General features: G+C 72.0%; 86 protein-coding genes and 2 pseudogenes (1 of these 88 running past the window's edge). 39 read left to right on the top strand and 49 right to left on the bottom strand.

Features of this window, described 5'->3' with window-relative positions; all coding sequences use genetic code 11:
* Positions 1–418 precede the first annotated feature (418 nt).
* Positions 419–1,525 carry a tryptophan--tRNA ligase gene (gene trpS, locus ACZ4WQ_RS29735; RefSeq protein ID WP_398376670.1) on the top strand — a complete coding sequence of 369 codons (1,107 nt, stop codon included), beginning with the start codon at positions 419–421 and terminating at the stop codon, positions 1,523–1,525.
* 39 nt (positions 1,526–1,564) lie between these two features.
* On the opposite strand, the gene proC is transcribed toward trpS, so the two are convergent.
* Entirely contained in the window at positions 1,565–2,374 is an 810-nt protein-coding gene (proC, locus tag ACZ4WQ_RS29730; protein ID WP_311727216.1) for a pyrroline-5-carboxylate reductase, read from the bottom strand.
* 305 nt (positions 2,375–2,679) lie between these two features.
* Here proC and ACZ4WQ_RS29725 point away from each other — a divergent pair, with 305 nt between their 5' ends.
* Positions 2,680–3,069 (top strand): hypothetical protein, encoded by a 390-nt coding sequence (locus ACZ4WQ_RS29725; protein WP_385351230.1) that lies wholly within the window; start codon positions 2,680–2,682, stop codon positions 3,067–3,069.
* A gap of 163 nt (positions 3,070–3,232) precedes the next feature.
* Entirely contained in the window at positions 3,233–4,819 is a 1,587-nt protein-coding gene (locus tag ACZ4WQ_RS29720; RefSeq protein WP_398376669.1) for a SulP family inorganic anion transporter, read from the top strand.
* A gap of 116 nt (positions 4,820–4,935) precedes the next feature.
* On the opposite strand, the gene ACZ4WQ_RS29715 is transcribed toward ACZ4WQ_RS29720, so the two are convergent.
* Positions 4,936–5,190, bottom strand: a complete 255-nt coding sequence (locus tag ACZ4WQ_RS29715) for a hypothetical protein (RefSeq protein ID WP_311727213.1) — start codon at positions 5,188–5,190, stop codon at positions 4,936–4,938.
* A 254-nt stretch (positions 5,191–5,444) separates the two neighbouring features.
* Here ACZ4WQ_RS29715 and ACZ4WQ_RS29710 point away from each other — a divergent pair, with 254 nt between their 5' ends.
* Positions 5,445–7,763: a serine/threonine-protein kinase gene (locus ACZ4WQ_RS29710; protein ID WP_398376668.1), complete on the top strand. Its 2,319-nt coding sequence runs from the start codon at positions 5,445–5,447 to the stop codon at positions 7,761–7,763.
* Positions 7,764–7,783: 20 nt separating this feature from the next.
* On the opposite strand, the gene ACZ4WQ_RS29705 is transcribed toward ACZ4WQ_RS29710, so the two are convergent.
* Positions 7,784–8,113, bottom strand: a complete 330-nt coding sequence (locus ACZ4WQ_RS29705; RefSeq protein ID WP_398376675.1) for an SH3 domain-containing protein — start codon at positions 8,111–8,113, stop codon at positions 7,784–7,786.
* Positions 8,114–8,267: 154 nt separating this feature from the next.
* On the opposite strand from ACZ4WQ_RS29705, the gene ACZ4WQ_RS29700 reads away from it, so the two are divergent.
* Together ACZ4WQ_RS29700 and ACZ4WQ_RS29695 are read left to right on the top strand one after the other, a co-directional pair.
* Positions 8,268–10,703 carry a protein kinase domain-containing protein gene (locus ACZ4WQ_RS29700; RefSeq protein WP_468022557.1) on the top strand — a complete coding sequence of 812 codons (2,436 nt, stop codon included), beginning with the start codon at positions 8,268–8,270 and terminating at the stop codon, positions 10,701–10,703.
* Between the two features lie 153 nt (positions 10,704–10,856).
* The gene (locus ACZ4WQ_RS29695; protein ID WP_468022556.1) at positions 10,857–13,013 is read left to right on the top strand and encodes a protein kinase domain-containing protein; all 2,157 of its coding nucleotides are present in this window, start codon (positions 10,857–10,859) and stop codon (positions 13,011–13,013) included.
* 114 nt (positions 13,014–13,127) lie between these two features.
* Here ACZ4WQ_RS29695 and ilvD read toward each other — a convergent pair whose 3' ends face one another.
* The 4 genes from ilvD to ACZ4WQ_RS29675 form a co-directional block, all read right to left on the bottom strand.
* Positions 13,128–14,978 carry a dihydroxy-acid dehydratase gene (gene ilvD, locus ACZ4WQ_RS29690; RefSeq protein WP_311727208.1) on the bottom strand — a complete coding sequence of 617 codons (1,851 nt, stop codon included), beginning with the start codon at positions 14,976–14,978 and terminating at the stop codon, positions 13,128–13,130.
* 171 nt (positions 14,979–15,149) lie between these two features.
* Positions 15,150–15,785 (bottom strand): TetR/AcrR family transcriptional regulator, encoded by a 636-nt coding sequence (locus ACZ4WQ_RS29685; protein WP_311727207.1) that lies wholly within the window; start codon positions 15,783–15,785, stop codon positions 15,150–15,152.
* Complete coding sequence (locus ACZ4WQ_RS29680; RefSeq protein WP_311727206.1) at positions 15,782–16,681, bottom strand: sugar phosphate isomerase/epimerase family protein; 900 nt, start codon at positions 16,679–16,681, stop codon at positions 15,782–15,784. Before ACZ4WQ_RS29680 ends, ACZ4WQ_RS29685 begins: the two co-directional genes overlap by 4 nt.
* 75 nt (positions 16,682–16,756) lie before the next feature.
* A complete protein-coding gene (locus ACZ4WQ_RS29675) occupies positions 16,757–17,686 on the bottom strand; it encodes a Ppx/GppA family phosphatase (RefSeq protein ID WP_311727204.1) in 930 nt (309 codons plus the stop codon).
* A gap of 94 nt (positions 17,687–17,780) precedes the next feature.
* Between ACZ4WQ_RS29675 and ACZ4WQ_RS29670 the strand changes: the two genes are divergently transcribed.
* Complete coding sequence (locus ACZ4WQ_RS29670) at positions 17,781–18,716, top strand: DUF3109 family protein (RefSeq protein ID WP_311727203.1); 936 nt, start codon at positions 17,781–17,783, stop codon at positions 18,714–18,716.
* A 26-nt stretch (positions 18,717–18,742) separates the two neighbouring features.
* On the opposite strand, the gene ACZ4WQ_RS29665 is transcribed toward ACZ4WQ_RS29670, so the two are convergent.
* Positions 18,743–20,677, bottom strand: a complete 1,935-nt coding sequence (locus ACZ4WQ_RS29665) for a BACON domain-containing protein (protein ID WP_398376662.1) — start codon at positions 20,675–20,677, stop codon at positions 18,743–18,745.
* Between the two features lie 200 nt (positions 20,678–20,877).
* Between ACZ4WQ_RS29665 and radA the strand changes: the two genes are divergently transcribed.
* Together radA and disA are read left to right on the top strand one after the other, a co-directional pair.
* Entirely contained in the window at positions 20,878–22,305 is a 1,428-nt protein-coding gene (radA, locus tag ACZ4WQ_RS29660; protein WP_311727201.1) for a DNA repair protein RadA, read from the top strand.
* Between the two features lie 236 nt (positions 22,306–22,541).
* Positions 22,542–23,600 (top strand): DNA integrity scanning diadenylate cyclase DisA, encoded by a 1,059-nt coding sequence (gene disA, locus ACZ4WQ_RS29655; RefSeq protein ID WP_311727229.1) that lies wholly within the window; start codon positions 22,542–22,544, stop codon positions 23,598–23,600.
* Positions 23,601–23,882: 282 nt separating this feature from the next.
* On the opposite strand, the gene ACZ4WQ_RS29650 is transcribed toward disA, so the two are convergent.
* Both ACZ4WQ_RS29650 and ACZ4WQ_RS29645 read right to left on the bottom strand, forming a co-directional pair.
* Entirely contained in the window at positions 23,883–24,737 is an 855-nt protein-coding gene (locus tag ACZ4WQ_RS29650; protein WP_311727200.1) for a hypothetical protein, read from the bottom strand.
* 134 nt (positions 24,738–24,871) lie between these two features.
* A complete protein-coding gene (locus ACZ4WQ_RS29645; protein ID WP_468022555.1) occupies positions 24,872–25,555 on the bottom strand; it encodes a response regulator in 684 nt (227 codons plus the stop codon).
* A 179-nt stretch (positions 25,556–25,734) separates the two neighbouring features.
* Here ACZ4WQ_RS29645 and ACZ4WQ_RS29640 point away from each other — a divergent pair, with 179 nt between their 5' ends.
* The 5 genes from ACZ4WQ_RS29640 to cseC all read left to right on the top strand — a co-directional run bounded on the left by ACZ4WQ_RS29640 (position 25,735) and on the right by cseC (position 30,376).
* Positions 25,735–26,688, top strand: a complete 954-nt coding sequence (locus ACZ4WQ_RS29640; protein ID WP_311727198.1) for an HhH-GPD family protein — start codon at positions 25,735–25,737, stop codon at positions 26,686–26,688.
* A gap of 239 nt (positions 26,689–26,927) precedes the next feature.
* Complete coding sequence (locus ACZ4WQ_RS29635; protein ID WP_398376659.1) at positions 26,928–27,620, top strand: SigE family RNA polymerase sigma factor; 693 nt, start codon at positions 26,928–26,930, stop codon at positions 27,618–27,620.
* Between the two features lie 50 nt (positions 27,621–27,670).
* Complete coding sequence (locus ACZ4WQ_RS29630) at positions 27,671–28,357, top strand: hypothetical protein (protein ID WP_358848778.1); 687 nt, start codon at positions 27,671–27,673, stop codon at positions 28,355–28,357.
* A gap of 9 nt (positions 28,358–28,366) precedes the next feature.
* Entirely contained in the window at positions 28,367–29,071 is a 705-nt protein-coding gene (gene cseB, locus ACZ4WQ_RS29625) for a two-component system response regulator CseB (protein ID WP_311727195.1), read from the top strand.
* Positions 29,072–29,077: 6 nt separating this feature from the next.
* Positions 29,078–30,376: a two-component system sensor histidine kinase CseC gene (cseC, locus tag ACZ4WQ_RS29620; RefSeq protein WP_311727194.1), complete on the top strand. Its 1,299-nt coding sequence runs from the start codon at positions 29,078–29,080 to the stop codon at positions 30,374–30,376.
* Between the two features lie 95 nt (positions 30,377–30,471).
* On the opposite strand, the gene ACZ4WQ_RS29615 is transcribed toward cseC, so the two are convergent.
* Positions 30,472–32,109, bottom strand: a complete 1,638-nt coding sequence (locus ACZ4WQ_RS29615; protein WP_311727193.1) for an MDR family MFS transporter — start codon at positions 32,107–32,109, stop codon at positions 30,472–30,474.
* 159 nt (positions 32,110–32,268) lie between these two features.
* Between ACZ4WQ_RS29615 and ACZ4WQ_RS29610 the strand changes: the two genes are divergently transcribed.
* Positions 32,269–32,889 (top strand): TetR/AcrR family transcriptional regulator, encoded by a 621-nt coding sequence (locus ACZ4WQ_RS29610; RefSeq protein WP_311727192.1) that lies wholly within the window; start codon positions 32,269–32,271, stop codon positions 32,887–32,889.
* 54 nt (positions 32,890–32,943) lie between these two features.
* Here ACZ4WQ_RS29610 and ACZ4WQ_RS29605 read toward each other — a convergent pair whose 3' ends face one another.
* A complete protein-coding gene (locus ACZ4WQ_RS29605; RefSeq protein WP_468022554.1) occupies positions 32,944–33,822 on the bottom strand; it encodes a M23 family metallopeptidase in 879 nt (292 codons plus the stop codon).
* A 490-nt stretch (positions 33,823–34,312) separates the two neighbouring features.
* Here ACZ4WQ_RS29605 and ACZ4WQ_RS29600 point away from each other — a divergent pair, with 490 nt between their 5' ends.
* Entirely contained in the window at positions 34,313–37,378 is a 3,066-nt protein-coding gene (locus ACZ4WQ_RS29600) for an NACHT domain-containing protein (protein WP_398376658.1), read from the top strand.
* Between the two features lie 29 nt (positions 37,379–37,407).
* Entirely contained in the window at positions 37,408–38,298 is an 891-nt protein-coding gene (locus ACZ4WQ_RS29595) for a bifunctional helix-turn-helix transcriptional regulator/GNAT family N-acetyltransferase (protein ID WP_398376656.1), read from the top strand.
* An 89-nt stretch (positions 38,299–38,387) separates the two neighbouring features.
* On the opposite strand, the gene ACZ4WQ_RS29590 is transcribed toward ACZ4WQ_RS29595, so the two are convergent.
* Positions 38,388–39,077 (bottom strand): hypothetical protein, encoded by a 690-nt coding sequence (locus ACZ4WQ_RS29590; RefSeq protein ID WP_398376655.1) that lies wholly within the window; start codon positions 39,075–39,077, stop codon positions 38,388–38,390.
* Between the two features lie 221 nt (positions 39,078–39,298).
* Between ACZ4WQ_RS29590 and ACZ4WQ_RS29585 the strand changes: the two genes are divergently transcribed.
* Entirely contained in the window at positions 39,299–39,733 is a 435-nt protein-coding gene (locus ACZ4WQ_RS29585; RefSeq protein ID WP_311727186.1) for a hypothetical protein, read from the top strand.
* On the top strand, positions 39,730–42,003 hold the full coding sequence (locus tag ACZ4WQ_RS29580) for a tetratricopeptide repeat protein (protein ID WP_398376653.1): 2,274 nt from the start codon (positions 39,730–39,732) through the stop codon (positions 42,001–42,003). Before ACZ4WQ_RS29585 ends, ACZ4WQ_RS29580 begins: the two co-directional genes overlap by 4 nt.
* Before the next feature lie 99 nt (positions 42,004–42,102).
* On the opposite strand, the gene ACZ4WQ_RS29575 is transcribed toward ACZ4WQ_RS29580, so the two are convergent.
* Together ACZ4WQ_RS29575 and ACZ4WQ_RS29570 are read right to left on the bottom strand one after the other, a co-directional pair.
* Positions 42,103–42,354, bottom strand: coding sequence for a hypothetical protein (locus tag ACZ4WQ_RS29575; protein WP_311727184.1), 252 nt, complete (start codon positions 42,352–42,354; stop codon positions 42,103–42,105).
* Positions 42,351–42,815, bottom strand: coding sequence for an ATP-binding protein (locus ACZ4WQ_RS29570; protein WP_311727183.1), 465 nt, complete (start codon positions 42,813–42,815; stop codon positions 42,351–42,353). The genes ACZ4WQ_RS29575 and ACZ4WQ_RS29570 overlap by 4 nt, the downstream gene beginning before the upstream one ends.
* Positions 42,816–42,988: 173 nt before the next feature.
* On the opposite strand from ACZ4WQ_RS29570, the gene ACZ4WQ_RS29565 reads away from it, so the two are divergent.
* Both ACZ4WQ_RS29565 and ACZ4WQ_RS29560 read left to right on the top strand, forming a co-directional pair.
* Positions 42,989–43,882 (top strand): helix-turn-helix domain-containing protein, encoded by an 894-nt coding sequence (locus ACZ4WQ_RS29565; protein ID WP_311727182.1) that lies wholly within the window; start codon positions 42,989–42,991, stop codon positions 43,880–43,882.
* Between the two features lie 11 nt (positions 43,883–43,893).
* Positions 43,894–44,085, top strand: coding sequence for a DUF397 domain-containing protein (locus ACZ4WQ_RS29560; RefSeq protein ID WP_385351628.1), 192 nt, complete (start codon positions 43,894–43,896; stop codon positions 44,083–44,085).
* A 289-nt stretch (positions 44,086–44,374) separates the two neighbouring features.
* On the opposite strand, the pseudogene ACZ4WQ_RS29555 reads toward ACZ4WQ_RS29560, so the two are convergent.
* Positions 44,375–44,494: pseudogene (locus ACZ4WQ_RS29555) on the bottom strand (winged helix-turn-helix transcriptional regulator); the annotation flags it as partial.
* On the opposite strand from ACZ4WQ_RS29555, the pseudogene ACZ4WQ_RS29550 reads away from it, so the two are divergent.
* A pseudogene (locus ACZ4WQ_RS29550) lies at positions 44,494–44,592 on the top strand (SDR family oxidoreductase); the annotation flags it as partial. The pseudogenes ACZ4WQ_RS29555 and ACZ4WQ_RS29550 sit on opposite strands and share 1 nt — an antisense overlap.
* Before the next feature lie 88 nt (positions 44,593–44,680).
* Complete coding sequence (locus tag ACZ4WQ_RS29545; protein WP_385351625.1) at positions 44,681–45,577, top strand: arginase family protein; 897 nt, start codon at positions 44,681–44,683, stop codon at positions 45,575–45,577.
* On the opposite strand, the gene ACZ4WQ_RS29540 is transcribed toward ACZ4WQ_RS29545, so the two are convergent.
* Positions 45,564–47,147 (bottom strand): MFS transporter, encoded by a 1,584-nt coding sequence (locus ACZ4WQ_RS29540; protein ID WP_398376651.1) that lies wholly within the window; start codon positions 47,145–47,147, stop codon positions 45,564–45,566. The genes ACZ4WQ_RS29545 and ACZ4WQ_RS29540 overlap by 14 nt on opposite strands.
* Positions 47,148–47,229: 82 nt before the next feature.
* On the opposite strand from ACZ4WQ_RS29540, the gene ACZ4WQ_RS29535 reads away from it, so the two are divergent.
* Positions 47,230–47,577 carry a winged helix-turn-helix transcriptional regulator gene (locus ACZ4WQ_RS29535; RefSeq protein WP_311727177.1) on the top strand — a complete coding sequence of 116 codons (348 nt, stop codon included), beginning with the start codon at positions 47,230–47,232 and terminating at the stop codon, positions 47,575–47,577.
* Positions 47,578–48,445: 868 nt separating this feature from the next.
* Here the strand turns inward: ACZ4WQ_RS29535 and ACZ4WQ_RS29530 are convergent.
* The gene (locus ACZ4WQ_RS29530) at positions 48,446–50,971 is read right to left on the bottom strand and encodes an ATP-dependent Clp protease ATP-binding subunit (RefSeq protein ID WP_311727176.1); all 2,526 of its coding nucleotides are present in this window, start codon (positions 50,969–50,971) and stop codon (positions 48,446–48,448) included.
* Positions 50,972–51,507: 536 nt separating this feature from the next.
* On the opposite strand from ACZ4WQ_RS29530, the gene ACZ4WQ_RS29525 reads away from it, so the two are divergent.
* Positions 51,508–52,140 (top strand): SCO3374 family protein, encoded by a 633-nt coding sequence (locus ACZ4WQ_RS29525; protein ID WP_311727175.1) that lies wholly within the window; start codon positions 51,508–51,510, stop codon positions 52,138–52,140.
* Here ACZ4WQ_RS29525 and ACZ4WQ_RS29520 read toward each other — a convergent pair.
* The 11 genes from ACZ4WQ_RS29520 to ACZ4WQ_RS29470 all read right to left on the bottom strand — a co-directional run bounded on the left by ACZ4WQ_RS29520 (position 52,079) and on the right by ACZ4WQ_RS29470 (position 62,432).
* Positions 52,079–52,417: a histone-like nucleoid-structuring protein Lsr2 gene (locus ACZ4WQ_RS29520; RefSeq protein ID WP_311727174.1), complete on the bottom strand. Its 339-nt coding sequence runs from the start codon at positions 52,415–52,417 to the stop codon at positions 52,079–52,081. The two genes, ACZ4WQ_RS29525 and ACZ4WQ_RS29520, sit on opposite strands and share 62 nt — an antisense overlap.
* A gap of 209 nt (positions 52,418–52,626) precedes the next feature.
* Positions 52,627–53,148 carry an amino-acid N-acetyltransferase gene (locus ACZ4WQ_RS29515; RefSeq protein WP_311727173.1) on the bottom strand — a complete coding sequence of 174 codons (522 nt, stop codon included), beginning with the start codon at positions 53,146–53,148 and terminating at the stop codon, positions 52,627–52,629.
* Positions 53,149–53,169: 21 nt separating this feature from the next.
* A complete protein-coding gene (locus ACZ4WQ_RS29510) occupies positions 53,170–53,565 on the bottom strand; it encodes a BlaI/MecI/CopY family transcriptional regulator (RefSeq protein ID WP_311727172.1) in 396 nt (131 codons plus the stop codon).
* A 114-nt stretch (positions 53,566–53,679) separates the two neighbouring features.
* The gene (locus ACZ4WQ_RS29505) at positions 53,680–53,856 is read right to left on the bottom strand and encodes a hypothetical protein (protein WP_311727170.1); all 177 of its coding nucleotides are present in this window, start codon (positions 53,854–53,856) and stop codon (positions 53,680–53,682) included.
* 56 nt (positions 53,857–53,912) lie between these two features.
* Positions 53,913–54,809: a hypothetical protein gene (locus ACZ4WQ_RS29500; protein ID WP_361186729.1), complete on the bottom strand. Its 897-nt coding sequence runs from the start codon at positions 54,807–54,809 to the stop codon at positions 53,913–53,915.
* Positions 54,810–55,085: 276 nt separating this feature from the next.
* Positions 55,086–56,741, bottom strand: a complete 1,656-nt coding sequence (locus tag ACZ4WQ_RS29495; protein ID WP_398376650.1) for a hypothetical protein — start codon at positions 56,739–56,741, stop codon at positions 55,086–55,088.
* 160 nt (positions 56,742–56,901) lie between these two features.
* The gene (locus ACZ4WQ_RS29490; RefSeq protein ID WP_311727167.1) at positions 56,902–57,699 is read right to left on the bottom strand and encodes a type III pantothenate kinase; all 798 of its coding nucleotides are present in this window, start codon (positions 57,697–57,699) and stop codon (positions 56,902–56,904) included.
* Between the two features lie 2 nt (positions 57,700–57,701).
* Positions 57,702–58,736: a carboxylating nicotinate-nucleotide diphosphorylase gene (gene nadC, locus ACZ4WQ_RS29485; protein WP_398376648.1), complete on the bottom strand. Its 1,035-nt coding sequence runs from the start codon at positions 58,734–58,736 to the stop codon at positions 57,702–57,704.
* The gene (locus tag ACZ4WQ_RS29480; RefSeq protein WP_398376646.1) at positions 58,733–60,523 is read right to left on the bottom strand and encodes an L-aspartate oxidase; all 1,791 of its coding nucleotides are present in this window, start codon (positions 60,521–60,523) and stop codon (positions 58,733–58,735) included. Before ACZ4WQ_RS29480 ends, nadC begins: the two co-directional genes overlap by 4 nt.
* Complete coding sequence (panC, locus tag ACZ4WQ_RS29475; protein ID WP_398376644.1) at positions 60,523–61,500, bottom strand: pantoate--beta-alanine ligase; 978 nt, start codon at positions 61,498–61,500, stop codon at positions 60,523–60,525. Before panC ends, ACZ4WQ_RS29480 begins: the two co-directional genes overlap by 1 nt.
* Entirely contained in the window at positions 61,497–62,432 is a 936-nt protein-coding gene (locus tag ACZ4WQ_RS29470) for a Rossmann-like and DUF2520 domain-containing protein (protein ID WP_311727163.1), read from the bottom strand. Before ACZ4WQ_RS29470 ends, panC begins: the two co-directional genes overlap by 4 nt.
* A 148-nt stretch (positions 62,433–62,580) precedes the next feature.
* On the opposite strand from ACZ4WQ_RS29470, the gene ACZ4WQ_RS29465 reads away from it, so the two are divergent.
* Entirely contained in the window at positions 62,581–63,774 is a 1,194-nt protein-coding gene (locus ACZ4WQ_RS29465; protein WP_398376642.1) for a threonine aldolase family protein, read from the top strand.
* On the opposite strand, the gene ACZ4WQ_RS29460 is transcribed toward ACZ4WQ_RS29465, so the two are convergent.
* The gene (locus ACZ4WQ_RS29460; protein WP_361186744.1) at positions 63,682–64,002 is read right to left on the bottom strand and encodes a hypothetical protein; all 321 of its coding nucleotides are present in this window, start codon (positions 64,000–64,002) and stop codon (positions 63,682–63,684) included. The genes ACZ4WQ_RS29465 and ACZ4WQ_RS29460 overlap by 93 nt on opposite strands.
* A 99-nt stretch (positions 64,003–64,101) precedes the next feature.
* On the opposite strand from ACZ4WQ_RS29460, the gene ACZ4WQ_RS29455 reads away from it, so the two are divergent.
* The gene (locus ACZ4WQ_RS29455; RefSeq protein WP_398376640.1) at positions 64,102–65,190 is read left to right on the top strand and encodes a DUF5937 family protein; all 1,089 of its coding nucleotides are present in this window, start codon (positions 64,102–64,104) and stop codon (positions 65,188–65,190) included.
* Between the two features lie 24 nt (positions 65,191–65,214).
* Here ACZ4WQ_RS29455 and ACZ4WQ_RS29450 read toward each other — a convergent pair whose 3' ends face one another.
* A complete protein-coding gene (locus ACZ4WQ_RS29450) occupies positions 65,215–65,913 on the bottom strand; it encodes a response regulator transcription factor (protein WP_311727158.1) in 699 nt (232 codons plus the stop codon).
* A 152-nt stretch (positions 65,914–66,065) separates the two neighbouring features.
* Positions 66,066–67,265: a sensor histidine kinase gene (locus ACZ4WQ_RS29445; RefSeq protein ID WP_311727157.1), complete on the bottom strand. Its 1,200-nt coding sequence runs from the start codon at positions 67,263–67,265 to the stop codon at positions 66,066–66,068.
* A 110-nt stretch (positions 67,266–67,375) separates the two neighbouring features.
* Between ACZ4WQ_RS29445 and ACZ4WQ_RS29440 the strand changes: the two genes are divergently transcribed.
* Positions 67,376–68,494: an SAM-dependent methyltransferase gene (locus ACZ4WQ_RS29440; RefSeq protein WP_398376639.1), complete on the top strand. Its 1,119-nt coding sequence runs from the start codon at positions 67,376–67,378 to the stop codon at positions 68,492–68,494.
* A 28-nt stretch (positions 68,495–68,522) separates the two neighbouring features.
* Complete coding sequence (locus ACZ4WQ_RS29435) at positions 68,523–69,665, top strand: NADH-quinone oxidoreductase subunit D (protein WP_398376638.1); 1,143 nt, start codon at positions 68,523–68,525, stop codon at positions 69,663–69,665.
* Between the two features lie 22 nt (positions 69,666–69,687).
* On the opposite strand, the gene ACZ4WQ_RS29430 is transcribed toward ACZ4WQ_RS29435, so the two are convergent.
* From ACZ4WQ_RS29430 to ACZ4WQ_RS29415, 4 genes are all read right to left on the bottom strand, one after another.
* Positions 69,688–70,851 (bottom strand): hypothetical protein, encoded by a 1,164-nt coding sequence (locus ACZ4WQ_RS29430; RefSeq protein WP_398376637.1) that lies wholly within the window; start codon positions 70,849–70,851, stop codon positions 69,688–69,690.
* A gap of 308 nt (positions 70,852–71,159) precedes the next feature.
* Complete coding sequence (locus tag ACZ4WQ_RS29425) at positions 71,160–72,092, bottom strand: ABC transporter substrate-binding protein (protein WP_311727152.1); 933 nt, start codon at positions 72,090–72,092, stop codon at positions 71,160–71,162.
* A 130-nt stretch (positions 72,093–72,222) separates the two neighbouring features.
* Positions 72,223–72,978 (bottom strand): ABC transporter permease, encoded by a 756-nt coding sequence (locus ACZ4WQ_RS29420; RefSeq protein ID WP_398376635.1) that lies wholly within the window; start codon positions 72,976–72,978, stop codon positions 72,223–72,225.
* Positions 72,978–73,724 carry an ABC transporter permease gene (locus ACZ4WQ_RS29415; protein WP_358843845.1) on the bottom strand — a complete coding sequence of 249 codons (747 nt, stop codon included), beginning with the start codon at positions 73,722–73,724 and terminating at the stop codon, positions 72,978–72,980. The genes ACZ4WQ_RS29420 and ACZ4WQ_RS29415 overlap by 1 nt, the downstream gene beginning before the upstream one ends.
* 121 nt (positions 73,725–73,845) lie before the next feature.
* Here ACZ4WQ_RS29415 and ACZ4WQ_RS29410 point away from each other — a divergent pair, with 121 nt between their 5' ends.
* Positions 73,846–75,009: a betaine/proline/choline family ABC transporter ATP-binding protein gene (locus tag ACZ4WQ_RS29410; protein WP_398376634.1), complete on the top strand. Its 1,164-nt coding sequence runs from the start codon at positions 73,846–73,848 to the stop codon at positions 75,007–75,009.
* 52 nt (positions 75,010–75,061) lie between these two features.
* Here the strand turns inward: ACZ4WQ_RS29410 and ACZ4WQ_RS29405 are convergent, their stop codons facing one another.
* Entirely contained in the window at positions 75,062–76,195 is a 1,134-nt protein-coding gene (locus ACZ4WQ_RS29405) for an alpha/beta hydrolase (protein WP_358843846.1), read from the bottom strand.
* A gap of 139 nt (positions 76,196–76,334) precedes the next feature.
* Between ACZ4WQ_RS29405 and ACZ4WQ_RS29400 the strand changes: the two genes are divergently transcribed.
* The 6 genes from ACZ4WQ_RS29400 (at position 76,335) to ACZ4WQ_RS29375 (ending at position 81,373) form a co-directional block, all read left to right on the top strand.
* Positions 76,335–78,170, top strand: coding sequence for a phosphatidylglycerol lysyltransferase domain-containing protein (locus tag ACZ4WQ_RS29400; protein ID WP_311727147.1), 1,836 nt, complete (start codon positions 76,335–76,337; stop codon positions 78,168–78,170).
* Between the two features lie 52 nt (positions 78,171–78,222).
* Positions 78,223–79,098, top strand: coding sequence for a dihydropteroate synthase (gene folP, locus ACZ4WQ_RS29395; RefSeq protein WP_311727146.1), 876 nt, complete (start codon positions 78,223–78,225; stop codon positions 79,096–79,098).
* Entirely contained in the window at positions 79,095–79,598 is a 504-nt protein-coding gene (locus ACZ4WQ_RS29390) for a nuclear transport factor 2 family protein (RefSeq protein WP_358843847.1), read from the top strand. Before folP ends, ACZ4WQ_RS29390 begins: the two co-directional genes overlap by 4 nt.
* A 253-nt stretch (positions 79,599–79,851) precedes the next feature.
* Positions 79,852–80,211, top strand: a complete 360-nt coding sequence (gene folB / locus ACZ4WQ_RS29385; protein ID WP_398376631.1) for a dihydroneopterin aldolase — start codon at positions 79,852–79,854, stop codon at positions 80,209–80,211.
* On the top strand, positions 80,211–80,804 hold the full coding sequence (folK, locus tag ACZ4WQ_RS29380) for a 2-amino-4-hydroxy-6-hydroxymethyldihydropteridine diphosphokinase (protein ID WP_311727228.1): 594 nt from the start codon (positions 80,211–80,213) through the stop codon (positions 80,802–80,804). Before folB ends, folK begins: the two co-directional genes overlap by 1 nt.
* Positions 80,805–80,878: 74 nt before the next feature.
* Positions 80,879–81,373, top strand: a complete 495-nt coding sequence (locus tag ACZ4WQ_RS29375; RefSeq protein WP_311727227.1) for a DUF3180 domain-containing protein — start codon at positions 80,879–80,881, stop codon at positions 81,371–81,373.
* Between the two features lie 26 nt (positions 81,374–81,399).
* Here ACZ4WQ_RS29375 and folE read toward each other — a convergent pair whose 3' ends face one another.
* The 6 genes from folE to dacB form a co-directional block, all read right to left on the bottom strand.
* Positions 81,400–82,005: a GTP cyclohydrolase I FolE gene (gene folE / locus ACZ4WQ_RS29370; RefSeq protein ID WP_311727143.1), complete on the bottom strand. Its 606-nt coding sequence runs from the start codon at positions 82,003–82,005 to the stop codon at positions 81,400–81,402.
* 183 nt (positions 82,006–82,188) lie between these two features.
* Positions 82,189–84,225 (bottom strand): ATP-dependent zinc metalloprotease FtsH, encoded by a 2,037-nt coding sequence (gene ftsH / locus ACZ4WQ_RS29365; protein WP_311727142.1) that lies wholly within the window; start codon positions 84,223–84,225, stop codon positions 82,189–82,191.
* Between the two features lie 255 nt (positions 84,226–84,480).
* Entirely contained in the window at positions 84,481–85,020 is a 540-nt protein-coding gene (gene hpt, locus ACZ4WQ_RS29360) for a hypoxanthine phosphoribosyltransferase (protein ID WP_311727226.1), read from the bottom strand.
* A 60-nt stretch (positions 85,021–85,080) separates the two neighbouring features.
* The gene (tilS, locus tag ACZ4WQ_RS29355) at positions 85,081–86,235 is read right to left on the bottom strand and encodes a tRNA lysidine(34) synthetase TilS (RefSeq protein ID WP_398376629.1); all 1,155 of its coding nucleotides are present in this window, start codon (positions 86,233–86,235) and stop codon (positions 85,081–85,083) included.
* A 276-nt stretch (positions 86,236–86,511) separates the two neighbouring features.
* The gene (locus ACZ4WQ_RS29350; RefSeq protein ID WP_311727140.1) at positions 86,512–87,645 is read right to left on the bottom strand and encodes a zinc-dependent metalloprotease; all 1,134 of its coding nucleotides are present in this window, start codon (positions 87,643–87,645) and stop codon (positions 86,512–86,514) included.
* Between the two features lie 48 nt (positions 87,646–87,693).
* Positions 87,694–89,274 (bottom strand): D-alanyl-D-alanine carboxypeptidase/D-alanyl-D-alanine endopeptidase, encoded by a 1,581-nt coding sequence (gene dacB, locus ACZ4WQ_RS29345; RefSeq protein WP_468022553.1) that lies wholly within the window; start codon positions 89,272–89,274, stop codon positions 87,694–87,696.
* Positions 89,275–89,360: 86 nt separating this feature from the next.
* Here dacB and ACZ4WQ_RS29340 point away from each other — a divergent pair, with 86 nt between their 5' ends.
* A complete protein-coding gene (locus ACZ4WQ_RS29340; protein WP_014178498.1) occupies positions 89,361–89,855 on the top strand; it encodes an inorganic diphosphatase in 495 nt (164 codons plus the stop codon).
* A 121-nt stretch (positions 89,856–89,976) separates the two neighbouring features.
* On the opposite strand, the gene ACZ4WQ_RS29335 is transcribed toward ACZ4WQ_RS29340, so the two are convergent.
* The 3 genes from ACZ4WQ_RS29335 to ACZ4WQ_RS29325 form a co-directional block, all read right to left on the bottom strand.
* Positions 89,977–91,683, bottom strand: coding sequence for a threonine/serine exporter family protein (locus ACZ4WQ_RS29335; RefSeq protein WP_468022552.1), 1,707 nt, complete (start codon positions 91,681–91,683; stop codon positions 89,977–89,979).
* 144 nt (positions 91,684–91,827) lie between these two features.
* On the bottom strand, positions 91,828–92,595 hold the full coding sequence (locus tag ACZ4WQ_RS29330) for a DedA family protein (protein ID WP_311727138.1): 768 nt from the start codon (positions 92,593–92,595) through the stop codon (positions 91,828–91,830).
* A gap of 172 nt (positions 92,596–92,767) precedes the next feature.
* On the bottom strand, positions 92,768–93,526 hold the full coding sequence (locus ACZ4WQ_RS29325; protein ID WP_468022551.1) for a MerR family transcriptional regulator: 759 nt from the start codon (positions 93,524–93,526) through the stop codon (positions 92,768–92,770).
* A gap of 119 nt (positions 93,527–93,645) precedes the next feature.
* On the opposite strand from ACZ4WQ_RS29325, the gene leuE reads away from it, so the two are divergent.
* Positions 93,646–94,329, top strand: a complete 684-nt coding sequence (gene leuE, locus ACZ4WQ_RS29320; protein WP_468022550.1) for a leucine efflux protein LeuE — start codon at positions 93,646–93,648, stop codon at positions 94,327–94,329.
* 133 nt (positions 94,330–94,462) lie between these two features.
* Positions 94,463–95,890 (top strand): glutamate decarboxylase, encoded by a 1,428-nt coding sequence (locus ACZ4WQ_RS29315; RefSeq protein WP_311727134.1) that lies wholly within the window; start codon positions 94,463–94,465, stop codon positions 95,888–95,890.
* 51 nt (positions 95,891–95,941) lie between these two features.
* Here ACZ4WQ_RS29315 and ACZ4WQ_RS29310 read toward each other — a convergent pair whose 3' ends face one another.
* From ACZ4WQ_RS29310 to ACZ4WQ_RS29300, 3 genes are all read right to left on the bottom strand, one after another.
* Positions 95,942–97,306: a hypothetical protein gene (locus tag ACZ4WQ_RS29310; protein WP_468022549.1), complete on the bottom strand. Its 1,365-nt coding sequence runs from the start codon at positions 97,304–97,306 to the stop codon at positions 95,942–95,944.
* A 195-nt stretch (positions 97,307–97,501) separates the two neighbouring features.
* Positions 97,502–98,170, bottom strand: coding sequence for a PadR family transcriptional regulator (locus ACZ4WQ_RS29305; RefSeq protein WP_311727132.1), 669 nt, complete (start codon positions 98,168–98,170; stop codon positions 97,502–97,504).
* A 71-nt stretch (positions 98,171–98,241) separates the two neighbouring features.
* Positions 98,242–98,571 carry the 3' portion of a response regulator transcription factor gene (locus ACZ4WQ_RS29300; RefSeq protein ID WP_311727131.1) on the bottom strand. It continues 318 nt past the right edge of the window, so 330 of the gene's 648 nt are visible here — the last part of the coding sequence; the start codon falls outside the window, past its right edge — the gene reads right to left on this strand; it ends in the stop codon at positions 98,242–98,244.

Here is a 98,571-nt window from a genome sequence, read left to right as displayed (position 1 = left end):
TTCACTACTTTAGCGGATTTCCTCCGGGGCTCATAATCGAGCTCCGGGGACAGAATTCCGGGCACGCCGAAATCCATCCCGATGAGGGGCCGTGCTGCAGTGGTTTGCCGCCGGTGCGGCGCGAGTGGCTGTCGAAGAACCGCTACGGCTCCGTGACAACTCGAAGGACTGTACACGACGCTCCGATGACGATCAACCACGCGGCCCCGTGGTCATTCGGGCCCCGAGGGAGTACGGTCCGGAGCCATGACTACGCGTGCGCGCAGTAAGCAGTGGTGGCCCGTCTGACCGGCGGCCCACTCAGCGCGCATCGCATCCACACGGCCGCCGCTCCGGCGGCCGTTCATGTGTCCCGTCCCGCACACAAGTCGGCTCTCCGGTCCGCGGCGGTCCCGACCTGACGGGAAGCGGCACAGACATGGCGATCGCACAGGCACAGGCACAGGCACAGGCGAAGACACAGACACCCGCACAGACGCGCTCACGCAGGCGGATCTTCAGTGGGGTCAAACCCACCGGCCATCTGACGCTCGGGAACTACCTCGGAGCCGTGCGGCGGTGGGTCCAGGAGGACCAGCACGGCGCCGATGCGCTCTTCTCCGTCGTCGATCTGCACGCTCTCACCGTGGAGCACGATCCGGCCCGGCTGCGGAGACTCAGTCGGCAGGCGGCCACGCTGATGCTGGCCTCGGGGCTGGACCCGGACCGGTGCACGCTGTTCGTGCAGAGCCATGTGGACGAGCACGCACGGCTGTCGTACCTGATGGAGTGCACGGCCACGGACGGCGAGATGCGGCGGATGATCCAGTACAAGGAGAAGACCGCGCGGGAGCGGGCGGGCGGCGGCAGCGTACGGCTGTCGCTGCTCACCTACCCGGCGCTGATGGCCGCCGACATCCTCGCGTACGGCACGGACGAGGTGCCGGTCGGGGACGACCAGGCGCAGCATGTGGAGCTGGCCCGGGTGCTGGCGCAGCGGTTCAACCAGCGATACGGGGCGGTCTTCACCGTGCCCCGGATGACGCGTCCGCCGGTCGCCGCCCGGGTCATGGATCTACAGGACCCGACCTCGAAGATGGGCAAGTCGCACGCCGAGACGGCGGGCATCGTCTATCTCCTCGATGAGGAGGACACGGTCCGCAGGAAGGTGATGCGGGCGGTGACGGACAGCGGGAGCGAGGTCGTGTACGACCGGGAGGCCCAGCCCGGGGTGGCCAATCTGCTGGAGATTCTCGCGGCCTGTATGGATGGCTTGGATGGCGCAGATGGCACGGATGGCACGGATGGCAAGGCGCCGGAGGAGCTGGCCGGTGAGTACTCGTCGTACGGGGCGCTGAAGAAGGACACGGCCGAGGCGGTGGTGGAGCTGCTGCGGCCGATCCGGGCCCGCCACGCGGAGCTGTGCGCCGACCCGTCGTATGTGGACGGGGTGCTGCGGGCGGGGGCGGAGCGGGCGCGCGGGCTGGCGCGGCCGCGGGTGGACGCCGCGTACGAGGCGGTGGGGCTGCTGCCGTCGGCCGGCTGAGCCCCTCCCACCCCGCCGATCCGGACCCCTCGGCTGTTCTCAGCCGTTGCCGGAGGCGAGCTCGCGGCTGCGGTCGCGGGCCGCCTCCAGGGCGGCGATCAGCGCGGCGCGCACGCCGTGGCTCTCCAGCTCGCGGATGGCGCTGATGGTGGTGCCCGCCGGCGAGGTCACCGCCTCGCGCAGCTTGACCGGGTGCTCTCCGCTGTCGCGCAGCATCACGGCCGCGCCGATCGCCGCCTGGACGATCAGGTCATGGGCCTTGTCGCGGGGCAGGCCCAGCAGGATGCCGGCGTCGGTCATCGCCTCGACGAGGAAGTAGAAGTAGGCGGGGCCGGAGCCGGAGAGGGCGGTCGCGGCGTCCTGCTGGGTCTCGGGGACGCGCAGGGTCTTGCCGACGCCGCCGAAGATCGCCTCCGCGTGTGCCAGGTGTTCCTCGGTGGCGTGGCTGCCGGGCGAGATGACCGACATGGCCTCGTCGACCAGGGCGGGGGTGTTGGTCATGACCCGGATGACCGGGGTGCCGGCGGCCAGGCGCGCCTCGAAGAACGCGGTCGGGATGCCGGCCGCGCCGGAGATCACCAGCCGGTCGACGGGGACGTGCGGGGCGAGCTCGTCGAGCAGGGCGCCCATGTCCTGCGGCTTGACGGTGAGGATGAGGGTGTCGGCGATCTTGGCGGCCTCGGCGTTGGAGACGACCTCGACGCCGTAGCGGGTCCGCAGCTCTTCGGCGCGCTCCGCGCGGCGGGCCGTGACCAGCAGGTCGGACGGGGACCAGCCGCTGCGGATCATTCCGCTGAGCAGGGCCTCGCCGATCTTTCCCGTGCCGAGCACGGCGACCTTCTCCGTCATGGTGCGGCTCACCTCGCGAGTTGCTGTGTGGAGCTGTTGTGCAGAGCTGTGTGAAGGGATGGGGACGTACGGGGCCATCCTCGCACCGGGGCGGGGTAGGTGTGTGGAGTGTCCAGGTGGCGGTACGGGGAGCCCGGCGCGTCGGGGGGTCGCCTCCGCGCGGGCGTCCGCCGGGGTAATCGGAGCTGACCGCTCCTGTTAGATGACTCCGCGTTCACAGATCGGTTACATAGCGACTTGCAAATGGTCACGATCCTTTGGACATAATGGAGTTCGGTGTCCAACTCGTGACCAGAGGGGGGGCGATGGTGAGGACCGTCGGGCATGCCGGCCGTGTGCTGTTCGCCGCGGTGTCTGTACTGCTCGCCCTCTTCATCGCCGCCGATTGCGCATCTGCGCAGGTCACCCACCCGCAGAGGATGGTCACCGCTCCCGTGGCCGAGTCCCGTCCGGCCGTCAAGGTCACCCCGTTCGCGCATCGCGACGCCGGGGCCGACGACTGCAAGGGGCTGCGCGGCGCACGGGCACCACTGACCGCGCCCACCACCACCGGCAAATCCGGATGTGTGTGCGGTTGCGACGCGGGCCGCCTGGAGCCGCGCTCCACGGCCGTCGCGCCTCTCACGGGACGGCAGGCCGTCCCCGTGTCGAGATCAGGCGAGCTGCCGGTCTCCCTCCAGATCTTCCGCTGCTGAGAAGCGCACCGCCCGCAGTGGCGGTCGACCACGCTCTCTCAGCTCATTCAGCCGGCGAACTCATCAGCTAGCGACCGATTCCATCGATCCCAACTGACGCAGCGCTATGCCGCGCCCGCGCCTGCCCATGTGCCGGTGCCGGGGCGCACTGGAGGCAACCCTCATGCCATTTCAAAAGACTCTTCTCAACCGTTTCCGCGGGGCGGGAGGCACCGACGGCTCGTCCGCCGGTGCCGGGACCTTCCGCGCCGACTTCACCGCGTCTCTCGTCGTCTTCCTGGTCGCCGTGCCCTTGTGCGTGGGCGTGGCGGTCGCCTCGGGTGTCCCGGCCGAGCTCGGCCTGATCACCGGCATCGTCGGCGGCCTGATCACCGGTCTTCTGCCCGGCAGCAGCCTTCAGGTCAGCGGACCGGCGGCCGGTCTGACGGTGCTCGTCTACGAGGCGGTGCAGGAATACGGCCTCGCGGCGCTCGGCGTCCTGGTCCTCGTCTCCGGGCTGCTCCAGCTGGCGATGGGCGCGCTGCGCCTGGGCCGCTGGTTCCGTGCGATCTCCGTCGCGGTCGTCCAGGGCATGCTCGCGGGCATCGGCCTCGTACTGATCGCCGGACAGCTGTACGCGCTCGCCGACACCAAGGCGCCGAGCAGCGGCCTGGGCAAGCTGGGCGGGCTGCCCGGTCTCGTCGTCGACGTGGCCGGGTCGAGCGCGGCGCTCAAGGCGGTGGCCATCGGCGCGGGCACGATCGCGGTGCTGGTGTTCTGGCCGCGCTGGAAGCGGGGCGCGCGGGTGCTGCCCGCTCCGCTGGCGGCGGTCGCGCTCGCCACGGTGGCCACGGTGGGGATGGACCTGCCGGTCGCGCGGGTCGAGGTGAAGGGTCTGCTGGACGCCGTGCAGCCGCCCGGCGGCGGTGAGTTCGCGCAGCTCGCGGAGATCGGCGTGCTCGGGACCGTGCTCGCCTTCACGCTGATCGCGTCGGCCGAGAGCCTGTTCTCCGCGGCGGCCGTGGACCGGCTGCACGACGGCCCGCGGACCGACTACGACAAGGAGCTCATGGCGCAGGGCGCGGGCAACGCGGTGTGCGGCGCGCTGGGTGCCCTGCCGATGACCGCGGTGATCGTCCGGAGCGCCGCCAATGTGCAGGCGGGCGCCAGGACGAAGGCCTCGCGGGTGCTGCACGGCGTGTGGCTGCTGGTCTTCGCGGTGCTGTTCCCCTCGGCGCTCGGCGTCATCCCGGTCGCGGCGCTGGCGGGTGTGCTGGTGCACGCGGGCTGGAAGCTGATCCCGGTCAAGGACCTGGGACCGCTGTGGCGTACGCACCGGGGCGAGGCCGTGGTGCTGATGGTGACCGCGACCGCGATCGTGGTGACCAATATGTTCGAGGGCGTGATCATCGGCCTGCTGATGGCGGTCGCCAAGTCGGCCTGGGAGACCTCGCATGTGCATGTCGAGGTGGCCGGGCTGAAGGGCGCGCCGGAGGACCACCCCGTACGCGTACAGGTGCTGGGCAACGCCACCTTCCTGCGGCTGCCCAAGCTGCTCGACGAGCTGGAGGCGCTGCCCCGCAAGCGCGAGGTGCGGCTGGATCTGAGCGGGCTGCGGCATGTGGACCACGCGTGTGAGATGGCGCTGGCCACCTGGGCCGAGCGGCACAACGCGGTGGTCAGCCGCGGCACCGAGAGCGGGCCCAGCAACTCCGGTGCGTCGGATTCGGCCGACACCGAGGACGCCGCCGACGAGCGAGCCCTGGCCTAGCCGCCGCGGCAACACGGAGGGGACAGACAAGGCCGACACGGTCGGTGCGGGCCCCCGACGCTCTGTGCGCCGGGGGCCCGCACCATGTGGTCCTCGGGGACGGCGGGCGCCCGGTGTCACTCGATCGCTTGCTTCCGCTTCTCCAGCGTCTCGATGGACAGCCGGGCCTGGGTCAGCTCGTCGAGGGTGCGGCGGTGCAGCTCCAGGTTGTCCTCCATGAGCTTCGCGTACTTCGTCGCCAGCTCCTTGTACTGCTCCTCGCGCGCGCTCAGCATCCGGGCCCGCCACGTCGCCGCGATCTGCCAGACGACCACGATGAGGAGCACGAAGACGCCCCCCGCGCCGACCACTCCTGCGGCTTCGCCGTTCATTCGGAAGTCTCCTTGAGAGGTTTCGCCCACGCTCGATACTCATCACGCTGGCAGCGCCGTGGACGCGCGTCAAAGGAAACCGGCAGACCTCGGGGGCGGTTGGGGGTGCGTCAGGGGTGACTCAGGGTTTTCCCCGACGGCCCGGAGGCCCGGGCCAGAGCGCCCTGCCGCCCGTACTGACCGCCCTTTAGGCTGAGGCAGCTTCATACGTACGTCATGGCACGTGCCGACGGGCACATGGGGAGGGGTGCGCGGTGCCGCTGAGCGCCGGTGATCCGAAGACCATAGGCGACTACCGGCTGCTGGACCGGCTCGGATCCGGCGGCATGGGCGTCGTCTATCTGGCGCATTCGGCCTCGGGTCGGCAGGTCGCGGTCAAGGTGGTGCACGCGCAGTTCGCCGAGGACGAGGAGTTCCGCACCCGCTTCCGCCAGGAGGTCGCGGCGGCGCGGCGGGTGAGCGGCGCGTTCACCGCCCCCGTCGTGGACGCCGACCCCGACGCCGAGCGCCCCTGGATGGCGACCCTGTACGTACCGGGGTCGACGCTGTCCGAGCGGCTGACCGAACACGGCCCGCTGAACGCCGCGGAGCTGCGGCAGCTGGCGCTGGGCCTGGCCGAGGCGCTGCACGACATCCATCGGGTGGGGGTCGTCCACCGCGACCTCAAGCCCGCCAATGTGCTGATGGCGGAGGACGGTCCGCGCGTCATCGACTTCGGGATCTCCCGGGCGGCGGACAACCAGGTGCTGACGGTGACCGGACGGGTCATGGGGACGCCTCCCTTCATGTCGCCCGAGCAGCTGAGCAGGCCCCGTGAGGTGACCGGCGCCTCGGACGTTTTCTCGCTCGGCACGCTGCTGGTGTACGCGGCGACCGGCAAGGGGCCCTTCGACGGCGAGAGCCCCTATCTGACGGCATATCAGGTGGTGCACGAGCCGCCCACGCTGGACGAGGTCGCACCGCCGCTGTACGGCATCGTCGAGCGCTGCCTGGCCAAGTCCCCCGATGACCGGCCCGGGATCGGCGAGCTGCTGCGGATGCTGGACGAGCTGCCGAGCAAGGGGGATGTGCGCACCGTGGGCGGCGGCTCCGCGAAGAAGAACGGGAGCGCCGACGGGGACGGGAAGAAGAAGGGGAAGGGGAAGGGGAAGGGGAAGGGGAAGGGGAAGGGGAACGGAGAGGGGAAGGCGGGGGCGGACCAGGGCACCTGGCCGACGTGGAGCGGCGTCCGGCGGCGCCGCCCCGTGCTCGCCGCCATCGTCGCCGCCGGGGCGCTGGCCCTGGGCGGCGGCGCCTTCGCGCTGTACACGCCCGGCGACGACGGTGGCGACGGGGTGCGTACGAGCGGCCATCCGGCCGACGCGCCTCGGGAGATCCCGCTCCCCCAGGGCTGGCGGCCGTGGCAGCTGCCCCTCCCCGAGGCCGCGAACTCCGGGCGGGCGGCGGGCGAACTCGCGGACTTCGGCAGCGAAGTCGGCGCCAGCTGCGTACGGCAGGAGACCAAGCTCTACTGCGGTGGCACCGGTTTCCCGACGACCCGCGTGGACGCGCTCACGGGGCGCGTCGACTGGACCACCGACGCGCTGGCCAACAGCAGCCTCTCCGGGACCGGCTCGGAGCCGATCGGGATGCGCGGCGGGCTGGTCTTCGTCCACGACAGCCCGTCGGACACGACGCTCCGGCTGCTCGCCCTGGACGCGGAGTCCGGTGACAAGAAGTGGGCGCGGGAGGTCAGTTCCAGCACCGATTCGGCGCTCTTCGACAGACTGATCCTGTCCAGCGCCTCCGACGACCGGTCCCTGATCGCCCGGGACGCGGCGACCGGCGAGACCCGGTGGGCGTACCAGGTGCCCCAGGGCCAGCAGTGCGGAGCCATCGTGTACGGGAACGCGCCGTACGGCCTGTGCTGGGACGACAACGAGGAGGAGGTCCTGTGGTCCACCCTCGTGCGGCTGGACAAGCGCGACGGCTCCGCCACCGAGCTGGCCCGGCTGAAGGACACCCAGGACGGTCTGGGGGTCGACGGTGACGACCTGCTGATCCTCCCGTTGGTGTCCGACGCCGAGGGCGACCGGTACCCCTATCTCCTCCGGCTGGACACCCGCACCGGGAAGCAGCGGCGAGTCCCGCTCCCGGACGCCGCGCAGGGCACGGGGGCGCTGGTCGACGGCCGGCTGTTCTTCGTCCAGGAAAGCGGCCGGGTCACGGCGGTGGACGCCGACAGCGGCAAGCAGCTGTGGAGCCGGCAGACGACAGTGGAGCGGCTGGGCAGGCCGATGGTCTCGGCCGCCGAGGACACCGTGTATCTGTGCAGCGGCAGCGGGCGGCTGTTGGCGCTGCACCTGCGGACGGGCGAGGAGCTGTGGCAGTCCGCGCCGCGCAGCGAGTACAGCGGGTCGGGCATCAGCCCCGTTCTGCCGCAGCTGCTCCGGGTGGGCGGCGCGATCGTGGCGGTGTCGAGCGACGGAACGCTCTTCTCGGTCGACCCGCGCCACCCGGAGGCCAAGCCCGCGGACTCCGCCAAGGCGACGAAGTCCGCGGCGTCCACCGCGTCCACGACCGCGCGGCCCTGACGGCTCCGACCCCGGTCGTGTCAGCCGCAGACGACGGTGACGAAGCCGTCGCTGCCGGTCTTCACATACGCGTCGGAGACGTACTGCCCCGGCGCGATGCTGTCCCAGATGTCCGAGGTGCCGTACGGGCCCGTGACCTTCTGCCCGCGGCGCTGGCAGCGGATCGGGACGCGGGTGTTGTAGGGCAGCACCTTGATCAGCTTGCTGGTCGTGCTGGGTCCGCTGCGGACGTTCACCTGGTAGCCGGGCGCGATCGGATAGGTGACCGTCGTCGCCTCGGCCGTCTCCACCTCGACCGTTCCCGCCTCAACCGTCCCAGCCTGAACGGTTTCCATCTCTTCCGTGGCCATCAGCCCACCCCCGTCGAACTTCATTCCGATCTTGTGCATATCTTGTGCACATGTCGCGTTACGTGACACGACCAGCGGAGGCTAACAGGGCTCGCACGTGTCATCGACTAGGCTCGCCGAGTCGCGACTGCGGCCGAATTCACGGGGGTGGGGAATGCCGCCGGTGCGCAGAGCCGGGACGGGCCCGGAAGCGGAGGATCCGGAGTACGCCGGTCAGTACCGGCTCGAGGCGCCTCTCGGCTCCGGCGGCATGGGCGTGGTGCACCTGGCGCGTTCGGCCTCGGGGCGGCGCCTCGCGGTGAAGGTCATCCATGCGGAGTTCTCCGAAGACCCCGAGTTCCGGGCGCGGTTCCGGCAGGAGGTGGCGGCCGCCCGGCGGGTCAGCGGGGCGTTCACCGCGCCCGTCGTGGACGCCGACCCGGACGGCGAGCGGCCCTGGATGGCCACCCTCTACATCCCCGGCCCCACCCTCGCCGAACACGTCAAGCGGAGCGGCCCGCTGCCCACCGGCGACATGGTGCGGCTGGCCGCCGGACTCTCGGAGGCGCTGCGCGACATCCACCGCGCGGGCGTGGTGCACCGCGATCTGAAGCCGAGCAATGTGCTGCTCGCCGCGGACGGGCCGAAGGTCATCGACTTCGGCATCTCGCGCCCGTCGGACAGCGAACTGCGCACGGAGACGGGCAAGCTGATCGGCACGCCGCCGTTCATGGCGCCCGAGCAGTTCCAGCGGCCGCGCCATGTGGGGCCCGCGGCCGATGTGTTCGCACTCGGGTCGGTGCTGGTGCACGCGGCGACCGGGCGCGGGCCGTTCGAGTCCGAGAGCCCGTACATCGTGGCGTACCAGGTGGTGCACGACGAGGCCGATCTGGCGGGCGTGCCGCACGTACTGCTGCCGCTCATACAGCGCTGCCTGGCCAAGGAACCGGACGAACGGCCCACGCCGGACGCCCTGATGACGGTCCTGCGCGCCATCGGCGGCCCCCATCCGCCCGCCCTGCGCGGGCCGCTCCCGCGCGTACCGGCCCAGCGCGGGCGTGGCACGGGCCCGCTGTGGGGCGATGACGACGACGGTGGCCCGTACGACGAGCGGGACCCGGCCCCCGAGGCGGGTCCGGACGCGGACCCTCAAACGGAAGCGGAGGGGGAAGCGGAGGCGGCTACGGCTGCGGAGGCCGAAGCCGAGCCCGATGTCGAGGACGAGGACGAGGACAAGGACAAGGACGAGGATGGTCCGGCCGGTGCCGACGACCGCGCCCGGTACGGCGGGCCGGACGCGGACACCCGGATCAGGGACGGCTCGGCCCACGGTGAGGCAGGGCGACGGCGGAGCCGGACGGCCCGACGGTGGGTCACCGTCGGGGTGTTGGCCGCCGTGATGCTCGGCGCGGGCACGGTCTGGGCGCTACAGCGGGACCACGGCGGGCGGCGCTCGGCGCACGGCCAGCCGGCCGGCGCCACGAAGGCGGCGGCCTGGCGGCCGTGGAAGGGCACGCTGTCGGCCGAAGGATCCGGCGCGGAAGGCGAGGGCATCCGGGCGGCGTTCTGCTCACACGGAGACGGCGCGCTGTACTGCGCCGGGCGCGGCGTCGAGGCCGCCCGCCTCGACCCGGCCGACGGCGAGGTGGTGTGGTCGCGCCCGGCCACGGCGAGCCGCCCCGACGACGGCACGCCGACCGCCCCCGCGCTCTCCGGCGGCCTGGTCCAGGTGGTGTCGCCGGACGGGACGCGGCTGCGGGCGCTCGACCCGAAGACGGGGCACGTCCGTTGGAGCCGTGACGTCGCCTCGTACCAGGGCCGGGTCTACCCCTCGGGCGACACCGTGCTGATGGTCGCGGCGGACGGTGTGGTCACGGCGGTCAGCGGGGCCACGAACAAGCGGCGCTGGAGTCACACCGTCCCCGGCCACACCCGCCCGGCCTTCGTCTCGTACGGCGACGGCCGCACCGCCTACGCGCTCACCGCGTCGGCCGACGGCTCCCACACGCTGGTCACGGCGGTCGACGCGGAGCGCGGCACGGTCCGCTGGAAGCGGTCGTTCAGCGGCAATCTCACCCCGGCGGGGACGAGTTCGGCCGGTACGAGTTCGGCCGGTACGGATTCGGCGGAGGTCCTGTACCTCACCGGCGCCGACGAGCAGACCCGCACCGCCGAGGTCGTCAGGTACGACCCGGCGCGCCACGCCGAGCACCGGGTCGCGCTGGCCGCGCCGGTCTCCTCGACCAGCGTGGCGGTGCGCGGCGACACGGTCTATCTGCTGTGCTCCGACGGCGGTCTGGTGGCGGTCGACCCGCGCCGTACGGATCCGGCCACGGCGCAGCGCTGGCGGCTGGAGACCTCGGTGGGCAATGCGTCGCCGCTGGTGGCGGCGGGCGACCGGCTGTACTTCTCGGCGGCCGACGGGCGGCTGCTCGCCGTGGACGCGGTGCGGGGCGAGGTGCTGGGGCAGACCCCGCCGCGTACGGGCAAGGCCGGGAAGAGCTATCTGGAGTTGGTGCCCGCGCCGGTGGCGGCGGACGGCAAGGTGTTCGGATCGGCGCCGGACGGCACGGTCTTCGGGGTGGCGGGACGGGACCCGGCCCGCTGGTGAAGACCCCGGTTACGCCGCGGCGCACGCGGTTAAAGTGATGCCGCACTGTGTGCCGGACGGGCCTGGTCCGGCCGTGAGTTGGTCCGGCCGGGGCTCGATCCGGCCCGGCTTCCGGGCGGTTGGTGCGCGCCGGACACGACCTGGAGAAGACGGATGGCACTGCGCGCAGGGGATCCGGAGTCCATCGGCGGCTACACGCTGGAGCGCCGGCTGGGGGCCGGCGGGATGGGCACCGTGTATCTGGCTCGGTCGGAGTCGGGGCGGCGGATCGCGCTGAAGGTCGTCCACCAGCAGTTCGCCGATGACGACGAGTTCCGGGTGCGGTTCCGTCAGGAGGTGGCGGCGGCACGGCGGGTGAGCGGGGCGTTCACCGCGGCGGTCGTGGACGCCGACCCCGAGGCCGAGCGCCCCTGGATGGCCACCTCGTATGTGTCGGGCCCCACCCTCTCGGAGCGGATCGGTGCGGGCGGCCCGCTGCGCGGCGAGGAGTTACGGAAGCTGGCGATCGGGCTCACCGAGGCGCTGCGCGACATCCACCGGGTGGGCGTGGTCCACCGGGACCTCAAGCCCGCGAACATCGTGCTGTCGGACGAGGGCCCGCGCGTCATCGACTTCGGCATCTCGCGGGCGGCGGACCACCAGACGCTCACCATGACGGGGCGGGTGATGGGCACGCCGCCCTTCATGTCCCCGGAGCAGTTGCGGACCCCGCGCGAGGTCGGCCCGGAGTCGGACGTCTTCTCGCTGGCGGCGGTGCTGGTGTTCGCGGTCACGAGCCATGGCCCGTTCGCCGCGGACAGTCCGTACATCGTCGCGTATCAGGTCGTGCACGAGCAGCCGTCGTTGGACGAGGTGGCGGAGCCGCTGCGGGGCTTGATCGCGGACTGCCTCGCCAAGGACCCGGCGGCCCGGCCGGGGATCGACCGGCTGCTGGAGCGGCTGCGGGCGCTGCCCGCCGCGGACTACACCGGCATCGGTACGGCCAAGGGAACCACCAAAGGAACCGCGAAAGGCGGCGCGAAGGGCGCCGCGGCGAGCACCCTGACGGAGAGCCGCCGGGCGCGCTGGGTGCGGGGAGCGCTGGTCGCGAGCGGCTTGGCCGCCGCCCTGGCCGGGACCGTCCTCGCGGCGCTGACCGCCTTCCGCCCCGGCACCCCGGGCGATGACGACGACGGGCCCGTCCCGGTGGCCGCCGCCTCGCTCCCGTCCGGCTGGCGGCCCTGGGACCGTGAACTCCCCTCTTCGTCCCTCGGTCCGGCCGTCGACGACCCGCGGTACGACAGTCGCTGCCTGGTGTCCGACGGCGACCTGTACTGCGGGGCGAGCGGGGTTCCCGTCACCCGGCTGAACGCCGCCACGGGGCGCACCGTGTGGCGTCATCCGGCCGGCGAGCCGACCGCCGAACTCGTCGGGGTGTCCGAGGGACTGGTGCACGCCGCGGTCCAGCTCGACAGCGGCCGGCAGCGGCTGGAGGCATACCGGACCGGGGACGGCGAGCGGGTGTGGCGGACCGACATCGGCGACACCGTCCAGGGCGCCACGTTCGCCAGGGGCCGCGGCCATGCCGTCCTCACCCAGAGCTGGGACGACGAGACGTTCCAGGCGGTCGACGCGCGCACCGGCGACATCCGCTGGACGCGCCGGATCAGCAAGACCCTGAGCTGCCAGCCGAACGTCCTGGGCGGCCGCCCCTACGCCAAGTGCCACCCTGTGGACGATCCGTCACTCGAGCAGATCGAGATCTACGCCCTCGACCCCGGCTCGGGCAAGCCGAAGCGGATCGTCTCCCGCGCCACCCGGCTGGACTCGCTCGGCGTGGGGTCGGGCAAGCTGATCTACCTGGAGGGCGGGAAGGAAGACGACAGCTACACCGCCGTCCTGTCGATCGACCCGGACAGCGGGGCCGTCCGGCGCGCGCCGCTGCCCTCGGGCCTCCACTCGCTTCAGCTGAAGGTCTCCCTGGCGGGCGACACGATGTTCTTCATCCGGCAGAACGGCGAGGTCATGGCGGTCACGACCGGCGGCGAGCGGCTGTGGACCAAGGCCACGCAGGTGGAGTGGCTGACCGGCGCCGCCGTCTCGTCCCGGCGCGGCGCCGTGTATCTCGCCACCGCCAGCGGCCGGGTGGTCGCCCTGGCGCTGGCCGGGGGCCGGGAGCTGTGGCGGGGGGAGGCGCGTACGGATCCGGGCGGGGCGCCGGCCGATGTGATGCTGATCGGCGACGCGCTGTACGGGGTGTACGGGTACGACAGCCTGTCGGTCTTCAGCCAGGACGTCACCAAGCACCCGCTCACCGAAGAGCGGGACTGAGCTGACTGCCCCGGAGAAGCGGGGCCGGGCAAAGGAAACGGCCGAGGCGGCCCCCGGACGGCTCGCGTCGCGTCCAGGAGGCCGCCCCGGCCGAACAGCCGAGGCGCGGGGTGGCTAGCCGAGCTTGCTGACGTCCCGCACGGCGCCCTTGTCGGCGCTGGTGGCCATCGCCGCGTACGCCCGCAGCGCGGCGGACACCTTGCGGTCGCGGTTCTTCGGCGCGTACACGCCGCCGAGGGCCGCGCGCCGGGCCGCCAGCTCCTCCTCGCTCACCAGCAGCTCGATGGTGCGGGCCGGGATGTCGATGCGGATCCGGTCGCCGTCCTCGACCAGGGCGATGGTGCCGCCGGAGGCCGCCTCGGGCGAGGCGTGGCCGATGGACAGGCCCGAGGTGCCGCCGGAGAAGCGGCCGTCGGTGATCAGCGCGCAGGCCTTGCCCAGGCCCCGGCCCTTGAGGAAGGAGGTGGGGTAGAGCATCTCCTGCATGCCGGGTCCGCCCTTGGGGCCCTCGTAGCGGATGACGACGACGTCGCCCTCCTTGACCTGCTTGCCGAGGATCTTCTCGACGGCCTCTTCCTGGGACTCGCAGACCACGGCCGGGCCCTCGAAGGTCCAGATGGACTCGTCGACGCCGGCGGTCTTCACCACACAGCCGTCCTCGGCGAGGTTGCCGTGCAGGACGGACAGGCCGCCCTCCTTGGAGTAGGCGTGCTCGTTGTCGCGGATGCAGCCGTTCTCGGCGTCGGTGTCGAGGGTGTCCCAGCGCTCGGACTGCGAGAAGGCGGTCGCGGAGCGCACACAGCCGGGGGCGGCGTGGAAGAGCTCCACGGCCACGGCGGAGGGCGAGCCGCCGCGGATGTCCCACTGCTTGAGCCAGTCGGCGAGCGACGACGAGTGCACGGTGTGCACGTCCTCGTTGAGCAGACCGGCCCGGTACAGCTCGCCCAGGATCGCGGGGATGCCGCCGGCCCGGTGGACGTCCTCCATGTAGTAGACGCCGCCGGGGGCGACGTTCGGGGCGACCTTCGCCAGGCAGGGCAGGCGGCGGGAGAGCCCGTCGATGTCCTTCATGTCGAAGTCGAGCCCGGCCTCCTGGGCGGCGGCGAGCAGGTGCAGGATCGTGTTGGTCGAGCCGCCCATGGCGATGTCGAGGGCCATGGCGTTCTCGAACGCGGCGCGGGAGCCGACGGCGCGCGGCAGGACGGTCTCGTCGTCCTGCTCGTAGTAGCGCTTGGTGATCTCCACGACGGTGCGGCCGGCGGTCTCGTACAGCGCCTTGCGGGCGGTGTGGGTGGCCAGCACCGAGCCGTTGCCGGGGAGGGACAGGCCGATCGCCTCGGTGAGGCAGTTCATGGAGTTCGCGGTGAACATGCCGGAACAGGAGCCGCAGGTCGGACAGGCGTTGTCCTCGATGCGGGCGATGTCCTCGTCGGAGACGCTGTCGTTGACGGCCTCGGAGATCGCGGTGATCAGGTCGAGCTTGCGGACGGTGCCGTCGACCAGGGTCGCCCGGCCCGACTCCATGGGGCCGCCGGAGACGAAGACGGTGGGGATGTTCAGCCGCATCGCGGCCATCAGCATGCCGGGCGTGATCTTGTCGCAGTTGGAGATGCAGATCAGCGCGTCCGCGCAGTGCGCCTCGACCATGTACTCGACCGAGTCGGCGATCAGGTCGCGGGAGGGCAGCGAGTAGAGCATTCCGCCGTGGCCCATGGCGATGCCGTCGTCCACGGCGATGGTGTTGAACTCGCGCGCGATGCCGCCCGCGGCGTGGATCGCCTCGCTCACGATCCGGCCGACCGGCTGGAGGTGGGTGTGGCCGGGCACGAACTCCGTGAAGCTGTTGGCGACCGCGATGATCGGCTTGCCGAAGTCCTCGCGCGCTACGCCCGAGGCCTGCATAAGGGCTCGGGCGCCCGCCATGTTGCGGCCATGGGTGACGGTGCGGGACCTCAGCTCGGGCACGGTGCTCCACTCCCTCGTTTCCGGGTTGTCCCGGTGGTACGGGTTCTTGAGTCTTCTGAGCGTACGCCTACCACCGGGAAACGGACGGACCGTCCGGATCCCAAGACGCGCGGCTCAGTCCTCGGGCAGCCCCTCGTACTGACCCCGGGCTGCTCAGCGCATCGAGGTGGCTCAGTCCTCGGCCATGTAGCGCTGGAGCGTCGGCCCCACCATGGCGATGATGTCCTCCACCGGCGCGGAGGCCATCGGCTCCATCCGGACCACGTACCGCAGCATCGCGATCCCGATGATGTGCCCGGCCGCCAGCTGCGCCCGGAACTCCGGGTTCGGCACGTCCAGCTCGTCCGCCATCCGCAGCAGCAGCCGCCGCTCGATCATGCCCCGCAGGACCGCGGCCGCCGCCTCGTTGGTCAGCGCGGAGCGCATCACGGCCAGCAGCGGCAGGCGGGTGACGGGGTTCTCCCAGACGCCGAACATGAAGCGGGCCATCCGCTCGCCCGCCCCGTCCCGGCTGCCGCCTTGCACCGCGTCAGGGGCGCCCATGGTGGGCGCGAAGATCAGCTCGACGGCCGCCCCGAAGATCTGGTCCTTGGTGCCGAAGTAGTGGTGGACCAGGGCCGGGTCCACCCCCGCGGCCTTCGCGATGCCGCGGATCGAGGTCTTGTCGTAGCCACGCTCGGCGAACTCGTTGCGCGCCGCGGTCAGGATCCGGTCGCGGGCGGCGGGTACGTCGGCGGCGCCCTCGGCACGGGGCGGACGGCCGCGGCGGCGCGGAGCGGGGGACTGCGCGGGCAGGGCCGGGGTCACGGGCCGGGCACCGCCCCGGTGGACGAGGCGGGCGAGTCCGGCGCGGCGGCCGGGCCCGCTGAGCCGGCCGCGCCCGGTGCGGCGGCCGCGTTCGCCGAGGCGAGATGGAGCCGGGTGAAGGCCAGCGCCTCCGCCAGGTCGGCCTCGCGCTCGGCCGTGGACATGGCCCGCCGGGTGTTGACCTCGACCACCACATTGCCGTCGAAGCCCGTGGCGGCCAGCCGCTCCAGCAGCTCGGCGCACGGCTGGTTGCCGCGCCCCGGCACCAGGTGCTCGTCCTTGTTGGAGCCCATGCCGTCGGCGAGGTGGAGGTGGGCCAGCCGGTCGCCCATCCGGTCCACCATGCCGAGCGCGTCCGTACGGGCGGTCGCCGTGTGCGAGAGGTCGATCGTGAAGTGGCGGTAGTCGTCGTGGGTGACGTCCCAGTCGGGCGCGTACGCGAGCATCTCCCGGTCGCGGTAGCGCCACGGGTACATGTTCTCGACAGCGAACCGCACGTCCGTCTCGCCCGCCATCCGCCAGATTCCGCGTACGAACTCCCTGGCGTACGCGCGCTGCCACCGGAAGGGCGGGTGGACGACGACGGTGGAGGCGCCGAGCTTCTCGGCGGCCGCCTTCGCGCGCTGTAGCTTCACCCACGGGTCGGTCGACCACACCCGCTGAGTGATCAGCAGGCATGGCGCGTGCACCGCGAGAATCGGCACCTCGTGGTAGTCGGAAAGCCGGCGCAGCGACTCGATGTCCTGGCTGACCGGATCGGTCCACACCATGACCTCGACACCGTCGTAGCCCAGGCGTGCGGCGATCTCGAAGGCCGTCGCCGTCGACTCCGGATAGACCGAGGCCGTGGACAGCGCGACCTTCGCATCCGGGATGCGCACCACTGGCTCTGTCACGAGGGACAGGGTACGGCGCTCCCCCGGACGGCTAAACCGCCACCGCTCGCGACGGCGCGAGCGGTGTGAGCGGCATCACCCCGGGAGGTGGTCCAGACGGCGCAGGATGACGCCCTCGCGCAGCGCCCACGGGCATATCTCCAGCGCGTCCACCCCGAACAGATCCATCGCGCCCTCCGCCACCAGCGCCCCCGCCAGCAGCTGCGGCGCCCGGCCCTCGGAGACCCCCGGCAGCTGCTCGCGCCTGTCGACGGGCATGGCGGCCAGCTTCGGCACCCACTGCTCCAGCGCCTGGCGGGTCAGCCGGCGCTGTATGTACAGGCCCTCGGTGGAGCGTGCCGCGCCCGCGATCCTGGCCAGCTGCTTGAACGTCTTGGACGTGGCGACCACGTGGTCGGGGGCGCCGTGGCGGCTGAAGTCGCCGACGATCCGGGCGATCTGCGCCCGTACGTGCCGTCGCAGCGCCCGTACCTCCTCCGGGGCGGGCGGGTCGCCGGGCAGCCAGCCGGCCGTCAGCCGGCCCGCACCCAGGGGCAGCGAGACAGCCGCGTCCGGCTCCTCGTCCATCCCGTACGCGATCTCGAGCGAGCCGCCGCCGATGTCCAGGACCAGCAGCTTTCCGGCCGACCAGCCATACCAGCGGCGGGCCGCGAGAAAGGTGAGCCTCGCCTCCTCCTCACCGGTCAGGACGCACAGCTCCACCCCGGTCTCCTCGGCGACGCGGGCCAGCACCTCGTCGGCGTTGGCGGCCTCCCGGACGGCGGAGGTGGCGAAGGGCAGCACATCCTCGACGCCCTTGTCCTCGGCGGCCTGAAGCGCCTCCTTGACCACCGCGATCAGGCGGTCGACGCCGTGGGAGCCGATGGCCCCGCCGTCGTCGAGCAGCTCCGCAAGCCGTAGCTCCGCCTTGTGCGAGTGGGCGGGCAGCGGGCGTGCGCCGGGGTGCGCGTCCACCACGAGCAGGTGGACCGTATTCGAACCCACATCCAGGACACCGAGTCTCATGGCCAGAACGCTACTGCGCGGATCGCCTGGTCAGGTACGGGTCCCGGCCCTGACCCGCTCCTCGTAAGCATCCGCGTGGGCATACGCTTGGCCCGTGGCAAAGACGAAAAAGGCGAAGCAGGACAAAGTCCGGAAGCGGCGTCCCGAGGCCGGGCAGCAGGCCGTGGCCGACGCTGCCGAGGACGAGCCGGTCATCGCGTTCGCTCCGGACCTCGCGGACACGTCGGGCGGCCCGGTATCGGGCGGCCCGGCGTCCGCCGACCTTGCGTCGGACGCCGATGACGAGGTCGGCCTGGACTTCGCCCGCGCCTGGGTCGAGTTCCCGGACCCCGCCGACGACGAGCAGGTCTTCCGCTGCGATCTGACCTGGCTGACCTCGCGCTGGACCTGTGTTTTCGGCCAGGGCTGCCAGGGCATCCAGGCGGGGCGCGCGAGCGACGGCTGCTGCACGCTGGGCGCGCACTTCTCGGACGAGGACGACGAGAAGCGCGTCGGCCGCCACGTGGCCCGGCTCACCCCGGACATCTGGCAGTTCCACGACGTGGGGCACGAGACGGGCTGGACCCAGTCCGGCGACGAGGACGACGAGCGCCAGACCCGCCGCTACGAGGGCTCGTGCATCTTCCAGAACCGGCCGGGCTTCAAGGGCGGCGCGGGCTGCGCGCTGCACATCCTGGCGCTCAACGAGGGCCGCGAGCCGCTGGAGACCAAGCCGGACGTCTGCTGGCAGCTGCCGATCCGCAGGTCGTACGCCTGGATCGACCGGCCCGACGACACGCGCGTGCTGGAGATCACCATCGCCGAGTACGACCGGCGCGGCTGGGGCCCGGGCGGCCATGACCTGCACTGGTGGTGCACCTCGGCGACCTCCGCGCACGGCGGCGGGGAGCCGGTGTACGCCTCGTACCGGGCGGAGCTGACGGAGCTCATGGGCAAGGAGGGCTACGACCGGCTGGCCGAGCTCTGCGAGCAGCGGCTGGCCTCCTCGCTCCCCCTGGTGGCCCCGCACCCCGCCGATCCGGTGGGCTAGGCCGGCGGTCGGGTGAGCCGGGTGGCCTAGGGCTTCGAGTGCTCCGGTCGTGGGCCGGAGGGGGCCCGGGACGGGTCGCTCGTCGGCGGCGTGGGCCCGCCGGGCGAGTCCGAGGGCTCGGGTGTGGGCTCGGGCTCGGCGCCGCGCCCCTCGATCACCACCACCGCCGCCGCCGGCCCCACCCTGACCCGCGCGCTCCAGTGCCCGGGCGGCTCGCGGTCCCCGTCCACGGACACGTTGATCGTCGTCGTCTCGCCGGGCCGCAGCACCCCGGCGGTGTGGCTCAGCTGGAGCCAGGGCGCGTCGGCTGCCGCCGACCAGCGCACCGGGGCGCCGCCCGAGGCCCTGAGCCTGATGACCGTGACCTCGCCACTGGGCTGTGCCTCGACCGTCAGCCGCCCCGGGCCCGGCTCGGTCCGCCCATGGCCCGATCCGGACCCGGGGCCGGACCCCGGCCGGCCGCCCGCGCCGCCGGGCGTGCCTCGCGGGCCCGGCGCCCGCTCGCCCGGCGCGGTGCCGGACCGTTCCGCCTTCCCGTCTCCGTCCCGGTCGCCCTTCCCGTGGCCCTCCCCGGCCCCGCCGACGACCTCCGCGGACGCGTCCGGCGACTGTTTACCCGCGGTGCCGCCGCGGCCGGGTTTCAGCCGCGAGCGGGAACGGTCCTGCGCGCTGCCCGCCGGGCCGTACGGGCGGCCGGTCTGCTCGCCGCGGGCGTCGCCTGACCGGTCGGGGGTGCGCTCGGCCGTGCCGTCCGCGTTGGCGGCGGCCACGGAGTCCGTGTCGTGGTCGTCGCCCGCCGTCGGGGTGCCCCGATAGGCGGCCCACAGCGCGAGCACCGGGGCCGCCACCACCGAGGCGACCACCGTCGTGGTGAGCACGCGGCTGCGCAGCCGGCTGCGGCGCGCCGCCTGCTCCTTGGGATCCATGGGGAAGCCCCGCCGGTCGAAGCGCGGCCGGGCGCTCAGGGCGCGCGCCGGGCGCGCGCCGGGCGCGCCCACCATCGCGGCGTGCACGGCGGCGCGCGGCGCCTCCAGGACGGGAAGGGCCGCGGGCGCGGCCGCCGTACCGGGCCAGGGGCCGCCCGCGGTAGCCCGCTCGGCCATCCCGCGGCACTCACGGCAGTCGTCCACATGACGTACGAGCTCACGGCGCAGCGCGGCGGAGAGCAGCACCTGGGTGTCGCCGGCCAGCCGGGAGACGACGGGGCAGTGGCCGAGCTCGACCACGGCGAGCGCGGCGCGCGTCCGCTCCACCTCGCACGCGGCGCTGGCGAGCAGGGCGCGGGTCTCATCGCGCTCCTTGCCGAGCGCCGCCGCGACCTCGTGCGGGCTGAGCCGGTGGCGCACGGCGAGCTCCAGCGCCTCGCGCTGCTCGGGAGTGGTCCCGGCGGCCTCGGGCCACGCGAGCGCGGCCAGCTCGCGGCGGCGCCGCGCGGCGGTGGACGAGGCCGGTCCGGCCGGGGGCGCGGACGCACCCGGGACGCGCCGGTCGCGGTGGCGCCGCTGGGCGGGCACCTCCGGCGGCCGGGGCCGGCCGACGGCGCGCTCGTGCTCCTCGGCGCCGGTGGGCCCGTCGGGGACCTTGGCCTCCTCCCGGTCCCCTCGGTCGCCGGGACCTCTCAGATCCTTCAGCTCGGTGAGCTTGCGCAGGCAGGCCCAGCGTGCGAGGGCGTAGAGCCAGGGCCGCCGCAGATCGCCCTCGGCGGCCACGCGCCCCCGCCCCCGGCCGTGCTGCCGCTCGGCGACGGCGAGCGCCTCGCCGAGGGCGGCGGTCGCGGCGTCGTGCTCGCACAGGACCGACAGGCAGTACGTGAACAGGCCGTCCAGATACGGTTCGTAGCGCGCCGGGGGATGCTGCGGGCGCGCGGCGGAGGCGCGCGACGCGCGGCGCGGCGCGCCGGATGCGCGGGACGCACCGGATGCGCCGGGCGAGTGTGTCGAGTGCTCGGGCCTGCTGCTCATCACTCGGCGACGGTAGGCGGATGATGCAGGCTCCCTCGCGCTTCTTGCGCTGTTTTAACCCTTACGGGTGACCATCTCCCTCATAAGGGGACAGGTGTCCTCCCAACGCGCCCCGGATCTGCTAAGCGCGGCCCGCCCACGCGTACCACCCGCCCCCGCCCGTGCACACGGCTGTCGGTGCCCGGCGCTAGCGTTACGGCATGGCTGCCCGTAGCTCCTCCCGTTCGTCCGCCAAGGACCGGCCCTCCTACCGCTGCAAGGAGTGCGGCTGGACCACCGCCAAGTGGCTCGGCCGCTGCCCGGAGTGCCATGCGTGGGGCACGGTCGAGGAGTTCGGCGCGCCCGCGGTGCGGACGACCGCGCCCGGCCGGGTCACCTCGGCGGCCCTGCCCATCGGGCAGGTGGACGGCCGTCAGGCCACCGCCCGCTCCACGGGTGTGGACGAGCTCGACCGCGTCCTGGGCGGCGGCCTGGTCCCGGGCGCCGTGGTGCTGCTGGCCGGGGAGCCGGGGGTCGGCAAGTCGACGCTGCTGCTCGACGTCGCCGCCAAGGCCGCCAGCGACGAACACCGGACCCTCTACATCACGGGCGAGGAGTCGGCGAGCCAGGTGCGGCTGCGCGCCGACCGCATCGGCGCGCTGAGCGAGCATCTCTACCTCGCCGCCGAGACCGACCTGTCGGCCGTCCTCGGCCATCTCGACTCCGTCAAGCCGTCCTTGCTGATCCTGGACTCCGTCCAGACCGTCGCCTCCCCCGAGATCGACGGCGCGCCCGGCGGCATGGCCCAGGTCAGGGAGGTGGCGGGGGCGCTGATCCGGGCGTCCAAGGAGCGCGGGATGTCCACGCTCCTGGTCGGCCATGTGACGAAGGACGGCGCCATCGCGGGCCCCCGCCTCCTGGAGCACCTGGTGGACGTCGTGCTGCACTTCGAGGGCGACCGCCACGCCCGGCTGCGCCTGGTGCGCGGTGTGAAGAACCGGTACGGGGCGACGGACGAGGTGGGCTGCTTCGAGCTGCACGACGAGGGCATCACCGGTCTCGCCGACCCGTCCGGGCTGTTCCTCACCCGCCGCGACGAGCCGGTGCCCGGCACCTGCCTGACCGTCACGCTCGAAGGCCGCCGGCCGCTGGTGGCCGAGGTGCAGGCGCTGACCGTCGACACCCAGATCCCGACCCCGCGCCGCACCACCTCCGGCCTGGAGACCTCGCGGGTGTCGATGATGCTCGCCGTCCTGGAGCAGCGCGGCCGGATCAGCGCGCTCGGCAAGCGCGACATCTACAGCGCCACGGTCGGCGGCGTGCGGCTCTCCGAGCCCGCGGCCGACCTGGCCGTGGCGCTCGCGCTGGCGAGCGCGGCCAGCGACACCCCGCTGCCGAAGAACCTGGTGGCGATCGGCGAGGTGGGCCTGGCGGGAGAGGTCAGGCGGGTCACGGGCGTGCAGCGGCGGCTGTCCGAGGCGGCCCGGCTCGGCTTCACCCACGCCCTGGTGCCCGGCGACCCGGGGAAGATCCCCGACGGCATGCGGGTGGTGGAGGTGTCGAACATAGGGGACGCACTGCGCGTACTGCCCCGCCGTAAGCGGGCCGAGCGGCCCGAACGGACGCCGGAGGAGGCGCCGCGCGGCTGAGGCCCTGCCTGGTGAACGCGGGCGCGGAAGCCGCGCTCCCGCCCCTGCCCACAGGCGTACGCCGGGAGACCCGGCGGGAGGGCGGTGACCGCCGGTAGACTTTGCCCTGGTCTCGCCCGTACGTAGCCCGCGCACCGGCACAGCAGGGCGGCCCGCGGCAGCGAATGACCTTGCGACGGAGGAGTGCAGTGGCAGCAGGCGACCGGGCAGCGGCTCCCGGCAAAGCCGACGGTCTGATGCGCGCCTCTCTGAGCGCCGTCGCCCCTGGCACGGCGCTGCGCGACGGCCTCGAGCGCGTCCTGCGGGGCAACACCGGCGGACTGATCGTGCTCGGCACGGACAAGACCGTCGAGTCGCTGTGCACCGGCGGCTTCGTGCTGGACGTGGAGTTCACCGCGACGCGGCTGCGCGAGCTGTGCAAGCTGGACGGAGCGCTGATCCTCGACAAGGACATCGCGAAGATCGTGCGGGCGGGCGTGCAGCTCGTTCCGGACGCCGCGATCCCCACCGAGGAGACCGGCACCCGCCACCGCACCGCGCAGCGCGTCTCCATCCAGACCGGCTTCCCGGTGGTGTCGGTCAGCCAGTCGATGCGGCTGATCGCCCTGTATGTGGACGGTCAGCGCCGCGTCCTGGAGGACTCGGCCGCGATCCTCTCCCGCGCCAACCAGGCGCTGGCCACCCTGGAGCGCTACAAGCTCCGCCTCGACGAGGTCGCGGGCACGCTCTCCGCCCTGGAGATCGAGGACCTGGTCACGGTCCGGGATGTGACGGCGGTCGCACAGCGGCTGGAGATGGTCCGCCGTATCGCCACCGAGATCGCCGAGTACGTGGTCGAGCTGGGCACCGACGGCCGTCTGCTGTCGCTCCAGCTGGACGAGTTGATCGCGGGCGTGGAGCCGGAGCGCGAGCTGGTGGTGCGGGACTACGTGCCCGAGCCCACCGCCAAGCGCACCCGTACGGTCCCCGAGGCGCTGGCCGAGCTGGACCGGCTGACCCACGCCGAGCTGCTCGAACTGGCCAATGTTGCCCGCGCCATGGGCTACAGCGGCTCCCCCGAGACCCTCGACTCCGCGGTGTCGCCGCGCGGTTTCCGGCTGCTGGCGAAGGTGCCGCGGCTCCCCGGCGCCATCATCGAGCGGCTGGTCGAGCACTTCGGCGGGCTGCAGAAGCTGCTCGCGGCGAGCGTGGACGACCTCCAGATGGTGGACGGCGTGGGCGAGGCGCGGGCCCGCTCGGTGCGCGAGGGGCTCTCGCGGCTGGCGGAGTCGTCGATCCTGGAGCGGTACGTCTAGCGGGCGCCTCGGTACGTCCAGCGGGCGCCCCGGTCCGGCGCCCGGCCCCTCCCTAGGCCCCGTCCGGGCCTAGGCCGTGTCCGCAAAGTCCCGCCGGGCCCGCGACGCCTGGCACGCTCCCCCAGCTACCGCTGGGGGTGCCCCCGCGCTGCGTTGTCGGGCTCGCCCAAGTACGCCCAGTACGAGGGCGACCCTCCGCCTTGCGATCGCACGCGCCCCCAGCTACCGCTGGGAGGTGCCCCCGCGCCGCGGGCTGATCCGACGCGACTTTGCGGACACGACCTAGCCCTTGTTGAGCACGAACGACACGCGCGCGGTGCCCAGCCCCTCCACCTTCGCCTCGACCAGGTACGTACCGGGCTTGGCCGACGCGTCGCCCGACGGCTTGGCGCAGTCCTCGGCGCTGCGCTTGCGGTCCCAGTCCACCGTGCGCTTGGTCTGGCCCTTGCCGGCCACCTCGACCAGCACGGACTTGCTGCCCTTCGGGCAGTCGTCGGACGCCCACACATGGTCGTTCTCGGCGTCCGTGATGGTCAGTGACGCCGCCGCGCGGCCGAAGTCCACCTTGCAGGCGGTGTCCGAGGAGTTCTTCACGATGATCTCGAACGTGGGTTCCTCGCCCGGCTCGTAAGTGTTCTTCACCCGCGAGTCCTTGACGCTGCGCACCGTCAGCTCGACCGCGCCCGGGGTGCAGGCGGCCAGGCTGGACCCGGCCGGGACGCTCTGCCCGTCCCCGATGCCGAGGGAGCCGCCGGTCCCGCCGCCGTCGCCGTCCGATCCCGCGGCGGACCCGTCACCGCCGGCGCCGCCCGTGTCGGTGCCGTCCCCGCTGCCGCCGCTGTCGGCGCCACCGGTGTCGTCGCCGCCGGTCCCGGCGTCGTCCGACTCGTCGCGCCCGCCCGGCCGTTGGCTGTTGACGGGCGTGGAGGAGGTGGGCCCCGGGGTGATGGTGCTCGCGGCGCCACCGCCGCCCGACCCCTTGCCCTCGTCCTTTCCACCGCCCCCGCCGGAGCCACCCCAGCCGAAGGCCCAGATGGCGAGCAGGAGGACGAGAATCAGAAAGGCCAGCGCAACAGCCCTCCGCCGCCAGTAAATGGAGGAGGGAAGCGGCCCGATCGGATTGCGCAGAGATCCCACGCGGAAACTCTACGAGAGATCCGCTCCGGTGCCCGCCAATAACCGCCGCTAGCTGCCCTACTTTTCTCATCATCCGACCGGATCCCGGCCGGACCCCGACCGGATCCCGGCCGAATCCACGGGAGAAGCGCGTCCTATCCGCCGTCTCCCGCGCCGGCGACCAGCCCCGCCTCGTACGCCACGATGGCCGCCTGGACGCGGTTGCCGACCTCCAGGCGGTCCAGGACCGCGCTGACGTACCCCTTCACCGTGCCCTCGACCAGGTGCAGCCGCCGCCCGATCTCCGCGTTGGACAGGCCCGCGCCGACCAGGGCCAGCACCTCGCGCTCCCGTGTGGTCAGGACCTCCGTGCGGGCGCGGGCCGCGGCACCGCGCGTCAGGCGCTCGCCGCCGAGTTCGGTGATGACGTGGCGGGCCACCTTGGGCGACAGAAACGCCGCGCCGCCCGCCACCGCCCGTACCCCCGCGATGAGTTCGTGCGGGTCGCCGGACTTCAGCAGAAAGCCGGTCGCGCCCCCGCCCAGCGCCCGGGAGATGTACGCGTCCTCGGAGAAGGTGGTGAGCATGGCGACCGCGGTGTCCGGCAGCGTGCGGCGGATCTCCTCGCACGCGGACAGCCCGTCCAGCCTGGGCATCCTGATGTCGAGCAGCGCGACGTCGGGGCGGTGGGCGCGCGCCGCCTCCACCGCCTCCCGGCCGTCGGCCGCCTCGGCGACGATCTCGATGCCGGGGCCGGCGGCCAGGACGGCCCGTACCCCGGCGCGGATCATGGCCTCGTCGTCCGCGAGCAACACCCTGATCGTCGGCTCGTTCCCCATCCGCATCCCCATCGGCGCCCGCCACCCCTTTCACTGCCGTTCAGCGGACTCAGACGCTACAAGCGGACGTACGCCGCCGCCCCTGACGAAAGTCAGGCCCGCCGGTCGGGCCTGACACGCCCCGAGCCGGCCCCGTGGTTTCCGGGGCGGGCGGCCGGCGTGCCAGGATCGTGGGTGACATGACTGCCATCCCCGCCGATTCCAAGCCCTCCGCCGACTCCGCCGAGACCGCGGGCGCAGGCGGCCCGGCCGGCCCCAGCGGGCCGGTCCTCCACAGCGCCGTCATCGACTGGTTCGACGGCCACGCCCGCGATCTGCCCTGGCGCCGCCCCGATGCCGGTCCCTGGGCCGTGATGGTCAGCGAGTTCATGCTCCAGCAGACCCCGGTGAACCGGGTGCTGCCGGTGTACGAGCAGTGGCTCGCCCGCTGGCCGAGCCCCGCCGACCTGGCCGCCGAGCCGCCCGGCGAGGCGGTCCGCGCCTGGGGGCGGCTCGGCTATCCGCGCCGCGCGCTGCGCCTGCACGGCGCGGCGGTCGCCATACGGGAGCGGCACGGCGGCCGGGTGCCGAGCGACCACGCGGAGCTGCTGGCGCTGCCGGGGGTGGGCGAGTACACCGCGGCGGCCGTGGCCTCGTTCGCGTACGGGCAGCGGCACGCGGTCCTGGACACCAACGTCCGCCGCGTCTTCGCCCGGGCGGTCAGCGGCCGGGAGTTCCCGCCGGACGCCACGACCGCCGCCGAGCGCAAGGTGGCCCGCGCGCTGCTCCCCGACGACGAGCCGACCGCCGCCCGCTGGGCCGCGGCCACGATGGAGCTGGGCGCGTTGGTGTGCACGGCGCGCACGCCCCACTGTGTGCGCTGCCCGATCACCGCGCAGTGCGCCTGGCGGGCGGCCGGTTCCCCGGCGCACGACGGACCGCCGCGCCGCGGCCAGACCTACGCGGGGACGGACCGTCAGGTGCGGGGCAAGCTGCTCGCCGTGTTGCGGGAGGCGGTCGCGCCGGTTCCGCAGGCCGCGCTCGACAGGGTCTGGGACGAGCCGGTGCAGCGGGCCCGCGCGCTGGACGGGCTGGTCGCCGACGGCCTCGTGGAGCCGCTCGACGGCGGGCTCTACCGGCTGCCGCTGAGCTGACCCGCGCGGGCTTCCCTCCCCCGCCCCAAGTCGTTTCTGTGACAAGGCTGTGACAGGGCCACGACCCGACTCTGACACTCCGTCCGAACACCCCCGGCTGTTACACAACCTATGGGTAGCTGTGCATTCGCCGCAGGTCAGATGCACATGGTGTCGCAACAGCCGCTCCGTAGCGTCCTCTTCGTGCTCGGTGACCGCCGGGCACACAGGGTGGGAAAACGGCGGGATGGAGGCTGGCGATGTCCGGCAGCGGCAAGGTTCTGGATTTTGAAGAGTACGTACGCAACCGGCAGGACGCGCTCCTGCGCAGCGCCCGCCGTCTGGTCCCCGACCCGATCGAGGCACAGGACCTCCTCCAGACCGCGCTGGTGCGCACGTACGGCCGCTGGGACGGGATAGCCGACAAGTCGCTGGCCGACGCGTACCTCCGCCGCGTCATGATCAACACCCGCACCGAGTGGTGGCGCGCCCGCAAGCTGGACGAGGTCCCGACCGAGCAGCTGCCGGACGCGCGGGTCGAGGACGGCACCGAGCAGCACGCGGACCGCGCGCTGCTGATGGACATCCTCGGAGTGCTGGCTCCCAAGCAACGGAGCGTCGTGGTGCTGCGACACTGGGAGCAGATGACCACGGAGGAGACCGCGGAGGCGCTCGGGATGTCGACCGGCACGGTCAAGAGCACGCTGCACCGGGCGCTGGCCAGGCTGCGGCAGGAGTTGGAGAGCCGCGAGCTTGACGCCCGCGCGCTCGGCCGCCCGGAGGCCCGGGGCGGCGGCCAGGAGGGCGGCCAGAAGGGCGGTCGGGAGAGCAGCCGCGAGGGCGTCCGGGATCCACGCCCGCGCCGCCAGATCCCCCGGAACCACCAGATCCGCCAGACCCCGCAGGACCGGCGCCGAGGCCACGAGCGGGGGCAGGATCGGTGCGCGGCCTGATCAAGGCCTCTTCCAGCAAGGAAGCTCCCCGTAAGGACGCTCCACACAGGGTGGCTCCCCGCAGGGCCGCCCTGATCACGGGCGGCGCGGTCGTCGGCTTCGCCGCCGTCGGCGGGCTGGTGCTGGCCGGATGCGGCGACGCCGGCCAGGGCGTGCGCAAGGAAGGGCCGGCGCGTACGTCATGGGCCCCGGACAGCACCGACTCCCCGGAGTCGTATGTCCACGGCACCACCCCCTCCTCGACATCGACCCAGCAGAAGGTCGACGCCGTCGCGCTGGTCAAGAAGGACCCGAAGGTGAGCGAGCACCTGAAGGCGAGCCTGAAGCCGTGCAGCGCGAAGAGCGCCAAGAAGAGCGCGAAGAGGTCGGGGGGCTACCCGGTCGACGTGGCGTACGGCCGGCTCACCGGCTCCACCGCGTCCGATCTGGTGATCAACGTCATGACCTGCTCCGAGGGTTTCGGCATCGGCTCGTACGTGTACCGCAAGGTGGGCGGGACGTATGAGAACGTCTTTATGGACGAGCGCCTGCCCGTCTACGCCGACACCGTCAAGGGCAGCCTCCGCGTCACCAAGTTGATCTACGCCTCGAGTGACTCGGTGTGCTGCCCCTCGCGCCAGGATGTGACGACGTACCGGTGGGCCGACGCGCGTGGGCAGTTTCGCGTGGCCGACCACAAGGTCAGCAATGTGAACGAGGACGAGCTGCCCACGCCCGACGACGGAACGGAAGGCTGAAGTAAGGCCGTGGCCGAAACCCATGTGCTCTTCGTCGAGGACGACGATGTCATCCGCGAGGCCACCCAGCTCGCTCTGGAGCGCGACGGCTTCGTGGTCACCGCCGCGCCGGACGGGCTGACCGGGCTGGAGCGGTTCCGGGCCGACCGGCCCGACATCGCGCTGCTCGACGTGATGGTTCCGGGGCTGGACGGGGTGAGCCTGTGCCGCCGGATCCGCGACGAGTCCACGGTGCCCGTGATCATGCTGTCGGCGCGCGCCGACTCGATCGACGTGGTGCTCGGCCTGGAGGCGGGCGCCGACGACTATGTCACCAAGCCCTTCGACGGCGCGGTCCTGGTCGCCCGGATCCGCGCCGTGCTGCGCCGCTTCGGGCATGCGAGCGGACCGGGCCGGGGCGCGGAGCCGGAGCCCGAAGACCCCGAGGGCGGGGTGCTGCGCTTCGGCGACCTGGAGGTGGACCCGGAGGGGATGGAGGTCCGCCGGGCCGGTCAGCAGGTCGCGCTGACGCCGACGGAGATGCGGCTGCTGCTGGAGTTCTCGGCCGCGCCGGGCACCGTGCTCTCCCGCGACCGGCTGCTGGAGCGGGTGTGGGACTACGGCTGGGGCGGCGACACCCGGGTCGTGGACGTCCATGTGCAGCGGCTCCGGGGAAAGATAGGCCAGGACCGGATCGAGACGGTCCGCGGCTTCGGCTACAAGCTCAGGGGCTGAGCCCGGATGGTGAGGCTCGCTCTGCGCTCCGGACTGCGCTGGAAGGTCAGCCTGGCGATCGCGGCCGTGAGCGCGCTCGTCGCCATCGCGCTCAGCCTCGTCGTGCACAACGCCGCCCGCGTCTCGATGCTCGACAACAGCCGTGCGGTGATGGACGACCGGGTACAGGCCGCCCAGAAGTGGTACGAGAAGTCCGGATACCTCGGCTTCGGCGCGAAACTCGACGACCAGCGGCTTCCCGAGCAGCTGAAGAAGGAGGCCGCGCGCGGGCTGCGCGCCACCTACCTGGGAGATACCGGCGCCGCGGGCCCCGAGGTCTGGGCGTCGGTGCCGCTGCGGGACGGCCGGGTGCTGTCCGTGCACGCCCAGTTCAAGGACCGCGCCAAGATCCTGGGCGACCTGGACCGCGTCCTCGTCCTCGGCTCGGTGTCGGTGGTGCTGGGCGGTATCGCGCTGGGCGTGCTCATCGGCGACCAGCTCTCGCGGCGGCTGCGCAAGGCCGCCACCGCGGCCCGCAAGCTCGCCGAGGGCGACTCCGAGGTCCGGGTGCGGGACGCGATCGGCGGCCGGGTCCGGGACGAGACCGACGACCTGGCGCGCGCGGTCGACGGCATGGCCGAGGCGCTTCAGCAGCGGCTGGAGGCCGAGCGGCGGGTGACGGCCGATATCGCGCATGAGCTGCGCACCCCCGTCACCGGACTGCTCACCGCCGCCGAGCTGCTGCCGCCGGGGCGCCCGACCGAGCTGGTACGCGACCGGGCGCAGGCGATGCGCCAGCTCGTCGAGGACGTCCTGGAGGTCGCCCGGCTGGACGGCTTCGCGGAGCGCGCCGAGCTCCAGGAGATCGCCCTCGCCGAGTTCGTCACCCGCCGGGTGCGGGTCGCGGCCCCCGACGCCCAGGTCAGCGTGTTGCGCGACGCCCATGTCTCCACCGACCCGCGCCGCCTGGAGCGGATAATCGGCAACCTCCTGGCCAACGCCGCCCGGCACGGCAAGCCGCCCTTCGAGGTCACGGTGGAGGGGCGGGTGCTGCGCGTCCGCGACCACGGGCCCGGCTTCCCCGAGGCGCTGCTGAAGGACGGGCCGAGCCGCTTCCGCACCGGCAGCAAGGACCGGGCCGGGACGGGCCACGGCCTGGGTCTGACCATCGCGGCGGGCCAGGCGCGCGTCCTGGGCGCCCGGCTGACGTTCCGCAACGCGGAGCCGACGGCGGAGGGGCGGGAGGGCGCGGTCGCGGTGCTGTGGCTGCCGGAGTCCGCGCCCACGAACACGGGCAGCTTCCCGGTCATCGAGGTGCTGGACTGACCGGCCGGGCAGGGCCGTAACGCGTGAGGCGCGGCCGGTGCATCTCGCACCGGCCGCGCCTCACGCCGTTCGGGCTTCTCGCCCGTACCGCCGGGTCAGACCGCCTCGACCACCGGCGTCTGGTCGGCCGGGGCCTGGGCGTCGGCCTCCTTGGCCTTGGGGCCCGCCCCGCGCAGCGGGACCTCCTTGATGAACCAGGCCGCGAGGAAGCCGGCGATCGCGATCACCGCGCCCCACAGGAAGACCTGGTGCGCCCCGTTCGCGACCGCGTGGGTGTACGCGTCCCGGATCTCCGGGGGCAGCTTCGGGAGCATCGCCGGGTCGAGGTTGGCGCCGCCGGAGGTGACCGCCGCGCCCTTCTCCCCGGCCCGCTCGGTCATCGTGTCCTTCACCTGGTTGGTGAAGAGCGCACCGAGGATGGCGACACCGAAGGAGCCGCCGAGGGTGCGGAAGAGGGTGGCGGAGGAGGAGCCGACGCCCATGTCCTTCATCTCGACGCTGTTCTGCGCGATGAGCATCGAGGTCTGCATCAGGAAGCCCATGCCGGCGCCGAGCACCGCCATGTAGACGCCGGAGGTCAGGCGGGTGGTGCCGGTGTCCATCTGGGCCAGCAGGAACATGCCGGCCACCATCAGGCCGCCGCCGAGGATCGGGAAGATCCGGTACTTGCCGGTCTGGGTGGTGACCCGGCCCGCGATCAGCGAGACGACCAGCATGCCCAGCAGCATCGGGAGCAGCAGCAGGCCGGAGTTGGTGGCCGAGGCGCCCTGGACGGTCTGCTGGAAGAGCGGCAGGAAGGTCATCGACCCGAACATCACAAAGCCGGTGAGGAAGCCGATCACCGTGATGAGCGAGAAGTTGCCGTTACGGAATATGTGCAGCGGCAGCACGGGCTCGGCGACCCGGCGCTCGACGCCGACGAAGGCGATGAGCGAGGCGACCCCCAGCGCGCCGAGACCGATGATCTGGGCCGAGCCCCACGCGTACTCGTTGCCGCCCCAGGTGGTGATCAGCACCAGCGAGGTGATGCCTATGGTGAGGAGCGCCGCGCCGATGTAGTCGATCCGTGCCTGCGCGCGCTTCTTCGGCAGGTGCAGGACGGCGGTGATCGCGGCCAGGGCGATCGCGCCGAGCGGGACGTTGATGTAGAAGATCCAGCGCCATCCGAGGTGGTCGGTGAGGGTGCCGCCGACCAGCGGTCCGCCGATCATGGCCACGGCCATGACACCGGCCATCATGCCCTGGTACCGGCCGCGCTCCCGGGGCGGGACCAGATCGCCGATGATCGCCATCACACCGACCATCAGACCGCCCGCGCCCAGGCCCTGAAGGGCCCGGAAGCCGATCAGCTGCCCCATGTCCTGGGCCGCGCCGGACAGGGCCGAACCGGCCAGGAAGATCACGATGGACGTGAGGAACATGCCCTTACGCCCGTACATGTCGCCGAGCTTTCCCCAGATGGGGGTGGAAGCGGCGGTCGCCAGGGCGTACGCGGTGACCACCCAGGAGAGGTGTTCGAGCCCGCCGAGATCGCCGACGATGGTCGGCATCGCGGTGCCGACGATCATGTTGTCGAGCATCGCCAGCAGCATGGCGATCATCAGTGCGAAGATCACGACGCCGGTGGAACGGGGCTTGCGACCGGGCGGGGTCTGCGAGCCGGCTTCGGCCGCCTCCGCGCTGGGCTCTGGCGACGCGGTCGACGCTCCGCCTCCGGACTGATTCTGGGACATGATCTCCACTTCCCCCTGGGGTGCGGCGCTTTGTTGTGCCCGGCTACTTACTTGCCGCCCGGCTAGTTAAGTACAGTGGAGAAGGTACGACGCTAACTAGCCGGGCGTCAAGTAAGTTTTGTTCGGCCGCGCGCGGCCCCAGGACCACAGGAGAGCACCATGGGCAGCACACCGCAGGCGCGCCGGGGCGACACCCGGCAGCGCATCCAGGACGTGGCCATGGAGCTGTTCGCCGAGCAGGGCTACGAGAAGACCTCGCTGCGCGAGATCGCCGAGCGGCTCGACGTCACCAAGGCCGCGCTGTACTACCACTTCAAGACGAAGGAAGACATCCTCATCAGCCTGTTCCAGGACCTGGCCCGGCCGCTGGACGAGCTGCTCGACTGGGGCCGGCAGCAGCCCCGCACCCTGGAGACCAAGCAGGAGCTGGTACGCCGCTACAGCGTGGCCCTACAGAGCGCCCTCCCGCTGTTCCGCTTCATGCAGCAGAACCAGGCCGCGATGAGCCATCTGCGCCCCGGCGAAACCCTCAAGGACCGCATGATCGCCATGACGAACCTGCTGAGGGACCCCGACGCCGCGCTGCCCGACCAGGTCCGCAGCCTCAGCGCGCTCTTCGTCATGCATACGGCCATCTTCGCCATGCAGCACATCGAGGCCGACCCCGAGGACAAGCGGAAGGCCGTCCTCGAAGTCGCCCTCGATCTGCTGGCGCAGGCGCACCCGGGCGAACAGGCGCACCCGGGCGAAGGGGTTGGCGACGCCCCGGACGCGTCCTGACGGGCCCGCGTCCGGGGCGTGACTTGGGGGGGCCGGCGCCCGTGCGGCGACGCGTCAGATCTTGACGCCGTGCGCGCGCAGGAAGGCCAGCGGCTCGACGGCCGAGCCGTAGTTCGGCGTCTTGCGGATCTCGAAGTGCAGGTGCGGGCCGGTGGTGTTGCCGGTGTTCCCGGACAGGCCTATCAGCTGACCGGTCGTCACGGTCTGGCCCACCCACACCTTCACCTGCGACAGGTGGGCGTACTGGGAGTACGTGTTGTCGGCGTGCTTGATGACGATGGCGTTGCCGTACGCCGGGCCGTCACCGGCGCCGTTGCCGCCGGCCTTGACCACGACACCGCCGTGGACGGCGCGCACCTGGGTGCCGGACGGCACGACGAAGTCCTGTCCGCTGTGGTTGTGGGACCACAGGTTGCCCGCGAGGCCGAAGGCGGCGCCGATGTGGTACGAGGCGACCGGCGTCTCCCAGGAGAGGGCCTTGGCTTCTGCGGCCTTCTTGGCGGCCGCCGCGGCCTTCGCCGCGGCCTCCTGCGCCGCCTTCTTCTTCGCGGCCGCTTCCTCCGCCGCCTTCTTCTTCGCGGCGGCCAGCTCAGCGGCCTTCTTCTGCGCCGCGGCCTTCTCGTCCGCCGCCTTCTTCTTCGCCGCGGCCTCCTTGGCGGCCTTCTCGGCCGCCGCCTTCTTCGCGGCCGCCTTCTCGGCGTCGATCGCCTTCTGGAGGGCGTCGGCCTGCGCCATCACCGACTTGCCGACCTCACCGGCCGGGGTCACCGACAGCACGCTGTTGCTCTGCGACGTGTCCGCGGCGAGCGCGACCCCCGCGCTCAGCGCCAGCGAGGCACCCATTCCCGCGGCCAGCACGGCGGCGCGGGTACGCAGAACGGACTTGCCAGTTTTACGGGATTTGAGGTGCCGGGATTTGGCGCGCGGGGACATAGGGGGACTACCTCCAGAAACATGGGTGAGTCCCGGCCGGGGACCGGAACAGACGTTCTTTGGTAACCCGCCCGGGCCACGAGGCCAACCCCTGTCACTACTAATCCACGCCGTACGAAAAGCAGTCGCACCCGCAATTCGACCAGGGCCACGGACCCCGTCCGATATCCGTGATCACCCACCCAAGAATCCGGAACATCCACCTCCGCCCACCCCTCTGACCTGGCCAGACGCCACGTCCGGTGATCACATCGGGAATCTCGTACCACCGCGCGCGCCGTACGCGCGCCCCATAGTCGAAGGCACTCACTATTTTCCGTAGTAGGGCGCGAGTGATCTGTGGGCCATATCACCGCGCCATAAGATCGCCGATCGTCCGTCCCGGCCTTTCGATGTCCGTTTCGGGACCAAAGACCTTACGGCCCCGGTACGCTGTCCGATCAGAAGCCGTCGGCCGTCGCGCCGCACCAACCATCGGGGGGATGGGGACGTGGATCCCGCAACCATTGGCGCTCGCCTCACCTCGGCCGCCGTCACGCCGCTGATCAAGAAGCTCTTCCGGCAGGAGGGGCCCGGCGCGGGTCTGGTCGACAGGCCGGTCCGTGTCTCGGGGCTCGTCTCGTTCAAAGGCGAGAAGCGCACCCTGACGGAGAAGAACCTCCAGAAGATCGCCGCCGAGCTCGTCGCACAAGCCGTCCAGCACGCCGGACCGGGGGAACGGCCGTGCCCCGCCGACGAGGACGAGATCGTCGCCATGCACCTGGCGACCACGCTTCAGGCGCTGGGCGACCTCGACATGGACGATGTGCAGGCCGTGCGGCTCGGCCATGAGGCCCTCGCCCGGATGCTCATCGACGCCACCCTGGCCAAGGGCAACAAACTCTTCCTCAGCCAGGCCGCAACGGTGCTCTACCGACGTCTCGTGGACACCGCCTGCCTGCACATCCTGCACTTCTTCACCCAGCGCTCGACGTTTGTACCCCGCACCCTCGTCGAGCAGAGCGGCCAGCTGACCGACCTCATCACCAAGATCGACATCCTGATCGAGCGGATCCCCTCCCAGTCGGCCGAGGACGCGGGCTTCGAAAAGGACTACGCCGATTTCGTACAGAAGAAGTACGGGACGCTGACCATCGTCGGTATCGACCTCAGCCAGGCAGAGGCCAGCTGGCCCCTGGACGCGGCGTATCTGAGCCTGGAGGCGATCACCGCGGCGCGCGACCGGGCCCCGGCGGCGCTCGGCAGGGAGGTCGCCGCCCTCGACGGGGAGATCTCCGCCGGCCCCGAGGCCCCCATCCCCGCCGACCAGGCCCTGTCGGGCCACAGCCGGGTCCTGCTGCGCGGCGTCGCGGGCTCCGGCAAGACGACCCTCGTCCAGTGGCTCGCCGTCTGCGCCGCCGGCCAGGAGCCGCCGCGCGGCATGGAGCAGCTGATCGGCCGCGTCCCCTTCGTCCTGCCCCTGCGCACCATCGCCCGCCAGGACGCCCTGCCCACCCCCGACCGCTTCCTCGCCGCCGTCCACAACCCCCGCCACGGCGCCCAGCCCGCCGGCTGGGCCGATCGCGTGCTGACCGCCGGGCGCGGGCTGCTGCTCATCGACGGCATCGACGAGATCCCCGAGCCCGACCGGGAGCGCACCCGCACCTGGCTGGGCGATCTGCTCCTCGCCTACCCCGACAACCTCTGGCTGGTCACCTCGCGCCCCTCCGCCGTGGCCGACGACTGGCTGGGGGCCCAGGACTTCACCGAGTTCGCCCTGGCCCCCATGAGCCACGACGACCTCGGTGCCTTCATCGACCGCTGGCACGACGCCGCCCGCGCCACCTGCCGCAAGGCCGGGGAACGCGCCGCCCTCGACGGCTACCAGTCGGCCCTCCACACCGCCGTACGCACCAAGCCGGACCTCGGCCGACTCGCCACCAACCCCCTCATGTGCGGTCTGATCTGCGCCCTGCACCGCGCGCGCAACGGCTATCTGCCGCCCGGCCGCAAGGCGCTGTACGACGCGGCGCTGTCCATGCTCCTCACCCGGCGCGACACCGAGCGCCATATCTACACCCAGGGCGACGTCCAGCTCGACGAGGAGCCGCAGGTCCAGCTTCTCCAGCGGCTGGCCTACTACCTGATCCGCAACGGCGAGGCCGAGCTCGACCGCGCCCGGGCGGAGCGCATCATCGCCGACGCCCTCTCCTCCGTCCCCTCGGCCACCGCGCTCGGCGACGCCCCGCGCATCCTGAACCATCTGCTGTTGCGCAGCGGTCTGCTCCGCGAGCCGACGGTCGGCACGATCGACTTCGTCCACCGCACGTTCCAGGACTTCCTCGGCGCGAAGGCGGCCGTGGAGGAGGAGGACTTCGGGCTGCTCGTCGAGCACGGCGCCGACGCCCAGTGGGAGGACGTCATCCGCATGGCGGTCGCCCACGCCCGCCCGCGCGAACGGGCCAAGATCCTCAGCAAGCTGCTGGGCCGGGCCCGGGAAAACCCCCAGTCGGAGCTCCGCGTCTCCCTGCTCGCCCTGGCCTGCCTGGAGCACGCGCCCGATCTGAACTCCGAGGTGCGCGACGCCGTCACCGCGGACGCCCAGCGCTTCATCCCGCCCCTGAGCGCGTCGCGCGCCCGCGAGCTGGCCACGGTGGGCCCGCTCGTCCTGGAGCTGCTGCCGCCACCGGCCGACCTCACCGACGACCGGGCCTACTCCTGCGTGGTCGCCGCCTCCCACATCGGCACCGACGCAGCCATCCCCTATCTCTCCCGGTTCACCAACCACCCCGCGCTGCTCGTCCGTTCACAGCTCACCGCGAGCTGGGGGCGGTTCGACACCGAGCGCTACTTCACCGAGGTGATCGCGCGCCTCGCCCCGGACGATCTGTACTTCACGGCGGAGACGTGGGAACACCTGCGCCTCCTCGACAGCATGGGCGGCGTGTCCAAGCTCCAGCTGCGCGGCGACTTCGGCGAGGAGGAGCTCCGCACCAACCGCTCGCTCGCCCAGGTCACCCATCTGAGGCTGGACCGGAACGGTGCCCTCACCGACCTGAGCGCCCTGAGCCATCTGTCGGGCCTGCGCACCCTCGTCCTGACCAGGTGTTCCGGGGCCCATGACCTGACGCCGCTGTCCGCGCTGTCGCTCCGGAGCCTCGACTTCGCCCAGTCGCCGGCGAGGGGAGGGCCGTTCCCCAACGGTCTGAACACGCTGACGACGCTGAAACACCTGAAGATCGACATCAGCGTCGGCCGTCTCCCGTCGTCTCTCTTCCCCCACCAGATCACCTGGCTCGACCTGCACGTCTTCACACCGAGCCTGGACGCGGCCTGGATCGCCGAGGCTTTCCCGGAACTCCGCCAGCTGGGCATCACCTTCCGAAGCAGCGGCCCGGGCAGGGCCCGGCTCGACCTGACCCCCCTGGCCGCCCTTCCCGCCCTCGAGGCCGTCACCGTCGCCCGCGCGGAGATCACCGGCGCCGAATCGCTGACCGATGTCACCGTCACGGCACTCGACACCGTGCCATTGAGCACGGGGCTCCCAGCCGACCCCGCGGGGGCGGCTGAGGACTGACACCACGCTTCTCTGACTAGAGTCAGAGAATGGATGTGGCACAGATCGACCAGGTGCGGCGGTTCAACCGCACCGTCACCGAACGCGTGGGCGTGCTCCACGACCACTACCTGGGCCGCGACCGGCCCATCGGCGAGGCCCGGCTGCTCTGGGAGATCGGCGAGCAGGGCCAGGACGTACGGCGGCTGCGCGAACGCCTCGGGCTCGACTCGGGGTACGTCAGCCGGCTGCTGCGCGCCCTGGAGCGCGACGGCCTGGTGACGCTGGAGCCGCACCCGGAGGACAGACGCGTGCGCACCGTCCGGCTCACCGACGCGGGCCGCGCGGAGCGCGCCACGCTCGACCGCCGCAGCGACGAGCTGGCCGGCTCCCTGCTGGAGCCGCTCAACGACGCCCAGCGCGCCCGGCTGGTGGCGGCCATGGCCGAGGTCGACCGGCTGCTGACCGCCGCGACGGTCACCCTGGACGCGGTGGACCCGGACCACCCCGACGCCCAGCACTGTCTGCTGGCCTACTTCACCGAGCTTCAGGAGCGCTTCGAGACCGGCTTCGACCCCGCGCGGAGCCTGCTGCCCGACGCGGGCGAACTCCGTCCGCCGCGCGGCCTGTTCCTGGTCGCCCGGCTGCACGGCGAACCGGTCGGCTGCGCCGGCCTGAAGCTGCCGCCCGGCGCCCCGGCCGAGATCAAACGGATGTGGGTCGCGCCCCACACCCGTGGCCTCGGCCTGGCCCGCCGTTTCCTCGCCGAACTGGAGGCGCGGGCCGCCCGGCACGGACGCGACGTACTGCGCCTGGACACCAACAAGGCGCTCGACGCCGCGATCGGCCTCTACCACTCCGCCGGCTTCGCGGAGGTCCCGGCGTTCAACGACGAGCCGTACGCCCACCACTGGTTCGAGAAGCGGATCACCAAAGGCTGATCACCGAAGCCCACCGCCCTGCTCAACGGCTTCTACAGCCGGACCGCCCCCTCCCCGACGCCTGACGGCCGTCTCCGCGCCGGGCGGTGCTAGCCGGCTGTCCGGTGGTGTGCGAGGAGATACGGCTCGTCGAGGCGCGCGTCGTCGACGCGGTCTCGCGCGTCGGTGAGGAGCCAGTCCAACAGCTCCGGGGTGGCGTGGTACTCGTCGTAGAAACCCATGTGCAAGTCGGTGATCTCGAACTCGAACATCACGTCGTCGACGAGGTCTGCCAGGTGGGCGTCGGCGGCTGGGGTGCGGGTGGCGGTCCACAGGTCCAGCCAGGGGCGCAAGGTGTCGGTGGCGACGGTGATGAGGCTGAGGGTCTCCCTGACGGAGACGGGGCTGGGGTGGGTGTGCAGGGTGGTCCGCCACCAGGCGGACCAGACGTCACGGAGGGCGTCGGCCAGAGGCGCGTCCCATGTGGTCCAGCCCGCCTCCCGCAAGCGGGAGGCGATCAGGTTCTCGTCGACGTGGAACTGGCCGGTGACGACGGGGCGGATGATGCGTGGGGTCAGACGGCGAAAGAGCCTGGGGAAGTCGTCCCAGTGGCTGGGCACCTCCATGGCCACGGAAGTGACCATGTCGTCGGATATCAGGTGCAGGGGTCCGGAGAGCTCGGCGAGGTCCTGCTCGCCGTAGCAATACGTGCATCCCTGGACGGGGAAGGGCTCCTCACCGGCAAACGCACGGTCCAGGGCGTCGAGGGCTGTCGTGAGCTGCTGCTGGAAGTGGGACATTGCGACCTGCCGGGACTCCGTCCGGGCAACCGGCGAAGATCGCAGGGTATCAGCGGGGCCGCGTTGGACTGACGGGAAGCCCCCGCTCAGCGCGGCGAACTCGTCCCGGACGGCTGCCCGCCGAACACCGCCGCCGCCTCGACGAAACCGCCTGACGGGCGGGCCGGCCGACGTATCGTGAAAAGCCGACGTCCGCAGGGATGAGGGGGGCAAGGGGACACATGGAGCCGCAGATCGCAGATCTGGCACGGACAGCCGGGTCCACCGTGGTGGCCCTGATGGCCACCGACGCATGGCAGCGCGCCCGGGAGCGGATCGTCGCGTTATGGCGCCGGGCCCAGCCGGACCGCGCCGACGGGATCGACGGCGAGCTCGAGACCACGCGCGACGACCTGCTGGCCGCGCGTGACGCGGAGGACTCGGAGGACGAGGAGACCCGGCGCGAGCTGAGCGAGGAGTGGGCGGGCCGTATGCGGCGGTTCCTCGTCGCGCATCCGGAGGTCGTCGAGGAGTTGCGCCGGGTCCTGGACGAGTTGAGCCCGGCCCTGCCGGGCAACGATCAGGCGATGAACACCACCATCCATATGCGAGCCGAAGCCTCCGGCAGCGGCCGGGTCTACCAGGCGGGCCGCGACCAGCACATCACCGAGCGGTGAGCGCCGAAGGCCGAGCCTCCGGGCACGGACGGGTCTTCCAGTCGGCCGGCGACCAGCACATCGCCGAGCACCATCACCACTACGCGCCCGGCGCCTCTCTGTTCGCCGGGGCACCGACCCCGGGGCTCGGCGGCCCGGACACCGTACGCGTCCCCCCGGTGGGCCGTACCCCGGCCGTCCTGCGGGACCGGGCGGACCTGATGCGGCGATTACGTGCGGCGGTCGAGGGCGGCGGACAGATCCACGTACTGCACGGCATGGGCGGCTGCGGCAAAACGGCGGTGGCCCACGCGCTGTTCACCGAGGCCGTACGCGACCGGGCCAGGGTCGGCCTCTGGGTCAACGCCTCCGAACGGCTGTCCCTGCGCGCGGGCATGCTGGCCGTCGCCGCCGACCGGGGCGCGGGCCCCGGCGAGTTGGCCGCCGCGCACAGCGGGCAGCGCGCCGCCGCGGACCTCGTCTGGCACCACCTGGACCACTCCGCCGAACCCTGGCTCTTGGTGATCGACAACGCCGACGACCCGGCGATCCTGCAAGAGGGCGCCTGGCTGCGCCCCAGCCCGCGCGGCACGGTGCTGGTCACGACCCGGTACGCCACCTCGCGCGCCTGGCGGGGCGCGGTCCTGCACCCCGTCGGGGTGCTGCCCACCGAGGACGCGGCCCAGGTCCTGTGCGACCTCGCACCCCACGCGGGCACCCCGGCGGCGGCCGAACAGGTCGCCCTCCGCCTCGGCTGCCTCCCGCTCGCCCTGACCCTCGCGGGGTCCTACCTGCACCACCAGCTACTGGAGTCCTGGTCCATGGACGAGTACCGAAACCGCCTAGAAGCCGACCCGACCGGCCTCATCGACCAGGGCGCGGCCTTGGATTCCGGCCGCCCCGAGTCCCGCCACCTGGTCAGCCGCACCTGGCACCTGTCCCTGGATGCCCTCGCCGACCAGGGCCTCCCGGAGGCGACGACGCTGCTACGGCTCCTGTCCTGCTGGAGCCCGGACCCGCTGCCGCTCGCGGTGCTGAGCCCGGCGTCGCTGGGCGCGACGGGCCTGCTGGACGCCGCCCGCGTAGAGCCTGCTTTGCGCGGGCTGCTGGATCATTCCCTGGCCACGATCGTCTCCGCGCCGGGCGGTACGGATGGGGACCAGCCGGTGCGCTGCGTCCAGGTGCACGGCGTACTCCTGGACAGCGTCGCCTCGGGCACCCCTGCGGAGCAGCGTGCTGCTCTCGCGGAGGCGGCAGTCGCCCTGCTGGAGGCCGCGCTTCCGGCGGACGGCGGGGTCGGGGACGGGTTCGTTGCGCTGCTTGTGCCGCATGCGGTGCGGTTGCTGCGCGAGGGAGACGTTAGGACGGCGGAACGGGTGGTGGGGTTGGCCGTACGCCTCGCTGAACGCGTTCATGAGACGGGTGACTACGCCGCCGCCCTGGACCTGGCCCAGGAGGCCGCGGGGGCGGCGGAACGGGTGCTCGGTGCTGAGCACCGGCTGACGTTGAGCGCGCTGCAGCGCGCGGGGCGCTCGTTGTTCCGGCTCGGTCGCATCGCGGAGTCGGAGGAGGTTCACAGCCGGGTGCTGCGCGTCCGCGAACGCGTCTTGGGGCCTGACCACCCCGACACGCTCGAGTCGTGTCACGGGCTCCAGCAGCCGCTCTTCAGACTGGGGCGGCGGCCTGAGGCGCTGTCCTTGCTGCGTCGTGCGGCGGAGGGGCTGCGGAGCGCTTTGGGGGTGGAGCATCCCAGGGGGCTACGCAGCCGGGCGATGCTGATTGAAGGTCTTGCCGTGTGCAAGGAAGAGGCAGAATTCGACCGGACGTCTCCACAGACCGTCGAAGACTGCGCGCAGTACCTGGGCTGCGACCATCCCACAACGCTTGCGGCCAGGCATACGTACGCCTTCGGGGTCGCCCACTTCGGCAGAGCGGAAGAGGCCGAACCACTCGCTCGACGCGCACTGGCCGACCGCAAGCGCATCCAGGGGCCGACCCACCCCAAAACGCTCGCCGTCACGGCCCTGCTCGGCTACGTCACGGCGTCGCTCGGCCGTTGGGACGAGGCCATCCAGCTAACTCGACGCTGCATCGAAGCACGAGAGCGAGTACTCGGGCCCGAGCACCCCTTCCTCGTGGAGAACTACTCGGAACTGGCCGACTACCTCGCTCGCGCGGGGCGGACGGACGAGGCCGAAAGACTGGCGCGTGAAGCCTTCCCGCTGTGTGAGCGAGTTCTCGGCCCCGATCACCCTGCAACCCTTCGCGCTCTCCGGGTTCTGGAAGCCTGAGCGTGATCTAGCCAGCCTCGATGCCAGTGACTTTGCGGTGAGTATGGGACAGCGACACGCCGTGGTATCGGCGTGTCGCTGTCCCATACTCACCGCAACTCAGGCTTCGGGCGCGAATTGAGGCTGACCCCTCTGCCCTGACCGGGCTCGCTCAGCCTTCAGCAGCCGCTTGTAGTCCGCCAGTACGCGCAGCATCCCGAAGCCTGTCCCCAGCGGGACCGTCCCGATGACCAACAGCGGCCGCTGCGGCTCCCGAAGGTCCGCACGTATGTCAGGCAGCCACACGCCCAGCGCGGCGAACTCGTCCCGAACGAGTTCGGCGACCCGCTCGCCGGGTGCCTGAGCGTTCACGTCTTGACCCCGGGCGGGAGTCCGAGCTCGAACCACACGGCCTTGCCTGTGCCGTCGAGTTGTTCGTCGACCGTCAGGCCGCATACGTCCGAGAGCGCGGTGACCAGGAACAGGCCGCGCCCGTGCGTCTCGTCGTTCGTCGCGCGGCGGGGCGACGGCAACGCGGGGCCGTCATCGTGGATTGCGACCCGCACGCGGGTGCACTCAATGGTGGCGGCGAGCCGCACGTCTCCCTTGCCGTGCTGATGCGCATTGGTCACCAGCTCTGATGTGCACAACGCTGCCGCGTCGGCGAGTTGGCCCAGTCCGGAGGCCACGAGCAGGTTGCGTACGAAGTCTCGGCACAGCCTGGGCGCGATAGGGATGCCGGGGGCGGACAAGGTGTATCGGTGCGGAAGTTGCTCGGTTCCGCCGATGGAATTCCCGGGGTCAGCCGCCCCCGGTTCGGTACGTACTCCCATGAGACGCCTCCGTGGCGTTCCGTAGGTGAGGGATCTGACGGATCCCCTACGTGATTCAGCCAACACACACTGTAGGGATAGACTCATCAGATCTGCAACCTACTCCCCCTATCGAGTGGACCGAGCCCACACCCGCAGGCAGACTGTGGGCGGAACCTCCAGGAGGCCTCGTCTTGGCACTGCGAACCGTTATCACTGAGCGGCAACGCCGACTCGGTTCAGAACTCCGAAAGTTGCGCGAGCAGGCTGGCTTGTCCATCAACGAGGCAAGTTCGCGGGTCGGCATGGGCGCCACACATCTGAGCCACGCAGAGGCGGCCCGCACCGCAATCGCGTTCGATCGGCTGCGCGCCTTGATGCAGGCCTACGAGGTCAGAGATGAGCCCTACGCCGACGCCCTTGCCAGCCTCTCGGAGGACAAGGGCAAGGGCTGGTGGAGCGGCTACAGGGGCGGCCTCTCGCCAGCTGCGTTGGACTTGGCCGAACTCGAATCCCGGACCTGCAGCATCCGTTCTTACGAGTCACTGTTCATCCCGGGCATCCTCCAACTCGAGGACTACACGCGTGCGATCTTCCGAGCCAACGACACGGTCACCACTCCGGAAGGCATCGACGCAGCAGTCAACTTCAGGCTGAGACGCCAAAAGGTCCTCACCAGCGATGATCCGCCGGAGGTCCACGCCGTGATCCACGAGGCTGCGCTACACATGCGCTTTGGCGGTGCGTCAGTAGCTCGCAAGCAGCTCCTGCGCCTCGTAGAGCTGGCTGAACTACCGCACGTGAGGATTCAGGTCCTACCCTTCACGGCAGAGGGGGTGTCCGCCGTGAACACCCCGTTCTGTCTCCTCACCTCGCACGGGGGAGCGCTTGAGACCGTGCAGATGGATCACGCGGACCAGTCCATGTTTCTGCACACCCCAGATTCAATCGCCCAGTACCAGAAACAGTTCGACCAGCTCTGCTCGATCGCTCTTCCTCCGGTGAACGCCAAGGTCACGTCCTCCCTCGATCGCGAGGGGCGGGATTCACTGGGGCTGATCCAATACGTCCTCTACAGCCACTATTAGGAATCGCGATCATGCCCATACGCAACTGGCGTAAGTCTTCCTTCAGCACCTCCGGGGCCAACTGCGTGGAACTCGCCACCGCCCACGACCGCATACACATCCGGGAGAGCGACGAGCCCGACACGACGCTCCGCACCACCCCCGCCACCCTCCGCTCCTTCATACGGGCCGTGAAGACCGGCGGACTCGACCACACCACCTGACCCGCCCGGGCAACCACACGCCCTCCAGGGCGCAACCAGGGAGAGTAGTGGCATATGGACGAATTTCTGGTGGAGCTATGCCGAAGCGGAACATTCGACCCTCTGGTTTTGGGCATGCCCCCCCCGAAGCACTCGTCAGGGTGGTCGGCGACAGGGACGGGTTCGTGTCGCAGACGGAGCTCAGCTGGTGGCCCAGGCCCGGCGGCTGGTTCTACTCCGAAGAGAACGAGTCGGGAGTTTGGGTAACCGGCCCCCCTGGGCCGTAGCGCCGGCGCGGGGGCCGCAGTCGCTAGGGGCGGACCTGCTTGGGATCGGCGTCGAGCGCATCGAGCATTGCGTCGCCGTTCGTCCTCGCCCACTCGGTCAGCATGTGGATCGGATCGTTCAGCGCCGCTCCGAGCGGAGTGACCGGCCGAAGTCGCCGAGGCCGCCGCCTGGCTGCTCAGCGACCGTGCCTCGTACGTGACCGGCGTGGTCCTGCCGGTCGACGGCGGTGCGCTGGCCTAGCCCGCCACCGTCGCCGCCACCGGAGACCAGGGTTCCGCCGGGGGCGAAGGGCTTGGCGATAGAACATCCGTACGCCCAGACTGGCCGCATGCGCAGCCTCGTTGTGATCGATGCCCCGTCCAACCTCGGCCTCAGGCCGCCCGCCGAAGGCACCGTGCCCGGGTGTTACAAGCTCGCGGGCGCGCTCCGCGAGCAGCGGCTGCCGCAGCGGCTCGGGGCGCACGAGGGCGGGGTGGTCGTGCCGCCCCGCTACGACCGGGGCGGGTGGCGGGAGGGCGACGGCGTGTTCAACGCCGGGGCCATCGCCGCGTACACCCGCAAGCTCGCCGACCGCATCGAGCACCACGTCCGGGCCGGGAACTTCCCCGTGGTCCTGGGCGGGGACTGTTCCATCCAGCTCGGCGCCTCGCTCGCGCTGCGGCGCATCGGGCGGTACGGGCTCGCCGCCATCGACGCCTCCGCGGACTTCCGGCACCCCGGGAACTCCGAGCGGGTCGGCGCCGCGGGCGGCGAGGAGCTGGCGCTGGCGACCGGCCGCGGGCAGGCGGACCTGACGGACCTGGAAGGGCTGCGGCCGTATCTCAAGGACGAGGACATACGGATCCTCGGCATCCGCGACTACGACGAGGACCGGGTCGAGCTCTCCGAGCTGAAGATCATGAACGCGTCGGTCGGGGAGATCAGGGAATCGGGCCCGGAGGAGCTGGCGCGCGAGGTTCTGCGCTCCCTCGAAGCGCCCGTGACCGAGGGGTTCTGGGTGCATCTGGACGCGGATGTGCTGGACCCCTCCGTCATGCCCGCCGTCGACAGCCCCGACCCCGACGGGCTGCTGCCCGACGAACTCGCCGCCGTACTGCGCATTTTGGTGCGGTCGAAGCGCTGCGTCGGCCTCAACGTCACCATCTACGACCCCGATCTCGACCCCGAGGGCTCCTGCGCCGCCCTCCTCGCCGACCTCCTCCACACGGCGTTCACCTCGCCCTGAACCGGTCACGGGCCTTGCCCGGCCGCAGTAGCAGCGCAGCCAACAGGGCCGTCAGGGCCAGGGTGGCCGCCGCCACGAGGGTGACCACCGTGAAGCCCCGGTCGTACGCGTCGCGGGCCGCCGCGCGCAGCAGGTCGGCGGCGGCCGGGGCGAGGTGGTCGGCGGCGGTGTCGGCCGCGCCGATGGACTCGCGCGCGGCGGCGTGTTCGGCGGGCGGCACGCCGGGGACGGAGGAGGGCAGCGCCGTGCGGTAGGTGGCGGCCAGGACGGTGCCGAGGGCGGCGACGCCGAGGCCCGCACCGAGTTCGAAGGAGGTCTCCTGGATCGCGGCCGCTTCCCCGGCGCGATCCGGGTCCGCCGAGGACATGATGGAGTCCGCGCCGAGGGTCATCACCACTCCCGCGCCGAGGCCCGAGGCGAGCAGGGCGGCAGACGTCACCCCGTGGTGCGCGGGGCCGCCGCCCGCGTACAGGAGGAGCAGCGCGCCGGAGAAGAGCGCGAGCGCCCCGGTCAGGGCCCGGCGGTTGCCCCAGCGGCGCGCCGCCGACGGGGCGGCGACGGCGCCCACCGCGTTGGCCACGGCCAGGGGCAGCAGCGCGAGCCCGGCGCGGAGCGGCGACGCGCCGCCCACGAGCTGGAACCACTGGGTGAGGAAGAAGAGCAGAGCCGTATAGCCGCCGAAGCAGCCGACGACGCACACCGTGGCCGCGGTGAAGCGACGGTCGGCGAACAGCGAGAAGTCCAGCAGCGGCTGCGCCAGCCGGCGCTGCCGCCGTACGAAGAGGAAAAGCAGCGCCAGGCCCGCCGCGCCCGCGAGGGCGGGTCCCGGCTCGGGGCGCAGCTGTGCTCCGGTCTGCTTGAGGGCGTAGACGACGCCCGCCAGCCCCGCCGCGGAGAGCGCGACGCCCGCCAGGTCCCAGGAGCGGGGCAGGGGGTTGCGCGATTCGGGGATGAGCCGGGCCCCGGCGGCCAGGATCACCGCGATGACCGGCACATTGACCAGGAAGACCGAGCCCCACCACCACCGCCCGAGCAGGGCCCCGCCCACCAGCGGGCCGATCGCCGCGCCCGCGCTGTGGGCGGCGGTCCAGACGCCGAGGGCCAGGGCGCGCTCGCGCGCGTCGGGGAAGACGACGCGAATGATCGCGACGGTCGAGGCCATGATCATGGCGGTGCCCGCGCCGAGCAGCGCCCGGGCGAGGATCAGTTGCCCGGTGGTCTGGGCGAACGCGGCGCCGGCCGAGGCGAGGCCGAACAGCACGAAGCCGGCCAGCACCAGTCGTCTGCGGCCGATGCGGTCGCCCAGCGTCCCGCAGGTCACCAGCAGCGCGGCGACGGTGAGGGAGTAGACGTCCACGATCCACAGCAGCCCCACGCCGCTGGGGTGCAGGTCCCGGGTCAGGCTCGGGGTCGCCGCGTGCATGACGGTCAGATCGATCCCGGCCAGCAGCAGGCTCGCGCTCAGAACCGCCAGCACGGCCCACCGCCGCGGCGACGCCGGCGCCTCGGCGGAGGGGCCATGGGGAGGCTTGCCGGGGGTCCGGGCGGGGCGCGGCGTGCGAAGGCTCATGTCGGCACTGTCATCGGGCGGTTCCCGGCCCACAAGTACGGTCTTTTTTGTGCCGTAGTACCACTCTGGATACCTTTGCTGGATGCGCGGCAGCGTGGATGACACCCAAGATCAGTGCGCGGTCGAGATCGCGATGGAAATCCTCGGCGGCCGGTGGAAACTGGCGATCGTCAAGCAGCTCCTCACCGGCACCCACCGGTTCGGGGAACTCCGGCGCGCCCTGCCCGGCGTCACCCAGCGGATGCTGACCCGGCAACTGCGCGAGCTGGAAGCGGACGGGCTCATCGTGCGAACGGTCTATCCGGAGGTGCCGCCGAAGGTCGAATACGCGCTCACCGAAACGGGCCGCAGCCTGGAGCGCATCACGGATCTGCTCGACGCGTGGGGGCGCTGGTATCGGGACGCACGGCCGCGCGGCGAACAAGCCTGAATGAGCCGGTCGCGCAACAACCCGCCGCCCAAACGCCGTTGATATCCATCTGGTAGCGGCGCGGTCACGCGACGGAGCCGCAATTGAATCAGCGCGGCCGCAATGTGATCCGCGGCGCTCCGCCCTTTCCACGCTTCTGGATCGACCGCGGCAGCGAGCGCTCCATGCCGTCGCCGGACGGAATCGATCTCGTTGGATGCCCGCCGGCCCCGCACCGGACTATTGCGCGAGCCCGCGCCGGGAGCGATCGATTTCGTGCGCCGGACCTTCCGCCGGACCTTCCGCCGTGCCTTCCACTCGGCCTTCCGCCGGGCCTTCCAGCGGACCCTCCGGGCCTATCCGAGTGCGAGACCGGTCGCCGAGCGGCACGATTTTCGACTTCCTGATCGAACACAGCCGCCAGGGCGGCCGGGAAGAGACGGCCGGGGAGGGGTGATCGGAATGCCGGCGGCCGGCCCGGCGCGATGAATGCGCGTACATCGTGAAGGTCCTGCTCGCCGCCCGGAAAGGCGCCCGCCCGGTACCCGCACGCCGTCGGAAACTCCGGAGGTACGCGCCCCGGGTGCGCCGCTTTACCCGGGATCCGGTCCGTCCGGCCATCTCGGAAGAGGCCCGGGCACTCGGCCGGATCGGTCCTGTCGGGCCGGAAATGCTGCCCTATCCGGCAGCCGTCCTGAACGAGGGGCCGCACGCTCCTGATCGGCGCCCCAGCCGATGCCCCAGCCAGTCCCGCAGCCGACCCGCAGCCGACCTCCCAGGAGGGCCCTGACGGCCCGCTGACGGCTCTCGGGGCCCACCCCCACCCAAAGGGGCTGCCCCGGACCGTGAGAACGGTTCGGGGCAGCCCCTGTGCGCTCTGGGCGGGAGGTCACGCCTCCTTGCTGAGGTTCGGACCCGCGCCGCCCGCCGCGGACTCGATCGGCGGGGTGTCGGGCAGGGCCGACTTCTCCTCGCCGCGGAAGGTGAACTTCTTCTCCTCACCCTCGCCCTCGGTGTCCACGACCACGATGTGACCGGGGCGCAGCTCGCCGAAGAGGATCTTCTCCGACAGCACGTCCTCGATCTCGCGCTGGATGGTCCGGCGCAGCGGCCGGGCGCCCAGCACGGGGTCGTAGCCCTTCTTGGCCAGCAGCTTCTTGGAGTCGCCACTGAGCTCGATGCCCATGTCGCGGTCCTTGAGCCGCTCGTCCACCTTGTCGATCATGAGGTCGACGATCTGGATGATGTCTTCCTCGCTGAGCTGGTGGAAGACGACCGTGTCGTCGACGCGGTTGAGGAACTCGGGCCGGAAGTGCTGCTTGAGCTCCTCGTTGACCTTCGCCTTCATCCGCTCGTAGCCGGTCTTCACATCGCCCTGGGCGGCGAAGCCCAGGTTGAAGCCCTTGGAGATGTCCCGGGTGCCGAGGTTGGTGGTCATGATGATGACCGTGTTCTTGAAGTCCACGACCCGGCCCTGGGAGTCGGTCAGGCGACCGTCCTCCAGGATCTGGAGCAGCGAGTTGAAGATGTCCGGGTGGGCCTTCTCGACCTCGTCGAAGAGGACCACGGAGAACGGCTTGCGGCGCACCTTCTCGGTGAGCTGGCCGCCCTCCTCGTAGCCCACGTATCCGGGCGGGGAGCCGAAGAGCCGCGAGACGGTGTGCTTCTCGCTGAACTCCGACATGTCGAGCGAGATCATCGCGTCCTCGTCGCCGAACAGGAATTCGGCGAGGGTCTTGCTGAGCTCGGTCTTACCGACACCGGACGGGCCCGCGAAGATGAACGATCCACCGGGGCGCTTCGGGTCCTTCAGACCTGCACGCGTGCGCCGGATGGCCTGCGAGAGCGCCTTGATGGCGTCCTTCTGGCCGATGACGCGCTTGTGCAGCTCGTCCTCCATGCGCAGCAGCCGGGAGGACTCCTCCTCGGTGAGCTTGAAGACCGGGATGCCCGTGGCCGTGGCCAGGACCTCGGCGATCAGCTCCTCGTCCACCTCGGCGACGACGTCCATGTCGCCGGCCTTCCACTCCTTCTCGCGCTTCGCCTTGGCGGCCAGGAGCTGCTTCTCCTTGTCGCGCAGGCCCGCGGCCATCTCGAAGTCCTGCGAGTCGATCGCGGACTCCTTCTCCCGGCGCACATCGGCGATCTTCTCGTCGAATTCGCGCAGGTCCGGCGGTGCGGTCATGCGGCGGATGCGCATCCGGGAGCCGGCCTCGTCGATCAGGTCGATCGCCTTGTCCGGGAGGAAGCGGTCCGAGATGTAGCGGTCGGCCAGGGTGGCGGCCGCGACCAGGGCGGAGTCCGTGATGGAGACGCGGTGGTGCGCCTCGTAGCGGTCCCGCAGGCCCTTGAGGATCTCGATGGTGTGCGGCAGCGAGGGCTCGGCGACCTGGATGGGCTGGAAGCGGCGCTCCAGGGCCGCGTCCTTCTCCAAGTACTTGCGGTACTCGTCGAGCGTGGTCGCGCCGATGGTCTGGAGCTCGCCTCGCGCCAGCATGGGCTTGAGGATGCTCGCCGCGTCGATCGCGCCCTCGGCGGCGCCCGCACCCACCAGGGTGTGGAGCTCGTCGATGAACAGGATGATGTCGCCGCGGGTGCGGATCTCCTTGAGCACCTTCTTCAGGCGCTCCTCGAAGTCACCGCGGTAGCGGGAGCCGGCGACCAGGGCGCCCAGGTCCAGGGTGTAGAGGTGCTTGTCCTTGAGGGTCTCGGGCACCTCGCCCTTGACGATGGCCTGGGCCAGGCCCTCGACGACCGCCGTCTTGCCGACGCCGGGCTCGCCGATGAGGACCGGGTTGTTCTTGGTGCGGCGCGAGAGCACCTGCATGACCCGCTCGATCTCCTTCTCGCGCCCGATGACCGGGTCGAGCTTGGATTCGCGGGCGGCCTGGGTGAGGTTGCGGCCGAACTGGTCCAGGACGAGGGAGGTGGAGGGGGTGCCCTCCGCCGGGCCGCCGGCCGTGGCGGCCTCCTTGCCCGAGTACCCGGAGAGCAGCTGGATGACCTGCTGCCGGACCCGGTTCAGGTCGGCGCCCAGCTTCACCAGGACCTGGGCGGCGACGCCCTCGCCCTCGCGGATCAGGCCGAGCAGGATGTGCTCCGTGCCGATGTAGTTGTGGCCGAGCTGGAGGGCCTCGCGGAGCGACAGCTCCAGGACCTTCTTGGCACGGGGGGTGAAGGGGATGTGCCCGGACGGGGCCTGCTGGCCCTGGCCGATGATCTCCTCCACCTGCTGGCGGACCGCCTCGAGCGAAATCCCGAGGCTCTCCAGGGCCTTAGCGGCGACACCCTCACCCTCGTGGATCAGGCCCAGGAGGATGTGCTCGGTGCCGATGTAGTTGTGGTTGAGCATCCGGGCTTCTTCCTGAGCCAGGACGACAACCCGCCGCGCGCGGTCGGTGAACCTCTCGAACATCGTTAATCGCTCCTCAGAGCGGTCAGGCAGTAAGGGGGCGCTCCCCTCTCTGTCCTTCCGCAGCTTAGTCCCGCAAGCGGGGACCGCTCATTCCAACTGCCGACGCCCATCCGGATCACCCCGCTCTCGCGAGGAAGGCAGCACACGCTCCCTTTCCCCGAACAGCCGACAACAGCTCCAACCCGATGGTGCGAGACGATGTTCCCGCAGGCCAGGCATCTACGCCCGCCGCCACTACGCCCGTGGCGAACGCGACCGCCTCCCGGCCCAGGGACCGCCCCTCCCACTAGGCATCTCTTACCCGCATGGGCTGACACTCCATGCGGCGCGGGCCGGTTCCCTCCGCTACGGGCGAACAACCTTGCGCCCGTTCACCACTCCTGTAAGCCCCTTGGCGGATACGGGGCGCGTACGCGTCGCGACATTGCGCGATCTGCGGCGCGGGGCTCTCGAAGGACCTCTCGGAGCACATGGCTCTCGAAGGACGTGATATTCGGAGCACGTGACTTTCGGAGAGGGACGGAGTTACTCCGGGCATGCCCCTCACGACTCCGGGCCTCGCTCAGTGGTACGAGAACGAGCTGGGATGGCCGACGACCGGCAGCAATCCCGTCGAACTGCTCACGGGGGTGCGCTTCGACGTGCTGGAGCTGCCGGCCGACGCCGGTTTCGCCTTGCTGCGGCGCGTACCGCGGACCGGTCCGGTCGCGGTGGAGGGCCCCAGGATGCGGCTATGGGTGGCCGCGGGCGGCGCAGACGAGCTGCCGGGGCTGCTCGACTGGCTGGAATGGGGCGATGTCCCCCTCGATCTGACCGCCATCGGTGCAGGCGGCCGGATCACCGCGCCGTGCCCCTCCTCCCGGCCGCTGGGGACGGCACGTGGAGAGCAGGGCCCGCAGGAGGCCGCCGTGTGGCTGCGACCTCCCGAGCCGGGGGGCGGGGTGGAGCCGATGCTGCCGGTGGCAGGGTTCGGGGGCGATGGGGACGCCCCCGATCTCGTACGGCTCGTGGGTGCGGCGGCCACGGAGTGCCACCGTGCCCGGTTGCTGCGCGCTCGGCCACTGCCGGGACAGCGGGGAGCCCGGCCGACCGGAGAAGGTGACGCAATCAGGCGTTGGCCTTCTCGTATGCCTCGCGCACAGTCGCCGGGACACGCCCGCGGTCGTTGACCTCGTAGCCGTTCTCCTTGGCCCAGGCGCGAATCTTCGCGGTGTCCTGGCCGGCACCGGCCGCCGCGGGGCGGGCCTTGCCGCGGGTGGCGGCAGCGCGGCCACCGGTGCGACGGCCGCCCTTGGTGAAGGGCTCCAGGGCGTCACGGAGCTTGTCCGCGTTGTCCGTGGTGAGGTCGATCTCGTAGCTCTTGCCGTCCAGCGCGAACGTCACAGTCTCGTCCGCCTCGCCGCCGTCGATGTCGTCGACAAGAAGGACCTGAACCTTCTGTGCCATGAGGTTCCTTTCTTCAGAAACCGGGAGCTCGGGCCGCAGCGTTAGGCGCTGATGTCCCCACCCCCAGGTAATTACACTACGGGAGAATAGGAAACCGCTTTTCCCGGAAAAACACAAACCCCCCGGGAAGGTTCGGTCGATGGACCACAGGGGAACGCTCTGTTCCGGAGCCATGCGATAGGGGAGCGATTCGGACATAGGGCCCGCGATCACAGTTGCAGAAGCATCCGGCTGTTGCCAAGGGTGTTCGGCTTCACCCGTTCGAGCCCCAGGAACTCCGCGACGCCCTCGTCATAGGAACGCAGCAGCTCACTGTAGACATCACCGTCGACCGGCGTCTCGCCGATCTCCACGAAGCCGTGCTTGGTGAAGAAGTCGACTTCGAAGGTGAGGCAGAAAATGCGCCGTACGCCGAGCCAGCGCGCCGTTTGCAACAGCTTGTCGAGCACCAGGTGGCCTACACCACCACCCTTCACGGCGGGATCCACCGCGAGAGTGCGAACCTCCGCCAGGTCTTCCCACATGACATGCAGCGCACCGCAGCCAATGACCTCCGCGTCGCCGTCCCGCTCCGCCACCCAGAACTCCTGGATGTCCTCGTAAAGCGTCACCGTCGCTTTGTCGAGGAGGATGCGATCAGCCACGTAGACGTTGATGAGGCGACGGAGGGCCGGCACATCACTGGTCCGGGCACGGCGGACGGTGACTGCTTTAGATTGAGCCAAGGACATGCTCGGACGCTATCGCCGGTCTCATCGCCCGGACTCACCGGGGCTCTCACGGGGCTCTTCGAGTTGTACGACGCGCATCGCATCCCGCAGCGCATCTCGCTGCTCTTCGGACATCATCCCGAAGAACGCGACGAGCGCGGCGGCCGGGTTGTCACTGGCGGACCATGCCTCGTTCATCAGTGCGGCCGAGTAGGCGGCGCGCGTGGAGACCGCGGCATATCGATAGGCGCGCCCTTGCACCTCGCGGCGCAGCCAGCCCTTCTGATGGAGGTTGTCCATTACGGTCATGACCGTCGTGTAGGCGATCGAGCGTTCCTGTTGAAGGTCTTCCAGGACTTCCCGGACCGTGACCGGGCGGTTCCACTTCCACACCCGCGTCATGACCGCGTCTTCAAGGTCTCCCAATGGCCGAGGCACACGTGAATAATAGTGGGAGATGTCGCGAATGTCGGGTTCATGCGCGCAAAAAAGGGGCGCACATCCCGGGACGATGTCATCCCGGGACGTACGGCCCCATCGGTTCCGGGCGGGTCAGGAAGCGCTGGGCCGCGCCTGCTGCTCGGCCTCGGCGCGGGCGAGCGCCGCGTCCACGGCGGCGTCCTCCTTGGCCTTGTTGGCACCGCCCTGGCTCTTCACGATCGTCCTGATCAGCGCGGTGAAGGCCACGGCCATCACCACGGGCGGGACCAGCGCGGAGACGTAATCCATGGCTGTCGCTCCTCCAGACTCGAGGCGTCCAGATTACGGGGTGCGCCCGCCCGGCCTCAGGCGGGGACCCGTCCGAGCCGGGAGTCGCGGTCCGGCGGCGCGGCCGGGCGGCGGCGCTTGGGCGGGAAGACCTCCGCCGGTGTGGGCACCGGCCGGCCCGGACGCGGCGCCTTGTGGCCCGGCTCGCCGCGCTTCGGTTCGCCACGCGTCGGTTCGCCACGCGTCGGCTCGGCGCGCCCGGGTTCGCCCTTCTTGGGCTCCTCCCGCTTGGGCTCGCCCTTTTCGGGCTCTTCTTTTTTGGGCTCGCCCTGGGCCGGGCCGCCCCGCTTGGGCTCCTCGCGGGCCCCGCGCTCGGGGGCGGACGGCTTCTTGCGCGGCTCCCGCGCGGGTTCGCCGCTCTTCTGCACCGCCCGGACGCCGCCCGCGGGGGCCCCGCCGGGCAGCACCCTCAGACGGACCGCCGCGGACCGGCCGTCACGGGGCCACAGGGCCCCCGCCGCGCGCTCCGCGAGCCGGGCCCGCACCCCTCGCTCGGCGAGCCGCTCGCAGTGGCGCAGCAGGGCGCGACGGCGCTCGGCCTCGCCGGTCCCGGCCGCGGACCGGCACAGCGCGCGCAGCGCGGCCAGGTCCTCGGGAAGCGGCTCGTAGCCGGCCGCCAGGACGCCCTCGAGCTGGTCGAGATAGCCGACGGCGGCGCCTGGGAGGGCGGCGCGGTAGCGGGCGAGCTCGTCGAGCAGAAAGGCTCGCAGCCGCCCGCCCTCGCGGACCGCTTCGTCCACGGCCTCGGCGAGGCGGAGGCAGTCCTGGACCTCCTCCGTCCGGTCCGGGCCCCCGTGGCCGGGGGAGAGGGTGACGGGATGGGGTTGGAGGGCGATGGCGAGGGCGCGTCGGAGCACACGCAGCTCATCCGCACTGAACGCCATTCCGCCGCGGGATCCATATGGCGTGGGCATGGGCCGACTTTAAGTGCTAAGCGGACAAAATTCGCTGAGCGCGGGGCGGTGCGGCGCGTTGCGGAAACATACGGATGATGTGACGGATGACGCGGAAGGCGCATGGTGCCGCGGCGGGCGCGGAAACGTGCGGGGCGGATGTGAAAGGTCCGGTGAACGCCGGCGCCCCCGGCCTCGGCCGCTCGGTGTGCGAGCGGGCCGACGGCCGGGGGCGCCGGGGTGGGTGAGTCGGGGTGGGTGAGTCGGGGTGGGTGAGTCGGGGTGCGCGGGCCGGGGTCAGACGCGGGCCGCTCGGCGGCGGCGGGTGACCACCACCGCGGCGCCGCCCAGCGCGAGCGCCACCGCGGCGCCGCCCGCCATCAGGCCGATGCCGCCCGCGCCGGTCAGGGCCATCGTGCCGCCCTTGGAACCGTCGTCGGAGGAGCCGCCGCCCGTGGCGGAGTCGCCGGAGCCGGACGTCCCGCCCTTCTGGGAGCCGGAGGCCGAGCCGTCACCGGAGCCGCCGTCGGTCGAGCCGGCCGTGCCGTCACCGCCCGTGGAGGAGGACTCGTCCGGGCCGCCGGACGCGCCCTTGAAGGTGATCTTCGCGGTGTCGTTGGCCGAATTCGGGTCGTTGGTGCTGAAGCCCGCCGGGCCGGGGACCAGCTTGACGGTGCCGGTGGCGTTCTGGTCGGCGCCCTTGGCGATCTTCACGCCGAGGCCGTACATCTGGCCCTCGCCGGGCAGCTCGGTCGAGGCCTCGGGGCACAGATAGCGGCTGTGGCCCGGCTCGAACTTCTTGGTCTCGGTCTCGCTCACATACGTCAGGCACTCGCCGGTGGTGTCCTGATCCGGCTCCTCGTCGATGTGGTTGGTGAGCCCGGTGACGCCCTTGGGCAGCGTGATGTCGGCGTACAGAAGCGGCTGGCCGTCCTTGCGGTACGCGGCCGCCGGGCCGCCGTTGGTCAGCCCGAACCGCAGCCCGCCCGTGGTGCCGTCGGCCTGCGGGGTGATGGCGCCGCCCACGGCGCGGAAGTCGGCGTGGTTGTCGGTACGGAGGGAGACGCTGCTCTTGCCGCCGGTCTCGAAGTCACCGCCCGGGGCGGCCGTGAAGGCGATCGGGGACCCGGTGCCGGGGGTGCCGTTCGGGTTCGCCTCGCTGCCCGCCGGGACGGCCTCGACCGCGTAGTCGATCCAGGGGGCCAGGGCGGCCTTGGTCACCTTGACGGTCAGCGGGGTGTCGAGCTTCGCGGACCGGCCCGGTTCGATCGCGGTGTCGATGGAGCAGTAGACGCGCGCGGAGTCGTCCCATTCGGAGCCGAAGCTACAGTTCTTCGGCTTGGTCGTGAATTCGATGCCCGGGACGCTGCTGAGTTCGATATTGACGCGCTCGGCGGGCAGATCCCCGGTGTTCCGCACCGTCAGGGGCAGGTCCACCGTGGAGCCGGTCTTGAGGCCGTCGCGGTCCGGCAGTTTACCCACGACCAGTTGGGGCGAGCCGACCACGACCTTGGAGGAGCCCTTGTCCCCGGTCGCGCCGTCGGCCGTCACCTCGTAGCTGATGGTGCCGGAGGCACCGGGCTCGGCGTCGGAGTCGGCGGTGAGCGTGAACGGCTCCCAGGGGCCGTGGAGGTTGCCGTTGTCGAGGCAGGTGACGACCGCGCCGGAGGCGGTGCACTGCTCGTTTTTCGCCTTGATGGTCGCGACGCCTTCGAGGCCGCTGGCGTCGATGACCATCTTGGCGTTCTCGGGCAAGGGGAATTCGGCCCCGCCGTCAGCGAACGAATAACCCACACTCGGGGCGACGGCCTCCTGGCCGGCGGCCGCCGACGGCAGGGCGATCTGCCGGGGCGCGGTGATCTCGGCCCAGGGTTGGGTCGGCTCGTCCTCCGCGTAGGCGGAGGGCGCGCCGACGGCCGTCCCGAGCGCGATCACCACTCCGACGGCCGCCACATGAATCGTTTTCCCCTTATGCCACATGCGTCCCATGCCCATCTCACGACGACCCGACTACGTTCGCCCGCAAGACCGTTCCGCTGACCGGATGGTTGCCCTCCGGTGAACGGAAAGTTGTGAGCAGGGGTGGGAGAGGGTGAGGCGGGACCGGGGCGGGTCAGCCTCGCGCGACGTTGCGCTCGTACACCAGGCGCAGGCCGATCAGGGTCAGCCACGGCTCGTGCTCGTCGATGACCGAGGACTCGCCCAGCACCATGGGGGCCAGGCCCCCGGTGGCGATGACCGTCACATCCTCGGGGTCGTCGGCCAGTTCGCGCGCCATCCGCCGGACCACGCCGTCGACCTGGCCCGCGAACCCGTACAGAATGCCGGCCTGCATCGCCTCGACGGTGTTCTTGCCGATGACGCTGCGCGGCCGGGCCAGCTCGATCTTGCGCAGCTGCGCGCCGCGCACCCCGAGCGCCTCGACCGAGATCTCGATGCCGGGCGCGATCACCCCGCCCACGTACTCGCCGCGCGCGCTGACCGCGTCGAAGGTCGTCGCCGTGCCGAAGTCGACGACCACGCACGGGCCCTCGTAGAGCTCGACGGCCGCCAGGGCGTTGATGATCCGGTCGGCGCCGACCTCCTTCGGGTTGTCCATCAGGATCGGCACCCCGGTCTTCACCCCGGGCTCGACCAGGACGGAGGGCACGTCCCCGTAGTAGCGGCGGGTCACCTCGCGCAGCTCGTGCAGCACCGAGGGGACGGTGGAGCAGATGGAGATGCCCTCGATGCCGTCGCCCAGCTCCTCGCCGAGGAGAGGGTGCATGCCCATCAGGCCCTGGAGGATGACGGCCAGCTCGTCGGCGGTGCGGCGGGCGTCCGTGGAGATCCGCCAGTGTTCGACGATCTCGTCGCCGTCGAACAGGCCCAGCACGGTGTGGGTGTTTCCCACGTCGATGGTCAGCAGCATCGTCAGTTCGCCTCGGCCTCGCGCAGGTCCAGGCCGATGTCGAGGATCGGGGAGGAGTGGGTGAGCGCGCCGACGGCGAGGTAGTCGACACCCGTCTCGCCGTACTCCCGCGCGTTGGCCAGGGTGAGGCGGCCCGAGGACTCCAGGGCGGCGCGGCCCGCGACCAGCTCGACCGCCTGCCGGGTCTGCTCCGGGGTGAAGTTGTCGAGCAGGATCAGATCCGCGCCCGCGTCGAGCACCGGCGGGATCTGGTCGAGGGTGTCGACCTCCACCTCCACGGCCACGTCCGGGAACTCGGCGCGCACGGCCTTGAACGCCTCGGCCACGCCGCCCGCCGCGATCACGTGATTGTCCTTGACCAGGGCCGCGTCCGACAGCGACATGCGGTGGTTGACGCCACCGCCGCAGCGCACCGCGTACTTCTCCAGCACGCGCAGCCCCGGGGTGGTCTTGCGGGTGTCGCGGACCTTCGCCTTGGTGCCCTCCAGGGCCTCGGCCCAGGCGCGGGTGGCGGTGGCGATGCCGGACAGCCGGCACATCAGGTTGAGCGCGCTGCGCTCGGCGGTGAGCAGATCGCGGGTGCGGGTGCGGACGGTGAGCAGCTTCTGGCCGGCGGCGACCAGGTCGCCGTCCTCGACATGCCGCTCGACCTCGAACGCGTCGGTGCAGACGATGGACAGCACCGCCTCGGCGACATGCAGCCCCGCGACGACGCCCGCCTCGCGGGCGGTGAAGTCGCCGGTGGCCATGGCGTCCTCGGGGATGGTGGCCACGGTCGTCACATCCACGCCGTGGTCGAGGTCCTCCTCGATCGCCAGGTGCGCGATGTCCTCGACCTTGACGGGGTCGAGCCCGGCGTCGGCCAGGAGCTGGGCGAGGTCGGGGTCCAGGCCGCACTCCATCGGGTCGAGGTCGTACGCCTCGTCGTCGGCGCCGCAGCCGCAGGCGTCACCGCAGCCGGGGCCCCCGCCGGGGAGGCCGATCTGAAGCAGCGGGAGTTCCACGGGCTGGGGGCGGTCGTCGGGGGTGCTGCTCACGGGTGGGACTCCGTATCCGTTCGGGGGGTGGTGAGTGGGGGGAACGCCCCGGTCGCGGGGGACTCCCCGGTCTTCGGGGACACCCCCGTCGCCGGGAACGCCTCCGAGTCCGTCGTACGGACGTCCAGCGTGTCGTCGGGGCGCAGGGTGACCAGGAGGTGGCGGTGCCAGGCCCGGTCGTCCCGGTCGGGGCGGTCCTCGCGCCAGTGGCAGCCGCGGGTCTCCTCGCGGCGGAGGGCGGCGGCCACCAGGACGCGGGCGACGAGGAGGAGGTTGGTCGCCTCCCAGGTGTCGACCCCGGGCTCGGCCGTCTTGCCGTCGCGGCCGAGCGCCTCGGTGGCCTCGCCGTGGACCTGCTCCAGCCGGGCCGCGGCCTGGGCCAGGCTCTCGGCGGACCGGATCACCCCGGCCCCCTCGGTCATGATCCGCTGGATGGTGTAGCGGGCCTCGGGCGGCAGCAGCGGCCCCTCGCCGGGGGCCACCCGCGGGGCGGGGGCCCGGTGCGCCTGCGGGGCCGGGGCGGAGGCGATGTCCTCGGCGATGCGCTCCGCGAAGACCAGGCCCTCCAGGAGGGAGTTGGAGGCCAGCCGGTTGGCGCCGTGGACCCCGGTGCAGGCGACCTCGCCGCAGGCGTAGAGCCCGGGGACGGTGGTGCGGCCGCGCAGGTCGGTGCGTACGCCGCCGCTCGCGTAGTGGGCGGCGGGCGCCACCGGGATGGGCTCGGTGACCGGGTCGATGCCATGGGCGCGGCAGGCGGTGAGGATGGTCGGGAAGCGGTGCTCCCACATCCGCTCGCCGAAGTGGCGCGCGTCCAGATACATGTGCTCGGCGCCCTGCTCGAGCATCCGCCGCAGGATGCCCTTGGCGACGATGTCGCGGGGCGCGAGCTCGGCCAGCTCGTGCTGCCCCTGCATGAAGCGGACGCCGTCGGCGTCGACGAGATACGCGCCCTCGCCCCGCACTGCCTCCGAGACCAGCGGCTGCTGCCCCTCCGCCTCCGGGCCGAGCCACAGCACGGTGGGGTGGAACTGCACGAACTCCAGGTCGGAGACCTCCGCCCCGGCGCGCAGCGCGAGGGCCACGCCGTCGCCGGTGGAGACGGCGGGGTTGGTGGTGGCGGAGAACACCTGGCCCATGCCGCCGGTCGCGAGGACCACCGCGCCCGCGCGGACCGCGCCGACGCCGTCCCGCCGGCCCTCGCCCATGACGTGCAGGGTGACGCCCGCCGCGCGGCCGGACGCGTCCTTGAGGAGGTCGAGCACCAGCGCGTTCTCAACGGTCTCGATGCCGGCCGCGCGCACCGCCTCGACCAGCGTCCGGGAGATCTCCGCGCCGGTCGCGTCGCCGCCGGCGTGTGCGATGCGGCGGCGGTGGTGGCCGCCCTCGCGGGTCAGCAGGATCTCGCCGGTGTCGTCGTCGGCGTCGAACCGGGCGCCGGTGCCGATCAGGCGGCGTACGGCGCCGGGGCCCTCGGTGACCAGGGCGCGCACGGCCTCCTCGTCGCAGAGCCCGGCGCCGGCGACCAGGGTGTCGTCGAGGTGCTGCTCGGGGGTGTCGCCCTCGCCGAGGGCGGCCGCTATGCCGCCCTGGGCCCAGCGCGTGGAGCCGTCGTCGAGGCGGGCCTTGGTGACGACCGTGACCTTCGCCCCGGCGGCGGCGCAGCGCAGCGCGATGGTCAGGCCGGCGACGCCCGAGCCGACGACCACGACGTCGGCCTCGATGGCCCAGCCAGGGGCCGGGGCGCGCAGCGCCGCGCCGGCGGGCGCCGGCTTCTTCTCTTGGATCATCACGCGGCTCCGAACCACAGACGGACGTTGTCTATCAGGCGCGTGGTACCGACCTTGGCGGCGACGGCGAGGACGGCCTCGCCGGTGTGGTCGTCGGCGACCTCGGTGAAGTCCGAGGGGTCGACGAGCGCCAGATAGTCGAGGGCGAGGGGTGGTTCGAGGGCGGCCGCCTCGTCGAGCGCCGCGCGCGCGGCCGTCCGGACCGCCTGGGGGGAGGCGACAAGGGGGAGCCCGCCGGGGCTGCCGGGGTTCTCGGGGCCGCTGTGTTCCGGCGCCGCCTGCCGCCCCGCGTCCCGGCCCGCGAACAGCGCACGGGACAGGGTCAGGGCGGTGCTCCGCTCCGGCGCCGACAAATAGCGGTTACGGCTGGAGAGCGCGAGGCCGTCGGCCTCCCTGACCGTCGGAGCGCCGACGATCTCGACGGGGAAGTCCAGGTCGAGCGCCATGCGGCGGATCACGGCCAGCTGCTGGGCGTCCTTCTCGCCGAAGAACGCGAAGTCGGGGCGGGTGAGGTGGAGCAGCTTGGCCACGACGGTGAGCACCCCGTCGAAGTGCCCGGGGCGCGAGGCGCCCTCGTACCCCTCCCCCATGGGCCCGGCGGCCATCCGCACCGAGGGCTCGCCGCTCGCGTACACCTCGCCGACCGGCGGGGCGAAGACGATGTCCGCGCCCGCGGCGGCCGCGACCTCGAGGTCGGCGTCGAGCGTGCGCGGATAGCGCTCCAGGTCCTCGCCCGCGCCGAACTGAAGGGGGTTGACGAAGACGGTGACCGTCACCATGCCCTTGGCGCCGACCCGGGCGCGGGCCGCGCGTATGAGGGAGGCGTGGCCGTCGTGGAGCGCGCCCATGGTCATGACGACGGCGACGCGCCCCGGCGCGGCGAACTGCGCCAGGGCGGCGTCGAAGTCGGCGCGGCTGGTGAACAGCTCCACATCGGGCTCGCCGGGCCCGGCCTTGCGCCACAGCTTCGGGCTCATGCTCCCGCCCCTCCCCTGCCGGGGGCGTCGGAGACGTCCGACAGGACGCCCAGCAGGTCCTCGGCGAGCTCGGGCTTGAGCAGCCCGTGGGCGAGCGCCCGGTCGGCGGTCGCGCGGGCCATCGCGAGATAGCCGGGCACGGCCTGGGGGGCGTGCCGGTGCAGCTCGGCGACATGGGCGGCGACGGTCCCGGCGTCGCCGCGCGCGACCGGGCCGGTCAGCGCGGCGTCACCGCTGCGCAGGGCGTTGTCCAGGGCGGCGCCCAGCAGCGGGCCGAGCATCCGGTCGGGGGTACCGACCCCGGCGGCGCGCAGCAGGTCCATGGCCTGGGCGACCAGGGTGACCAGGTGGTTGGCGCCGATGGCGAGGGCGGCGTGGTAGAGCGGCCGGGCGTCCTCCGCGATCCACTCGGGCTCGCCGCCCATCTCGATGACCAGGGCCTCGGCCGCCATGCGCAGCTCCTCGGGGGCGGTGACCCCGAAGGAGCAGCCCGCGATCCGCTGGACGTCGACAGGGGTGCCGGTGAAGGTCATGACGGGGTGCAGCGCGAGCGGCAGCGCCCCGGCGCGCAGGGCGGGGTCCAGCACATCCGTGCCGTACCGCCCGGAGGTGTGGACGAGCAGCTGCCCGGGGCGCACCGCGCCGGTCTCGGCGAGGCCGCTGACCAGGTCGGGCAGCGCGTCGTCCGGGACGGTCAGCAGGACCAGCTCGGCCCGCGCCAGCACTTCGGCGGGCGGGACGATCGGGACCTCGGGGAGCAGGGCGGCGGCCCGGCGCACCGAGGCGTCGGAGACGCCGGAAGCGGCGACGGGGCGGTGCCCGGCGAGCCGCAGCGAGGCGGCGAGGGCGGGGCCGACGCGACCGGCGCCGACGACCCCGACGGTGAGCCGGGCCGGGCGGTCCTGTGGCTCGGGAAGTGGATGTGCGTTCACTCGACGACGGCCTTCCGTTCCAGTCCTCAGGGGGTACCGGACGATTCCCCGCCATGCTACGCGAGTACCTGGGGATGATCCGGACCCGTCCCCAGGGCTGTGGAAAACCCTGTGGCCCGGCGGATCCCGGGTAGGCCATGCTCGGCGCATGGCGGACAGCGCGGACCAGCAGGAGCAACCGGAACAGCCGGGGCGGCCGGACGGGGCACGGGCCCGCAGGCTCGCGGCATGGCACGGCTCGACACGGGCACTGACCAGCCTCGCGGTGGGTGAGCGGCTCGGCGAGCGGCTGGCCCGGCTGACGGCGGACGCGGCCGAGGCGCACGACCTGGACGACTGGCTGGACTTCTACGGGGACGGGGTCGTCGAAAAGCTGGAGCGGCGGGTCGCCGACCTGCTCGGCATGGAGGCCGCCGCCTTCTTCCCCACCGGCACCATGGCCCAGCAGATCGCGCTGCGCTGCTGGGCGGGGCGCACCGGCAATCCGGCCGTGGCGGTGCATCCGCTCTCGCACCTGGAGATGCATGAGCGCGACGCCTATCTGACGGTGAGCGGGCTGCGCGCGGTACGGCCGACGAGCGAGCCGCGGCTGCCCACGGCCGAGGAGATCCGGGAGCTGGACGAGCCCTTCGGGACGCTCGCCCTGGAGCTTCCGCTGCGCGACGCGGGGTTTGCGCTGCCCACCTGGGACGAGCTGACCGCCGTGGTGGAGGCCGCGCGGGAGCGGGAGGCGGTGGTCCACTTCGACGGGGCGAGGCTCTGGGAGTGCGCCCCGCACTTCGGGCGTGAGCTGTCGGAGATCGCCGCCCTCGCGGACTCGGTGTACGTGTCGTTCTACAAGTCCCTGGACGGCATTTCGGGGGCCGCGCTGGCCGGGCCCGAGGCGCTGGTGGAGGAGGCGAAGGCGTGGCGGCACCGGTACGGCGGGCAGCTGTTCCAGCAGTGGCCCGCGGCGCTGGCCGCGCTGGCCGGCCTGGACCGTGAGCTGCCCCGGCTGCCGTCGTACGTGGCGCACGCCAAGGTCGTGGCGCGGGCGCTGGACGAGGCGTTCACGGCCGCCGGGGTGGCGTGGTTCCGGGTGCATCCGCACCAGCCGCACATCCACCAGTTCCAGGTGTGGCTGCCGTATCCGGCGGCCGACCTGGACGAGGCGGGGCTGCGGCTGGCGGAGGAGACGCGGACGACCCTGTTCGGCCGGTGGTGGGAGCCGGGGCCGCCGGGGCTGGCCATGACCGAGGTGACGGTCGCCTCATCCGCACTGGAGTGGACGGCTGACGATGTCGCGGCCGCGGTCGCCGCCTTCCTGGAGCGGCTGCCGGGGAGCGACTTGGCGGTCGGCTGAGGCGGTTGCCGCCTCAGCCCGCGCCGGGCGGCGGGCGAGGCGGGAGAAGAGGGCGGCGAGCCGGGCCACCCCGCGCGCCGGGCGTTCCTCGACCACCGCGCGGAAGTCGCGGTGCCGGCTCAGCTCGCGGATGGTGCGCCAGTCGCCGGGGCGGGGCGCGGGCGGGGCGGGTTCGCCGCGCTGAGCGGCTCGGTACAGGTCGAGTGCGTACTGCTCGGTGAGGCTCATGACACGAGGCTGCGCCCGCCCCCGGCCGCCGGTCACCTCGATTGACGATCGCCGTCAAGCGACGCCGGAGACCGCCGGCGCGGACCGCACCATAGGGGCATGGCCAACGTCATCGACATCACCGGGCTGCCGCCCGAGCGCATCGTCTTCAGCCCCTCCCCGCTCGCCGAGCTGGGCGCCGCGCTGCATGTGCTGTCCGAGCCCGGCCACCACCCGGGGCTGCACGGCTGGGCCACCGCCACCGCCTCGGGCCTCAAGCCGGACCTCGCCGACCGGCTCCACGAGGCGGACTTCCTGTGGCGCTCCTCCCGCTCCGATCTGCTGCTGCCCGCCGAGCCCGGGGCGACCCTCGCGGAGGAGCTGGACGCGCTGGACCGGATCGACGACGAGACGTTCGTGGCGGCGGCCTTCGAGATCGCCTGCTCCTCGTACGGACAACCCGTGCCGTCCCCGCTGGTCGACGCGGGCGAGCGGGCGCGGGCGCGCGAGATGGCCTCGGCCCGTGGGCCGAAGCAGGCCGCGTTCGTCAACCGGATGCTGGAGGACCCGGACGGGCTGCGGGTCTGGCTGCGCCGCCTGCTGGAGGACTGCGACCGGGCGTTCTTCGCGGACACCTGGCAGCGGGTACGGATCCAGCTGGCCGCCGACGCCCGCCACAAGGCGGAGCTGCTGCGGCACAAGGGGCTCGATGAGGCGCTGGCGGCGACCTCGGCCGCGCTGTCCATGACGCCGGGCGAAGGCGGTGGACGGCGCATCCTCGTGGACAAGCTCGCCGGGGGCGAGACGACGGCCGCCGGCCAGGGGGTCACCCTCATCCCGACCACCTTCGGCTGGCCGCATCTGCTCGTGGTGTACGCGCCCGGCCGGCGCCCGGTGATCCAGTACCCGATCGCGGCCCCGGACCTGCCGCCGCCCGCCGCGCTGGAACTGGTCCAGCGCAGGATGGACGCGCTGGCCCACCCGATGCGGATGCGCCTGTGCCGCTCCCTGGCCCGCGGCCCGCACACCACCGGCGAGCTGGCCGACGGCTGCGGCATCACCCCGCCGGAGGTCTCCCGGCACATCGCCGTCATGAAGAAGGCGGGGCTGCTGACCACCCGCCGCCGCGGCCGGTACGTGCTGCATCAGCTGGAGCTGTCGGCGGTGGCCCGGCTGGGCAGCGACTTCCTGGAGAGCGTCCTGAGGTAGCGGCGCCCACCCGACAGCCGGGCGTCAGAGCCGGGGGCCGCCGCCCGGGCCCTGGGCCCGTACCAGCCCCGACTCGTACGCCAGCACCACCACCTGCACCCGGTCGCGCAGCTCCAGCTTGGTGAGGATGCGGCCCACATGCGTCTTGACGGTCGCCTCGGAGAGCACCAGGCGCGCCGCTATCTCGCCGTTCGACAGCCCCTGCGCGACCAGCAGCATGACCTCCCGCTCGCGGTCGGTCAGCCGCTCCAGCTCCGGGCGGGCCGAGCCGCCGGGCCCGTTGCCGCCCGCGCCCGGCAGCATCGGCGCGAAGCGGTCCAGCAGACGGCGAGTGGTGCTGGGGGCGACGACCGCGTCACCGCTGTGCACGGCGCGGATCGCGGCGAGCAGCTCACCGGGCGGCACATCCTTGAGCATGAAGCCGCCCGCCCCGGCCTTGAGGGCCGAGAAGGCGTACTCGTCGAGGTCGAAGGTGGTCAGGATGAGCACCTTGGGCGCGTCCGGCTGCGCGCAGATCCGGCGGGTCGCCTCCACCCCGTCGAGCCTGGGCATCCGGACGTCCATGAGGACGACGTCCACCTCGGCGGTGCGCAGCGCCTCCAGGGCCTCCGCGCCGTCGCCCGCCTCGGCGACGACCTCCATGTCGGGCTGGGCCGCGAGCACCATCCGGAAGCCGGCGCGCAGCAGCGCTTGGTCGTCGACGAGCATGACGCGGATGGACATCCGGTCGGGTCCCTTCCCTTGGTTCCCTCAGCGAGCGGGTCTCGGTGAGCGGGCTTTCGGTGAGCGGCTACTTCGTGAACGGCGTCTCGGTGAACGCTCACCGCGAGCGTGACAGTACTGACTGGGCCGACCGGACCGGACGGCCGTGCCGCTCAGCCCGTCGGCTTGAGCGGCAGCAGGGCGCTGATCCGGAAGCCGCCGCCCGGCCGGGGGCCCGCGTCGAGGGTGCCCCCCACCATGCCGACCCGCTCCCGCATCCCGATCAGGCCGTGCCCCTGGCCGTCCGCCCCGCCGTCCTTGTACGTCTCGTGCCGCGCACCCCGCCCGTCGTCCTCGACGAGGAGGCCGAGCCCGTCGTCGAAGTAGGTCAGCCGCACGCTGGCCCCGACGTCCGGGCCGCCGTGCTTACGGGTGTTGGTGAGCGCTTCCTGCACGATGCGGTAGGCGGTCAGCTCGACGCCGCTGGGCAGCGGGCGCGGGCTGCCCACGATCTTGAAGTCCACCGGCAGGCCGGCGCCGCGCACCTGCTCCACGAGGTCGTCTATCTGTTCCACGTCGGGCTGCGGCACATAGTCGCTGTCGTCGCTCGGCGCCCCCGAGCGCAGCACGCCCAGCAGCCGCCGCATCTCGGCGAGCGCCTGGCGGCCGGTGCCGGAGATCGTCTCCAGGGCCTGCCTGGCCTGGTCGGGGGCGGCGTCCATGACATACGCGGCGCCGTCGGCCTGGACCACCATCACCGACACGTTGTGGGCCACGACATCGTGCAGCTCGCGCGCGATCCGCGCCCGCTCGGCGGCGACCGCCACCTTCGCCTGCGCCTCGCGCTCCTTCTCCAGGCGCGCGGCGCGCTCCTCCAGCTGGGCGTAGTAGGCGCGGCGCGTGCGGATGGAGTCGCCGAGCACCCAGGCCAGGAGGAACGGAATGACGGAGAAGACCATGGCGATGACCCCGCCGAGCAAGGTCCGCTGCTCCGGGCCCGGCCAGCGGATGGCGGCGATGACCGGCGCGACCAGGGCGGCGATCAGCGCGAAGCGGGACGCCCGGCGATCGCCTTCAACCGCCACCGTGTACGCGACGACCAGCATCGCGAAGTCCGAGGGGTTCACCGCCACATCGAGCGCGACCTGGAGCAGCCCGCACCCGATGACGAGGATCAGCACCTTCTCCGGGGCGCGGCGGCGCAGCGCGACGGCGGAGCACAGCGCGAAGACGACCGGCACGGCCACGACGCGCGGTACGGGATGCATGGGCGCCTTGACGATCCACACGAGCGAGAAGCCGAAGAGGATGACGGCCCAGAAGCCGTCCACCCCTGTCGGGTGCCTGCGGAGAAAGTCATAGAGGCGCTGCACGTCACCCAGCGTAGGCATGGTGGACACGTCCGGAGGTCAGCCGGACGGGCGATCCGTGAGTCGCCTCCCTACGACCCAAGGTGGATACCGGCTCCGTTTAGCGTGGTCCTGTGGCGAGCGAGACGCGGAATTGGCTGGGGTGGCGTGCCGCCACCGAACACGCACTCTACGGTCCGGAAGGGTTCTTCCGGCGCGCGGAAGGGCCGGCCGGGCATTTCCGCACATCGGTGCATGCCTCGCATCGGTACGCGAGGGCGGTCGCCGAGCTGCTGGGCCGGGTGGACCGGGCGCTGGGCCACCCGGACGAGCTGGCCCTGGTGGACATGGGCGCGGGGCGGGGCGAGCTGCTGACCGGCGTGCTCGGGTGCGTGGCGGACCTGCCCGCCCGGCCCGGCCCCCGGCTCGGCGAGCGGCTGCGCCCTTACGCAGTGGAGCGCGCGCCGCGCCCGCCCGGCCTCGACCCCCGGATCGGCTGGCTCGGGGACCTCGGTGAACTGCCGCCCGGCGGCGTCGACGGCCTCCTCTTCGCCAACGAATGGCTCGACAACGTCCCCGTCGACGTCGCCGAGACCGACGCGGACGGCGCCTGGCGGCGGGTCCTGGTCTCGCCCGAGGACGGCGCGGAACGGCTGAGCGGGCCGGTCGGCGGCGCGGACGCGGACTGGCTGGCCCGCTGGTGGCCGCCCGCGGGGCACGAGCCGGGGCTGCGGGCGGAGATCGGCCGGCCGCGGGACGAGGCGTGGGCGGAGGCGGTGCGGGCCGTGCGGTCGGGGCTCGCGGTCGCCGTCGACTACGCGCATGAGCGCGGGGCGCGGCCCCTGTTCGGGACGCTGGCCGGCTTCCGCGAGGGGCGTGAGGTGAGGCCCGTGCCGGACGGCTCCTGCGATCTGACCTCCCATGTGGCGCTCGACGCGTGCGCGGCGGCGGGCGCGTCCGCCCTGCGGGGTGCGGCAGCACATCGCGCGCTCGGGGATTCCCCGCTCGCGGATTCCGCGCTCGACCCTGTGGCCCTCCCCCAGCGCGACGCGCTGCGCGCCCTCGGGGTCGACGGGCGGCGGCCGCCGCTCGCCCTGGCGTCGAGCGACCCGGCGGCGTACGTCCGCGCGCTGAGCGGGGCGGGCGAGGCGGCGGAGCTGCTGGACCCGGCGGGCCTCGGCGGGTTCACCTGGCTGCTCCAGCCGACGGTCGCGGCGTGCGGCGGGCTGCCGGGGCCGGGCGACCAGGACTGAGAGACGGCGGGGCTGAGAGACTGGGCCCATGACGGAGACGACAGTCGGCATCGGCGGTGCCGCGGAGAGCACCGACATGGTGCTCAACATCGGCCCGCAGCACCCGTCCACCCACGGCGTGCTGCGGCTGCGGCTCGTCCTGGACGGGGAGCGGATCCAGCACGTCGAGCCGGTGATCGGGTATATGCACCGCGGCGCGGAGAAGCTGTTCGAGGCGCGGGACTACCGCCAGATCATCATGCTCGCCAACCGTCACGACTGGCTCTCCGCCTTCTCCAACGAGCTGGGCGTCGTCCTCGCCGTCGAGCGGATGCTGGGCATGGAGGTGCCGGAGCGCGCGGTGTGGACGCGCACCCTGCTGGCCGAGCTGAACCGGGTGCTCAACCACCTGATGTTCCTGGGCTCGTACCCCCTGGAGCTGGGCGGCATCACCCCGATCTTCTACGCGTTCCGCGAGCGCGAGGACCTTCAGCACGTCATGGAGGAGGTCTCCGGCGGCCGGATGCACTACATGTTCAACCGGGTCGGCGGCCTCAAGGAGGACCTGCCCGCGGGCTGGCTCGGCCGGGCGCGCCAGGCGGTGGCCGAGGTCCGCTCGCGCATGGACGTGTACGACCAGCTGGTGCTCGGCAACGAGATCTTCCGGGGGCGCACCCGCGGGGTGGGCGCGCTGGCGCGCGAGACGGTGCACGCCTACGGGGTCAGCGGGCCCATCGCCCGCGCCTCGGGCGTCGACTTCGACCTGCGGCGCGACGAGCCGTATCTGGCGTACGGAGAGCTGGGGGACACCCTGAAGGTCGTCGTCCGCGAGGAGGGCGACTGCCTGGCGCGCTTCGAGTGCCTGCTGGAGCAGACGCACAACTCCCTCGACCTGGCGGACGCCTGCCTGGACCGGATCGCCGAGCTCCCGCCGGGACCGATCAACCAGCGGCTGCCCAAGGTGCTCAAGGCGCCCGAGGGCCACACCTACGCCTGGACCGAGAACCCGCTGGGCCTCAACGGCTACTACCTGGTCTCGAAGGGCGAGAAGACGCCGTACCGGCTGAAGCTGCGGTCGGCGTCGTACAACAACATCCAGGCGCTGACCGAGCTGCTGCCGGGCACGCTGGTGGCCGACATGGTGGCCATCCTCGGCTCGCTCTTCTTCGTCGTCGGCGACATCGACAAATAATCGGCGAGGAGTCGGCGCGGCCCTACGAGATCGCGCTGCGCAGCTCGGGGATGTCGATGTGCTCGTCCTCGTCGTGCGCGGTCAGGTCGATGACCTCGCCGACCTCGCTCTTCCCGGCCTCCGCGAGGGTCTCCGCGCCGATCACGTCGGCGAGATCCTCGTCCGACGCCGCCTCCGGGCGCCCGGCAGGCTTGGCGGCCTTGGCCGGCTCGGTGGGCTCAACGGCCTTGGCGGGCTCCGGCTCGACGGGCTCGGGGGCGGCCTCGGCCGGCGCGGGCGACTCGGCGGCGGGCCCGACGGGCTCCGGCTGCCGCTTCTTGGGCTGCTGCTTCTTCTGCGTGCCGAAGTAGTCGAAGCCGCCCTCCGAGCGGGAGGCGGCCCGCCGCGCGGCGGCGTACGGCACGACCGCGGAGGCCGCCGTACGGGCGTGGGGCCGGGGCTCACCGGCCGGGTACTCACCGGCCGGGTGCTCACCGGCCGGATGCTCCCCGGCAGGCCGGTCCTCGACCGCGGGCTCCTCGGCGGGCAGTTCCTGCGCTACGGGCGCCGCGGCCGGACGGTCCTCGGTCGGCCGGTCATCAGCCGGTCCGTCCTCGGTCAACCGGTCCTCGGCCCGCGGCTGGCGCGGCACCCGCCCCCGCTCCTCGCGCTTCTCACGCTCCTCGCGTTCTTCGCGCTCTTCCCGCTCCTCGCGCTCCTCGCGCTGCCTGCGCGCATTGTGCAGCAGGTGACGCATCGCCTCATCGGCCCGCGCATAGGCCTCGGCGGTCGGGGCATCGCCCACCGGGGCGCCGATGGCCGGGGCCTCGGAGACCGGCGGCATGGCCTCCAGCTCCTTGGCCGGGGCCGCGGCCTCCAGCTCCAGCCGACGGCGGCCCTCCAGGGCCCTGGCCCGCTCTGTCTCGGCCGTGGCGTAGCGGCGCAGCAGCGCGGCGTGCTCATTGCGCAGCCGGGCCAGCTCGGCCCGCTTGGTGCGCAGCTTGCTGTTGAGCGCGGTCTGGAGCTCGGTGTTCTTCTCGGCGGCCGCCTCGAGTTCGGCGATCCGGTCCTCGTACTTCAGCTCCTGCCGCGCGCTCTCGCTCGCGACCTCGGCGACCCGCCGCCCGGCAGCGCGGTCCCAACTGCGCATCAGGATGGCGCCGACCACCGCGGCGGCGGCCGCGGTCGCGGCAAGGCCACGGATCACGACCGTATCGCCGACCAGCCAGGCACCGGCGGCACACGCTATTGACGCTGCTGCGACCGACGTAGCGGGAAGTAGCCTGTGCAGCGGTGGGGAATGGCGGTGGCGTCCACGTGGCATGGGCCGAAACTTACCGTGCGGGCGGCTCACATGGGGCCCCGCCCCGCCAAATTCCGGGCCGATCTGTGATGGATCCGAGATGGATCCGCCACGGTTCCGCCATCGAACCGCCGCCGATAGGCCCGAGAAGTGCCCGCCGGGCCCCGCCAATACCCCATCCGCGTCCCGTGTTTCACCAGTCCTTCACGGGACTAGCCCTTCACGAGTCCCTTCTCCTTCAGGTAGTCCTCGGCGACGTCGGACGCCTTGAGCCGCTCCGCGTCCACCTTCTTGTTGAGTTCGGTGAGATCAGCGGTGGTCAGCACCTTGTTGAGCTTGTTGAGCGCGTCAGCGATCTTCTTCGAGCCCGCGGACTTCGCATTCACGACGGGCAGGACGTTGTCGGCATTCTGGAGTTTCTTGTCGTCCTCCAGCAGGACGAGGCCGAACTGGCCGAGGGTGGCGTCCGTGGTCGTGGTCAGCACCATCTGGTCCTTGCCGTCCTTGACCGCCTGCTTGGCCTGGACGCTGCCGATATCCAGAGAGTCGATGCCGGTGATGTCTATCCCGTACGTCTTCTCCAGGCCGGGCTGGCAGAAGGGGCGCTTGGGGCATTCGTCGCCCGCCGCCAACTTGATCTTCTGCTTGGACTTTCCGAGGTCGGAGAGCGTCTTGAGGCCGTGCTCCGAAGCGAAGTCCTTGCGCACCGCGAAGGCGTTCTGATCGACGGCCTCGCCGGCCTCGAGCACCTTCAGTCCGCGGGGCTCGGCGAGTTCGCGGAGCGCCTTCACAGTGGCGTCGACGTCCGGGGAGGCGACGGGCTTGGCATTCTTGTCCTTCTTCAGATTCAGATATTCGGCCATGGTGGCCGCGTACTCCGGCACGACATCGATCTCGCCCTTCTCCAGAGCGGGTTCGTACAGTTCGCGGGTGGCGAGGGTCTTGATCGACGTCTTATAGCCGGCGTCCTCCAGCAGCCCCACGTACAGCGCCGCCAGGATCTTCGACTCGGTGAAGCCGGCCGACCCGACCACCACCGAGTCCTCGCTCTTCTTCTCCAGGCTGTCGCCGCCGCACGCGGTGAGGCCGGCCGCCAGCGCCGCGACGGTCGCGGCGGCCCCGGCCACTCGGAAGATCTTGCTCATTGGGATTCCCTATCCATATCCATAGATGACATGCGACGGCATGAGACGTCACGAATATTCAGCGCGCCCACATCTCCGCGGACATCGCCGTGAACATCGCGGTGAACATCGCGGTGGGCCGGGTGCCCGCTCACGACGGCGGGCCGGCCGCGCCGGTCAGCGCCGGCGTCTTCGACACCTGGCCCGCGGGCGGGCGCGGCTCCGCGGCCGCTACCCGGCCGCGCCTGCGGCGCATCGGGTCCAGCAGCCACTGAAGGCCGACGAACACGCCCTCGACCGTCAGCGCGAGGGCCGCGACCAGCACCGCCCCGGCCACCACCTGGGCGGTGTCGGTGACCCGGAAGCCCGCCGTGATGATCCGGCCGAGCCCGCCGCCGCCGGGCAGCGCCGCGAGCGTCGCGGTGGCCACCACCTGCACGGCCGCCGAGCGCACCCCGGTCATGATCATCGGGAAGGCGAGCGGCAGCTCGACCCGGGCGACCAACTGGCCGCCCGTCATCCCCATGCCGCGCGCCGCCTCGACGACCTCGCGGTCCGCCTCGCGCATCCCCACGTAGGCGTTGGTGAGCAGCGGCGGGATGGCGAACAGCACCAGCGCTATGACGGTGGGCCAGTCGCCGTGTGTGCCCAGCGGGCTGAGCAGCAGCAGGACCAGGACCGCGAAGGTGGGCACCGCACGGCCCGCGTTGGAGATGTTGACCGCAAGGGCGCCGCCCTTGCCGATGTGACCGAGCACGACGGCCACCGGCAGCGCGATCGCGCACGAGATCGCCAGACAGACGAAGGTGAGATACAGATGCTGGCCGAGCCGGTGCCAGACGCCGTCGACTCCCGACCAGTGCGACCCGGTGGCCAGCCACGACCAGGCCTCGCCGATGACCCCCATCAGGCCGTCCTCGCCTTCTGCCGCGCCTCAGGCCCGCTCTTCCGCCCCTGCTTCCGCGCCTGTTTGCGCGTTTTCTTCGCCCCGCCCCGCGCCCAGGGCGTCAGCAGCCGCTGGAGGGCGAGCAGCAGCACATCCGCCGCGACCGCCAGGGCCACGCACAGCACCGACGCGGTGAGCACCTGGGCCTTGAAGAAGCTCTGCATGCCCTCGTAGATGAGATTGCCGAGGCCGCCATAGCCGACGATCGCGCCGACCGTGGTGAGCGAGATGGTCGAGACCGTGGTGATCCGCAGGCCCGCCATCAGGGCGGGCAGCGCGAGCGGCAGCTCCACGCCGAGCAGCAGACGCACCGGGCCGTAGCCCATGCCGCGGGCCGCCTCGCGGGCCTCCTCGGGCACCGAGGCGAGACCGGCCATGATGTTGCGCACCAGGATCGTGAGCGAGTAGAGCACCAGGCCGGTGATCACCACCGCGGCCGAGATCCCGAAGAAGGGCAGCAGCAGGGAGAACATCGCCAGCGAGGGCACCGTATAGAGAATCGTCGTCAGCCCCAGCACCGGGCCCGCCACGGACCGCCATCTGCGGGCCAGCAGCGCCAGTGGAAAGGCGACCACGAAACCGATGGCGACCGACGCCACCGTGATCCACACATGCTGGACCGTCGCGTCCGTCAGCTCCTGACTTCGCGTCCGTACATATTCCCCGCAGATCCAGTCGTTGCTGATCAGGCAGCTCTGCCCGGCCACACGGTCACCTCCCCGTCAGTTTCCGGTGACCTGGCGACCCTAACCCCGGGCACCGACAATCTCGTCGGCTCGCCACACAACAGCAACAATTCAAACCCGGAATGCGGCCACAATGGGGGGCGTGATCCGCTTCGAGAACGTCACCAAGCGCTACGCCGACGGCACGACGGCCGTGGACGATCTGTCCTTCGAGGTCGCGGAAGGCGAGCTGGTCACGCTCGTCGGACCCTCGGGCTGCGGCAAGACCACGACCATGAAGATGGTCAACCGCCTCATCGAGCCGACCTCGGGCCGGATCTTCCTGGACGGCGAGGACATCGCCGCGGTCGACCCGGTGAAGCTGCGGCGCCGCATCGGCTATGTCATCCAGCAGGTCGGCCTCTTCCCGCACAAGACCGTGCTGGAGAACACCGCCACCGTCCCGGCGCTGCTGGGCTGGCAGCGCAAGAAGGGCCGGGACCGCGCCGCCGAACTCCTCGACCTGGTCGGCCTCGACCCGTCCGTCTACGGCGACCGCTACCCCGACCAGCTCTCCGGCGGCCAGCGCCAGCGGGTCGGCGTGGCCCGGGCGCTGGCAGCCGACCCGCCGGTGCTGCTGATGGACGAGCCGTTCGGGGCCGTGGACCCGGTGGTGCGCGAGCGGCTCCAGAGCGAGTTTCTGCGGCTTCAGTCCCAGGTGCGCAAGACGGTGCTGCTGGTGACCCACGACATCGAGGAGGCGGTCCGGCTCGGCGACCGCATCGCGGTGTACGGGGCGGGGCGGATCGAGCAGTTCGACACGCCCGCTTCGGTGCTGGGCGCGCCCGCCACGCCGTACGTCGCGGACTTCGTCGGCGCGGACCGCGGCCTCAAGCGGCTGTCCGTGACGCCGATCGAGCCGGGCGACCTCGAACAGCCCCCGGTGGTCCACCTGGACGACCCGCTGGCCAAGGCCGCCGCCCGGCTGTCGGGCGAGGGGGCGCGCTGGGCCGTCGTCCTGGACGACGAGGACCGGCTGCACGGCTGGATCCCGGCGGACGCGGCGGAGAAGCCGGGTGCGCCCGGGACCGTACGGAACCACGCCCGCCGCATGGAGGCGTGGCTTCCGGTCGGCTCCTCGCTCAAGCAGGCGTTCAGCACGATGCTTCAGCACGACGCGGGCTGGATAGCGGTCCTCGACGACGACCGCTTCCTCGGGGTGCTCACCCCCGCCCGCCTCCATGAGGCGCTGCGCCGCTCGATCGACGCCGACGCGGGCGGTATCGCCCGGGCGGAGGTGGAGCTTCAGACGGTCGCCGACGCGTGAGCGGGCGCGGCGGCCCGGCGGGCGGGTGACGCGGGGGTGACGCCGGCGTGGCTCAGCGGTCGCTGAGCCGGCCGCCCAGCCACTCCAGCGCGCTGGGCACCTCGCGCTTCCAGGTGTTGAAGTTGTGGCCGCCGCTCTTCAGGATGATGGAGGAGATCCTGGTGGGCTCGCCCCGCCCGTTGACCTCCTTGACCTTCTCGATGAACTTCACGGTGTCGTTGTAGTTCTTCTCACCGTGCTCGCTGCTGGAGACCAGCAGGGACACCGGCGGGGCGGGCAGGTGGTCCAGCCGCCACATCAGGTCGTTCTCCCGTTCCAGCCGCTTGCTGCCGCCGAACAGATCGCCGGTGGTCGCGTCGATCGGGGACTTGTACGAGGGGGAGAGCCCGGCCGCGGCGGAGAAGGTCTCCGGGTGGCGCATGGCCATCTTCAACGCGCAGTAGCCGCCGGTGGAATTCCCGATGACGCCCCAGTTGCGGGCGCGCTTGCCCACCCGGTAGTGGCCCTCCACCGCGGTCGGCACGTCCTGGGTGAAGAATGTCTCGGTCTGCGGGCCGCCCGGCACGTCCATGCACTCGGTGTCGCGCGGCGGGGCGACGGTCGGACGCAGCATCACCAGGACCATCGGCTGCATCCTGCCGTCTTTGACCAGCTTATGAGCGTTCTGAGGGTATTTCAGCCCGTTGATGAGTGCCTCGGTGGTGCCGGGGTACCCGGTCAGCACCAGCGTGGCCGGGAAGTCACGTCTGGAGTACTCCGGCCGGAAGTACTCCGGCGGCAGATAGACATACGCCTGGCTGCCCAGCCCGGACTGCGGCCCCTTGATGGTGACCTTCTCGATCCGCCCCGCGACGGCCGGCGAGGAGTTTCCGGTGATGTTCATCTTCCGTATGTCGGTGACCTGCACCCGGGTGTTGCCCGCGGCGTCGTGGTTGACCACCACGCCCGGCGTGGTCTCGGTGCCGAACAGGTCCGACCAGGAGCCGTAGAAGCCGAAGGACTGGTTGGCGAACAGGCCGAGCGCGGCGAACAGCGACACCTGGGTGACCAGCAGTATGCCGATCCGGCCGAAGACCGGGGCCACTCCGCGCCGGGCGAGCCGGGGCCAGAGCCATACCGTGGTGCCGAACAGCAGCACCGACGCGACGACCGACAGCATCACGACGTTGTTGCTCGTAAGACCCATCACTATCTTTCTGCCGGGCGGCCGGCTCCCCCGTGCCGCGATGGAACCCCGCCCGGTCAATCGCCGTCTTGCTAGGCGCAAAATGTCCAGATGCTGCGTCAGAGAGACGGTTCTCCTGACCGGAGCGACGGGAAAGCGGATGTCTGACAGTCAAGATGCCGAAAAGTCCGGAAGGGTTGCCTCCCGTCCGCGGAGGCGGCCGCGCGGACCCCGGCCGGAGGCGGTGCCGACCGCGGTCGGCACCGCCTGCACGCTGATCGGGCTGCTGAACATCGTCTTCCCACGCATCCGCTACAGCAGGGTGCACGCCCTCGCCGACGTACTGCCGGGTGCGGTGAGCTCGCTGGCCGCCGCCGCGTCCATCGTGGTCGGCCTGCTCCTGCTGATGCTGGCCCACGGCCTGAAGCGCCGCAAGCGACGCGCCTGGGTCGCCGCCGTGGGTCTGCTGCCCGTCGGCGCGGCCGCCCAGCTGCTGTACCGCCACTCGATATGCGGGACGGTGCTCTCGCTGGTGCTCCTGGGCGTCATGATCCGCTACCGGAAGGAGTTCGCGGCGCTGCCTGACCCGCGCAGCCGCTGGATGGCGCTGGCCAACTTCGTGGTGCTGGGCGCGGTGAGCGTCGGGATCGGTCTGCTGATCGTACGTGCGGACCCCGACGACGTGGTGGGCCGGCCGTCGTTCGGCCAGCAGCTGGACCATGTGCTGTGGGGGCTGATCGGCTTCGAGGGGCCCGTCGGCTACCGGGACGGCGCGGACTACACCGTCGGCTACTCCCTCGGCGCGCTCGGCCTGCTGACCGTCGCCACCACCGCCTACCTCGCCTTCCGCCCCGAGCACCCCGCCGCCCGGCTGACCGCCCAGGACGAGGAGCGGCTGCGCGAACTGCTCGCCGCGCACGGGCGCCGCGACTCGCTGGGCCACTTCGCGCTCCGCCGCGACAAGGGCGTCGTCTTCTCGCCGAGCGGCAAGGCCGCGGTCTGCTACCGCGTCGTCTCCGGTGTGATGCTCGCCAGCGGCGACCCGGTCGGCGACGTGGAGGCCTGGCCGGGCGCCATCGCCCGCTTCATGGAGGAGGCGCGGGCCCACTCCTGGACGCCGGCGGTCATGGGGTGCAGCGAGACCGGCGGCGAGGTGTGGACGCGGGAGACCGGTCTCGACGCGCTGGAGCTGGGCGACGAGGCGATCGTGGACGTCGCGGACTTCACCCTGTCCGGACGCGCCATGCGCAACGTCCGCCAGATGGTCAAGCGCATCGAGCGGGCCGGATACGAGACCCGGGTACGGCGCGCCGCCGATCTGAGCGAGGAGGAGCTGGCGGCCATCCGGAAGGCCGCCGCGGACTGGCGGGGCACCGACACCGAGCGCGGCTTCTCCATGGCGCTGGGCCGGATCGGCGACCCGGCGGACGGGGACTCGGTCATCGCGACCGCCCACAAGGCCCCCGAGGAGGGCGCCGCGCCCGGCCCGTACGGGGACCTCAAAGCCGTGCTGCACTTCGTGCCATGGGGCCGGGACGGGATGTCGCTGGACCTCATGCGGCGCGACCGCAGCGCCGACCCGGGCATGAACGAGCTGCTGATCGTGGCCTCGCTCCAGGCCGCCGGGGGGCTCGGGGTCACCCGGGTGTCGCTGAACTTCGCGATGTTCCGCTCGGCGCTGGCGCGCGGCGAGAAGCTGGGCGCGGGCCCGGTGCTGCGCGGCTGGCGGGCGCTGCTGGTGTTCCTGTCGCGCTGGTTCCAGATCGAGTCGCTGTACAAGTTCAACGCCAAGTTCCAGCCGCGCTGGGAGCCGCGCTTCGTGGTCTTCCGCCATACGCGCGACCTGCCGCGCATCGGCCTGGCGGCGATGCAGGCCGAGGGCTTTGTGTCGCTGGCCCTGCCCCGGCTGCTGCGCCGCGGGCGGCGCGCCGAGCCGAGGCCCTGCGCGCACCAGTCCGGGGCCACCGCGCACGGCCACCTGGAGCAGGCCGCGTGACGCGCCCCGGGCGGGCGAGGCGGCTGGTCCGGGTACGCCTAGTCTGGGGTGCATGAGGACGTTGCGTGGACGGGGGCGGGTGGCCGGACTGCCGGAGTGGGACCGGTGCGCGGTGATGGGCGTGGTCAACGTCACGCCCGACTCGTTCTCGGACGGCGGTCAGTGGTTCGACACCGAGCTGGCCGTCAAGCACGGTCTGGAGCTGGCCGCGGCCGGAGCGGACCTGGTGGACGTCGGCGGCGAGTCGACCCGCCCGGGCGCGCCCCGCGTCGACGAGGCCGAGGAGCTGCGGCGGGTCGTCCCGGTGGTGCGCGAGCTGGCCGCCGCGGGGCTGGTGGTGAGCGTGGACACCATGCGGGCCTCGGTCGCCGAGCGGGCGGTCGAGGCCGGGGCGCGGCTGGTCAACGACGTGAGCGGGGGCGGCGCCGACCCGGCGATGATCCCTGTGGTGGCCGCCGCCCGGGTGCCCTTCGTGGTGATGCACTGGCGCGGCCAGTCGATCGACATGAACAACCGCGCGGTCTACGGCGACGTGGTCGGCGAGGTCGTCGCGGAGCTGCGGGCGAGCCTGGAGCGGGCGGTGGCCGGCGGCATCGACCCGGAGCGGATCGTGATCGACCCCGGCCTCGGCTTCGCGAAGGACGCCGAGCACGACCTCGCGCTCGTCGCCCGGCTGGGCGCGCTGCGGGAGCTGGGGCGGCCGCTGCTGGTGGCGGCCTCGCGGAAGCGGTTCCTGGGGCGCGTACTGGCCAGGGACGGCGGCAGCCCGCCCCCCGCCCGGGAGCGGGACGCGGCGACGGCGGCCGTCTCGGCGATCGCGGCGCGGGAGGGCGCGTGGGCGGTGCGGGTGCACGAGGTGCACGCGAGCGCCGACGCGGTGCGCGTGGCCCGGGCCATCGAGGCGGCGGACACGGCGGGAGCGGTGTGACTTCCCTGACCGACAGCGAGCGGGTGGCACTCGCCAACACCGCGCTGTACGAGGCCATGGAGCAGGGCGACCACGGGGCGATGTCGCGGCTGTGGCTCGACGATCCGGCCACCGAGGTCTCCTGTGTGCACCCGGGCTGGCCGGTGCTGCGCGGGCGCGGCGAGGTGCTCCGTTCCTACGCGCTGATCATGGCGAACACCGACTACATCCAGTTCTTTCTGACGGATGTGGAGGTGTCGGTCATGGCCGACACCGCGATGGTGACCTGCACGGAGAACATCCTCAGCGGTGCCCCGGCGGAGGAGGAGGGCCAGCTGGGCCCGCTGGTGGGGCAGCTGGTGGTGGCCACGAACGTCTTCCGGAGGACCGGGGACGGCTGGAAGGTGTGGGCGCACCACGGATCGCCGGTGCTGGCGGAGCGCGACGAGAACGATGCCGCGGCCGACGCCGAGGGCCCGGACGACGGCCTGGACGGCGGCCCGGACCGACTTCTGCCCTGAGTTCACCCCTTTTTCGCCTCACCGGTTTTTTCGGCTCACCCGCCAGTGGTGCGCTCGTTCGAGGTGCGGCATGGACGGGTAGGGGGAACTCGCGCGGGGGCTCGGGGAGCGCGCGCCACGGCCCCCCGTGAGCGAGTGCTGTCCTTGCTCGCAGGTAGATTCGAAGGAGGTGCCCCCGCCGACGGCGGGGGACAGGTGGTGCGTTCCAGGCAGATCGGACGCACCCCGACCGACGACAGCAGGAGTGATTCGGGTGGATCGTGTCGCGCTGCGCGGCCTGAAGGCCCGCGGGCATCACGGGGTTTTCCCCCATGAGCGCGAGGAGGGCCAGACCTTCGTCGTGGACCTGGTGCTCGCCCTGGACACCCGGCCCGCCGCGGCCACCGACGACCTGACCAGGACCGTCCACTACGGCGAGGTGGCCGAAGAGGTCGTGGCGGTGGTGGAGGGGGAGCCGGTCGCCCTGATCGAGACCCTCGCCGACCGGATCGCCGAGCGGTGCCTCAAGCACGAGCTGGTTCAGGAGGTCGAGGTCGTGGTGCACAAGCCGGAGGCCCCGATCACCGTGCCCTTCGACGACGTGACCATCACCATCACCCGGAGCCGTCCATGATGAGCAGCAGCGACCCGACCGTGCAGCCCGTACCGGCCTCCGTCGTGGAGCGGGTGGACGCGGCCGATGTGACGTTGTCGAACCCCAAATGGGCGGTGATCGGGCTCGGCAGCAATCTGGGCAACCGCCTGGAGACCCTCCAGGGCGCGATCGACGCGCTGGAGGACACCCCGGGCCTGCGGGTCAAGGCGGTCTCCCCGGTGTACGAGACCGAGCCGTGGGGCGTGGACCCCGGCGCCCAGCCGTCGTATTTCAACGCGGTGGTGCTGATCAAGACCACGCTGCCGCCCTCCTCGCTGCTGGAGCGGGGACACGCCATCGAGGAGGCCTTCGAGCGGGTGCGCGACGAGCGCTGGGGTCCCCGGACGCTGGACGTGGACATCGTCACGTACCAGGACGTGATCTCCGACGACCCGGTGCTCACCCTGCCGCACCCCCGCGCCCACGAGCGCGCCTTTGTGCTCGTCCCCTGGCACGATGTGGACCCGGCGGCCGAGGTCCCGGGGCTCGGGGCGGTCTCGGGGCTGCTGGCCCAGGTGGGCCGGGAGGGCGTACAGCCGCGGGCGGACCTGGAACTGCGGCTCCCCGAATAGACGTTGATCCCGTAGATTCCGGCGCGATGGCGTACGACGTCGCGTCCACGTACGACTTGAGGGGCGACCGCTCGGTGAGGCAACTTCGGATCAGGGTCCTGGTCGGGCTGTTCGCCGCGGCCGGCGTGGTGTCATGGGCGGGCTCCCGGCTCTGGGACACGCTGGGTTCGCTGCCGAGCGTGCCGGTGGCCGCGCCGATCGTGCTGGCCCTGATCGCGGTCGTGCTGACCGCGACCGCCCTGTCCCTGCGGTCGCGGCTGCGCGCCCAGCGCGAGCGCCGGCCCGGCGCCAAGGGCGTCGACCCGCTGGTGGCCGCCCGGGCGTTGGTCTTCGGCCAGGCGAGCGCGCTGGTGGCGGCGCTGGTCTCGGGGATGTACGGCGGCGTCGGGGTCTTTCTCCTGATGGAGCAGTTCGACGTGCCCGCCCGCAAGGACCAGGCGATCTACGCGGGCGCCTCGGTGCTGGCGGGGGCGGCCGTGGTGGCCGCCGCGTTCTTCCTGGAGCGGGTCTGCAAGCTGCCCGAGGACGACGACACCGGAAACGGCCCGGGCGCGGCCGCCCGGGCCTGAGCCGCGCCCCAGGGCGCCGGCTGGGCCTAGCGCGCCATGATGAGACTCATCGCCTCGGCGCGGGTGGCCGGGTCGCGCAGCTGGCCGCGCACGGCCGAGGTGAGCGTCTTGGCGCCCGGCTTGCGCACCCCGCGCATGGTCATGCACATGTGCTCGCACTCCACCACCACGATCACTCCGCGCGGCTCCAGAATCCGCATCAGCGAGTCGGCGATCTGTGTGGTCAGCCGCTCCTGGACCTGCGGGCGGCGGGCGAAGACATCGACGAGCCGGGCCAGCTTGGACAGCCCGGTGATCTTGCCGTCGTTGGACGGGATATAGCCGACGTGGGCGACGCCGACGAAGGGCACCAGGTGGTGCTCGCAGGAGGACATCACCTCGATGTCCTTCACCAGCACCATCTCGTCATGGCCCAGGTCGAAGGTCGTGGTCAGGACCTCCTCGGGCTTCTGCCACAGCCCGGCGAATATCTCCCGGTACGCGCGGGCGACCCGCCCCGGCGTCTCCCGCAGCCCCTCCCGGTCCGGGTCCTCGCCGACGGCGATGAGCAACTCACGGACCGCCTGCTCGGCGCGCTTCTCGTCGAAGACGCCGACGGGGCCCTGGCCGTCCAGCGAAATGGGGTCGGTCATGGAGCTGCCTCGTTCCTCATGCGCACGGAAAACCAGAAAACCAGGAACCTGGAACCTGAAAAACGGCGGATGCCGCGCCCCCCAGGCTAAAACCTGGGGAACGCGGCATACATTCCGGGCCGGTATGGACCGATGAGGCCCACTCCGGGCCGCCGGGGCCGGGGCCCCGGGCGGCCGGGAGGATCAGCTCTCGGGTCCGGCCTCTTCCGGGCGCTCCGCACTGTCCTCGGGGGCGGTGGCCTTCGCGAGGCCGGCCGCCGCCGGGGGCTGGGTGCCATTGGCCGGGGCGAGCTCCCGAGGGGAGAGCACCGGCGGCCGGGTGGAGGGCGTACGCCGCGAGGAGCCGGTCCAGGCCGGGCGGGCCGGGCGCTTGACGATCGGGGCGAAGATCTCGGCGATCTGCTCCTTGTTGAGCGTCTCCTTCTCCAGCAGCGCCAGGACCAGGTTGTCCAGGACGTCGCGGTTCTCGACGAGGATCTCCCACGCCTCGTTGTGCGCGGCCTCGATGAGCTTCTTGACCTCCTCGTCGACCAGCGCGGCGACCTCTTCGGAGTAGTCGCGCTGGTGAGCCATCTCACGGCCCAGGAACGGCTCGGAGTTGTCGGAGCCGAACTTGATCGCGCCGAGCCGCTCGGTCATGCCGTACTGCGTGACCATCGCGCGGGCCGTGGCCGTCGCCTTCTCGATGTCGTTGGACGCGCCCGTGGTCGGGTCGTGGAAGACGAGCTCCTCAGCGGCGCGGCCGCCCATCATGTAGGCGAGCTGGTCGAGCATCTCGTTGCGCGTGGTCGAGTACTTGTCCTCGTCCGGCAGGACCATGGTGTAACCCAGGGCCCGGCCGCGGGAGAGGATGGTGACCTTGTGCACCGGGTCGCTGTTCGGAGAAGCCGCCGCGACCAGGGCGTGACCGCCCTCGTGGTACGCGGTGATCTTCTTCTCCTTCTCGCTCATGATCCGGGTCCGCTTCTGCGGGCCGGCCACGACGCGGTCGATCGCCTCGTCCAGGAAGTGGTTGTCGATCAGCTTCTTGTCGCTGCGGGCCGTCAGCAGAGCGGCCTCGTTCAGCACATTGGACAGATCGGCACCGGTGAACCCGGGGGTGCGGCGGGCGACGGCGGAGAGGTCGACGTCCGGCGCGACCGGCTTGCCCTTCTGGTGAACCTTGAGGATCTCCAGACGGCCCTGCATGTCCGGACGGTCGACGGCGATCTGCCGGTCGAAGCGGCCCGGGCGCAGCAGCGCCGGGTCCAGGATGTCGGGCCGGTTGGTGGCGGCGATCAGGATGACGCCGCCCTTCACATCGAAGCCGTCCATCTCGACCAGCAGCTGGTTCAGTGTCTGCTCGCGCTCGTCGTGACCGCCGCCCATGCCGGCGCCGCGATGGCGGCCGACGGCGTCGATCTCGTCGACGAAGACGATCGCCGGGGCGTTGGCCTTGGCCTGCTCGAACAGGTCGCGGACGCGGGAAGCACCCACACCCACGAACATCTCGACGAAGTCGGAGCCGGAGATCGAGTAGAAGGGGACACCCGCCTCGCCCGCGACGGCGCGCGCGAGCAGTGTCTTGCCGGTGCCGGGCGGGCCGTACAGCAGCACGCCCTTGGGGATCTTGGCACCCACGGCCTGGAACTTCGCCGGCTCCTGGAGGAACTCCTTGATCTCATGGAGCTCCTCGACCGCCTCGTCCGCCCCGGCCACGTCCGCGAACGTCGTCTTCGGGGTGTCCTTGGTGATCAGCTTGGCCTTCGACTTGCCGAAGTTCATCACCCGGGAGCCGCCGCCCTGCATCTGATTCATCAGGAACAGGAAGACCACGACGATCAGCACGAACGGGAGCAGCGACAGCAGAATCCCGACGAACGGGTTCTGCTTCGAGGTCGAGACGTTGTAACCGTCCGGGATCCCGCCCTGCTTCTGGGCATTGGCCTGCAAGGTCCGGGCGATGTCGAGGCCCTGGTCACCGATGTAGGTGGCCTGGAGCTTGCTGCTGCCCGAGATCTTGGCGACGTTGTCCTTGAGCTCGATCTTGATCTTGTGCTCGTCGCCGGTCGTCAGCTCGGCGGACTGGACCTGGTTCCTGTTGATCGCCTTGACGACCTGGCTGGTGTCCACCGACTTGTAGCCGCCGGACGAGCCGACGACCTGCATCAACACGACCACGGCGAGGACGGCCAGCACGATCCACATGACCGGCCCACGGAAGTAGCGCTTCACGTCCATCCATACGGGGCGATTCCGCCCCGTCCCTCCTGCCACAGTGAGGCACGGCAGCCCTGGAGGGGCGGCCTGTGCGTGCGGTGTATTGCGGTGTATTTGCGGTGTATGAGCTGTGTAATCCTCAGTCTCAAAAAAGACTGACCTTCGGACGGTACCCCAGCATTGTCACCCGACGCCGCCGTGGACTGTTAACAAATCCGCCTTCCCCTGCTCCAACGGCGGGAAACCGCGCCAGGTTCCCAGAGGCCCCGGAAGGGGTCATCCGCCGTAGACGTGCGGGGCGAGCGTGCCGACGAAGGGCAGGTTGCGGTACTTCTCGGCGTAGTCCAGGCCATAGCCGACGACGAACTCGTTGGGGATGTCGAATCCGACCCATTTCACATCGATGGCGACCTTGGCCGCCTCCGGCTTGCGCAGCAGCGTGCACACGTTCAGTGAGGCGGGCTCGCGCGAGCCCAGGTTCGACAGCAGCCAGGACAGCGTCAGACCGGAGTCGATGATGTCCTCGACGATCAGGACGTGCTTGCCCTTGATGTCGGTGTCCAGGTCCTTGAGGATGCGGACCACGCCGGAGGACTGGGTGCCCGCGCCGTACGAGGACACGGCCATCCAGTCCATGGTGACCGGGGTGGACAGGGCGCGTGCCAGGTCCGCCATCACCATCACCGCGCCCTTGAGGACTCCGATGATGAGCAGGTCCTTACCCGCGTATTCCGCGTCGATCTTCGCGGCCAGTTCGGCCAGCTTCGCGTTGATCTCTTCCTCGGTGATGAGGACCGACTTCAGGTCGGTGCCCATGTCCTTGTCGTCCACCCGCGCCACTCTCGTTAGGGTTACCGGCTTCACTGGCTGGGCGCGTCAGCCCTGCCGGATGACCAGTCTGCCACCCTCCCGGCGGACCTCCACGCGGCCGGGGAGGTTGAGGGCCCGCTGACCGCGCCAACCGGTGATCAGGCGGTCCACCTCTTCGATGTGGCGGGCGAAGAGCGAACCGGCGGGGGCGCCCGCGGCGATCGCGGCGCGGCGCAGCACCCGGCGGCGGACGGCGGGGGGCAGCGCGTGCAGCCCGACGGCGTCGAGCTCGACGGCGTCCGGCTCGGCGGCATCGGGGCGCGCGGCATCGGGGCGGGCGGCAGCGGGCTGTGCGACACCGGGCTGAGCGGGGCCGGGGCGGGCGGCCTCGGCCCGTACGGCGGCCCGCACATCGGTGCGCACCTCCGCCTCCGCCCGGGCCGCCCAGGCGTCGAGGGCGTCGGCGTCGTCGCGCGAGAGCTGGGCGGTGCGGGCGAGCGCCTCGACGACGCCCTTGCCGAGGGCCTTCTCCAGGACGGGCAGCGCCTCATGGCGGACCCGGGAGCGGGTGTAGGCCGGGTCCACGTTGTGCGGGTCGTCCCATACGGGCAGCGACTGGGCCAGGCACGCCCGGCGCGCGGTCTGCCGGTCGAGCCGCAGGAAGGGGCGGCGGTAGCGGCCGCCGGCGCCGGAGACCTGGGCCATGCCGGACAGCGAGCGGATGCCGGAGCCGCGGGCCAGCCCCAGCAGGACCGTCTCGGCCTGGTCGTCGCGGGTGTGGCCGAGCAGCACGGCGACCGCGCCGTGGCGCTCGGCGGCGGCGTCGAGGGCGGCGTAGCGCGCGTCACGGGCGGCGGCCTCGGGGCCGCCTTCCCGGCCGACGGACACGGCGACGGACTCGACCGGCTCCAGGCCGAGCAGGCGCAGCCGCTCGGCGACCTCGGCGGCGCGCACATCGGAGCCGGTCTGGAGGCCGTGGTCGACGGTGACCCCTCCGGCGCGCACCCCGAGCTTGGGGGCTTCGAAGGCAAGGGCGGAGGCGAGCGCCATGGAGTCGGCGCCGCCGGAGCAGGCGACGAGCACCAGTGGCACGGCGCCGGCGGCGAAGGCCGGGGCGGGGGCGGGCTGCGAGGTCGGCGAGGTCGGGAAGTCGACGAGTACGTCGTGGAGGACGCGGCGGACCGCCAGGCGTATCGCGGCGACCGCTGGATGGGGACCCATGTCCGTTTCCCATCTGTCGTTCGAGGGGGTGCCTCGGGGCCGTTACGAGGATGTCGTCACGCTGAGTACGTCGATGGTGACAGAAGCGAGCTGTTCCCCGAGCATCGCACGCCTACCCGTCGCTCACGGTCCCTCGGACGAGTGATTTCGGATGAGTGATCAAGCGAATGATCAAAGGGTGCGTTCGCCCGTCGCCGCGGGTGCTCCGTCCCCTTTTCCCGTCGCCTTCCCGTTTCTTTCACGGGCCGTTCTTTCCCGCACCGTCCCGGCGCGGGACTACAGCTCCGTTCTGCGGTGCACGCGCGCGACCCAGTCCTCGGGTTTGCTGATCTCCGCCTTGGTCGGAAGGGTGTTCGGGGAGGTCCAGACGCGGTTGAAGCCGTCCATCCCGACCTGGTCCACGACGGCCCGCACGAACCGCTCCCCGTCCCGGTACTGCCGCAGCTTGGCGTCGAGCCCCAGCAGCTTGCGCAGCGCCTGGTCCAGTCGGCCCGCGCCGCTGGCCCGGCGCTTCTGGAACTTCTCGCGGATCTCCGCGACGGACGGCACGACCTCGGGCCCCACGCCGTCCATCACATAGTCCGCGTGCCCCTCCAGCAGCGACATCACGGCGGTCAGCCGGGCGAGGATCTCCCGCTGGGCCGGGGTCTGCACCAGCTCGATGATGCTGGGCGTGCTGCCGTCCCGGTCGCCGTCCGCCTCCGGCCGGCCGCCGCCCAGCGACTGGACCGCCTCGCGGAACCGCTCCAGGAGGGTGGCCGGGTCCACCTCGGTCTCGCCGAGGAAGGCCTGGATCTCGGACTCGATGTGGTCCCGCAGCCAGGGCACCGCGGTGAACTGCGTGCGGTGCGTCTCCTCGTGCAGACACACCCACAGCCGGAAGTCGTGCGGGGCCACGTCCAGCTCACGCTCGACATGCACCACGTTGGGCGCCACCAGCAGCAGCCGCCCGCCGCCCGAGGAGGCGGGCAGGTCGCGGCTCGGCGGCGCGAAGGTCTCGTACTGGCCGAGCACCCGGGAGGCCAGGAAGGACAACAGCATCCCCAGCTCGACCCCGGTCACCTTGCCGCCGACCGCGCCGAGCACGGCCCCGCCCGGCAGCCCCCCGCGCCGCTCCTGCACCTTGCCCAGCAGCGGCTTGAGCACCTCGCGGAAGCCCGCCACATTGGCCTTGATCCAGCCCGCCCGGTCCACGACGAGAACCGGGGTGTCCGAGCCCGGTCCGCCCGCCGGGGCCATCCGGGTGAACGCCCGGACGTGCTCCTCCGACGACTTGGCGTACCGGCGCAACTCCGCGACCACGGCGCGCGCCTCGTCGCGGCTCACGTCGGGGCCCGGCCGCACCAGCCGGGTCGCGGTCGCGACCGCGAGGTTCCAGTCGACCATCTCCGCACCACCGATGCTCGTCATGGCTTCACGGTACGTGGCGCGCGGTCCATCCGGGAGGCGACGAGGGCATCAGCGGCAGCCGCAGTTCGCGAGTGCGGACGCCATGCGGTCCAGCGCGCGCTGTGCCCCCTGGGGGTCGGTGGTTCCGTTCGTCATGAACGCGAAGACCAGAAGGCGGCCGTCCGCGTCGACGACGGCGCCCGCGAGCGTGTTGACGCCCGTCAGGGTCCCGGTCTTCGCGCGGACCACGCCCCGGCCCACCGCGTCCTGTGCGTAGCGGCCGCGCAGCGTGCCGGTGAAGCCGGCCACGGGCAGGCCGGTGAGGACCGGGCGCAGTTCGGGGTGGTCGGGGTCGGCGGCGCGCACCAGGACCTGGGCGAGCAGGGCCGCTGACACGTGGTCGGCGCGGTCCAGGCCGCTGCCGTCGGCGATCCGGGCGCCGGACAGCGGCAGCCGGAGCTTGTTCAGCCGGGCCATGACGGCCCGCCCCGCGCCGTCGAAGCTGGCGGGTTCACCGGCGGCGACGGCGGTCTGCCGGGCGAGGGCCTCGGCGATGTCGTTGTCGCTGTTGGTCAGCGCCCGCTCGACCAGGGCGGACAGCGGCTGGGAGCGTACGGTCGCGAGCGGCCGCACCCCCTTCCCGTCCTTCCCGTCCTTCGCGGCCTTGACGGACCTCGGCTCGCCCTTCACGGCGATCCCGCGGTCGCGCAGCATCGTGGCGAACTCCTCCGCCGCGTCGGCGGCGGGGTCGTGGGAGCGGGGGGCCGGGCCGTGGTCGCTGTCGTCCAGGCGGCCCTCGTCGACCATGAGCGGGGTGACCGGCGAGATGTTCTCGTTGGGGCCGATCGGATGCAGGACGGGCCCGGAGTAGAGGGACGTGTCGTAGCCGAGCCGGACACTGTCGGTGCCGCTCTTCTTGAGCGCGGATGCCGTCTTGTCGGCCAGCTTGCGCAGGCTGGCCGGGGCGTCGGGGCCCTTGGCGGGGCGGGCGGTGAGGGTGGGGTCGCCGCCGCCGACCAGCACGATGCGGTCCTTGTCCTTGCCCTTCCCACCGCCCTCGGGGACGACGACGGTGGTCTTGATGCGGTGGTCGGGCCCGAGGGCGGAGAGCGCCGCGATGCCGGTCGCCAGCTTGATGATCGAGGCGGGCACGGCCTTGGCGTCCGCCCGCGCCCCGTACACCTGCCGCCCGGTCGCCGCGTCCACGACGGACACCGAACCCGTACGGCCCAGCGCGCCGTCGGCGCCGTTTTCGTCCAAGAGCGGCTCCAGCGCGTCGGCCAGGCCCGCCTGGGTGGGCGCCGGGACCGCGTCGTCGCCGCTGTCCGGGGAGGGCGCGACGGCGGCCGTGCCCAGGGGGGCCAGCACCGGCGCGGCGCCGGGCGCCGACCGCGCGTCGTCGCCGCCGTGACGCTCGCCACCTGTGCCCGGACTCCCGGCGGCGCGGGCCCGCTCGGCCTTACGCTGCCCGTTGTCCCACGGCCCGGCCGCGAGCACCGAAGCGACCGCCACCACCAGGCCGACAAAGGCGGAGACAGCCGACAGTCGCCACGTACGCCGCTGCTCCACCGTGGCGCTCCGCCACCGGCCCGTGGCGTTCTGCCACTGGCTCTGCCACCACCTGACCTGCCACGATCTGGCTTCAGGCACGTCGGACCAGCCCCTTTCGCCACCACACACCTGCGTGGGGGACACTTAATCACCAGACGTATGTGTTGATCATGGAGGAGCCACCCGTGGAGTTCGACGTCACCATCGAGATCCCGAAGGGTTCGCGCAACAAGTACGAGGTGGACCACGAGACGGGGCGCATTCGTCTCGACCGTCGACTCTTCACTTCGACCAGCTACCCGGCTGATTACGGCTTTGTGGAGAACACCCTCGGCGAGGACGGCGACCCGCTGGACGCGCTGGTCATTCTGGACGAGCCGACCTTCCCCGGCTGTCTGATCAAGTGCCGTGCGATCGGCATGTTCCGGATGACGGACGAGGCGGGCGGCGACGACAAGCTGCTGTGCGTGCCCGCGTCGGACCCGCGTGTCGAGCACCTGCGTGACATTCACCACGTTTCGGAGTTCGACCGCCTGGAGATCCAGCATTTCTTCGAGGTCTACAAGGACCTTGAGCCGGGCAAGTCGGTGGAGGGGGCCAACTGGGTGGGCCGCGCCGAGGCCGAGGCCGAGGTCGAGGCCTCCGTCAAGCGCCTGGAGGCGGCGGGCGGCGCGCACTGAGCGTGCTCGTGACCGCGCTTTGATGAGCTGAGCTTTGACGGAGGGCGGGCCGGGTTTTCCGGCCCGCCCTTTGTGCTGTCCTGTGCTGTGTGGGGGGCCTGTGTGTGGGCTTGTGGCGGCCTCAGAAGCCGCGGGTGCGCTTGGCGGCGCGGCGGCCCGCGGGCTCGGTCTCGGGCCGCGGGGCCTTCAGGAACAGGCGCGCGGCCTCGTTGCCCAGGTTCACCCCGATGGCGATGGCCAGGGCCAGCGCCGCCGCCTGGGTCAGATGGGCGATGCCCCGGTCCAGATTGCCCTGGGCGAGCGCGAGCAGGCCGAAGTACGTGGCGCTACCGGGCAGCAGCGGCCCGATGGCCGCCGTGACGTACGGCAGCGCGGACGCGTAGCGGTAGCGGGACAGCAGCTGGCCGAAGAGGCCGACCAGCCCGGCCGCGACGGTCGTGGCGGCCACCGCCGGGACGTTCGCGGTGTTGTGCAGCGCCCCGTACACGACCCAGGCCACCCCGCCGTTGAGGGTCGCGAACAGCACGGTGTGACGTTCCTGCTGGAGCAGGATGGAGAAGGTCAGCGCGAGCAGCATCGCCGCGACGATCTGCGTCACCGGCCGGTCGACCTGCCGCAGCGCCGCCTCCGGGTTGAGCTTCGCGTTCAGCTGGAGCCCCCCGTAGAGCACGGTCAGCACGCCGCACACGATCCCGACGATCAGATAGCCGACCTCCAGGAGCCGGGCCGCGGCGGTGATGTAGTAGCCGGTCAGCCCGTCCTGGACGCCCGCCACCAGCGCCCGCCCCGGGATCAGCGCGAACAGCCCGCCGGTGATCACCGCGGAGGCCTGGAGCCCCACCCCGGCCAGGCTGAGCGCGACGCCCATCGCGGCGGGCGGCATCGCCGCGGCCACGAACTGGTAGAACTCCGGCAGCCCGCGCCCCGAGGCCAGCCAGGCCAGCCGGTCGCCGAGCATCGCCCCGACCGCCGCCGCGAAGAAGACCGGCCAGTCGCCGCCGACCAGCATGCTCGCCGCGCCGGCCAGCGCGCCGCCCGCCACGGTGAGCGCCCACCCGGGGTAGGGGTGGCGGTTGCGGCGTATCTCGGCGAGGCGGCGGTAGGCCTCCTCCAGAGTGAAGTCCTCGCCGGAGGTGATGTCGTCGACCAGGCGGAAGACGGCGGACAGCCGGGTGTAGTCGGTGCCCCGGCGGCGTACGGTCCGGCTGGCGGTGACCGGGTCGTCGACGAGCGAGGGCTGGTAGCTGACCGAGAGCAGGGTGAAGGTGACGGTCGGCTCGCAGCGGTCGAGCCCGTACGCGTGCGCCACGCCGAACATCGCCGCCTCGACGTCCTCGGCCCCCTCGCCACCCGCGAGCAGCAGCTCGCCGATGCGCAGGATCAGGTCCAGCACGCGCGGCACCGCGGGCCCCGCCTCGTCCTGCCGCTCCTGGCGCTCGGGGGCCGGGCGCTCGCTGAGCGGCATGCGCAGCATGGTGCGCATGCGGTCCTGCCAGGGGCCTTCCTTGGCGAGCTGGACGACAGGGATGCCGCCCGGCGGGGTGAACGCCGGGAGGTTCGCGCCCTGGCCGCCCTGCGGGCCCGTCCTGACCCCGGCGGGCGGTACGAAGGCCGAGCCCTCGGAGTCGGTGGCGGGTTCGGCGGTCAGCCCCTCGGGGACGGCGAACTCGGAGGTGGGGTGGTCGTCCTCGGGCGGGGGCGGCAGCGGCACCCCGAGCGGCGGGGTGAAGGCGCTGTGCGCCTCGTCCGACTGCGGCTTGCGGCTTCCCGCCGCCTCCGCTTCCGGCACGCTCACACCGCGCTGCCCGCGCTGTCGTTCGGACCCCACGTCTCCTCGCTCCTCACCCGCCTCTGTGCCAGATGTACCCCGGCCACCATGCACCATGGCGGCCACCGTGCCCATTGTGCGGGTCGGTGGCCGCCATCCGAAGGTGGGGGCTGTGGGAGCTGTGGGGGCTGGAGCCGCTGGGCGTCAGCGCTTGGCGTGACGGCCGCGCGGCATCGGGCCCGAGGGCTGCTGCGCCTGGTAGCGCGCCTCGGGGCCCGCGTCCGGCGCGCCCGGACCCGCCACGGGGCCCTGGGCGCCCGCGGGCTCCGCCGGGCCGGAGGCGGCCTCCTTCTTGGCCTTGCCGCGGGCGCGGAGGAACTCGATGATGATCGGGATCACCGACAGCAGCACGATGGCGATCAGCATCATCTCGATGTGCTCGTGGACGAAGGCGACCTTGCCCAGCGCGGCCCCGAGCACGGTGACTCCCACGCCCCACGCGACGCCGCCGATGATGTTGAAGATGATGAAGGAGCGGTAGTTCATCCGGCTCACGCCCGCGATGATCGGCGTGAACGTGCGCACGATGGGCACGAAGCGGGCCAGGATCAGCGACTTGGGCCCGTGCTTCTCGAAGAACTCATGGGCCTTCTCCACGTTCTCCTGCTTGAAGAGCTTGGAGTCCGGGCGGCGGAAGAGCGAGGGGCCGACCTTCCGGCCGAAGAGATAGCCGACCTGGTCACCGATGATCGCCGCGGCGGCGACACCGACGCAGACCACCCACAGATCCTGCTTGATCACATCCGTGGTGACCAGCAGACCCGTGGTGAACAGCAGCGAGTCGCCCGGCAGGAAGAAGCCGATGAGCAGGCCGGACTCCGCGAATACGATCGCCAGGACGCCGAGCAGGCCGAAGGTTTCGATGAGGTAGTCGGGGTCCAGCCAGCTGGGGCCGAGCGCGAGAGTGGTCACGGGTGACAGGCTCCTGGGTCGAGGGGTGCAGGCTCGTGCGAGGCCCGGCCGCAGGGTTGGGGCGGACAGGTGGGGTCTTCACAGTGTGCCGCCCAAAGTTATCAACGCCATGTGCGTGCCCTCGGTTCCCGCTGTCCGTACGCCCGGGGCGACCCGGGCGTACGGCCGCGGCCTAGCCGTGACGGGCGGCGTTCGCCGCGATGGCCGCGCGCAGGTGCTCGGCCGCCCCGGGCCGGACCGAGTCGTAGAACTCCCGGAACCGCTCGTCGGTCACATACATCTCGCCGAGCCCCAGGTGGGCCTCGAAGGTGCACTCGTAGAACCACGTGGAGATATGGCGCCGGTGCTCCTCCGCCATGTCCATCGCCCGCTCGCCGGAGGCCGGCTCCCCCTCCTCCATGAGGGCGGCGAACCGGGCGGTCCAGTCGGCGACCTCGGCCTGCATCCGCTGCCAGTCCTCCTTGGTGTACTCGGCGGCGCGCCGCTGGCTCTCGGCGTAGGCCTCGGTGCCGCCCCAGCGCCGCTCGGCCTCCTCCGCGTACTGTTCGGGGTCCTTGCCCCCGAAGACCTCGAACTTCTCCTCGGGCGTGAGGTTGATGCCCATCTTCCGTGCCTCCATGGCGTGTTCGACGGCGGCGGCCATCTTCCGGAGCCTTTCGATCCGCTCGGTCAGCACGGCGTGCTGACGCCGCAGATGCTGCTGCGGGTCGGTGTCCGGGTCGTCCAGCAGGACCGCCACCTCGTCGAGCGGGAAGCCGAGCTCCCGGTAGAACAGGATTTGCTGCAACCGGTCGAGGTCGGCGTCGTCGTAGCGCCGGTGCCCGGCCCGGCTGCGGGCGCTCGGGCGCAGCAGCCCGATCTCGTCGTAGTGGTGCAGGGCGCGCACCGTGACCCCGGCGAAACCCGCCACCTGTCCCACGGAGTAGCTCATGGCCGTCCGCTCCTTCCTGGTACGCGCTCCACGGTGTGCCCTCACGTCGCGTGAGGTGCAAGTCCGGATCCCGGAAACCCGCTGGGATGCTTCCGGGGGCGGCTGGCATCCTGCCTGCTGTGCTGGGAATAACAGATCTTTCGACGTATCTGGCGGGTCTCGCCCTGATCATCCTGCTGCCGGGGCCGAACTCGCTCTATGTGGTCTCCGTCGCCGCCCGCAGCGGCACGCGGACCGGCTACCGGGCCGCGCTGGGCGTGGTGTGCGGGGACACGGTACTGATGGTGCTGTCGGCGGGCGGGGTGGCCTCGCTGCTCCAGGCGAGCCCGACGCTCTTCGCCGTCGTGAAGTACACGGGAGCGGGCTATCTGAGCTGGCTGGCGCTGGGCATGCTGCGCGGGGCGTGGCGGCTGTGGCGCGACCGGGGCTCGCGCGGGGCCGGCGGCTCCGCCGGCCCGGCGGCCGTGCCAGGGGCCGCGGATGACGGGGCGCGGGCAGTGGAGCGGCCGTACCGCAAGGCGCTGGTGATCAGCCTGCTGAACCCGAAGGCGATTCTGTTCTTCATCTCCTTCTTCGTTCAGTTCGTGGACCCGGAGTACGCCCACCCGGAGCTGTCCTTCCTGGTGCTGGGCGCCTGGGGACAGCTGTTCAGCCTCACGTATCTGTCGGTGCTGATCTTCAGTGGCGCGCATCTGGCGGCGGCCTTCCGGCGGCGGAAGCGGCTGACCGCCGGGATGTCGGCGGCGGCGGGCGCGGCGTTCCTGGGGTTCGCGGTGAAGCTGTCGCTGAGCAGCGCGGGGTAGCGAAACGAAGGGCGGCGAGGGGCTACGGCGGCGGGAGGGGTGCGGCGCGGGAACGGGTCATCAGCCGCATTCGCCCGTATTGTCGCGAAGGTCAGCCGACGGCTCTCATGACCGAGGGGAGAGTGCGCGGCCCATGGCACTCCACAAGGGCAGGCACGACACGCGGTACGAGAGCGGGCAGCGACGGCCCGCTGTCGCGGTCAACCCCTTCTACGGGGCGGCCGACCCGGTCGGCGGCATGGTCGACGAGGTGCCGCGCAACCGGCTGCCCGACGGCCCCATGCCCCCCGCCACCGCCTACAAGCTGGTGCACGACGAGCTGATGCTGGACGTCAACGCCCGGCTCAACCTCGCCACCTTCGTCACGACCTGGATGGAGCCACAGGCCGACCAGGTGCTGTTCGAGTGCCGCGACAAGAACATGATCGACAAGGATGAGTACCCGCGCACCGCCGAGCTGGAGCGGCGCTGCGTCGCGATGCTGGCCCATCTGTGGCACGCCCCCGACCCGGACTCCGTCATCGGCTGTTCCACCACCGGTTCGAGCGAGGCGTGCATGCTCGCCGGGCTGGCCCTCAAGCGCCGCTGGACCAAACGCAACCCGGTGCGCTATCCGGCGGTGGCCCGGCCCAACCTGGTCATGGGGATCAATGTCCAGGTGTGCTGGGAGAAGTTCTGCAACTTCTGGGAAGTCGAGATGCGCCAAGTGCCCATGGAGGGCGACCGGTTCCACCTCGACCCCCAGGCGGCCGCGGACCTGTGCGACGAGAACACCATCGGCGTCGTCACCGTCCTCGGGTCCACGTTCGACGGCTCGTACGAACCCGTCGCGGAGGTCTGCGCGGCGCTGGACGATCTGCGGGGGCGCACCGGGCTGGACATCCCGGTCCATGTGGACGGCGCCTCGGGCGCGATGGTGGCCCCCTTCCTCGACCCGGACCTGGAATGGGACTTCCGGCTGCCCAGGGTCGCCTCCATCAACACCTCAGGACACAAGTACGGCCTGGTCTACCCCGGCGTGGGATGGGCGCTGTGGCGCACCATGGAGGACCTCCCCGAGGAGCTGGTCTTCCGGGTCAACTACCTGGGCGGCGAGATGCCGACGTTCGGGCTGACCTTCTCCCGGCCCGGCTCCCAGGTGGCCGCCCAGTACTACACGTTTCTGCGGCTGGGGCGGGACGGCTACCGCGCGGTGCAGCAGACCACGCGGGAGGTGGCCTGCTCGCTCGCGGAGCGGATCGAGGCGCTGGGCGACTTCCGGCTGCTGACACGCGGGGACGAGCTGCCGGTCTTCGCCTTCACCACGGCCGAGGGCGTGGAGAACTTCGATGTGTTCGACGTGTCGCGGCGGCTGCGCGAGCACAACTGGCTGGTGCCCGCCTACACCTTCCCGCCGAACCGGCAGGACCTGGCCGTGCTGCGGATGGTGTGCCGCAACGGCTTCTCGATGGACCTCTCGGACCTCTTCCTGGACGACCTGCGGACGCTGCTGCCCGAACTGCGGCGCCAGCCGCGGCCCCTGGGCCGCCCCGAGACCGTGGCCACCGCCTTCCACCACTGAGCGGCGCGGCCGTTCAGGCGAGAGCGGCCGTACGTCCGAGAGCAGCCGCCGTCAGGCCGTACGCGCCGCGGCCTGGAGTATCTCGGCCCTGCGCCGGACCGCCTCCAGGGCGCCGGGCCTGCGGCCGGGCACCCGACCGCGCAGCGATATCAGGAAGGGGGCGAGGGCGCCGGCCCTGACCGGGTCCTGGACGAACTGCCACTGGTGGTGGGCCCGGTCCACGGCCCCTTCGACGTCCGGGTGGTCGGCGGCCTCGCCGTTGCCCAGCCGGGCGTCGGCCACCGCCATCCACAGCTCGCAGGCGCGGGCCGGGTCGCCGGCGAGGCGCGCCAGGTCGGCCCGTACCTCCAGCCAGTGGAGGGCCGCGCCCGAGTGCGGACCGGCGGAGCGGAGGGCCTCCTGCTCCCAGGCCGCCGCCATGGAGGCGGCCTCGCTGTGCCGCCCGGCGTACGCGGCCTCGAAGATCGCGGCGTGCGGATCGGACGCGGGCGCGGGCGGCGGGGGCTGCTCCGGCCCGGTGGGCGCCGGCCACGGCGCTGGCGGGGGCGGGAGGGTGGCGAGGGGTGCGGGCGGCAGCAGCTCCAGCGGGCGGTCCTGCCGGCGATCCTGCGCGCGGGGCAGTGGAACGGCCGCCTCCGCCGCCTCCGCCTCCGGGCCGTCCGCAACGCGCGTCACCCCGCCTGCCGAAGCGGGTGCCGGGGTCGGGTGCGGGGCGCCCGCGGCGGCGACGGCGGACCCGTCGAACAGCAGCTCCGCGCCGCCTCCGAGACCCGCCTCGGCGACGGCCCGCTCGTGCAGCAGCGCCAACGGCGTGTCCTCGGCCGCGCCCCGCAAGGCCGCGGCGAACGCCCGGCTGTAGAGCGGCGCGGCGGTCCGCCGCTTGGGCGGAGCGGGGGCGATGGCGCCGTAGAGCGTCAGCCCGGCCGCCATCAGCCGCCCGGCCAGAACGGGGTCGGACGACAGCCGCGGCCACGCCGTCTCGTCCGCCACCAGGTCGACGAGCACTGTGGTGCTGCCCGGCGGCCGCGGCGCGAGCTCGGCGGCCAGCCAGTGCCACGGCAGCGCGGTGTAGCGGGCGGTCCTCGGCGTCGTACGGGCCAGCGCGAAGTGCGGCAGCCGCTGCTTGGTGTCGAAGGTGAGCTGGCCCGCCAGATAGATCAGCACCGGCCCGCCGTGGGCGGCCGCGGTCCGCAGATGCGTCAGCACGGTCTGCGGGTCGGCCGGGTCCACCAGTTGTACGACGCTCGCCCCGCCCGCGGTCCCCAGTAACGCGGCGGGCGGTACGGCCGCGAGTTGGTGCAGCGCCCCGGCCGCGTCCATCAGCCGCTGTCGGCCACCCGGGGCGGCGGCGACGAGCAGGGCGTAACCGACCCCGCCCGTCGCCCTCGCGCCCGTGTCCCCCCTGTCGTTCACCATGCAAGCACCGTATCCGGTACCACCCACGACGGGTGATGGTGTGGCTCACGCGGCTTTCGGGCGTGTCTGGAATCGTTTCAGCGGCTGAGGCTCTGATAACGGCCCAAAGCCAATGGGAAGAAGACCGCGAGCAGCGCCAGCGGCCGGCTGACCGCCAGCAGTTGGGCGTGACTCTTGCGAATTAGTCAAACTTGATTAGTCGGCGTTCTGCTCTGTTTCGGCGCCGTCCTCGCCAGGCGCGGGCGCACTCGGGCTCTCCGTGCTCGGCACGCTGTCCATCAGCACATTCACCGAGCGCTTCCCCTCACCGGCCATCACATACGCCCCGCCCTCGAGCCGCTCGATCAGCCCGCGCGTCCACTGCGCCCCGCTGTCGGCCGAGTGCACCCAGAACCGCATGATCTCGCCGATATGGCCCCAGGCGTCGGGCGTGGCCTCGTCCGGCATCCAGTGCGCGGTGACCTCGGCCCGCCACTCCTCCAGCGCCGCCACCCGCTCCTTCAGCAGGGAGATCGCCTCGGCACGCGGAAGGTCGACGATGAAGCCGACCCCGGCCGTCAGCTCGTCGATCTTCTGGTCATGGCGCACCAGCGCCTCACGGAGGAGCTGGAAATACTCCTCCTCCCCCGCTTCGGTCAGCTCGTACTCGGTGCGCGGCGGGCCGCCGACCGTGCTCGGCGCGACATCGTGAGCGACCATCAGGCCCTGCTTGGCCATCTGTTTGAGCGCGTGATAGATCGATCCGGGCTTGGCGTTGGACCACTCGTGGGCGCCCCAGAACTCCAGGTCGTTACGGACCTGGTAGCCGTGGGCCCGCCCATGCTGGCGCACCGCCCCCAGCACCAGCAGCCGGATCGCTGACATCGCCCGCTTCTCTCCCTCCCGGCCCCTCTGGGGCCCGCCGCTGTCCAGGCTAGACGCCCCTCCCCCGGGTACTACGCCCGGAGGAAGGCCAGGACCGCGAGGACGCGGCGGTGGGTGTCCTCGCCGGGCGGCAGGTCGAGCTTGCCCAGGATGTTGCCGATGTGCTTGCCCACCGCCGCCTCCGAGACCACCAGCTCGCGCGCGATGGCCGCGTTGGACTTCCCCTCCGCCACCAGCGCCAGCACCTCCCGCTCCCGCGAGGTGAGCCGCTCCAGGGGGTCGCGCCGACGGCGGAACAGCTGGCGGACCACCTCCGGGTCGACGACCGTGCCGCCGCCCGCCACCCGGCGCAGCGCGTCCATGAACTCCTCGACCTGCCCGACCCGGTCCTTGAGCAGATA

This window comes from Streptomyces sp. NPDC028305 (assembly GCF_055569495.1).
This window is presented reverse-complemented; position numbering and strand designations above follow the sequence as displayed.

What these genes read in the sequence shown, in the direction of transcription:
- ACZ4WQ_RS29645 (WP_468022555.1), bottom strand. Translation starts at nt 25,555, where the DNA reads ATGGGGAACGAGCCGACGATCAGGGTGTTGCTCGCGGACGACGAGGCC.
- proC (WP_311727216.1), bottom strand. Translation starts at nt 2,374, where the DNA reads ATGACGGAGAAGGTCGCCGTGCTCGGCACGGGAAAGATCGGCGAGGCC.
- ACZ4WQ_RS29615 (WP_311727193.1), bottom strand. Translation starts at nt 32,109, where the DNA reads ATGTCCCAGAATCAGTCCGGAGGCGGAGCGTCGACCGCGTCGCCAGAG.
- ACZ4WQ_RS29400 (WP_311727147.1), top strand. Translation starts at nt 76,335, where the DNA reads ATGTCTGACAGTCAAGATGCCGAAAAGTCCGGAAGGGTTGCCTCCCGT.
- ACZ4WQ_RS29305 (WP_311727132.1), bottom strand. Translation starts at nt 98,170, where the DNA reads ATGTCAGCGATCCGGCTGCTGGTGCTGGGGGCGGTGCGCCAGCATGGG.
- ACZ4WQ_RS29705 (WP_398376675.1), bottom strand. Translation starts at nt 8,113, where the DNA reads ATGGCCACGGAAGAGATGGAAACCGTTCAGGCTGGGACGGTTGAGGCG.
- ACZ4WQ_RS29425 (WP_311727152.1), bottom strand. Translation starts at nt 72,092, where the DNA reads ATGAGCAAGATCTTCCGAGTGGCCGGGGCCGCCGCGACCGTCGCGGCG.
- ACZ4WQ_RS29700 (WP_468022557.1), top strand. Translation starts at nt 8,268, where the DNA reads ATGCCGCCGGTGCGCAGAGCCGGGACGGGCCCGGAAGCGGAGGATCCG.
- ACZ4WQ_RS29595 (WP_398376656.1), top strand. Translation starts at nt 37,408, where the DNA reads ATGGATGTGGCACAGATCGACCAGGTGCGGCGGTTCAACCGCACCGTC.
- ACZ4WQ_RS29465 (WP_398376642.1), top strand. Translation starts at nt 62,581, where the DNA reads ATGGCGGACAGCGCGGACCAGCAGGAGCAACCGGAACAGCCGGGGCGG.
- ACZ4WQ_RS29500 (WP_361186729.1), bottom strand. Translation starts at nt 54,809, where the DNA reads ATGCCCACGCCATATGGATCCCGCGGCGGAATGGCGTTCAGTGCGGAT.
- ACZ4WQ_RS29605 (WP_468022554.1), bottom strand. Translation starts at nt 33,822, where the DNA reads ATGTCCCCGCGCGCCAAATCCCGGCACCTCAAATCCCGTAAAACTGGC.
- ACZ4WQ_RS29530 (WP_311727176.1), bottom strand. Translation starts at nt 50,971, where the DNA reads ATGTTCGAGAGGTTCACCGACCGCGCGCGGCGGGTTGTCGTCCTGGCT.
- ACZ4WQ_RS29695 (WP_468022556.1), top strand. Translation starts at nt 10,857, where the DNA reads ATGGCACTGCGCGCAGGGGATCCGGAGTCCATCGGCGGCTACACGCTG.
- ACZ4WQ_RS29450 (WP_311727158.1), bottom strand. Translation starts at nt 65,913, where the DNA reads ATGTCCATCCGCGTCATGCTCGTCGACGACCAAGCGCTGCTGCGCGCC.
- ACZ4WQ_RS29535 (WP_311727177.1), top strand. Translation starts at nt 47,230, where the DNA reads ATGCGCGGCAGCGTGGATGACACCCAAGATCAGTGCGCGGTCGAGATC.
- ACZ4WQ_RS29635 (WP_398376659.1), top strand. Translation starts at nt 26,928, where the DNA reads ATGTCCGGCAGCGGCAAGGTTCTGGATTTTGAAGAGTACGTACGCAAC.
- tilS (WP_398376629.1), bottom strand. Translation starts at nt 86,235, where the DNA reads ATGGGTCCCCATCCAGCGGTCGCCGCGATACGCCTGGCGGTCCGCCGC.
- ACZ4WQ_RS29725 (WP_385351230.1), top strand. Translation starts at nt 2,680, where the DNA reads ATGGTGAGGACCGTCGGGCATGCCGGCCGTGTGCTGTTCGCCGCGGTG.
- ACZ4WQ_RS29520 (WP_311727174.1), bottom strand. Translation starts at nt 52,417, where the DNA reads ATGGCACAGAAGGTTCAGGTCCTTCTTGTCGACGACATCGACGGCGGC.
- ACZ4WQ_RS29405 (WP_358843846.1), bottom strand. Translation starts at nt 76,195, where the DNA reads ATGGGTCTTACGAGCAACAACGTCGTGATGCTGTCGGTCGTCGCGTCG.
- folP (WP_311727146.1), top strand. Translation starts at nt 78,223, where the DNA reads ATGAGGACGTTGCGTGGACGGGGGCGGGTGGCCGGACTGCCGGAGTGG.
- ACZ4WQ_RS29675 (WP_311727204.1), bottom strand. Translation starts at nt 17,686, where the DNA reads ATGAGACTCGGTGTCCTGGATGTGGGTTCGAATACGGTCCACCTGCTC.
- ACZ4WQ_RS29720 (WP_398376669.1), top strand. Translation starts at nt 3,233, where the DNA reads ATGCCATTTCAAAAGACTCTTCTCAACCGTTTCCGCGGGGCGGGAGGC.
- ACZ4WQ_RS29420 (WP_398376635.1), bottom strand. Translation starts at nt 72,978, where the DNA reads ATGGGGGTCATCGGCGAGGCCTGGTCGTGGCTGGCCACCGGGTCGCAC.
- disA (WP_311727229.1), top strand. Translation starts at nt 22,542, where the DNA reads ATGCGCGCCTCTCTGAGCGCCGTCGCCCCTGGCACGGCGCTGCGCGAC.
- ACZ4WQ_RS29310 (WP_468022549.1), bottom strand. Translation starts at nt 97,306, where the DNA reads ATGGTGAACGACAGGGGGGACACGGGCGCGAGGGCGACGGGCGGGGTC.
- ftsH (WP_311727142.1), bottom strand. Translation starts at nt 84,225, where the DNA reads ATGGACGTGAAGCGCTACTTCCGTGGGCCGGTCATGTGGATCGTGCTG.
- ACZ4WQ_RS29315 (WP_311727134.1), top strand. Translation starts at nt 94,463, where the DNA reads ATGGCACTCCACAAGGGCAGGCACGACACGCGGTACGAGAGCGGGCAG.
- ACZ4WQ_RS29590 (WP_398376655.1), bottom strand. Translation starts at nt 39,077, where the DNA reads ATGTCCCACTTCCAGCAGCAGCTCACGACAGCCCTCGACGCCCTGGAC.
- ACZ4WQ_RS29505 (WP_311727170.1), bottom strand. Translation starts at nt 53,856, where the DNA reads ATGGATTACGTCTCCGCGCTGGTCCCGCCCGTGGTGATGGCCGTGGCC.
- hpt (WP_311727226.1), bottom strand. Translation starts at nt 85,020, where the DNA reads ATGGGCACCGACCTGAAGTCGGTCCTCATCACCGAGGAAGAGATCAAC.
- ACZ4WQ_RS29515 (WP_311727173.1), bottom strand. Translation starts at nt 53,148, where the DNA reads ATGTCCTTGGCTCAATCTAAAGCAGTCACCGTCCGCCGTGCCCGGACC.
- ACZ4WQ_RS29560 (WP_385351628.1), top strand. Translation starts at nt 43,894, where the DNA reads ATGCCCATACGCAACTGGCGTAAGTCTTCCTTCAGCACCTCCGGGGCC.
- ACZ4WQ_RS29460 (WP_361186744.1), bottom strand. Translation starts at nt 64,002, where the DNA reads ATGAGCCTCACCGAGCAGTACGCACTCGACCTGTACCGAGCCGCTCAG.
- ACZ4WQ_RS29525 (WP_311727175.1), top strand. Translation starts at nt 51,508, where the DNA reads ATGCCCCTCACGACTCCGGGCCTCGCTCAGTGGTACGAGAACGAGCTG.
- ACZ4WQ_RS29665 (WP_398376662.1), bottom strand. Translation starts at nt 20,677, where the DNA reads ATGAGCAGCAGGCCCGAGCACTCGACACACTCGCCCGGCGCATCCGGT.
- radA (WP_311727201.1), top strand. Translation starts at nt 20,878, where the DNA reads ATGGCTGCCCGTAGCTCCTCCCGTTCGTCCGCCAAGGACCGGCCCTCC.
- ACZ4WQ_RS29715 (WP_311727213.1), bottom strand. Translation starts at nt 5,190, where the DNA reads ATGAACGGCGAAGCCGCAGGAGTGGTCGGCGCGGGGGGCGTCTTCGTG.
- ACZ4WQ_RS29480 (WP_398376646.1), bottom strand. Translation starts at nt 60,523, where the DNA reads ATGATCCAAGAGAAGAAGCCGGCGCCCGCCGGCGCGGCGCTGCGCGCC.
- folK (WP_311727228.1), top strand. Translation starts at nt 80,211, where the DNA reads ATGAGCAGCAGCGACCCGACCGTGCAGCCCGTACCGGCCTCCGTCGTG.
- ACZ4WQ_RS29640 (WP_311727198.1), top strand. Translation starts at nt 25,735, where the DNA reads ATGACTGCCATCCCCGCCGATTCCAAGCCCTCCGCCGACTCCGCCGAG.
- ACZ4WQ_RS29350 (WP_311727140.1), bottom strand. Translation starts at nt 87,645, where the DNA reads ATGACGAGCATCGGTGGTGCGGAGATGGTCGACTGGAACCTCGCGGTC.
- ACZ4WQ_RS29585 (WP_311727186.1), top strand. Translation starts at nt 39,299, where the DNA reads ATGGAGCCGCAGATCGCAGATCTGGCACGGACAGCCGGGTCCACCGTG.
- ACZ4WQ_RS29325 (WP_468022551.1), bottom strand. Translation starts at nt 93,526, where the DNA reads ATGAGCTACTCCGTGGGACAGGTGGCGGGTTTCGCCGGGGTCACGGTG.
- cseC (WP_311727194.1), top strand. Translation starts at nt 29,078, where the DNA reads ATGGTGAGGCTCGCTCTGCGCTCCGGACTGCGCTGGAAGGTCAGCCTG.
- ACZ4WQ_RS29545 (WP_385351625.1), top strand. Translation starts at nt 44,681, where the DNA reads ATGCGCAGCCTCGTTGTGATCGATGCCCCGTCCAACCTCGGCCTCAGG.
- ACZ4WQ_RS29610 (WP_311727192.1), top strand. Translation starts at nt 32,269, where the DNA reads ATGGGCAGCACACCGCAGGCGCGCCGGGGCGACACCCGGCAGCGCATC.
- panC (WP_398376644.1), bottom strand. Translation starts at nt 61,500, where the DNA reads ATGAGCCCGAAGCTGTGGCGCAAGGCCGGGCCCGGCGAGCCCGATGTG.
- folE (WP_311727143.1), bottom strand. Translation starts at nt 82,005, where the DNA reads ATGACCGACCCCATTTCGCTGGACGGCCAGGGCCCCGTCGGCGTCTTC.
- ACZ4WQ_RS29490 (WP_311727167.1), bottom strand. Translation starts at nt 57,699, where the DNA reads ATGCTGCTGACCATCGACGTGGGAAACACCCACACCGTGCTGGGCCTG.
- ACZ4WQ_RS29570 (WP_311727183.1), bottom strand. Translation starts at nt 42,815, where the DNA reads ATGGGAGTACGTACCGAACCGGGGGCGGCTGACCCCGGGAATTCCATC.
- ACZ4WQ_RS29435 (WP_398376638.1), top strand. Translation starts at nt 68,523, where the DNA reads ATGACGGAGACGACAGTCGGCATCGGCGGTGCCGCGGAGAGCACCGAC.
- ACZ4WQ_RS29540 (WP_398376651.1), bottom strand. Translation starts at nt 47,147, where the DNA reads ATGAGCCTTCGCACGCCGCGCCCCGCCCGGACCCCCGGCAAGCCTCCC.
- trpS (WP_398376670.1), top strand. Translation starts at nt 419, where the DNA reads ATGGCGATCGCACAGGCACAGGCACAGGCACAGGCGAAGACACAGACA.
- ACZ4WQ_RS29455 (WP_398376640.1), top strand. Translation starts at nt 64,102, where the DNA reads ATGGCCAACGTCATCGACATCACCGGGCTGCCGCCCGAGCGCATCGTC.